Below are 115343 nucleotides of genomic sequence, written 5' to 3'. Positions count from 1 at the left end.
ACCTCTGGCGGGAGCGTGACGTTGATCCGGTACCAGCAGAAGCAGATCTGGCCCGTCGAGCGCGCGTCCTTGAGGGTCTCGGGGGCGATCACCTCCCACTTGGTGTCGTCGTAATCAAGCCCCATGGCACGGGGCTCGTAATTATACGTCTTGTTGGGCGAACCGTCCTTGTTCTTGCCGACGACCGGAACCAGTGTGACGTCGTGCCACCGCCACGCCCCCTTGACCGCCTCGACCCCTTTCCGCGTGCGGAGGTCGATCTTCTTCGGCTCGGCCGCGCTGGCCGTCGCCGAAGCGATCACGAAGAGCGCGAGAAAGGAAACGCCCGGCGCGAGCCGTCGGGCGTGAGAGTCGAGTCTCGTCATTTCTTGGCCTCGATCTGCTTCTGCTCCTCGGGCGTGAACCGGCTGTCAGCCTTGGGGCCGGGTTCCCAGCAGGTCTCCAGGGCGCTCGGGCGCGGCGAGTGGACGGGGAGAACGAAGGTTTCGGCCCCCTCGGCGGACTTGTCGAGCCGGCCGCCCGCCTGGCGGACCACCTGCTCGGCGAGGCTGTCGCAGACGGCGACCAGTTGCGGGAACGAGTACGGCGTCGAGTTGAACTTTGTCTGGGTATCGAGCCCGCTCTTGTACTTCTCGGGCAGCTTGGCATAGCCGATCGTCGTGAACAGCACGCCAGCCGCGCTCGACGGGTTGCAGTCCGAATCCTGGCCGCAGCGGGTCGAGATGACGATGGTCTTCTCCGGGTCGCCTTCGCCGTAGAGCAGGCCCATCACGATGTACGCGCCGTTGAGCTTGGCGTCGATGTTGAACTTGTACGGCTCTTTCTCGTTCTTGCTGCACGAGAACCGGCGGTAGTCGCGGTTCTTCTGGTACTTGGCCTCGATCTTGTTCCACGCCGCCAGCCAGTCGTTGGGATGCTCGCGATGCCAGGCCAGGACGTCGCTGATGCACTCGTGATACTGGCTCTTCTCGGGGATGGCGGCGAGCCCGGCGCGGATGATCTTCTCGACGTCGTTCGTGAAGAACGCCTCGGCGTACATGGCGCCGACGAACTGGCCGCCGTAGAGGCCGTCGCCGTAGTTCATCAGCCGGCCGAAGACCTCGCCCAGCCGGATCACGCTGTTCGGCAGTCCCGGAGCGATCAGGCCGGAGTAGTCGGCCTCGATCTGGTAGTCGATGTCGTCGGCGTGGTCGTTGAACGCGGGGTGCCCGCTGTCCGGCGGCGCGACCCCCGCGCGGAGCTTGTCGCGGCCGGCCTTGTTGGCGTGCCAGAGTGGATACTGGCTATTGGCGAAGTCGATCCCCGCCTGGCGGCTGGAGACGTCCAGACCGTGCTGTTCGAGCGTCCGCAGGAACGTCATCTCGACGTAGATGTCGTCCTGGTCGAACTGGTTGACCGTCTCGGGCGTCCACTTGGGGACCTTGTCCTCGGGGACGGTCGTCTCCTGATACCGGAACTCGGTCGGGGCGCCGACGCCGACCCCGGCCATCTGGCCGATCCAGCCGGCCTTCATCTTGTCGAGATACTCGGCGCGCGACAGCCGCCGCGTCTTCGCCTCCTCGGCGAAGAGCGGCGCGACGAAGCCGAGCGTCAGGAGGGCCGTCGCCCCGATTCGGAAATAGCGCTTCATGTATAAATACTCCCTTGTGAGGATCGTTCAGTCGACCTTGCCCGTCGCCGCCCAGATCACGCCCCGACGGAGCCACGGGTGCACGTTGGGGTCAGCGAGCGCCCCGACGTCGTGGCCGAGGACGTTGCTGTAGACGCGGCCCTTGCCGTAAGAGTTGACCCAGATGACCGCCTCGTCCTTGCCCGTCCCCTTGGGCTTGGCGGGATCGGAATAGGCGGTGGCCAGGACCTCGGCGCCGGCGGGCAGCTTCGAGTTCTGATACAGCTCGTCGATCGCGTGGTCGAACTTGACCGCCAGGCCCTCGGAAATCGGGTGCTTGGCGTCGGTCTTCTTGACGGTGAACGCGTGCGCGGGGCCGTGGAAGCCCTGGGTGCGCCAGCCGCCGACGGCCTTCTCGAACTCTTCCCAGTTCGGCTTGGTGAAGGCGGCCGAGGCGAAGTGGTAGGCCACCAGCCCCTTGCCTTCGCGCACGGCCTTGAGGAACGCTTCCTTGTTGGCTTCGGACCATCGGGTCTCGGGAGCGCCCTTGTCGGTGTCCTTGTAGTTGAGCAGAAGAACGTCGTACTTCGCGAGGTTGGCGTCGGTCAGGTCTTTCGAAGGCGTGGTCGTCACGTCGACGGCGATCTTGCCCCCTTCGGACAGGATCGACTTGAGCGACTCGGTCGTCGCCTTCCAGCCGTGATACTCGTCGCCCGTGATGATCAGCAGCTTGACCGGCGCGTTCTCCTTCTTGGCTTCCGGCTTCGCGGCCGGGGCCGGGGCCGGGGCCGCGGCTGCGACGACCAGCTTGGGCTCGACGACCTCATCGAGCGCGATCGGTCCGAAGACGGGGACAGCCATGTCGGCGCCGTCGGTCAGGTTGCAGTAGGGGTCGTAGCCGTGGCCGTACCAGAGGAACGAGCCCGGCGGGACCGGCCCGGAGAGCTTCAGGACCACCGCGTCGCGCGCCTTGCCGACGCTCGCATCGAAGATCAAGGGGATCGCCGAGCCGTCCTCCTTGCGGATCGAGAAGCCCGCGATGTGCCGCTCGGGCCGCAGTCCCAGATTCGAGGTCTCGCCGATGCTGACCTGGTTCGGAAAGCCTCCCGGTTGCCCACCGCCCACGCCAGCCATTCCACCCATTTGCCCGCCGCCCATTCCGCCCATGCCTGCGGCGGGCCCCATTCCCCCTCGTCCACCCATCCCGGCGCGAGCCATGGCGGAGGCGGGCTGAGGCGCGCTCATGTTGACCCCTCGGAACTTCACGACCAGGGTGTTGTTCGCTCCCCGCATGACGCGGTCGAGGGTCGGCGTCGTGGCACCCACCTGCCCGAACAGCTCGCGCTGGGCGATCTTCGCCAATCGCTGTCCGACGCGCTTTTGCCCCTGCGTGCCGACGTGAATTGCGTCGTCAAGTTCGAGGTCGATCACCGAGACGACGGCTGTGTTGGCGATGCTGTCAGGCAACCGGCGCTCGGCGTCCTGGACGGTGTTCCAGCCCTTGGGATCGCCGCCGATGACGAACCGGCCGATCTGCACGAAGTAGAACGGCAGGTCCGGCTGACCGAGATCGGACCGGACCGACGCGATGAAGTCGGCGAACACGCGCTCGTAGATCTTCGACCCTTCCGGCGACGAGTCGCTCTCGCCCTGATACCAGAGCACGCCCTTGACCTTGCCGCCGGCCAGGTTGACCGAACGAAGCATCGATCCGTAAAGGCTGTTCCCCCCCTCGCCCTTCTTGGCGGGGTCCCATCCCTGCATGCTCGTTCCGCCGTGGGCGGTGATCACCAGGCCGACCGGGACGCCGGTGCGCTCGACCATCGACACCGCGAACGGCAGACCCAAACCGGCACCCTTGGTCCGCGTCTTGTGCTGCTGGACCGACCGCTCGGCCCGGTCCTTGGGATCTCCCGAATGGACCGGATCAGGAGAATCGACCAGCCAATGCAGCGGTTCCTGAGCCTGAACCCACTTGCCGTCCATCCCGAGGGCCAAAACCTTCTCGTGCGGCGGCGTGACGTCGATCAGGTCGCCGACGCCTTCCATGTTCGACTGCCCGGCCAGAACCCAGAGGTCGCCGACGAAGATGCCAGGGTTGAACATGAGGGCTTGATGTTCATTGTCCTTGTCGTACATGATCGCGATCGAATAAGGCCCGCCGGTGGGAACCCCGACGATCTTGCCGTCGACCAGTTCATACTGGCGATTTCCGATCGATACGCTCGCGATCTTGCCGCCTTTCAAGGAGTCGTCAAGCTCGATCGGAATCGACGCGACGCCGTTGACGTCGCGCTGGAAGACTTGGTTGGCCACGGGCTGCTTGAGCTGGGTCGCCGAACCGGCAAGGCGTTGCCCACCCTGGGCGAACGCAGGCGTCGCGTTCATCATCAGGACGGCCGCCGCAAGTGCGACGAAGCCGGTGTATCTCATCCTCGATCCCCGGATGGGGGAGAGCCGAGTCGATCTTGGCATGGCTGCGTCATCTCCAGGAGAAGGCGGCGAGACGGCGGGAAGCGGCGTCCGGCGCGGGGATTGGTCGTCGAGTCGACGGAATGCCACATCGTACTCGCCGCCCTGGGGCGAAGAAAGGGACTAAGCCGCGCGGTCGTTCAGGGGCTCGGCCGCCGGGCGCCGCGGGCCTTGTCGAGCAGGAGGACGAGGCGGCGGCCGACGGCTTCGGCCCAGACCTCGGCGCCGGCCGGCGAGAAGTGGCCGTCGCCGATTGCGTTGTTGTAAAGCGGACTGCCCGTCGGCCGATTCCCCGCGCGATCGCCTTCAAGGATCATCGCGATATTTCGATTGATGAACTCTTCGGTCGGATCAAGATACGCCTCACTGCTGCCGTTAAGGATGTTCGAGATCAGCCCGGGATAGTAGCCGGCGAACCGCGCGGAGTTCATCTGGCTGTCGAGTGGGGCGGGGACCACGAGGAGGAGCAAACCCCGACTGCGACAGACTTGTTGGATTTCACCCAGCCAGTACCGCCCCTCATCCCAGTCCCCCTTGCCCCGGGCCACCTCCAGGATGCCGCCGAAGTCGTTGGCGAAGACGCTCATCACGACGAACTGGGGCTTGAAGCGGTCGGCGAACTTGAGGAGCGAATAGTAATACTGCTCGGGCGAGTAGCCGAGACAGCCGGTGTTCAAGATCGAAACGCCGGTCTTTTCGTGGTTTTCCAGGTAGCGCCGGAGGCATTCGGGCGGGGTGTGGTCGTCGTCGATGAACATCCCCTGCATGTACGAGTCGCCCAGGACGATCCCCCGCAGCGGGGCCGACGGATCGGGCTCGGGCCCGCGCAGGCCCCACGAGTTCGTGGTCTGGACGGACGTCGTCACGATGATCCCGCCGGTCCCCTGAAGCACCTCGGCAAGCTCGGGGCGGTCGGGGACGATCAGGAACGTCAGGGGCGATCCCTTGGGGGAGACGTTCCGCACCCAGATCGACCGCGTATTCGGCTTCAGGCAGTAGGAGCGGCCGGCGTCGTCGGGCTCGAAGACGGTCGAGGGAAGCAGCAACGTCTGGTCGAAGTTGCCCCAGCGGAGCAGGCCGGCGTCCGGGTCGCTCCCCGCGTATCGAAACAGCCGCTGGATCGGCTCATCCATCGTGGGGAAGGCGTCGCGGAACTTCCGCGCGGCGTCGTCGACCGCCTGACGCCGATCGCGTTCATGGCGGGCGTCGACTTCCTCGCGCGGCACCGGCAGCCCGACGGCCCATCGCGCCGACTGGCGCGCCCGATCGGCGACCGAGGCGACCAGGTGACGGCCCCGGGGAACCGCTGCCAGAATTCCGGCGACCACGATCAACGTCGCCACCACGATGCCGAGCTTGAACCGTCGCTGAAGCCGCCGTGAGCGTTCGACGCCCCCGAGAACCCGCTGGTCGGCCCGGGCGGGCCGCCGCATCGAAAAGAAACGCGCCATCCGGTCCTCACACGCGAATTCGAGTGTCCACTACGGACCTTATTGTGCGTGAGCCGACGGCCGCGATCAATGCCGCCGCGGCCCCCTCGTCACGCGCGGTTCGGAGGGCAGAATTCGAGCAACGAAACTCGTCCCCGCCAGGGGCCGACATGGTGGGCGAGGCGGCGCGCGGCCCGGCGGAAGACGCTCAGCACGGCGTTGAAGTCGGACGGCGAGACGTACGATTCGCGGTTCAGCGACTTGACGTCGCGGCGGGCCAGGATCGCCACGCGGCGGCGCGCGGCCGGCTCGGCGCGCTCGACGTCGCGGAGGATCAGAGCCAGGTCGTAGAGATACCGTTTCGTCGCGTCGAACGGCGCGGAATCAAGGCCGTCGAGCCGGCGGGCCGCCTCGTCGGCGCGGCCCTCCAGAAGGTCGTCCAGCGCCAGCCAGAGGATGTGATCGCTCGTGCCGTGGGAAGCCGGAAGTTCGAGAGCGTGACGGCTGACGCGGGCCGCCTCCTCGTCCCGACCGAGGGCGCGGAACGAGATGACCAGGTTGACGAGCATCCAGGGCTCGACGTCGGCGCGGTCGGGCCAGTCGGCGAGCCAGCGGACGGCGGCGCGATTGCGACCGAGGTTGGTGAGCGCATAACCGACCATCCCCCAGCACCATGCATGGCCGCGAAGCGACGCGCGGTGACGCCGGATGCTGGACGAAAGCCGAAATCGGCGGCGCGCCTGGCCCAGGGCTTTGATGTACGCGGCCAGGGCCTGATGCGCGGACTCGCCGCCGGCGGCCAGCAGCGGGGGGAGCTTGCGGGCTTGGCGCCAGTCGCGACGGCCCCCCCATCGCTCAGCCCAGATCATACCGATGGCCGAAGCGGCGTCGGGCCGCTCCAGTGCTTTGGCGTAGGCCGAATCGGCGTCCTGCCCCCAGCCGGACCTGGTCAAGGCGTCGACGGCGGCGCGGAACGGCCACTCCGACCCGACGTCGCCCGCGAGGCTGAGCCGTTCGAGCGCCTCGCGGGCCGCCGCGCGGTCGCCGGGCTCGGCGCGGGCGGCGTGCCACTGGACCTCGCGAGAGATGACGAAGGCGCCGCCGTCGCCGTGGGTTTTGAGCGCCTCAAGGGTGGTCCTCGCGGCGTCGATCTCCCCATCGGCCAACTCGAGATCGAACAGGTTCATCGCGGCGAATTCGTGCGAGGGCGCCAACTCCAGGGCGCGACGGAAACTCAGCTTCGCCCCGGCGGGGTCTTCGGCGCGGAGCAGGGCCTCGCCGCGGTAGGCGTGGGAGACCGCGTCGTCGGAAGACAGCCGGACCAGGCCCTCGGTCGCTTCGAGATACTCGTCGTTGGAACCGGCGTCGCGAACCCACTCGACGAGCAGATTCCACCCCCAGTAATAGCCGGGGTTCTCGTCGAGCACCGGGCGCATCCGGGCGACAGCCCCGGCGAGGTCGCCGCGACGGGCGGCGATCCACGCGGCGCGGCCCCGGAGCGTGAGCGGCGGACGGTCGCCCCACGACGGCGGCCGGCAGGCAGCCTCGGCCTCGTCGAATCGGCCCGACTCGGCGAGAACCTCCGCCTTCAGGTCGTGCGGCTCGGCGCTGCGAGGGGCGAGGGCGGCGGCGCGGTCGAGCGCTTCGAGCCGCTCGTCCAGGGTCGAGGGCCCGCTGAGCATTCGCGCCAGCGCCAGCCAGGCCCGGCTGTCTCCGCGCCGCTGCTGGGCGACCTCGCGAGCCAGCTCGGCCGTCGCCTCGGGCCGTTCCAGCTCACGCGACCAGACGGCCAGGGTCCGCCAGGCCCACTCGTACCCCGGGTCGATCCGCAACGAGCGGGCCATACGCTCGACCGCCGCTTCCTTCTCACCCAACAGCCAGAGCGTGTCGGCCAGGTAGCCGTGATTGACGGCGTCGAGCGGTGAGTAGGCCGCGGCGCGTTCGAGAACCGCGCGCGACTCCTCATTCTTCCCCTCGCGTTCCAGCGCTTGCGAAAGCTCGCGGGCGGCCGTGCCCCAGCCGGGGTTGATCCGCAAGGCGCGGCCGAGCGCCTCGTGCTCGCCGTCGCGGTCGCTTCGGGCGCGGCAGACGGCGGCGCGGTCGAGCCAAAGCCTCGGCAGCAGCGGGAACCGCTCGACGGCCTGGCGGGCCAGGGCGTCGGCCTCGTCGAGGTCGCCCCGACCGATCCGCTCGCAAATCACGGCCGACCAGGCATGCCAGAGGTCCGGGCGCGCCTCCAGGGCACGGAGGAGCGTGGCCAGAAGATCGTCGGGGCCGAGCGTACCGTCGGCACGGCGAGCGAACGCGAGCAGGCCGTCGCCGAACGTGACCTGCCGCGCCAGCTCGCTCTCGATGAACGCGAGCGCTTCGAGCCGCTCGGACTGCGAGTCGCAGGTCTCGATCAGGCGGCTGACGGCCGACTCGTTGTCAATGTCGCGGCGGATCGCCTCGCGGTACGCCTCGCGAGCCTCGGCGAGACCGCCGGCGTGCTCGAGAACGATCCCGCGCACCGACGCCTCAACCGTGCTCAGCGGCTCGATCGCCGAGGCGATCTCCATCTCGGCCGCCGCCTCGTCGGCCCTTCCGTGCTCGCCGAGGAAAAGCGCCAGCTCGCGGCGCCCCCAGGCGTCGGCCGGGTGGACGTCCAGAAGGCGGCGGAGGGCGAGTTCAGCCTCGTCAGAGCCCTCCGCGCGGAGCCGCTCGATGAGGGCCTGGTTCAGCGCGTAGTTGTGCGGCGACCGCTCGCAGGCCTGCGTCAGATGAGCCAGAGCCGCGGACCGGTCCTCGGTCTCGGCCAGGAGCCGGGCGACGGCGCGGTTGGCGTCGAGAACGGCGGGCTCGGCTTCGAGAACCTCCCGCCAGAGCCCCAGCGCGGCGACGAGATCGCCGCGATTCGACGCCAGACCCGCGGCGGCGCGCAGCCAGTCGCCGCGTCGGCAATGGCCGCGCGCCTCGTCGAGCCGTGCGGCCGCGCGGTCGAACTCGCCGGTCACTGCGTCGGCCTCGGCCGCGAACAGGATCAGCTCGCCGTCGTCCGGCCGAAGCCGCAGCGCCTCGTCGAGCACGGCCGCCGCCTCGACGGCGCTTTCGAGGATCGAGAGCGCCTCGTGGAGCGTCCGCGCCGGCTGCGACGATATCGCCCCGAACCGTCGGCAACGCGCCGCCATCAGCCTGAGCGGCTCATCTTCGCGGTGAACGTGACGGGCCGCGCTGAAGTAAGAGCGAACCAATCCCTCGTTCTTGTCTTCAAGGCACGAGGCGAATCGATAAAGCTCGATCGCGCCGTCGAGCCGGCCCGCGTCCCACGCGATGCGGGCGAGAACGTACAGGCCGAGTGCGTCGGCCGGGCGGGCGCGAAGGGCCCGGCGGGCGAGCCGCTCGGCGGCCGGGTGCTCACGCGCGTCGGTCAACAGCTCCTGGGCGTACTGGCGGCAAAGGATCGGGTCGGCCGAACGGCCGGCGCAGACCTCGCGATAGAGAGCCAGTCGGTCGTCGCGCCGCCCCAGCTCGCGAAGGCACGAAAGCTGCGAGAGCCGGAGGTTGACGTCGTCGGGGAAGGCCGCGCGCAGCGCCTCAAGGACCGAGAGCATCGCCGGCGCGTCGACGTCGTAGATCGCCAGCAGTCTGCGGGCGTGGTGCGTCAGCCGGTGGCCCGGCGCCTCGGCCCGCAGCGCGTCGAGCGCGGCCGCGGCGGCCTCGCGGTCATGATCCCGGAGCGCGACCTGCATGCGATTCAGGTGATCGTAGAGGTTCGACTCGGGCAGATCGAGGCCGTCGAACAACTCGGCGTGATCGCGGGGGATCATCGCCATCCCGCGCGGGCCGACCGATCGATAGCGTTTCAGAAAGGGCTCGCCCAGCGCCTCCCCCTCGTGCGGCAGGGTGGGGTCGCGGATCAAGAGCGTCCCGCGCCGGGCGTCGTAGCCGATGACGGCTTGAAGGTGCGCGCTCTGGGTCTCGACGGTCGTCAGCGTGAACGGAACGCCCCGGTCGAGCAGGGCGAGAGCCGAGTCCCAGGTCACGGTGAACTCGCGGGCGGTCCAGCCGTTGGCCTCGGCCCACGAACGCTCAAGATGGTCGGGCGTGCCATCGTAGCAGATCTCGCCGGCGACTTCGAGGTGGTCGGCCTCCCTCCCCCAGAACCGGGCCAGGGCCGAGAGCGTCGCCGGGCCGCACGTCTGGTGGTGCTGGCGGACGAAGCCGACGGCGAGGCGGACGCGGCGGTCGTCGACGTCGGCGGCCTCGATCCGATCGGCCACGGTCTTGAAAAACGGCTCGCCGCACTCACGCGCGAACGCGACGGCCGACGCGAGGTCGCCCAGACGATAGGCCGCATCCGAGCGGCGGCCGGCGAGCCAGCGGCGGGTCGGCGGGTCGATCAGCGGCGCGAGCGCGGCGAACCGGTCGAGGCTCCGCATCGCGTCGTCGAAGCGTCCCAGCTCGAACTGCACGGTCGCCAGTTGCGCCGAGACCGCCCCGCTGGCGAGCCGGTCGGACGCCTCGGTCAAGAGGGCCACGGCTTCGGCCTCGCGGTCGAGCAGTTGCAGGAGTCCGGCGGTCGCCTGCACGGCCGGGATGTACCAGGGACGCAGCGCGAGGGCCTCGCGCGCGGCGGCCAGGGCTTCGTCGTAGCGGTCCTCCATCTCGAACAAGCTCGACCGCTCGACCCGAAGCCAGGCCCGCCCCGGCGCGACCCGCTCGGCCTCGGTCAGGTACGCCTCGGCGGCGTCGAAATCGCGGAGCGCCCCCAGGGCGATCGCGTGCGACGCCAGCCAATCGGAGCGAACCTCGTCGGTCGCGGCTTCGAGCGGCCCGATCCGCCGGAGGAATTCCCAGGCCGCCAGAGGCCCCCGCCGGCCGATCATCGCCCGCGCATGGTAGTAGCACGCCTCCGGGTCGGTCGGGTCGGCTCGCCAGGCGCGCAGATGCAAGGCCGTACCCAGCCGGAACCCGCCCAGGTGCCTCGCCAGCCGTCCGGCCAGCACCCGCGCGGCCGTCCCGGTCCAGCTCCCGAGCGGACCGACTGCCCTGGCGACCTCGTAAGCCTCCAGGCAGTCGCCTTCCGAATAAAGTGCGCGGACGCGATCCAGGACGTCCTGTCCTACCGTGATCAGCCCCCGCTCCTCGATCATCACCGCCATGGTCCCGTCCCCGGCGTCGTCGTCGATCGGCCGCGATTCGGCCCGAGCCCCTCCCGCGCCCTCGGCGGGAAAAACGTCCATTGGACACACGATTCTAGGACCTGGTTCCCGACCACGGCGGATCGTTGCTCGCGATTTCCCGTTCTCGTAAGGAGGGCGATCGAATCTGGGGACGGACCGTCTATAATGAAGCCCGCAGCGGTCGGAAAGCCGTTTCTCCGGCCGGCGTCGACGTGATTCTCCTCTGTCTGGATCGGCGGGTGATGGCAATCGACAGGCGCGTCGTCTCGTGGATGATCGTGGCGACGTTGACGGCCGGGCTGACCGCCTTCACGACGGTCCAGGCGCTCCACCGTTATCACGACCTGCGGACCGGATGGTCGTGGGACCTGGCGTACTACAACCAGTGGTTCTGGGCGCTCACCGAGGGGGACGGCGTACTGTCGGTCCGGCCGCTCGCCTCGTACGGCACCGAGGGGCCGTCGATCTGGAAGATGAACTACCTGGCGCCGATCCGGTTCATCCTGGCTCCGATCTACAAGGCCTTTCCCGACCCTCGCACGCTGCTGGTGATCCAGAACGTGATGTTCTGGTGGCTGATTCCGGCCGCCTATACGCTGGTGCGGTCGGAATCGAAATCGGAGGCCGTCGCGCTGTCGGCGGTCGCCCTGGTGCCACTCACCCCCCTGCTCTGGCCGCTGGTCTGGAACGATTTCCGCGAGCTTCAGCTTGTGTTCCCGTTCGTCCTCTGGGCGGTCCAGGGCGTGCGAAGCCGGCGGCTCCGGCTTACCGCGGCGGGCGTCGCGGGGATGCTTGCGTGCCGCCAGGAATTCGCGGTCGTCGTGGCGTCGCTCGCCTTCCTACCGGCTCGCGAGCCCGAAGACCTTTCGCGGAAGACCGTCTGGCGGCTGGTGCTGTTCGACGTCGGGCTGGTCTGGCTGCTGTTCGGTTTCTTCGGTTATCTGAAGCTGATGGTCGGCAGCTACGCCCCCGAGAGGTACATCGACCAGTTCACGGGCCCCAAGGCGACGATCCCCCAGACGCTCGAAACCGCCGGCGACATGCTCTGGAACGGCGCGGGCGGGTGGCCGTTCTTCGCCCTCTTCGCGCCGGGGGCGGGCGTTCTGGCGCTGCCGTGGATCTGGAGCCTGTGCAACGGCCGTTGGGCGCTTCGGTTGTTGTCGGGCGAGTCGTGGCACCACGTCCGTTACGCGGCTCCGATGGTCTCGATGCTGCTCGCCGCCGGCCTGGTCGGCTACGCCCAGTGGGCGAACTGGCTGTCCCGCCGCTGGGGAGGGATGTTCGTGCTGGGCCTGAGCTGGGTGCTCGCCACGATCCTCCTCACGACCGGATTGAACGAGGTTTTGACCCGGATGGAAGGGATTCCCATCGCCGTCGGCAAAGACGACGTCGAACCTTTCTGGTCGTTCGCCAGCCAGGTCGGCCCCGACGACGGCGTGCTCGCCGCCTACGAGTTCACCGCCCCGCTCTCGTCTCGTAAACTCCTGTGCAGCTACATCATGGACGCCAACAAGCCGCGGGGCTTCCCCCAGCTTGGCCCAGAGTTCCAGTGGATGTTCATTCGGGGCAAGGGACTCGACCCCCAGATCTTCGTCAAGCAGGGATTCACGATCGTTTACAGCGGCGAAACCCTGATCGTCCTCCGTCGCCCCGGCGCCGGTTAGGTCGACGAGCCGCGCGTTCGGGGCGAATCCGTCGCAAGAGTCCGCTGGTTCTGGCCGGACGTCCGGTTACAATGGGCGACATGAACGCCATCGTCGTCGTCTGCAACAGCCTGCACCTGGGATTTCTCGGTGCTTACGGAAACGCCTGGATCGAGACGCCCCACCTCGACCGCCTGGCTTCTCAGGGCGTGGTCTTCGACCACCACTTCCCGGAGAACCTCACCACGCTTCCCACGCGGCGGAGCTGGTGGACCGGGAGGTACGGGTTCCCCAACCCCGAGCTGGGCTGGACCCCGCTGGAGCCGGACGAAACGATCCTGCCCGACCTGCTCTGGAACCAGGGGGTGCGAACGGCCCTGATCTCCGACGTCCCGCTCCTGCGCGAGACCGGTATGGGCTACGGTCGCGGGTTCGACGACGTGATCTGGGTCCGGGGTCAGGGGTACGACCCGTTGATCCCGGCGAACGACTCGAGGGCCCGCGGCGTCAGCCTTGACGACGAGCCGGGCCTGCGGCTGCCGCCCGACGACGAGCCCGAGCAGCAAGAACTCTGGAAAACGCGCTGGGAGCAGCTTCTCCGCAACCGCAAGGTCCTGAAGACCGAAGACGAGGAGAATTCGGGCGTCGCGCGGACCGTCAAGACGGCGATCGACTGGCTCGACCGCCGCAAGGACGACACTCAGCCGTTCCTGCTCTGGCTCGACATGTTCAGCCCCCACGGCCCTTGGGACCCGCCCGCCGAGTATCGCGACCAGTACGCGACGATCGAGCCCGACGAATTCGAGTCCGACGACGAGGGCAACCTCGTGGACGAGATGCTCGAAAACGAGCACCAGATCGACATCGAGGACGTGCCGGTCCTGATGGACGTCCCCGCCGGCGCGGTGGGCGACGTTCTGACCGAAGCCGAGCTGTTCCGGCTGCGACGGACCTACGCCGGAACCGTCACGCTCGTCGACCGCTGGCTGGGCGAGCTGTTCGACGCCCTCGAACGCATGGGACGGATGGAAGACACCCTCATCGTCTTCACGAGCGACCAGGGCGAGCCGCTCGGCGAGCACGGCTACGTCCGGCGGTTCCGCCCCTGGCTGTACGAGGAGTTGGTCCACACCCCGCTCATCGTCCGCATGCCCGGCGGCAAGTTCGGCGGCGGCCGGCATCAGGCGATCGTGCAGACGGTCGACCTTTTGCCCACGCTGCTGGAGTTCTTCGGCCTCCGGCATCCCAAGGACGCGCCGCCGCTTCACGGTCGCGACATCCTCCCGCTGATCCGGGGCGAGCAGACGAAGATTCGCGACTACGCGTGCTTGGGAATGGACGCTGAAGAGTTCGCCATCCGGACCCACATGTGGCACCTGGTCCTGCCGCTGGTCAACGATCCCGAGGAGCCAAGGCTCAGCGAGCTGTACCGCAAGCCCGAGGATCGATGGGACCAGAACAACGTCATCGAGCAGCACACCGAGGTCGCCGAGCACCTTGAACTAACGCTGCGACGCTTCGTCGAGGCCCTGGGCCGCGACGCGCTCGACGACCTGTTCCCGCTCCGCGACGTGGCTCGGTTCAGCCAGTAGCCCAAACCGAAACAGCGACTGCGATTGCGCCTGTGCCTGCGGCGCGGGAAACGCCGGGGCTCCCTGCGGCGTAGGCTTGGCCTGGGCCGAGGGGAGAGGTGCCACTCCGGTCCCGCCGCACGCCTGGCAGCGGTGCTTGCCCGCAAGGCCTTCCTTGAAGCTCTGGATGTGCTTGCATATGTGGTCGTGCTTCCACTGCCGGAGCTGCTCCAACCGATCGTGGAGCCTGGTCAAGACCGCGCACGGCTTCTTGACGTGGCTCGTCGTCGCCGGGCTCTGGGGCGTGGGCATCACGAACGCCTGCTGGGCCGTCGGTGACACGTACGGCTGGGTCGGCGTCGGAGACGACGGTCTGGCCACGGCCGAATAGTAGGACGTCGGAACGAGCACCGGCGGCAGTTGGGCGGGTCCTTGAGCCGAGGCGTAGACGATCGCCTGGTGCTGGTGCTCCGGTTGACGCGGCCGCATCCACTTCGTGAACCACCCGCCGTGGGACGCCGAATCGTCCGGCCGCCGCGCGGCGAAGAGCGTCGGGCTGAGCGCGCCTCCCGTTTGTGACTCGGCGACGATGGGCGAGGGAGCTTGAGCCGAGGGGGGCAGCATCGCAGCCGTCGGCGCCGAGGGCAAGGTCGGCGACGGCGCCTCGGGCGCGTGTTCCGCCGGAGGAGGCGGAGCCGCGTCCTCGGAGGTCTTGGGCTCGGAGTCGGGCTTGGCCGACTCGGTCGCGACGGGAGCTTCGGGCTTGGCCGGTTCGGTCGTCGGCGAAGGACTCGCTGGGGGCGTCGGAGCGGTGGTCGGCGGGACCGCTCGCGGCGACGGTCGCACCGGAGGAGGCGGGGGCAACTGGACCACGGAAGCGAGCGTGGCAGTGGGCGAATCGAGCGCCGGGGCCGAGTCTGGGGCCGCCGCCTGATCGACCAGCGGCGGCGGACCAACGTCCTCGGCGCGGCTCGCGTCGGCCGACGTGCTCCGGGCGGCCTCGTCGGTCTTGGCCGTGGGTTGCGTCGAGAACCGCTCCATGAACGGGCCGGGGAGCGGGATCGGCGAGGCGAGGGCCGACGGCGGCGTCTGGTCGTCGTCGGGCGGTTGTGATCCGAGGGAGGCTCGCAACGTCGGCGTCGGGTCGTCCGGGTCGCCCCAGATCCGCACGGGCAGAACGAAATCGTCGTCCTTCCGCGGGCGGGCGAGACTGGCGATGGCCCGGTTGGCCTCGGCCGCCGTCATGGTCGGCGTCGGGTTGTTGCGACCGAGCGTCGGCCCGCCGTTGTCGCCTCTCGGCTTGAGGCCCGAGGGGAGGAACCGCGACAGGATGCTCCGGTTCCGATCCGGCCAGATCTCGCGTTCCGGCCCGACCCGGCCCGAGGTTTCGATGCGGAGGTCCGTGACAGGCCCGGACGCCGGGGCGGGCGCGGGATTGCGCAATCGCGACCACCAGCCGCGCCACCCGGATTGCTGTACGGAGGGACTGGCCGTCGGCGCCTCCAACGGCGACGACGTCCGGCTGCGTTGCGGTACTCCCGCGCATCCGGAGACTCCGACCAGCACCAAAACCACGATACCCATGCCTCGCGACGGTCTCATGGCGTTTCCTCCCGCCTGGGCGGTTCCGATTCCATCGACCGGAAGCCCTTGTATGCGAATCACTCCGGATTCATCTCAGTGCTTTCCATCGGCATTCGCCGGAAACCCCTAGGGACCAATCTCGGGGTCGTCCGAACGGCCGCCGCACACGATCCGGTTCTTGAGCGCAACCACCACAGCCGCTACAGTCGGCGAAACGCGAACAGTTTGAAGAAGAGGCTCCGAATCGGTAGGCTGGTACGGCATGGAGCGTCGAGGCGGCGGGTGCTCGACGCCCCGCGTCGATCGACTCGCGGAACCTGAAGGATGAGGTTGAACGATGATCAACGCCGATGCCGCTGAGCGGTTCATGTCCGCCCCCTGGCTGGAGTCGACGGACCGGGCGATCAAGCATGAATTGCTTGAGGCGCTGGCGGAGGAGCGGGCGGCTAAGGGGACGATTCTGCTGGCGCAGGGACAGCCCAACGATCATCTCTCGTTCCTGATCGAGGGGACTGCGGAGATCGATCGCCAGGCCGGCGGCGGCCGCCGCGACGTCATCACCACGTTGACCGCGCCCGCCGTCTTCGGGACGACGTCGTTCTTCCAGCCCAAGCCTCCCCGCGTGAGCGTCCACGCCACGTCCGACGTCTGGCTGCTGACGCTCTACCATCCGTCGTATCAGATCCTCCGCCGCGACCATCCCCGCGCGGCCGAAGCCCTGGCTCTGGCGGTGGTTCGAGCGATCTCCGAACGGTTCGACCTGCTCGACAAGCTCTTCTCGGAGCACATCGCCAAGACTCCCGCCACCCCCGCCAGCGCCGCCTCCGAATGGTCGAGCTTTCGATCCCGCCTGTTTGAAGAACACACCATCTGATCAACGGCCGGCGCGGAATCGCAGGTTGACTCCGCCGTTTTCCGGCTGCACAATGAAGTTCCAGAGACCGACTGCCAAGGCCCCGAAACGCATCAGCCCTTGCTCCGGCGAGTTCGATCGTCGTCGGAAGTTCCTGATTCACCTCGTCACCAAGACGGACGCCAGGCCGTCTACAGACGTGACGTCTCCTCGTTTTCCGGCGACCTGCGCGACACCGTCAGGGATCGATCGACGCGGCGTCGCGGGACGCTTTTCACCAAGGTCCGCTAGCCATCATGAGCACCTCATCCTCGTCGACGGGCACGCCGGCGCGGCGGCCGGAATTCGACCAGTTGCTCGATTCGGTCCGCGTGTGCGGAACGCACGGGCATCTCGTGGACGTCCGCGAGTCGCTCCGCTCCGTTCTGGGTCCGAACCGTCCGCTGGTCATGCTCTGCCCCCACGCCGACGACGGCGCGATCACCGCCGCCTGTCTGATCCACGAATACGCCGTCCGCCGCGGCCTTCCGGTCGTCGAAATCCTGGTCTTCGCGGGCGAGCGCAACGTCGCCGCCCCCTGGCTCAACGACCAGAAGAAAGTCACCGTGCGCGAGGCCGAGTTCCGCCTCGAATGCAGCGTGCTCGGCGCCGAGGCGATCTGCTGGGACCTCGAAGGCTACCGGTGCCCCGGCTATCAACCGACCGCGAAGGACGTCGCCGAGGTCGTCGAGTGGTTCACGAAGCGGCGGCCCGGCGCGATCATCGTCCCGCCGGCGAACGACGCCCACGCCGCCCACCGCGTCACTCGGGCGCTCGCGGCGGTCGGCCTCGTCGGCGCCGGGCTCCACGACACCCTGGTCCTGACCGGTTGGACCCCCTGGGGACCGCTTCCCGAGCCCAACGCCTACTTCAGCTACGACGGCGAGGCCGAGCGAACCAAGGAGTGGGCCATCCACTGCCACGCCTCGCAGATCCTCCTGACCGATTACACCCAGTATTGCTCGCACCTGGGCCGCGCCTACGCCGCGCTCACCCGCGAATGGGCCGAGGGCCACAGCCTCTCGGGCCGGGCGGCCCGCACCGACGACCGCTTCGTCGGCGTCGAGCTGTTCCAGATCGAGACGTACGACCCCCTGCGCCGCAACAACTTCCCGCCCGACCCCATCCAGATGGCCCTTGGCATGCTCGGCAACCACGAAGCGACCGGCCCGATCGCCGTCGAAGCCCCGGCGCGACCGGCCGCCTCTGAACCGACGGCCACCAAGCCGAACACCGCGACGGTCCCGGCCTGACCCCCACCATGCGAGAGCCTGACGCGATGTCCTCCGCCGAACGAACCGTCCAGATTTCCGGGTCGACCGTGATCGTCTGCCCCAACGCCGAGGCCGCGAGCCGGGTCGCCGCCGAGTCGATCGCCGCCACCATCGACTCGGCCCTGAAAAGCCGAGGAAAAGCCATCCTCGGGCTGGCGACCGGAGCCACGCCCGAGGTCGTCTACGCCAACCTCGCCGCCCGGCACCGGGCCGGCGGCCTCTCGTTCCAGAAGGTCGTCACCTACAACCTGGACGAGTATTACCCGATCCAGCCGATCGACCCGCTGAGCTACCGGTCGTACATGCACCGGCACCTGTTCAGCCGGGTCGATCTTCCCGCGAACCAGGCGCACGTCCTCGACGGCACGGTCCCAGAGGCGTTCGTCCGCGAGCATACGGCCGAGTTCGACCGCTGGATCGAAGCCGACGGCGGCCTCGACCTCCAGTTGCTGGGGATCGGCCGCAACGGCCACATCGGGTTCAACGAGCCGGCCGAATGGTCCGTCGCCGAGGCCGCCGCAGCGCCGACGCGGCTGGTCGAACTTCACCCGGTCACCCGGGCTGACGCCGTCCGCGAGTTCGGCGACGCCGCGAAGGTGATCCCCCGCGCGCTCACAATGGGCGTGAAGCAGATCCTGTCGGCGCGCGCCATCGTGATGCTGGCCACCGGCCCCCGCAAGGCCTCGATCGTCGCCCAGGCCCTCCGCGGCCCCGTCACCACGGCCGTCCCCGCCTCGCTCCTCCAGACCGTCGCCGACCGGGTCGTCTGGATTCTCGATGAACCCGCCGCCGCGGAACTCGGTTCGTAACGACCGAGGCGCGCCGGATGCGTCGAAACTCCGGATGCGATCGGTGCCTCCGGGCCGAACCTCTCACTCCCTGAATGGCCTGAAATGAATCTCATGTATCAATTTTAATTTCAATAAGGTCTTTCGGTTTCTTGCTTGTCCCCACCGCCCATGATATCGTCCACGAGTCCATTAGATCGACTCGTCGCGCCCTTCCCGCGCTGGCCCTGTCATGGAGCCTCTTTAATGCGACATCCGCAGCTGCTTGTACTCGCCCTGACGCTGGCGACGGCCTCTCTGGCGATCGCCGCGGAGAAGCCGATCCCGCAAGACCCCGCCAAGACGGCGAAGCGGTCGCGGGAGCGGCTGGAATTTCAACGCCGGACGCTCCAGGGAGCGTATGACAAAATCGGCAAGCGAGACCCGCGATGGGACAAGCCGGCCCGCGAGGCGCTGGAATTAGCCGCCCAGATGTTCAGCCTCCAGATCGACCCCGACGTCAATGTCCCCGACGTCAACAAACCGGCCAAGACCGCCGTCAACGCCGGCTGCGATGATCCGATGGTGGTCTATCTGTACCAGCGGACGTTGAGCGGGTCGGACTACCCTGGACTCGAAGAGACGATCCGCCGGGCGAAGAGCTGGTCCCAGGGCCTCGCCGACAGCAAATACCCGGTCTTCCGGCGGGCGATCGCCGTCGAGCTCGCGGCGGAGTACTTGCTCTCGTCCAAGCCGTTGACCGACGAGATCAAGAAGGAAGCCGAGCGCGGCTTCGACGCCACACTCGCGATGCTCCCCAACAGCGTCGCCCAGGACGACCGCAACGAGTTCTGGGAAGACCGCTGGTTCGGATGCTTCATCGATCTGATCCGTGGCTACCGCGGGATCGGCGTCGAGCCCGAGGCAGCCCTCAAGCGGGTCGACGATGCGCTGGCCAACCTCCCCGATCTGAACCCCGTCCGTCTCCAGATCCAGGGAGAGTTCTGGTATAGATACAGTTGGGAAGCCCGGACGACCGCCTTCGCCGCCAACGTGCCCGCAGGTGGATTCGAGAAGTTCGGGGAGCGCATGCTGAAGGGGCGCGAGGCGCTGGAAGAGGCTTGGCGGCTCCGTCCCGAGAACGCCCGAATCGCCGACGCCCTTATCGAAATTGACAAGGGAATCGGCGGCGATCGCGACACGATGGAACTGTGGTTCGAACGGGCCATGAAAGCCGACGGCAACGATCGATCCGCATGCTGGTCCAAGCTCGACTGGCTCGACCCCAAGTGGCACGGCGCGGAGGAGGAGATGCTCGAATTCGGCCGCGCCTGCCGCGACACGAAGAACTGGCACACCGGGATCATCCTGCTCGTCGCCGACGCCCATTATCGCCACTCCGCCCGACTAGGCGATGGCAGGCGGAAATACCTGGGCTCGCCCGAGGTCTGGTCCGACATCGAATCGGTCAACACCGAGTACCTCAAGCATTTCCCCGACGACGACGTCGTGCGGAGCAAGTACGCCGCGCTCTGCTCGATGGCCGGCCGTTTCCCCGAGGCCCACGCCCAGTTCGAGGCCCTCGGCGACCGGCTCGTGCAGTGGACCGAATCCCCGTACATCCCCCTCAACGTGCTGCAGCGGATGCGCGGCGAAGTCGCGAAGGCCGTCGCCGCCAAGCCCAAGCCGAGCGCCGCCGCTTCCCCCGGCCCGAAGCTCGACTGACCTCCCATCGATGGAGCGCCCGAAGAAGCCGCCGGTCGGAATGCACGGACGTCGCGCGACGCCTGCATTCCGAACGAGGGGCGAAAGCGGCTCGGCGGTCAGGCCCCCGCGCCGGGACGGCCGACGACCTCGCGGACCTGGCCACGCTCCTTGCGGGTCGTGATGGCGTTGACGGCGTTGAGGTAGGCGAGCGCCGAGGCTTCGATGATGTCGGTCGATGCAGCCCGACCACGGAAGGTGCTCTCGCCGCTCTCGACTTCGAGTTCGAGCGTGACCTCGCCCTGAGCATCTTTGCCCTGGCTCACGCTCCGGACGACGAACTCGTGGAGGTTGGCGTGGACGCCCGTCACGCGCTCGACGGCCTTGAAGATCGCATCGACCGGACCGTCGCCGATCGCGGCGTCCTGGACGATTTCGCCGTCGGGGCGGCGGATCGAGACGGTCGCCGTCGGCAAGACGCTGGTGCCGGCGGTGGTGTGCAGGCTCAAGAGCTGCCAGTGGGCCGGCACGTCGCCCATGAACTTCTCGACCAGGACGGCCACGTCTTCGTCGTAGACTTCCTTCTTCTTGTCGGCCAGCGCCTTGAAGTCGTGGAAGAGGGTCTCGATCTGCTCCTCGCTCAGCGTGTACCCCATCTCGACGACCCGGTCGCGCAGGGCGTGACGGCCCGAATGCTTGCCCAGAACCAGGTCGGTCCGGGATACGCCGACGTCTTCCGGGCGCATGATCTCGTATGTCGAACGCTCTTTGAGCATACCGTCCTGGTGAATGCCCGCCTCGTGGGCGAAGGCGTTACTGCCGACGATCGCCTTGTTGCGCTGGACCGCCATGCCGGTGATCGACGAGAGCATCCGACTGACCGGGAAGAGCCGCTCGGTCTTGATGTTCGTCTCCAGGCCGTAATAGTCATGGCGGGTCTTCAGGGCCATAACGATCTCTTCAAGGGCGGCGTTGCCCGCGCGTTCGCCGATGCCGTTGATCGTGCATTCGACCTGGCGGGCGCCGGCCTCGACGCCGGCCAGGCTGTTGGCGACGGCCAAGCCGAGGTCGTCGTGGCAGTGCGTGCTGATGACGGCTCGACCGATGTTGGGAACCCCTTCAATCAGCGCGCGGATCACCGCCGCATACTGCGAGGGCATGGCGTAGCCGACCGTGTCGGGGATGTTGACGGTCGTCGCGCCGGCGTCGATGACGGCCTCGATCACCTCGCGGAGGAACTCGATCTCGGTCCGGGCGGCGTCCTCGGGGCTGAACTCGACGTCTTTGCAGACGGCCGCCGCGCGACGCACGCCGGCCACGGCCCGCTCCACGATCTGCGCCCGCGTCATCCTCAGCTTGTGCTCGCGATGGATGGCCGAGGTGGCCAGGAAGACGTGAATCCGCGGCTTCTGGGCGAACTGGACGGCCTCCCAGGCGCGGTCAATGTCGCGGTCGTTGCAGCGGGCGAGACCGCAGACGGTCGCGCCGGTGATCTCGGCCGCGATCGCCCGGACCGAGTCGAAGTCGCCGACCGAGGCGATCGGGAACCCGGCCTCGATGACGTCAACTCCCATGCCGGCGAGCGCCCGGGCGAGTTCGAGCTTCTCGGCCATGTTCATGCTCGCGCCCGGCGATTGCTCGCCGTCGCGCAACGTCGTGTCGAAGATCCGCACGCGGTTGCGGTCGGCCTCGACGTCGGTTGGAGTGGACGACGCGGCGCTGGAGTTGTCGGAAGGGGTCATGGCTGGGCTCATTCCTTTCGGGTTCGCGGCCGTCGCGGCTCGCTCAAAGTTCTAAAAAAGGATTCGACTCATCCAAGCCCGCCCGCAAAGACAGGACGCACCACCGGGGACGCACGGGGCCACAACGAAAGAAGCCCCGAGATCCACCGGCAAGGGTGAGTCTCGGGGCTTCTCTGGCTGACCATGCGGGAACCTGACAAGCCCTAAGACGACGCTCCCTTGCGGCCGGTAAGGCCGAGGATAAGCAGACTAAGGCTTGCAAGCGGAATTCGCATCGCTGGGCTCGTTCCAATCCACGTTCCCCTGAGAGGAACGAATTAGGATCAAACAGTTCGACTACAAGAATGATAGGTTGACGCGCGCTTCGGGTCAATCGGCAAAAATCGCCGCGCCCGGAAATGCGGGCCGGTCGACGTCGAAATCCCAGCAAGACCACGCGATGCCGACCCGGTTCGACCCGCTTTGCGATTTTCCAGGTTGGACGGGTTTCGTACATTGAATCCCAGAGCGGACGCGCGTATCTCTTCTCACTGCGGAATCCGCCGGCGGCGTTCTCGATCCTTCCAGAAGTCGAACCCTGCGAGTCCACGATGCGAATTCTCCATCGATCGGCCGTAACCGCCTTATTCATCATGATTTCGACCGCCGCGGCTCGGGGCGATTCGCTGCTCGTCGGCAACCTCGCGAACGCGCCGTTCGGATCCGACGCGGTCGATGCGGCCGACGCGCGGGCCCAGGGGTTCAAGACCGGCGGCCGGGACTGGAACCTGACCTCGATCGAAGCGGTCCTCGGCGGTTTCAACCCCGGCGGGACGTTCGCCGTCTCGGCGGTGCTCGCGGCTTCCACAACGAACGCCCTAGGCAAGGACGTTCCGGATGTTTCCTCTCCCCTGGCGACCTTCCTCGTTCCGACGATCGACGCAAGTTTCGCGACCTTGAACTTCACGCCGATGACCAACTTCGTGCTGAAGGCGAACACCGAATACTGGTTCGTGCTCACGGTCACGGCGGCCGGCGGCACGCCGTTCGAGTGGCAATACACGTACGACACGGCCATTGACTCGGCCTCGGAAGGCATCCTGACTTCCGCCGCCGCGACCATCCCACCCGGCTCGGGCGTTTGGGTAAGCCAGCCGAACGCCCCGTACTTGATCCAGGTCATGGGCACGCCGGTCGGCGCCGTCCCCGAGCCGTCCTCCTGGATCATCGGCGGCCTCGGCTTTTCGTCCGTTTTCATGCTGGTCCGCCGCCGACGATCCGCACCGGTCGCGGGCTGAAGCAGAAAGTCGAACACCATGAGATCCGCATTCGCACTGATCGTCTTGTGTCTGCTCGGCCACGATCACGTTGCGGCCCAGTCGACCGCGTCGGGCTTGCAGACCGATGAACGCCCCGCCAAACGGCCGGCCCACGAGTCGGCCGACGAATCGGCGATCCGCGCCCTCGTCGTCGAGTTCACCCGCGCGTTCAACGCGGGAGACGCCAAGGCGGTCGCGGCCTTGTTCACCGACCAGGCCCGGATCGCAACCGAGGGGGGTAAGACGGTCGAGGGCCGGTCAGCCGTCGAGAAGCTGTTCGCCGCCTCGTTCGAGGCCACCCCCGGCCAAACCATCGCCGTCAAGACCGAGAGCCTGCGCCTGCTCGGCACGGAAGCGGCTCTCGAAGAAGGGACGGCCACGATCACGGTTCCGACGACCCAGGACGCCAACGCCGACAGCCGCGCGGAAACCTCGCGGTACTCGGCGGCCTACGTCAAGAAGGACGGCAAGTGGCTCCAGGACAGCATCCACGACTATCCGATGATCGATGCGTCCGCCGAGAAAACCGCCCACGATCACCTGAAGGAGCTGGAATGGCTCGTCGGCGAATGGATGGACGAGGACGACAACGCCGAGGTGCATACCTCATGCGATTGGTCTGACGGCCGTTCGTACCTGCTTCGCAATTATAAAGTGAAGGTCCAAGGTCGGGTTGAGTCGTCTGGCGTCCATCGAATCGGCTGGGACCCGCGGTTCAACCAGTTCCGGTCGTGGGCCTTTGATTCCGAAGGCGGGTTCTCCGAGGGGCTCTGGTCGCGCGACGGCGACCGCTGGATCATCAAAACGACCGGCGTCCTGAAGGACGGCCGGGCCGTCTCCGCGACGAACGTGCTCACCCGACTGAATCGCGATGCGCTCCGCTGGGGGTCGATCGACCGGACGCTCGGAAACAACGCCCTGCCCGACGCTGAAGACGCCGTGCTGGTCCGCAGGCCGCCCGCGCCGCACGGCAACGGCCCATCGACCCAACCCGCGAGGAACCCGCAATGAACAAGCTCCTTCATCTCACCCTCGCGGCGCTGATCGCGGCCCCCCCCTGGATCACTCCGGCCTTCGCCCAGCGAGGAGGCGGTCGTGGAGGAGGTGGTGGAGGCGGCGGCGGTCGTGGAGGCGGAAGGTCGGCCGGCGCCTCCGCCGGCAGGCCGTCGTTCAACCGCACCCCGTCGTTCACACCACCGCAAGGCGGTCGACCAGGCGGCGGTGGCGGCGCGGGATGGCAAGGCGGGATGCGTCCCTCCGCCCCTGCCGCCCGGCCCACGCCCGGGCCTGGAGCCGGCCCTGGCCAGGTGAACCGGCCTTCGCTCGGCAATCGCCCTACTCTCGGCGGCGGCGGTCCCGGTTCTCCAGGCGCTGGCGTCAGCCCGGGTCGACCTCCCGTCGCCGGCGGCCCCAACCGGCCGGGCGTGAATCCCGGTCGGCCTCCCATCGCCGGCCCTGGCCCGAACCGACCGGGGGGCGTCAACCCGGGTCGGCCTCCTCTGGCCGGCGGCGGCCCCGGCCCCGGACGTCCGCCCGGCATGAACCCGGCGCGTCCTCCGGCCTGGGGGCCTGGCGGCGGTCCCGGACGGCCTCCCGGCTGGGGAGCCGGACGACCTCCGGCATGGGCGTCGCGGCCCGGCTGGAACAATCACCAAGCCTGGGTCAACGGCTACTGGCACGGACGCAACAACAACTGGTGGAACAACGGCGGCGCGTTCTTCACCGGCATGGCCGTCGGCGGGATCGGCGCCTGGGGACTCAACTCGGCGATTTACAGTTGGGGATACCGGCCTTTCATGAACCCCTACGCCGTCGCCGTGCAGCCGATCATCATCCAGCAGCCGGTCGTGGTTCAGCAACCGATCGTGGTGGGACAGCCCGCTCTGCCCGTCGCCGCCGCGCCGGCCGGAGTTTACGACTACTCCCAGCCCCTGGCCGAGACCGCGCCTCCCGACCCCAGCGTCGCCGACCCGGCGATGCAGACGTTCGACGCGGCGCGTGAGGCGTTCAAGGCGGGCGATTACAACCAGGCCCTCAAGCAGACCGACGAAGCTCTCAAGGCCCTGCCCAACGACGCCGCGATTCACGAATTCCGCGCGCTCTGCTTCTTCGCGATGAAGCAGTACGACCAGGCGGCGGGCGTACTGTACGCAGTGCTTTCGGTCGGTCCCGGGTGGGACTGGACGACCTTGATCGGCCTCTATCCGAGCATCGACGTCTACACGCCGCAGCTCCGCGCGCTCGAAGAGTATGGATCGGCGAATCCCAACTCCGCGGCCGCCCGGTTCGTGCTGGGTTATCACTATCTGACGCAGGGGCACACCGAGGCGGCGATCGGCGAGTTCAAGGACGTGACCCTGCTCCAACCGTCCGACAAGCTGTCCGCCCAGATCGTCGCCCAGCTTTCCGGAAGCCAGGAGCCGGGCGAGCCCTCGGCAACCGCGCCGCAGACCGAAGCCGCGCCGACCGCCGCCGAGCCGCCGGCCGCGACGCCCTCGGTTCCCGAAGGCAACCTCGTCGGCGCGTGGCAAGCCGCGCCGGACGCCGGCGTCTCGATCGCCTTGACGATCGCCGCCGACGGCGGCTTTCAGTGGAACCTGACTCAGCAAGGCCAGACCCAGCCGATCGCGGGCAAGTACACCTACGGGAACGGCATCCTGACTCTGGCTCAGAGCGACGACAACGTGATGGTCGGCAAGGTGACCTGGCAAGACGACAGCCATTTCGTCTTCCAGGCGATGGGAGGAGGCCCGAACGACCCCGGCCTGACCTTCAGTAAGTAAAGAGCGACAGCGAATGGAACGCGGCGCGAGACGACATCCTCGCGTCGCGTTCCCGGCTCAAACCGCGCACGCCTCGCGCCGGGTCGCGCGATCGAAGACGAGCGTCGGAGCCGACGACGCGCGGTTGCGTCCCCGGCTCTGAGCGTCCGACAGCGCCGCGTCGGAGGCGTCGAGCAATTCATACAGACTGGTCGCGCACGAAGGATAAGACGCCACTCCGATCGAGAGCGTCAGCACCGGCGCGTCGGAGAGCAGGCTCGCGTTCTCGGCAACCCCCTGGCAGAGCTTGCGCGCGACGGTCAGGCCGTCGTCGAGTTCGGCCCGCGGCAGCAAGACCATGAGCCGGTCGTCGTCGAGGCGGGCCACGATATCGCTGGCGCGGATCAAGGTCGCGATCTTGCGGCCGGTGTGCTGGACCGTCCGATCGACCTGATCCCCGCCCAGCAGGTCGCGAATTCCGCTCAGACGGTCGATGGCCACGCACAGTACCGCGAGCGACTCGCCGTGCCTCCGCGCCTGGCTGAGAGCGAACGGGAACACGGCGTTCAGAAAGGTTGCGTCGTGGACCGTGGGCGCCGACGGGTAATATCCCAGGTCGGTCTCTTCCGCGGCCTTGTCCAGCGCGCCCTCCCACCGCCCGGAATTCCGGACCTCGACGGGTTTCGGTGCCGTGCGCTCCACCTCGCGCGCCCCGGCGTCGAGCCGGTCGAAGGCGCACGACGCCATTACGCCGAGCGTCTCCAGGCGTCTCCGTACGATCGAGGACCGGGAACTCGTCTCGTTCACCACGAGCCATCCCCAGGTTCCACCACCGCGACGCAACTCGATCGCCATCTCCGAGCAGGAAGCGGGACGCCGACCTGAATCCGGGATCAACTCCACCGCGTTCGACCCGGTCACGCGCCGGGCGGCGGCCGTCAGCGCCTTGCCGACGGTCCGGGTATCAGCCGCCTCGGCGAGGGTCTTGGCCAGATCGTGCAAAACCTCTTCGCCCGAGGGGTCGCCGGGACCTCGAAGCGCCGAGGGGAACCACTTCTCGGCCCACGCGGTCAGCCAACGACTCCATCGATGTTGCGTCCGGGAAACCTCGGCCGACGTCTCCTCGATCGATGAGTCCCTTTCGCCGCGTTCCCGATCCGCTGGGCTTGTGGCGTCACGACGCCAACCACGATCAGCAACCATAGTGATCCTCCTGGGAGTTCCAGCGCCTCGGTCAGGGGCGCCGACGCCGGGCCCGCCGACGGTTGTGGTCTTGAGCCGTCAGAACAACCCTAGGCCACGACCGCGCGACGGGGAAAACGGACTTGCCAGGATTTTCGATATGGCGCACGATGCACCGCCTTCACGACCCCCCGGTCGCGAGGCCGGCGCTTCCTTTCCGCCCGCGCCGGAGCAAGGTCTCGAAACCAAGACCCGGTCGCAAATTCGCGCGGCCCGCCGTCGATCGAACGACGGACCAGATCGACCACGCATCCTCATGTCGCAAATGCGGTTCGGTCTCCTTGAAGTCATGCGGTCGACGGCGAATTCCGACTAATACTCTGGGCCGAGATGCGCGAGCCGGAATGGCGCGGCCGATCGGCCGACATGGTCGAGCGTCGCGACGGATCGTTCCAGATCGGCAGGTCAGGCAGGATGGAACCCTGAATCATGGCAAACACGCGAATCGTCGCGAAAGCAATTGGGGTGATCGGGGTCGCCGTCCTGGGGCTTGCGCTTCCCGGCTGCGCCACGAGTGAGTGGCTGCACACGTCGAGGGTCACCCAGATCTTCTCGCCCCAGCCGGTGGCCGACAACCCGCTCGTGGTGCCGATTAACGACTTCGAGGCGGTCTGGAACAAGACCGTGGCCGAGGTGGGTGCCTACTTCGACATTGCGTCGGAGAACCGGCTGTCGCGGACGATCATCACCGAGCCCAAGATCGGCGCGACGGTGCTCGAACCGTGGCTGGGCGACTCGGTGACGATCGGCGACCGGGTCGAGTCGACTCTCCAGACGATGCGGCGGTTCGCCGTCATCAAGATCGACCCCGCGCCGGCGGGGGGCTTCCTTGTGAAAGTGGAAGTCCATAAAGAGCTTGAGGATATGGTCAAGCCCGACCGGCAAGCCGCCGGCCGGGCCGTCTTCAACAACGACTTCCCCGTCAACCGCGTCCGCGAGGTCGTCGGTCCAGTGCCGGTCGCGGTCGGGTGGATTCCCCGAGGCCGCGACCCCAACCTGGAGCAAGCGATCCTCTCAGGCGTGCGCAACGCGTTCTTTCTCTAAGAACCGACCGCCGACGGGGCGAGTCCGGCGCGCGAGGGCGGCTTTGCCGACGTCGCCGTGAGCAAAGGGGCTCAGTAGGCGTTAAACGTCCACCAGGCGCCGGCACCGGCGATCCCAATGAAGGTGATAGTGGGATCGAGCAGAGCCGCACGGTGGGCCGGAGAGGCCATCCACATCGACTCGATGCCCGGGAAGCCCCCCATGGCCGAGTTCTGACGCCGAGCGGGGCCCATCACGTGGTGACCCAGGCCGCGGGCCGATTGCTGGCTGTTGTTCATCGCGGCCCAACTCTCCAGGTTCCCGTCGTATCCCACGGCGCCCAGGCCGTACGAGGCACGCACGCCGTTGAGCCAAGCGGTGAATCCGTAGGAATCGCCCGAGGACGCCGCCGGCGCGGCGGCCGGAGCCTGCGCCTGAACGGGCTGAGCCTGGACTTCCATCCCAGCGTACGCACTCTGGTAGTACTGCGTCTGATAGGTAGGCTGCGCGTACTGGACCTGGGCGGCAGGCTGATAGTATTGAACCGCGCCGGCCGTTTGAGTCGCCGGGGTGGTGTAGGTGGGAACGGTGTAAGTCGGAGCGGCGACAGTCGCCGTGTTGGCAGTGGGATAGTAAACGTACTGCTGAGCCTCGACCCGCGACGAAGCCGCGAAAACGGCGGTGAATGACAGAAACAGCCGAGTCAGGGTGCGAAGCTCATGAGTGAAATTCAACAATGGACAAACTCCCTTGTACTGCCCGGTCGGTGCCGCTCCACTGCGACACCCGCAATCGCTAGAAGGAATTCCGAATCCGGGAAAGTTCGATCCGGTAATCCCAGCGAGACACGAGCAAGGTGCCAAAATGGGATCTTCCTCCTCAAAATGCAAACCCTTTCTGCTTATGTTGAAAAAAAACACCATGGCGTATTTCCCCTTGCATTTCTGAAATCCGATATGAACGCGTCGACGCGCATCGATTGTGACTGCGTAACCCCCCGTCGCGCCGCCGCCGCAACTCGCTGTCCGGTCAAGAAAAGCGATCTTGTGCAACGTTTTTGATCGCGCGGGGTCTGGACGCCGAGAACGCGAGTCCCCGGACCAGGCATGGACGGCGCGCCGGGGGAAGCGTCTCCGGGCTTGAAACGCGCGACGTCGGGCTCTCCCGGAAGCTCGTGAAGCGACGGCGTCCACCGCGTCGCAAGAGGAAGAGCGCAGGCCCCCGACCGAATGGGCGCGACGTTGAAGGTCCGACGGAGGCGGTCGTTCCAGGAGCGGCCGCCGCTCAGTCGGAACGGAGGTGTCGGAGCGAAAGGACGTCGGCGTCCACACCGGCCGCGAAGTGGGCCAAGGGGGCCGTCGAGGGACGCGACACGCCCGCCGCGGCTACGAGGTTCTCGTCGATCGCGTGGACGAGAGCTGATTGCAAGGGATAGGGCTGATGCCGCACCTGCCCTTGAAAGAGCCGGCCGCCGTGCTCTGCATAGAGGACGTAGCGCTCGACCAGAAAGTGCTCGAGCGTCCCCGCGCGGGCCGGTTCGACCGGGCCGACCGCCTGGGCCCGAACGAGATACGAGGCCCTGTCGAAGCCCGGCCAACGCCGGACGCCGCCATAGAGAATCGCTGACGACGCTACGGATGAGGGAAAATTTTCCCGCTCCAGAAACAATCGGGCGTCGTAATAGGGAAGATGAAAAAGCCTTCTCGCAACACGGACCGCGATGCGGTTGGCTGCGTCGAGGCTGAAGAACCAGACGCCCGGATCACGACCGTCCAGGTGAACATAAGTCCGGACATTCGTTTCATGAAACGCCGACAGGCCCCTCACCGGCGGCAGTCCGATCGGCCGCACCCCCCGCATGGTGAACGGAACGAGGCCGACGTAGGCCGCGCCTTCGAAAAGGTCGAGGTCGAGCCCTGGGGGCAGCAGCCGGCGCAACGAGTCGGGATCGACGGTCCAGTGCAGGAACAGCAAGTCGCGCCACTTCTGCCGCATGACGACTCTGCCGGACGTGTGCATGGCGATGTTCTCGATCGTCAGGTTGGGACCTGCCCCCCTCTCCATTCTAGGGGGAAAGCCGCCCAGCCTGTCTGGGAGGCGTCACGGCGACCGCCTCGCACGTCCGGGCCAGGCTGCGAATCCGCGTGTCATTCGGGGAGAAAGCAACCACTTTTCCCGATCCGCGGCGCGTCGGTTGCAGCAGCCATTTATTGCAAGTCCGTCTCGGAACCTACCTCCAAACTGACTTCCTTACGATAGGAGTCGTCGCCATGCCAAACCGCAATTGGGGACTTTGCAAGGATTGTAAGTGGTGGCAGCTCGAGCCCGAAGCCTCCGTCGAGAGCCTGACTCTGGGCCTATGCATTGAGGAAGGCCTCCAGGAATTCCGGCTTCGCGTATCCGGCAACAGCGGCTGCAACCGGTTCATGTCGGGGAAGCCGGCCAGGGCCAAGGGGTCGGGCGAGGCGCCTCCCACGGCCAAGGCCGTGCGCTGAGGCCGATCGGGGCGTCCTCAATAGTCGTCGAACGAGATCGCTTCGCCGCCGCGCGACGTGCTGAGCGCCCGCCAGGTCTGGATGTGAACGGAGTTTTTGAAGAAGTGGACGCTCGTGTCGGCCATGGCGGCGTTCACTCCGCCAGGATGGCGGCTGCGGGCCGCGTAGTTGTCCGGCAACGCGGTCGTCGTCCCGACACACGGGGGATTGGGCGACCTATTGAGGCAGTAGTAGGGACTGAACAAAACGTCGGGGAACGAGCTGTTCGGCGTGAGATAGCCCTCAAAGCCGGCGGCGTCGCCCCACCACGAGAAGCCGCGGAGGTCGCGCCCCTGGCCGACGACGACTTCCGAGGCCATCAGCGTCGTGCTCAGCCCGTCGGTCAAGGCCGCAAAGCCGACGGTCCGCTTGCCGGGCAGTTGAGAGTCCGTGAGTGGGGAACCGACGTCCACGAACGGCGCGCCACCGAACCGGACGTCCTGAAAATCAGTCTGGATCTGGATCGAGTTGCCGAAGTTCACGGCGTAATTTTGCGAGGTGCAAGCCAGGGTCGCTCCGTTCGCCTCCACGGATATCGGGGCGTTCTTCTGATCGCTGGGACAGAGGTAGACGCCGACCCACTGGGAGGTCACGGTTCGGTTGGCGACGCCGAAATACCGCAGGTCCTCGTCGAAGCTCGCCGGCAGCCCGGGCGCGTTGGTTCCATTGGAATTCCAGGCGTTGTAGAGCGACTGCTGTTCTATGTAAGGGAGGACGAAGATCAGCCACGTCCCCCAGCAGCACCCTTTCTTGCCCGGCGGCAGGACGTTCTCCACGTCATGGTATCCGTGCATCGCCAGGCCGATCTGCTTGAGGTTGTTGATGCATTGGGTGCGGCGGGCCGCCTCGCGGGCCGACTGCACCGCCGGCAGCAAAAGTGCGATCAGCACGGAGATGATCGCGACGACGACGAGAAGCTCGATCAGCGTGAACCCACGTTTCCCTGGCTGCATTTTCGAGGCTCCTTGGCGACGGCCCGAGAACGGACGTCGATCACGGGGGCGAATCCGAAGAGGGCGAGGGGCGATCCGGCTGGACGTCGATGTCGATTCGGTTGCCGCCCTTGGCCCGGATCTCGACGACTTCCTCGGTTCGTGCGTTGTAGCGGGCGGGGATGCGTTCGACCATAGGCCGGGGTTTTCGGTTCGACGAGCCCGCCGGCGCGGGCGCTTGCACGTTGGAACTCGCATAGATGCGAACCTTATAGGTTCCGGGCGTCGGCCCTTGATCGCGTTCGATCGTGAACGCTCCGTCCCGGATCGTGGCGCCCACGGCCGTCCCCTCGCGTTCCGACGCGGGGTCCAGCATGATCGCTCCGGCGGCGAGTGGCGAGCCCTCGACCGTGATTCGACCGGAGACCGGCTGTCTCCCCAGAGGATTCGCTTCGGCGCATCCCGCCACGAACGCCGAAACGCAAAGCGCCGTCGTCCCGAGGAGTCGCCGAGTGCTGGATCGCGGGGTAAACAAGCTCAGATCAGCAGACCCCATGCTCGAAGGACTGGTCCCGAACACGCGAAACCAGAGACGCTCGCCAAGAGATCTTATAGAGGATCAGCAAATCGAGAACCGAAAAACTTGAACCCGCCCCGATTGGAAGATGCAGTATAAGTGTAGGAACTATCGTCAAGGATCGGCGACGGACGGAATGAGAGCTACAAATGCAACTCAGGACGAATAACGACGCGCGATTGCTGGACGCCTTCGTCGACCGATCCGACCCCGAGGCGTTCGCCGCTCTGGTGGCGCGACATGGTCCAGTCGTGCTCCGCGTGTGCCGCACCGTGCTCCGCGACGATCACCTGGCGGAAGACGCTTTCCAGGCGACCTTTTTGACGCTGTTCAAGAAGGCCGGCGCGATCCAGGACCCCGAGAGCCTGAAGGGATGGCTCTGCGGAGTGGCCTACAAGACGGCCGCGCGCATCCGTCGACGGTCGATTCGTCTGTCCGAGCGTGAGCAAGCGTGGGACGAGAACGCGTCCGGTTGCGAGGTCGTCGCGGAATCGGATCACGATCTGTTTCTGATCGTCCGCGAGGAACTGGAACGGCTTCCAGATCGATACCGGGCGCCGTTGGTCCTCTGTTATCTCGAAGGGTTGACGCACGAGCAAGCGGCTTCTCATCTCGGTTGGGCGTCGGGAACGGTCAAGGTCCGGCTCGTGCGGGGCCGCAAGCTGCTCCGCGAGCGGCTCGACCGCCGCAAGATCACTCTCGCAGCCGGCCTGCTGCTGCTCTGGAGGTGTGAGGCCGGCGCCGCTCCCCCCGACGGCCTGGTTGAGTCGACGCTCGGGGCGGTGATCGAGGACGCGCCGCTCGGACTTTCGCATGCTGAAGCCGCGGCCCTCTCGAAGCCCGCGCTCTTTTCGATTCGCTTTTCGATAGGCGACTGGGCGGTCATCTGCGGGGCGGTCGTGTTGGCTCTCTTTCTGGGATCCACGGCCGCGACCAGCGCCGCCGCGATGATTCCGTGGGGACCTGCCGCCGCGACCGACGGAGCCGATCTTCCCTCGAACCTGACCGACGTGCTGGCGATCGACTGTAGCTAGATCGCCGGCGTCCGCTCGAAATGTGCGGCGTTTTCTCCTGACTCGCCGCATTCGTTCCGTCTGTGAGACGGTGTTCTCCATCGGCCGCGGTCTATCCGTCGGTTCGCAGGGAGACTCTGCGCGCTGTTCAACGTCCGGGCCTGGAGGGATCAAGCGGGGTTCGCTCGCCTATTTCATTCCATCATTCGTCCCTTCGTTCCTCCAGGCTCTTTTCCCCCTTCCTCGACATCAGGGAGCATCAGAAATGGATTCTTGCCCGAGAACCGAGTCCGCCCCGCGAAACGACGCACGGCGATCATTCCTGAAGACCGTCCTCACGACCGCCGCCGCCGCGCCGGTCGTCTTGGGGGCGACGTCAACCAGCCTGTTCGCCCAAAGCCCGGATTACCTGCCGACGCTCTACCGTGGATGGAACGTGAGGAATTTCCAGGACATCCTCAGCGACGAGAACGCCCACGTCGAGTACTTGCTTAACGGGCTGGGCACGGCGGCTCGCCCCAAGCCGACGTTCAAGAACCTGCTCCAGAGCCACGTCTTGGATTTCGCCATGGTTTCCCGGGCCCTGGAGAACACGGGAGTCGGCGCGTATCTCGGCGCCCTGCCGCTGCTCGCCGGAACTCCTTACCTCTCACCGGCCGGTTCGATCGCGCTCATCGAGGCCAGGCACGCCGGATACCTGAACACATTGTTGAATCTGCCGATCACCCAGAACGTCAAGAACCAGAAGGAAGCCTTCGATCTGGCGTTGACGCCCGAGGAAGTGGTCGCGCTGGCCGGACCGTTCGTCGTCGACTTGAACGGCGGCCCGCCGTTGATCCCCGCCGGTGGGTTGCAGAGCCCCATCGACGTGCTCAACTTCGCCCTGGCCCTCGAATTCCTTGAAGCTGAATTTTACAACCTCAACGTGCCCAAGTTCACCTGAACGGCGGAAGACGGAGCGTTCCCGTTCCCGGCGATCGGAAAAGCGTTGCGCCCCGCCGCCTCGACATCCGCTCGGCGGGTGCGAAGCGGGGGGATCGCTCTCCGATCGGCCTGTTCCTTCATCGATCGAATCCTCATCCGGAGAACTCCCTGATGCGTCCCTGGTGTATCGTATGCGGTCGCTCCCTGCTGTTCGCCGCGGCCGTTTGCTTGACCGGAAGCGCGGCGCAGGCGGGCGGAGCCGTTTCCGCCGGTCAGATCGAATCGTTTCTCGGGCTCTCCAGCGGAGCCCTCGACGGCGTCGGCGACGGCCCCGCAATCAACGGCTCGGCGATCCAGACCACTTTTTCGGCGATCGCCGGGCAGGTGCTCTCGTTCCAGTATCAATTCTTGACCAATGAAGACCCGACGGCCGGCCTCAACCTCGTCAACGACTTCGCGTTCGTGACGTTGAACTCGCAGGACCCGACCTCGCTGGCCGACGTGGCGAGCACCACGTTCTCATCGTCGTCGACGCCGTTCTCCCTTGGCTCGTCGATCCTCAGCTTCACGATGACGCTCGCCGACGCGGGGTTGTACACTCTGGGAATCGGCGTCGTGAACGTCACGGACGATACCTACCCCTCGGGACTTCTGGTCGACAACTTGAAGCTCGATTCGACGTTGCTCCCCAACGGCGGCTTCGACGGGCCCTGGACCGGCTTCAGCTTCATGGCGATCGGCAACACCTCGATCGTCGGCGCCGATTACGGCGCGCCCGTGCCCCAGGGAACCCAACAGGCGCTTCTGTCGGCGGCTGCGGTTCCCGAACCGACAAGCATGGTGTCTCTGGGCTTCGGCGCCCTCTTGATCCTTTTCAAGGCCCGGCGGCGGTCAAACGCCTAGTTGATCCACTTCGGCGAGCGGGACGAGTCTTCTGGTTTCATCCTCAATGGCAATAAGGGTTCCCGCGGAAGTCCCGCACCCGCTCGCCGGGTGTCCAAATCATACGATCATACGCAGGTCGCCACTCACGCTTCCGTCGGCCGGGGCTGACGATCCCCGGCGGCGAACCAGGGGTAGATGGACGGCAGGACGAGCGATGTGAGCATCGTCGATGTGAACAGACCGCCGATGACCACCGTGGCCAGCGGGCGCTGGATCTCGGCGCCCGGAGTGGTGGCCAACGCCATGGGAATGAAGCCCATGCCGGCCACGAGCGCGGTCATCAGGATCGGCCGCAGCCGCATGATCGACGCTTCACGCGCGGCGGCGTGCGGATCGAGGCCGTCCTGCCTGAGATGTTCGACGGCGCTCACCCAGACGAGCCCGTTCAGAACGGCGACGCCGAACAGCGCGATGAATCCGACCGCCGCCGAGATCGAGAACGGCAGCCCGCGCAAGACCAGCGCGAAGACGCCTCCGGTCGCCGCCATCGGCACGGCGGTGAAGATCAGGCAGGCCAGACGGGCCGAGTGGAATGAACCGTAAAGCAGCAGAAAGAGCATGACGAGGGCGACCGACGCGACGATCGCCAAGCGGCGGGTCGCCGATTCGAGATGCTCGAACTGGCCTCCCCACCGGACGAGGTAGCCGGGAGGGAATTCCACCTCGGCCTCGATCGCGGCGCGTGCGTCGGCGACGAAACCGGCCAGGTCGCGGCCCCGCACGTTGGCCCCGACGTATACCCGCCGCTGGATATTCTCGCGCTCGACCTCGCTCGGCCCTTCCTCGTTGGAGATGTCGGCTAGGTCCTTGAGGGGGATCGGGCGGCCCAGTTTGTCGACGATCCGGATCGAGCCGATCTGCTTGGGATCGTTGCGCCAAGACGCCGGCAGGCGGATCTGGAGCGGTCGGCGAATGTGGCCTTCGAAGACGGAGCCGACCGTCGTGCCTCCGAGGGCCGCTACGACGTCGAGCACGTCAGACGCCTTGATGCCGTAGCGCGCGAGCTGGTCGCGGCGGACGTTGATGCTCAGCAGCGGCAACCTCCCGGCCGAGGGCGCCTTGACGTCGTGCGCCCCGGGGATGCGCGCCAGCACCCGCTCGACCTCCGAAGCCTTCTGGCGCAGGACGTCGAGGTCCGTGCCGTAGATCAAGACGGCCACATCGCTCTTCACCCCCGCGACCAGCTCGTTGACGCGCATCTCGATCGGCTGGCTGAAGCCGAACTTGACGCCGGGGACGTTGTCGGTGAGCAGCTTGTCCATCTCATCGATCAAGCCGTCGCGCGTCAGCCCCGGGCGCCACTCTTCCTTGGGCTTGAGCATCGTCCAGACGTCGGTCTGGTGGACCCCCATGACGTCGTTGGCGATCTCGGGTCGACCAGTCTTGCAGTAAACCAGGCGGACTTCCGGGAACGTTCGCAGCAGCGTCTCGATATGGGTTGAGACCGGCACCGCCCGCTCGAGCGCCGCGGAGGGGATCTGCACGGCCTCGATGAGCAAGTCGCCCTCGTTGAGCCGGGGCATGAACTCGGCTCCGATGTTCCATGCGATCGGAAGACTCACGAGCACCAGAGCGAGCGCCGTGCCGAACGCCAGGAACGGACGACGGAGGAACGCGTCGAGGATCGGCACGTACCACCGTTTGAGAATGCGAATCAGCCAGATCTCTTTTTCCTGCGGCCGCGCGCTCAAACCCAGCGACGCCATGACCGGCATGAACGTGAGCGAGAGGACCAGCGAACCCGCGAGCGCGAAAATGACCGTCAGGGCCATCGGCCGGAACAACTTCCCTTCCGAGCCTTGCAGAGCCAGGATCGGCAGGTAGACGATCGTGATGATCAACTCGCCGAACATGGTCGGCTTGCGGACTTCGACGGCGGCGTCGAGGACGATGTCCTCCTTGAGCCGCGTGCCCCCCTCATGGGCCAACCGGCGGACGCAGTTCTCAATCATGATCACGCTCGAATCGACGATCAAGCCGAAGTCGATCGCGCCCAGGCTCATGAGGCTCGCCGAAACGCCCGTGGCGAGCATCACGTTGGCGGCGAACAGCATAGAGAGCGGGATGGCCAGTGCCACGATCAGGCCGCCTCGCACATCGCCGAGCATCAGCAGCAAGACGAGGATCACGAGCGCCCCGCCTTCAAGCAGGTTGTGCAAGACCGTGTCAAGCGTGCTGGCGATCAAATGCGTGCGGTCGTAGAGGGGCTCGATCGTCACGCCCTTCGGCAGCGCTTTCTGGATCTCGGCGATCTCGGCCTTCACATCCTCGACGACCCGGCGGCTGTTCTCGCCGATCAGCATCATCACGAGCCCGACGACGATCTCGCCCTGGCCGTCGCGGGTGGCCAGGCCCGATCGGATCATCGGCGCGGGGTGGACCGTCGCCACGTTGCCGATGGTGACCGGCACACCGTCGCGCTCGTCGACGACGATCGCCGCGACGTCGTCGACCGACCGCGCTTGGCTCACGCCGCGGATGTAACGGGCCTCGCCTTCGTGGACGAGATAGCCGCCCCCCACGTTGGCGTTGTTGTTCCGCAGCGCCAGGAACAGGTCGGTCATCGACAGCTTGTAATTGCCGAGCTTGTCGGGGTCGACTTCGACCTGATACGTCTTCACCTCGCCGCCGTGGCCGTTGATCTCGGTGACGCCGGGCACCTTGCGAAGCTGGAACGAGATGAACCAGTCGAGCAGGCTGCGAAGCTCCATCGGCGTGATCGACGAGCCGGCCTCGGCCTTGACCTGGAACTGGTACACCTCGCCAAGCGCCGTGGCGATCGGCCCCAGCGTGGGCGTGCCGTAGTTCGGCGGGATCGCCTCGGCCGCGCGCTGGAGGCGTTCGCCGACGAGCTGCCGCGCGCGGTAAAGGTCGGTCCCTTCGTGAAAGACGACCGTCACGACCGAGACCCCGAACTTGGACACCGAGCGAATCTGCTCGACGTTCGGCAGGCCGCTCATGGCGCCCTCGACCGGGAACGAGAGCAACGATTCGACTTCCATCGGCGACAGCGCCGGGGCTTCGGTGATGACTTGCACTTGGACGTTCGTCAGATCGGGCACGGCGTCGATCGGCAGATGCAGCGCCGAGTACACGCCCATTCCCGCGATGAGTGCGGTCGCGGCGAGGACGAAGAACCGATTCTTGAGCGACCCTTCGATGATGGCGTTGAGCATGGAGATTCCATCGTCTCGGAACGAGAAGTGAGGCGAGTGAGATCCTACGACGTCGGGTCGACGGTCAGTCTTCGTCGTTCGTGTTCTGGAGGATCAGCTCGCTCTTGAGGACGAAGGCGCCCGCGGCGACGACGACGTCCCCTTCCTTCAGCCCGGACTTGACGACGATCCGATCGCCGGTCTCGCGACCGGCCACGATCGGCCGAAGCGTGTAAGTCGTGCGTTCGCCGTCCGCGGCCCCCGGCAGGAACACGCCGCGACGGCCCTCGATCTCGACGACGGCGGCGGCCGGGACGGTGAGCGCCTCCTCACTGGCCGGGGCGTCGAGCAAGATCCGCGTGAACATACCCGGCCGCAGCAGACGTTCCGAGTTGTCGATCAAGGCCAGCAGCGACGTGGTCCGGGTCAAGGGGTCGACCAGGGAGCCGACCGAGAGGAGCTTCGCCTCGAAGATCCGTGTCGGAAAGGCCGACGCCGACAACCGGATGGGGCCTCCCTTGACGCTGGGGACCTTGGCGATGTCGGATTCGGCGATGCTGGCCGAGACCCATACGGTGCTCAGGTCGGCGAGGGTGAACAGCAGGTCGATGGGATCAGCCCGCTGGCTGAGCACCGCCGATTTATTGATGATCGACCCGTAGAACGGCGCCACGATCCGGTAAAGCGTGACGTCGTCGACGACCGCCGCCTTGTCGGCCTCGTCGGCGTGGTCGATCAGGTCTTGAATGTTCTCGTCGACCCCCAAGATTCGCAGCCGCTGACCGGCGTCGACGACCGCCGATTCGGCCAGCTTCATGGCCTGGTTGGCCAGTCGCGTCTGCTGCGCCGCGTCGAACCTGGCTTGCTCGATCGCGGAGAAGAGCCCGGCCTGAAGCCCCTGCCGCGTGTGTTTGGCGAGAATCGCGGGATGTTCGCCGATGATCTGCTGGCTGCGCAACTTGGTCGTCTTCTCTTCCTCGTGGGCGGCGATGTCGTACTGGGAGTAGGGCTGGAGAAGAATCCCTCGAAACGCGCCCAGCGGCTTGTCCGCGAATTCCTTCTCAAGGATCTCGGGATCGACTCCCTTGACGATCTCGGGGATCAGCAAGGCGACCGTCTCGGCGATCTTGTTCTTCCACTCGGCCTCGATCCGCGCCGTGAGCAGCTCGCGCTGCCTAGCCCGGAGGTTGAGCCGGGCGGTGCCGACGTCGGGGCTGTCGAGCGTCACCAACGGCTCGCCGCGCTTCACTTGCTGACCGAGCACGACGTGAACTTCACGCACAACGCCCGCGGCGCGCGACCGGATGTCGACTCGCCGGTCCGAGTTCAGCTCGATCCGGCCGGGTACTCCCAGTTCGGCCGCCAGGCGATCAATGCGGACCTTCTCCGTCGTGACGCCCGCCGCCCTGGACTTGATCTCCGACAGGCTGACGGTCGTCGCCGAACCGACCGCCGCCGCGATCGGCTCGAGCTTCGCGTTGACGGCCGACTCCGCCGTAAAATCGGCCTCCGACGAGCCCGTCAACCATTGATGGCGGGGAGGATCAGTCGCCAGATGAAAGATCAGGACGCCGATCGAAACCGCCGCGGCGAGCCACGGCAAGGTTCGCGTCAGCGCATGCCGGGTCGGAAACGTTCGAGCAATCGCAAAGGACATGGATGAAGACTCCGCACGAGTCGCCGAAGGAAGGAACTTCGAACCGCGGGTTGGCCGTGGACGCCCGCCCCGAAAGGCCGGAGTCGAACGTCATGAGACGGGCGGTGAGGGCTCTAGGCGAAGGCGCGGATGCGCTTCACCAAAGGGCGTCGGAGAGTCCACGCCAAGCCGCCGTCGTGATCGTCTTTTTCAGGGACGGCGATCACGAGCGAAGACGAGAAGGCGCAGAGGTTCGCCGCGTCTGGAGCCCTCGCGTACTCAGCAGTTCCAGCGGACGAGTCGCGAGCGGGCCGTTTCGCCAGACGTGTCGTCATCCGCGCCGCGCGCGCCGGCCCAAGCGTTCGGCGGCTCCAGCCGGGGCGAGTCGATCCCCTCGGCCCCGATCAGGGCGAGATCCAGCCACGACGCCAGGTCGGACGGCACCGAAACGCGGGCGCGTTCCTCCGAGAGGACCACCTGGTCGCTGTTCCACTCGGGCTGAAGCGAATCAACCACGTGCGCATGCAAGGCGGGAGTAGAACCGCCCGGCGTGATGTCGAGGGCCTGGGGAAGCAGCCAGTGCCAGTGCAGGACCGCGACGTCCTCGGTCTCGCCAGCCTGGGGATGCCAGCGGAGGAGATGATCGTGCTGAGGGCAGACTTCGCCGAACCCATGATGGTGGCGAATAATATGAAAGTCGGCCTGCGGCAGAGGGACGCGGAGCAAGCCGGGGATCAGCATGACGATCCCGACAACCTGCCACGCTACGGTTTTAGGCCGATGAAACATGGCCACGCCCGCCCTCGATCCGTAACAAACGACCTCCCGTACTCACACGAGTCTACGATATTATGAACCCTGGAAGGATACTGGTCAAGCCGGCGAGCCGCGCCGAGGCGCGGCGCTCCGCAACGGATCGCGCGACGGCGGTTCGATGACGATCGTCGGCCCGTCGTTCAGGTGCAGAATTCCGCTCATGCGACATACCCAAAACTCCGCCCCCCCCGCCCGCTCGCTCCTGGTCAGCGACTTCGACGGCACGATGACCCGCGAAGATTTCTACCAGCTCACCATCAAGAACCTCTTGCCGGCCGACGTCCCCGACTACTGGGTCGACTACCGCGCTGGCCGAATCACGCACTTTCAGGCGCTCCAGGCGTATTTCGCCGCGATTCGGGCCGACGAATCTACCGTCCGCGCGATCGTCGAGCGGATGCAACTCGATCCCAAGATCGCCACGGGCGTACGCAACCTCGACCGGGCCGGTTGGGACGTCATGATCACCTCGGCCGGCTGCGCCTGGTACATCCGGATCTTGCTCGCCGAGGCGGGGGTCGACGTCCCGGTCTTCGCGAATCCCGGACGATTCGAGGAAGGCCGGGGGCTGCTGATGGAACCGCCCGCTCCCGGGCCGTTTTTTTCCCCCACCCTGGGCGTGGACAAGGCCGCCGTGGTCCGCCAGGGGTTGCTCGACCACCGCCTGGTCGCGTTCGCCGGCGACGGATTCCCCGACCTCGACGCCGCCCGCCTGGTTCCCGAATCCCTCCGATTCGCCCGCGCCGACCTGGCCCAGGCGTTGACAGGCGAAGGTCTCCGCTTTCAGCCGTTCAACTGCTGGTCGGAGATCGCCCGCGCGCTCTGCGACCTGGATCGAACGGAATCGGCGCGAGCCGGCGCTACGGAGTCGTCGTCATGATCATCAAAACGCAGGTGGTGATCCCGTCGCTGGTGCGGGTCAAGCCGGGAGCGATCGATCGGCTGGGGCTTTATCTCAAGCGAGAAGGGCACACGAAGGCGATGGTCGTCGTGAGCCAGGGGATGATCCCCGAATATCTCGACCGCGTGCGCCGGGGCATGGGCGAACAGGGCGTGTCGTGCATCGACTGGATCGAAATCGGCGAGGCGTCGTTCGAGACCGCCACAAAGCTGTTCACCAACGTCCGCAAGGAAACCTCGGCCATGATCGGCCTGGGGGGCGGCAAGGCGCTCGACGTGGCCAAGTACGTCGCGTTCCTGGGCCGACTGCCGTATTACGCCGTGCCGACGTCGCTGTCGAACGACGGATTTTCGAGCCCGCAGTCGAGCCTGACCGTCGCCGGCCGCCGCAAATCGCTGGCCGCCGCCCTGCCCTCCGCCGTCGTCGTTGATCTCGACGTCTGCAAGGACGCTCCCCGGCCGCTCTGGCTGTCGGGAATCGGCGACCTCGCCTCGAAGCTGACGGCGATCTTCGACTGGAAGCTGGCCTTCCATCAGGTCGGCGAGCCGGTCGACGACTTCGCGGCGCTCCTGTCCGACGCCACCGTCCATCAGTTCCTCGCCCGCCCGTCGTTCGACCTCGAAGGGGCCCAGTTGCTAGCCTCGTCGCTGATGTTCAACGGCATCGCCATGGAAATCTGCGGCTCGTCGCGACCGGCCAGCGGCAGCGAGCACCTGATATCCCACGCCCTCGACGCAACCTCCGCGCGACCTCGACTCCACGGCCTCCAGGTGGGCGTCGCCACCTACCTGATGAGCCTCGTCCAGGAGAACCAGTCCGAGCGGATCGACGGCTTGTTCAACGAAACCGGATTCTGGCGGCAGATCGAATCCGACCCGTTCTCCCGCGCCGAGTGGCGAAGCGCCATTGAGATCGCCCCGACCATCAAGGACGATTTCTACACGATTTTGTCTCAAGACGGGGCTCAAGCCGAAGCGATATCCTTATTAGATCGAGATGAGCGGTTGAAAGCCTGTTTCGGCCCCTGATTCGATCCAACCAAGTCCCACTCCGTCTGCGATTGACACTTCGAGCAGGATAGGCAGACTATGCCGACCTTTCCGCGCAATCGCGGCTTGGCACGCGCGACATGACGTTGCGCACATAACGCCAGGGATGGCCATGAAAACGAGCTTCGTCCCCAGAGTCGTTTGCGGGATTTTCGTCCTCCTCATGTCGGCGGGCGCGAGCCTCCGCGCCGAGGACGGTCCGTCGCGTCCCTCGCGGACGGCGCCGGTCGAGCATCCCGGGCAGTCGAAGCACCAGCACAAGCGCGTCCTGCGGTACGAGTTCGGCCAGGGACCGCGATCGTACTGGATCTTCGAGCCGGCCGATCCGAAGCCGAAGCGAGCGCCGGTGGTGGTGTTCCTCCACGGCTGGTTCTCGGTCAACCCGGCGATCTACGGTGCCTGGATCGACCACCTGGTGCGATCCGGCAACGTCGTCGTCTTCCCGCGTTACCAGAACGACGTGGGTACGTTGCCGCGCGACTTCCTGCCCAACGCCCTGTTCGCGATCCGCGACGCGCTGACGGTCCTCGAAACGAGCGACAAGCACGTCCGGCCCAACCTCAAACACTTCGCTCTGATCGGCCATTCGGCGGGTGGGAACCTGGCCGCGCAGATCACTGCGGTCTCGGCCGATCCGCACGCCGGCCTGCCCCAGATTCGCGCGGCGATGCTGTTCATGCCGGGCGAAGTGCTCCCGCTGCGCGAGCCGAAGCTGAGCCTGATCCCCGCGTCGACCTTGATGATCGTCGCCGTCGGCGAGGACGACCTGTTGGTCGGCGACCTTCGCGGCCGACAGATCTTCGCGCAGGCCACCGCGGTTCCTCGATCTCACAAGCGGTACGTGGTGTTCCGGTCAGATCGTCACGGCTTCCCCCCCTTGATCGCCGAGCACACGGCTCCGACCAGCGCCAACCACCGGCTCGACACCGGCGAGGGGATCTTGCGGTCGTTCCAGCTCAGCCTCGGCGACGTCAACGCGCTCGACTGGGCCGGTTTCTGGCGGATCGCCGACGCCACTCTCGACGCCGCGTTCGCCGGCCGGAACCTGGACGAGGCCATCACCGACGAGGAGCAATTCACCCACCTGGGCTACTGGAGCGACGGCCGCAAGGTCACCCCTCCCTTAATGAGCGACAATCTCGACTCAATTCCCCGGGTCGTCCTCTCCAACGGCATCCGGATCATTCCCTGGGAATGGCCGATCAAGATCACCGAATCGTCCGCGCCGGCCGCCGCCGAGGCCGACCCCGTCAAGTAGCTTTCGCGCGCCGGTCGCCTCCATCCGCGCCCACGTCTCTTGCCCGTCCCGCCCGCGCGACCTCCGCCGACAAGGCTCGCCCGAACCCCTAAAACGGTGCGATGCACACAGTTTCTCCGGCTGAACGCCGGTGTTTCGGCTCGTCGCCTGATGGCCCTCGACAAACTGATTCCCGCGTGGAAACGAGCCGATACGAAAGTACGGGCGTCACCCCATGGGCAGGAGGTCAACGCGGCCATGTCGCGCAAGAGCCAAGACGATGCGATGAAGTCACTCTCCCCGCTTTCCGAGGCCGCATGTTCTCGTCCGGCGCTCCACGCCATGCAAGACGCGCAGACGGATCGCGAGATCGACGCGGCGTCGTCGCAAGAGCACATCGAGGCGTTGCGCCGGCAGATCGTGGCCCTTCAGCGGATCAGCAGTCTGGGAATCCTCGCAAGCGGGGTCTTCCACGAGCTGAACAACGCGCTGACGCCGGTCCTCAACTACGCGAAGCTCGGGCTCCGCAATCCCGACCCGGCTTACCGCGAGCGGGCCTTCAACCGCATCCTCGAAGCGGCCCAGCGGGCGACGACGATCACCGGGGGGATGCTCGGCCTGTCGCGCCCCGGCCGCGACCCGAACCACCGCGAGCCGATCGACCTGAACCGTTTGGTCGAGGAAGTGGTGATGCTGATCGGCAAGGACCTGAACCGGCACAAGGTCCGGCTCGAAGTCCAGTTGATGAGCCGGCCGTTCGCGAAGGTCAATCCGGCGCAGATCCAGCAGGTCTTGATCAACCTCTTGATCAACGCCCGCCAGGCGATGCCCGACGGCGGCGTCGTCCGGTTGAAGCTGGCGCTTGACCCGTCCGGCCGGATGGTCGAGCTGAGCGTGCTGGACCACGGCGAGGGGATCGCGCCCGAGAACCTCAGGCGGATCTTCGAGCCGTTCTTCTCCACCAAAACCGGCCCCGATTCGAGCGGAGTGGGGGGCACGGGACTGGGCCTGGCCGTCTGCCGCGATATCATCGAGGCCCACCACGGCCGACTCCGGGCCGAGAGCCGCCAGGGCCGAGGCTCGACCTTCACCCTGCTCCTGCCTTCCTGCCCGCCCCCCGAATCGTCGACCCGCGTCGGCGCGGCGTGAGCCGGGAGGCTGGGGCCGGAGGCCTTCCTCCAGCCCCACGCCGGGATGTGTTCACACGAAGAGACCGGCAGGCCCCTGAATCCTGACGCGGGGACGCTCCGCCCCGTTCAACGGGCCGGGCCGGATTCCGCCTCTTCGGCGCGGAAGGGCTCGCCGATCATCGCCTTCCATTGCGTGGACTGCTCCTTGGTGAGCAGGGCGAGAATCTGCTCAAAAGCCCCCTTCCGCAACGGCTCGGCCTTTGCTTCCAGGGCCATGGCACCCTCGTAATTCTTCGGCTGACCGCCCGGCTTTCGCCCCAGGTCTCGTAACGCTGCGACGAGCCCCTCGAGAATCGCGTTGATCTTCCCCTCCTGCTCGGCGGTCAAGTGCAGGTCCTTCTGTACGTCGAGATAGCGAAACGCCATCACGCCGCGCGACGTCAAAACGATCTGATCCAATCGCTTGATCTGGGGGGGCGTGAGGGTCTCGATCAGGGCTTTCCCAGCCTCTCGGTCGAGAAACGCGGCGATCTGCTCGGGGTACGTATCCGGGCTGCCCGTCAACCTGATCTCCCCTTTCCCTTTGACGAGGGCGGGCCGTTCGTTCCTCACTTTCTCGATCTCCGTGATCTTCGCCATCTGATCATCGGTGATCCTCAGCGCTTTCCGGATCACCTGCGTTGCGGGATGGGTGAGCATTAGCATCACCTGCGGGTTCCCCAGTCGTTCAAAAGCCGAATCCGGCCGGACGACGCTGGGCGAACCCGCCGGCTGGGCCCCGTCGTCGACCGCCGCTCGAGCGTTCGGAGCTTCCTCGACCGCCGCGAACTGGCCTGAGATCGCGGCCGACGGGCGGGCGGCGCGGAGGGTCAAGCCCATCCCGGGGACGAGGACGACCGCCCCAGCCACGAAGGCGAGCCGAGAGACCAAGGACGCCCGCCGATGATCAACTTTCCCAGATTTCATGATCGACTCCAATCGCAGTGACGTGACTTCCAACGCCCGCACGCCCGGAAGGGCGACGAGCGACCGCAATAGCGCCTTCTGTTCGAGGACGCTCAAAAGGGTCCGCGCATAGAGCGCCGGCTTGCAGCCGACGCCCGAGAGGACTTCCTCGTCGCAGCAACGTTCCCGCACGCGAGACGCCTGGGCGTTCGCCCACCAGATCAAGGGATGGAACCACCAGACGAGCTGCGCGACGAGTTGCAACGCGCCTGCGACGAGGTCGCCCCTTCGGACGTGGATCAGTTCATGAGCCAGGATGAGTTCGACCCGCTCCAACGGCTGGTGAGCCGCCAGCGCCTCCGGCAGCAGGATCGTGGGCCGAAAGAGGCCGAAGACGGCCGGTCCGATCGGCCTGGACGTCATGAGAAGTCGGACAGTCCCCCGCATGCCGAGCCGCCGTGACAGTTCCGTCAGCGTCGCGAGAAATCGGTCGTCCACGGGAAGCCTGGATCGTCGGATCACGACCGAGCAGGCGAGCCGCCTGCCGATCACGAAAGCGACGCTAACCACCGCGCCGGCGGCCCAGATCGAGAACGCCGCGACCGCCAGGCGATGATCTACAGCCGCCTCGACACGTCGAGAGGGCTCGCGCGTCGCGGCTTCGATCGCGATCGGCGACGCGACCAAGCCCCCGCGATTGGAGGCGACCACCGGGCTCGGGACGGCCATCTCGGCGACGGCGGCCGTCGGCGCCGCGACGTCGACCATGGCCCAACTGAAGAGACCCGTCGGGCTGCTCCACACCGGCGGCGCCATGGACTTGACGACGACCAGCATCCAGAGCGCATAAGCCAAACGAGGCCGGTCGCGGCACCAAAGCTTCGTCGCGATCCCAACGACGAGAGCCACGACCGTGACCTGCCAGATCTGAGCCCACGCCAGTCGCGCGAGCGCATCGAAATCGAAAGGCGTCACGACTCGTCCTCCAAACGGTCCAACAGTTCTCGTAGCTGGCGGATCTCGACGTCCGACAATCCGCGGTCATTGACTAGATGTTGAAACAGCGGGAGCACCTGGCCATCGAACAACCGATTCAAAAAGTCGTCCGTCACCTCGCCGACGACTTGATCCGGACGGATGATCGGCCGGTAGACGTTGCTCCGCCCCTCGCGCCGGGTTTCCAGATAGCCCTTGGCTTCGAGCCGTCGCAGGTAGGTCTGCACGGTCTTGAAGTCGAGACCACGCTCCACCGGCAGAGCGTCGAGAACCTGGCGCACCGTCGCGACCCCCAAATCCCATACGATCCGCGCCACCTCAAGTTCCGACTTCGCCGGAATGGGACGTTTGGACATCTTCGGCCTCCTTACGGCGTTCCAATGAAAGCCATTATGGCGTACACTTGAACGCCGTCAAGTTCCGACTGCAGGTCGGCTCGATTCGAGAACTACGAATCGCCATGTGACGACGGACTTACAGGCACCCCACGCGGCGATTTCCGTGCTGAACCGACGGGGCCGACCACGTTCACACGGCGGGAATCGCGAGGTTTCGCGCCGGCCGGCAAGGGACGTCCCACCCGGTGAACACCGGATGAGTCGCTTGTTTCAAGGAGTGATGAACGGGCTCGGGATTGAGCCTTTGGAGGGGGTTGTGAAAAGTGTGCCCGGCGGGATTTGAACCTGCAACCTTCGGCTTCGGAGGCCGACGCTCTATCCAGTTGAGCTACGAGCACATTACCCACTCATTTCAGCGTCGCCGGGGCTCCTTGTCAAGGCCGGCGTCGGGATGAATGGGCTCTACGGGCGAAACCGCGTCGTCAAAGTCAGTGAAATCCCTTCAGGGCCGCCGCCTCGTCATCGTAGATCGCGAAGAGGGACTCGAAGTGGCTGATGCGGAAGGTGTCTCTCAGGACGGGCCCGAGGCCGCAGATTCTAAGCTGGCCTTTCGCTTTCTTGACCTCGCGGTCAAGGTGCGCAAGCTGTGCGAGCATCATGCTGGAAAGGTACTGGACATTGCGGAAATTGAGCAGAAGCTTCGTGTGGTTCTGATCCTTGACCAGCGACGTCAACTCCGCTCCGACGTCCTGCACCAGGTCACTCGCGTACATCAACTCGGAACCGACGAAGTCGACCATCGCAACGCCGTCGATGTTCGTCACGCGGAGATGCTTGACTTCTGGAACGCTCATGGAAGTTTCCCCCGACACTGGCTCGGTCCTTGAGCTTTTCCAATCCGCGATCGAATCCCCCATCGGACTTTGACTCATCGGAGGGGGGCTCGTCAATCCCGACGATCGTTTCCGAGTGCGGCCCGCGTCGACGGGTCAGGGTTTGACGGTCTTCGGGCCGTTCTCGATCCAATCTTCATCGAAGATCGCCTGGTTGACGACGGACCGCCGTTCGGACGTGTAGACGACGTGGATCAGGCCGTCGCTCGCCTGGAAGGCGAACGGGTAGCCGAAATCGCCCTCGCCCTCGACGATGTTCCGACGGATCGGCCAGGTACGGTCGAGGTCGGGCGAGAGGGCCACGGTCAAGGGGGTCCGGCTGTTCATGCTGTCGTTGAAGAACAAGAGCAGCTTGCCGCTCCGCGTCTTCAACAGATCGACGGCCGCGTTGGGGTTCGGGAACGATGAGTTCGCTCCCTCCGCCCAGGTCAAGCCGCCGTCGTGCGACTCGGAACGGACGATATAGCCGATGGTCTCCGGCTTGTAGTCGCCGCTGCGACGGCAGTAGGACACCAGGTTCCCGGGCGACAGCTCGGCCGGCGCCGGCTGCTCGTTGCCTTTCGGCGAGTGGAGCGGGCCCGACCGGGTCCATTTCTTGGTCTTCGGGTCGTACCGCAGGAAGAACGAGTACGTGTCCGGGCCGGTGAATTCCTGGTCGCCGCCGGTTTCGTGGTAAAGCGGCAGCAGGTATTCGCCGGTGCTGAGTACGAGCGGCCGGTTGCGGACCAGCGTCCCTTCCTCCATCACCAGGAGCGAGGCGTCCGACCAGGTCTCGGCCTGATCGTTCGAGATCTTGGCCGCCACCCGGGAGTTCGACCACGTGTCGCCGTAGCGGACGACGTAGAACAGCCAGACCACGCCGTCGGGCGCTTCCCAGACGACCCCGTTGCCCAGCGAGTTGAACGGGTCGTGGGCGATCCGCTTCGGCGGAGTCCACGTCTTCGTCCCCTTCTTGAGCCGCGAGCCGAACACGCCGGTGTCGAGCGCGTATTCGCCCTCGCCGCCGTAATAGACCAGGTAGAAATCGCCGTTGCTCAGCTCGGTCATGCTGGCCGGATGCTTATAGCGACCGGTCGGGACTTCCGGCCCGAAAATCCGCTCGATGCGAAAGTCGCCCGCCTCGGCGTGAGGAGCGAAGCCGACGAGAACAGCCAGCGCGAACAGGACGGCGAGGTTTCTCGCGACGTTGCGATCCATGGGCGATTGATCCTGTTTCCGTGGTTTTCGGTCCGGTCGATTGCGAGAGGACGCCCAATCGTGGCATCCCCCTGCGCGCGAAGCAAGATCGCAGCGGCCCGGCGGGCCTGTCGTAGCGTCGCGACTGGCGTCGGTCTTCGATCTCGTGCCATACTCGTCTTGAGCGATCCGCCTACGATCACGCCTGAACGCGCCGATTCGCAATCATGCCGACCAACCGCCGGAAGCCCCAATGAAATTCCCGAGCCGCATCGTTGCTTTGAGCCTCTTCGCCCTCGCGGCCTCGGCGACGGCCGGTGAGCCGCCGCAGCCGCGCGACGACTTCCCACAGTTCATCGTGCCGGGTCAGGAAGCCCCGATGGCGCGACTCCAGGAGCTGTTCCGGCTCCACCACGACGGCGCCTTCACGGGCACCACGCTCTGGGACGCCTGGCTGCCGCACGCGACCCTCTGGGCGGCGACCGGGGAGAAGCCCGCGGCCGAGCCGGCGCGCTCGAAGTACCGCGGCGTCTTCCTGGCTCGGCCGATCGACGCCGAAGGCTACATCTCGATGCAGCAGCACCGCGGCCTGGCCCACAGCGAAGGCTGGCCGTTCCCGACGTTCCAGCAGGCCGGCGGCGTCGGCTGGTATTTCTCGACGGCCGACGAGGCTTACGGAGTCGGCCTCTACCAGTTGAAGCCGCTGACCAACACCGACGGCTGGGAGATCGAAGGGGCCGAGGTCGCGGGCTTCTCGCCCGATCGAGGCCTCGACCTGCGGGTCAACGCCGACGTCGTGACCGTGACCACCCCGCCGTTCACGTGCGCCACGCTCTCCGCCCCGTTCATCCGCCTGGAATGGGCCGCGCGCGGGCTGGGCGAGGACGCGAAGCCCTCAGTTTCGTGGCTTTTGAATGGAGAGAAGGAATGGCGGACGGAGCGTCATGCGGCGTTCGACCGGCTCTCGGATTCGGCCGGGCTGCGGTTCGCTAACATCCCGCTTTACAAGCAGGCCGGATACGACGGGACGCTGACCCGGCTCAAGTTCAGGTTCGACCAGGCCAAGGGGGCGACGTTGACCCTCAAGTCGCTGATCTCGGCGATCGACTCCCGGCATCCGATCACGAACGTCAACTTCATCCGGGGCGCGGCCGAGTATTTCTCGTGGACGACCGACCTGCCGTTCCTGAGATCGAACATCGGCAAGTTGCGCGAAGCGCTTCGGTTCGCGCTCCGCGAGTTCGGCGTCGAGAAGCACCACCTGGTCCGCGTCCCGTGGGTCGGGCACGAAGGGACGAGCGGCCTGGCGTTCGGGACCGACGGCAAGAAAACGCTGCGGGTGGGCCGGGGCGTGGGAAACAATTACTGGGACCTCCTCCCCTTCGGCGGCGACGACGCGCTGGCGACCATCTACCTGTACGACGCCCTTCGCGCGTTCGCGGCGATCGAGCGCGAGGCCGCCGCGCATCCCGAATGGACGATCCCAGCCGACGACCGGCCGTTCGAGGCCGACGCGCTCGTGAAGCTCGCCGAGCAGGTCCGCGCCCGCGCCTGCGAGACGTTCTGGAACGACGAGACGGGCCGGTTCGTCGGCTGGCGCGATCGCGACGGCCGCGCTTACGACTACGGGTTCGTGTTCGTCAACACCGAGGCCGTCGCTTACGGCCTGGCCACCGACGCCCAGGCGAAACGGATCTACGACTGGCTCGACGGCCGCCGCGTCGTGGCCGGCGACACCTCGCAAGGCGCGGACATCTACCACTGGCGGTTCGGCCCGCGATCGACCACCCGGCGCAACGTCGAGACCTACGTCTGGGCCTGGTCCGCCCCCGAGTCGATCCCCTGGGGGAGCCAGGTTCAGGACGGCGGCGGCGTGCTTGGCTTCACCTACTTCGACCTTATGGCCCGGCTCCGCACCCTCGGCCCCGACGACGCCTGGCGGCGGCTTCGCGAGGTGATCGCCTGGTTCGGCGAGGTCCAGGCCGAAGGGGGCTATCGCGCCTACTACGCCAAGCCCGGCCGTGGCACGCTGCAAGGCGGCGGCCCTCCCGGCGGCCTCGGCTTCGACAACGAATTCATGGAGAGCGTGCTCGTCCCGCAGGTCATGCTCTACGGATTCCTCGGGGTCGAGCCCCGCCCCGGCGGCCTCCGGCTCAACCCCCGCCTGCCGTCCGACTGGCCGTCGCTGACCGTCACCCGCATTCACGCCCAGGGCCACGTTCTCGACGTCGCCGCGTTCCCTGATGAAGTCAGACTGACCGCCCGGGTCGCCGACGGGTCCGAGTTCCTGCTCTGGCCTCCTGACGGTCGCTGGCGCATCGCCGACGCCGCATCAGCCGAGACCGGCCCGTTGAAGTTGCGATTCAGGCCGGGACGAACCATCATCTGTCGCCGCGTCAAGGATTGACGCCCCGCGCCGTCGGCGCGTGCGGCGGCGGAATCTTGGCGCGAACGCTGGCGGTCCGCCGCACCTCGACGTCTCGCGGAGGCGACGGCTGCGGCGACCCCAACTCCGACAGCGACGGCGGGGGGAACTCCGAGAGATCGATCGTCGGCAGCGGGGGAGCGGCGGCGAGCATACGGTCGGTCTGAGACGACCGCGCGAGCTGGTCGAGCGCCCGCCTCGCCTGGTCGAGATTCGGGCGCATCGACAGGGCTTGTTCGTACTCGCGGCGGGCGAGGTCCGTCTGGCCCGTCGCCGCCAGCAGGTAGCCGAGGTTGGCGTGGCCGATCGCGTCGCCGCTGTACTGGCTGAGCAGCGCGAGGGCCTCTTCGGAACGTCCGACCGCCGCCAGCGTGAGGCCGAGATTCGTCTTGATCCGCATGTCGCCGGGCGCCAGCCGAGCCGCCGATTGGAGCGTTCCCTCGGCGTCGGCCCAGCGCCCCTGGAGATAGTAGCTGTAGCCGGCGTCGTTCCAGATCTTGGCGTTGTGCGGGTCGAGTTTCAGGGCCTTCTTGTAATGGACCTCGGCCTGGGAGAATCGGCCGAGGCCGTCGAGGGCGTTGCCCAACCGGCGGTGGGCCAACGCTTCATCGCGCGACCGCGCCTTACCGATTCCGCTCCGCTCGCCGACCGCCAGGGCTTCCTGGTATTCAAGCAGCGCCGCCTCGTAATTCCCCTGGTTCTCGAAGACCTTGCCGAGATCGAGGTGGACGTTGAACCGCTGCGACGCGGTCGCCTCGGGCTTAAACGTTTGCTCGGCTCCCGCGGGCCGACTCAGGTCGACCGAGACGGTTCCCGGCCCCGACTCGATCGGCGCCTGCGGCGGCGGTTGCTGGGGCTGTGGGGTTCGCACCAGCTCGCGCGATCGGCAGCCGCCGAACAGCGTCAACGAGCCCAGCACGCAGCAGAGAAATTGCAACCGACGTTGGCCTCGCGCGGTCATCACTGGCTTCCTCCGCCGAACGCCGAGAGGCCGAGTTGGGGTGTGACCGAATACGTCGTGGCGGCCCCTTGGCTTCGGGAGATGATGTTGCCCTGATTGTTGACCGCCTCGGTCCCCATCTGGCCGGGGTAGAACGACGGGCCGACGACCACGCGCTCGGCCGGCAGCGGCCGACCGGCTCGCGCCATGGTTTCGAGGACCGCCTGGCGACGCGATTCCGCCAACTCCGGCTCGTCGGGCGTCCATTCGACGGTGATCGGCCCGATCCAGCCCGGCATACGGCCGTACATCAGGTTGAACCGCGAGGCCCCCGTGGGCGAGAACCGGTTTTCGCCGGGCAGGAAGTCGGTCTTGTAGAGCATGAAACGATGCTGGTCGGCCTTGGCCGTCTGCACGGCGAACTGCTCGCGAACGTACATGCCGAGGGGAGGCTCGCGGAACGTGTCGGGGTCGCCGATGAACCGGTCGTGGACCGCGTGCGACGCATGGTGCCACATCCGATGCAACGCCCCCTGGCGACGGCAGACCGGCTCCGTGGGCTGGGGCTGCGAGCCGACCGGCGATTGCCCGACCGCGCGACACGTCGCCAGGCCGACGATCACCACGCCCGTCGACCAAACCAAGACACCGATCCGATCGCGAATCATCAATCAACTCCTCCCCACTTCGCTTCGTCGTCGATCGACGCCGGCGTTCCATTTCATTCAATCGGCGTAACCGTGCGGGCCGATGACCCACTCACGCTCACTCTGAAAATGCTTCATCAGGTTGAGCGGGTCTTGCTCGGCCTTGGTCGCTCGGAACTCGCTCCCTAGCTTCCCTTCGAGCCGGCCCAGGAAGTAGAACTCGGCGTCGCTCGGCTGATTCACGCGGGCACCCGGCGTTTCGGTCACCTCGGAACGATCCAGCGGAGCGACCAGTTCGGGCGTGACCAGAATGATCATCTCGGTCTCAACCGTCGTGATCGTGTTGGCGCTGAACATGGGCCCCAGAAACGGCAGATCGCCCAGTCCCGGCACGCGGGTGGTGGAGGCGTCAGTGGTGAGTTGGAGCAAACCGGCGATCGCCAGTGTTTGGCCCTCGCGCAGTTCGACCACGGTGCGGGCGCTGCGCTCGACGATCGACGGCACCTGGCTCTGGTTGACCGTCGTGCTCTGGCTGAAATTGAGCTGGCTGATGACCGGCTCGACGTCGAGCCGAATCACGTCGTTGGGCAGGATCTCGGGAAGGAAGTTGAGGATCGTCCCGAATCGCTTGAACTGGATCGTGACGACCGCCGTGCCGCCGGGCAACGACGAGCTTTGCGGCACCGGGAACGGGAACTCGCCGCCGACCAGGAACCGGGCCGGCTGACCGTCGAGCGCCACCAGATTGGGCTCGGCCAGAATCTTCGCCAGCGAGTTCTTACGGAGGGCGTTGATGAACAGCGAGAAATGCCCCGCGTCGAAGACGCCGAACAGCTCTCCCCCGCTGGTCGCCGCGCCCGCGCCACTGAAAGTCGACACCAGCGGCTGAAGGAAGCCCCGGGGATCGGCCGCGGTCGAATGCCCCGCGTTCGCCGTCGCCGACACGGCCCCGACCTGGCCCGTCGACGAGCCCATGATCGAGCGCCCCTTCGTGTCCAGCCAGGTGACGCCTAATTGACGGAGCGCCTGGCGGTTCAGCTCGGCGATCTTGACGTGCAGCATGACCTGCCGGGGCCCCGGGACGACCACCCGATTGATGATTGTCATCCCCCCCGATTGCGATCCTCCCATAGCCATTCCGCCGCCCATGCCCGAGCCGCCGCCCATGCCCGAGCCGCCACCCATGCCCGAGCCGCCGCCCATGCCCGAGCCGCCGCCCATGCCCGAGCCGCTCATGCCGCCGCCGGTCGCCCCCGTTCGCATGCCGCCGCTCGAACGGACCGTGGAGGTGACGACCTGGAGGATGTCGGACATCATCTTGGCGTCGCTGACCTGGCCGTCGAGGATTACTTGCGGGCCGACCTGGCGTATTTTGACGTGCGACCCGGGGAACGCCTGCGCGATCCTCGATTCGAGCTCCCGCGTGTCGAGCGTCACCCGCACGAGGAACGACATCGGGCGATTGGTCTCGTCCCAGAGGGTCAGGCTCGTGGTCCCGAACGACTTGCCGTAGACGTTCAGGAGCCGGGCCTCGTTCTGGTCGTTGAGCATCTCGACGTCGGCCACGGCCGGGTTGGCGATTAAAACGCGCGTGAGCGTGCGCCGGGTCTGCATGAGTTTGGAGTCGCCGACGACCAGGGCGATCTCGGCCTCGGGCTCCTTGACCAGCTCGACGATGTCGGCGACGTCGTTGGCGATCGCGACGTTCGATCGTCTGGCGACCGGTCCGGGAGGCCGCCCGGGAACCAGCCCCGTCGTGTCGCGAGGGAACGTCAAGGTTCTCGGCCTGATCTCGGTGGGATCGACGGCCGTTCCCGGCGGGGGCTCGATCGGAATCACGCGGGGGACTTCCGGTTGCGGCCGAGGCGGAGGAGGCGTGGCGGGCGCGTCGGGTCGCGATGACGGCCCGTTGAGCGTCCGGGGGGGCTCGACCGCGTCGGTCGGCGCCTGCGGGGCCTTCGCCGAGTTCGCGTCCGGGACGCTCTGAAACGGCCGGACCACCTTCAGTGACGGTTCGTCTTGCGACTGAGCCCATGCGACTGCCGAGGCCAGGTGCCACGACGCCAACACGCCGATCAGGATGACCGGGCGACGGTTCGTCCATCGTCGACGATTCGTCTGGTGGTTCTTCAAGTCATCCCTCGGTCTTGTGAGAGCGGCCCCGACCTTATGGATTATCGCGATTCCGCCGATTACACCGAACGCTACGGCTTAACTCGGCATTTCTGGGCGTCTTTCTTGAGCCTTGATGGAAAACCCGACGCCAGGATCTTGTGGCGTCGGAAGTCCCGATTCCACAATGGTTTTCTTGCGACGCGGCGACGATCGCGGCGTCGCGGGTTCTTGCTCTTCGTCATTTGGCACGGGAGCCGCGTCATGAGCATCGTCATCGACCTGGCGGGCAAGACGGCCCTGGTCACGGGGGCGTCGCAGGGGATCGGGGCCGAGATCGCGCGGCGGCTTCACCGCGCGGGAGCCCGCGTGGCGATCAACCACCCCGACCTCGGCGACGGTCGGCCCCGCGCCGACGCGGAGGCGATCGCCGCCGAGTTGAACGTCCTGCGCGACGACAGCGCCCTGGCGACGGCCGCCGACGTCTCCGACCCCGACGCGGTCCGCGCAATGATGCAGGACCTTCAACAGCGGTGGGGCGGGCTCGACCTCCTTATCAACAACGCGGGCGTGCTGCGCGAGCATTCGCTGAGCAAGATCACGATCGAGGAGTGGCGGGAAGTAGTCTCGGTGAACCTCTCGGGCGTCTTCCACTGCTGCAAGTACGGTCTCGAAATCCTCCGCGACGGCGGCGGCATCGTCTGCATGGGGAGTCTCGCCGCCGAGGCGGGCTTCCACGGCCAATCGGCCTACGCGGCAACCAAGGCCGGCGTGCAGGCCATGGTCCGCGTCCTGGCCGGCGAGTCCGCCCGCCGCGGAATCCGCGTCAACGCCGTGGCGCCGGGAGTGATCGACACCCCCATGATCGCCGGCCTCGCCGACGGCGTCCGGACGCAGCTCGTCAAATCGATCGCCCTCCGCCGCCTCGGCCGCGCCGAAGAAGTCGCCGACGCCGTGGTGTTCCTCTGCTCGCCGCTGGCCTCGTACATCACCGGACACACCCTCGACGTCAACGGCGGGTTCGGCAAGTAGGCGCCTCGACGACCATGAATAAATCTTAATGAATCGCGTAAACACCCGATCATAAAATCGCGTCATGCGACGCCGCTGGTTCTCGGCAAGCTCTCCTGACGTCGGCGTTTCGGCGGATGTTCACGTGGAGGTTTCTCGAAACTTGAGCGGATCGCGCGCGCTTTTCGACCTTCCTCGCGATTGTTCTTCCGTGGGCGATGACGACACGGGAAGGAAACCGACGCCCCACCTTGCAACCGCGTCCATTTCGACGGATTCGCGCGGTCGCGAATGATTCCGATCCTCTGATGAAACAGGCGGCGCGGCCTGCATCGCCGGCTCTCCTTGTTTTCGAACTCCTTTTGAGGCGACGCATGACACGATTTTTTCGTCGACCCACATGCTGGGTCGTGACGATCTCGGCCTTCGTCCTGAGCTTCGCGGCTTCCTCTCCGGCTCGGGCGGGGACCATCCTTTCCGACAACCTGACCGCGACGACCGGCGGCACGGAAACCGCGGTCGCCGACAGTTGGCTGACCGCGGGCTTCGGCACCGACGGTGCGAGCTACACCCTGACGAGCATCACTTTGCTGCTTCAGCGGGACTCGATCAGCGGCCAGGTGGAGCTTGACGTTTACAACGACGGAGGCCTCCAGCCCGACGCCTTCGCGGGCGCTCTGTCGCTCGCCGGCGCGGTCTCCACGACCCTGTCGGAAACGACTTTCACAACAGCCGGCCTGGCGCTGGCCGCGGATTCAAACTACTGGGTCGTCCTCAAGGCAGTCACGGGGCAGTTCGCCTGGGCCTGGGCGAACGACGCCAGCGGCGTGGGCGTCGGCTTTCAACACACATGGGGATCGAGCGACGACGCCGGCTCGTCGTGGTTCACCTTCGACTCGTACCCGTTGCAGATGAGCGTCACAGCCGCGACCGCCGCCGTCCCCGAACCCAGCTCCCTCATCCCGTTCGCGCTCGGCTCCGGCGTCGTCCTGATTCATTACGCGCGCCGCTCTTCGGCCTCGACTTCGTCCCGCATCGTCTGATTTTCTTCGAGTAACGAGGACATCCCATGTCAGAGTCAAGCGATCCCACGCAGAACCACAAAGCGACCGCGACGAACCGGCGCGACGTGCTCAGAAAAGGCGTGACGGGCGCGCTGGCGGCCGTCGTGCTCGGGACGAAGGGCGCGGCGCTCGCCCAGAACCTCGTGGACGACACCCCCGGCGTGACCGAAGGCCCGTACTGGGTCGACGAGATGCTCAATCGCTCCGACGTCCGCAACGACCCCACGTCCGGCGTCGTCCAGGTCGGGCTGCCGTTGTACCTGGCGGTCAACGTGTCGCAACTCAACGTCGACGGGAGCGTCACGCCGCTGCCGGGCGCCTACGTCGACATCTGGCACTGCAATGCACTGGGCCTCTACTCCGACATGGCCGTCGAAGGCACGCTCGGCCAGCAGTTCCTGCGCGGCTACCAGGTGTCCGACGCGCACGGCAACGTCCGGTTCACGACCGTCTACCCGGGATGGTACTCGGGGCGGACTCCTCATATTCACGCCCGAGTGCGCGTTTACGATCATGCCAGCGACACCGTGACGTACAACTTCACCACCCAGTTCTTCTTCGAGGACGACGTCACGAACTCGGTTTACGCGAACGTCAGCCCCTACAACGACCGCCCGATTCGCGACACGTTCAACCTGACCGACGGCATCTATGAAGGAGGCTCCTTCGACGGCACTCCCGCGCAAGAGGCCGGCGAACTCCTGATGCTGCGGCTGGCGGCGAATCTGAAACGAGCCAACGGCTCGTTCAACATCGTGATCGACCTCACCGACCAGGCCAACGAGGGGGGAGGCGACGCGGGTCCGGGCGGTGGAAATCCCCCGCCGGACGGCGGTCCCCCTCCGGGCGGTGGAAATCCTCCGCCGGACGGCGGTTCCCCTCCAGGCGGCGGAACTCCCCCGCCGGGCGGGCCTCCGGCTTGATTCGTAGGCGGCGGCGACCGAACCGGCTCCGGAGATCTTCGCCGGAGCCGGTTCGTATCGACGAAGCAAGGAATTGAGCAAACCCATGCCGACACCAGGGCGCCACGCGAGTCGGCCCCCGAATCCATGCAAGACGGCCGAGGCCTTCGGCCGTCGTTGCATCTACACATCATCAATTAAAATTATCCAATAACCCAAGAACGAGTTGGCTTGCGACCCTCAATCCCCCGAATAAACGAACGGGAGCGGCCACACAGACTCGTACCATTCGAGTGACCATTTTCGCCGTCAAGGATTTTTGACGGCTTGAATCACGCCGGTGAAATTCAGGAGCTCACCGCGCGGCCCATGGAGGAGTTTGATGAATTGTCAGATGGAACTGAGACGCAAGACGCACACGAGGACCAAGCCGAGCACGCTCCTCTTCGTCCATATCCCGAAGACGGCCGGCACGACGTTCCAGTCCGTGCTGTCGCAGATGTACGACGATTACGACCATTGCACCGTGTATCCGGCCTGGCAGCAGGCGAAGGACGTGATCAAGTCGATCACCTGGAACGGTCGCCTGCGAGCCGTGGCAGGGCATTTCCCTTACGGTCTCCACCTCGAAGCCGAGATCCAGCCGTTCATCGAGAGCGACGTTCGGTACGCCACCTTCCTCAGAGATCCTGTGCGTCGCGTCGTCTCGCATTACAATCACGTGATGAACTCGGATCATCCGTCGCATCGAGAAATCCTCGGCAGGCATCCGACGCTTGAAAGCTTCCTCGAACATCCCTGGGCGCGTGACGTGCAAACGCTCTTCGTTTCCGGATGGAAACCCGAGGACGTCGCCCGCGCGCCCGGAAGGGCGGCGAACGCCTCGATCGAGATCCTCCGCGACCGGTTCGAGGTCGTCGGCCTCACCGAACGGTTCGACGAATCGCTCGCCTTGTTCGCCGAGGCCTTCGGCTGGCGGCTCCCGGAGTATACTTCGATGAACCTCGCCAGCGAGCGAATCAGGCGACTTCGCGTCGAGGAGCTCGCGCCGTCGCTCATCGATCGGATCAAGGCCGCCAACCGCTGCGACGTGGCGATTTACGAGTACGCTAGCTCTCTATTCGACGAGCGATGTTCCGAGACCCGTTCGAGTCACTATCGAGACCGGCCGGCCCGGGGCCGGCGAAGAGAATAGAGAGGGGCCCGCCGATGCGATGTTTCCGATTCCTCCTGGTCGCCTCGATCCTCGCCGCCGCGACCGCGGTCCTCGGAGTCCCGATCCGCGGCGACGAGGCGGCGGGGCCGATCCGCGTGCTCGCCTGGAACATCTGGAACGGCGGCGACGAGGCGAAGAACGAACCGTCGCCGGCCCGAAAGATCGAGAAGCAGAAGCGCGTCGCCGAGGCGATCCGCGCCAGCGGAGCCGACGTCGTTGCGATGGTCGAAACCTACGGCAGCGGCGAGACGATCGCCAGGGAGTTGGGCTTCCACTTCCACCCCAGGGGGACCAACGTCTCGATCCTCAGCCGCTGGCCCATCAAGGAAGACCTCTCGGTCTACAAGCCCTTCCACTGCGTCGGAGCGCTCGTCGAAGCCCCCGACGGTCGGCGGCTCGCGGTCTACTCGGTCTGGATCCACTACGTCGACGACGTCTGGACCGACCCGCACTCGCGGGACGGAAGAACGCCGGCCGACCTGATCGCCAAGGACGGTCCGAGCCGCGTCACCGAAGTCCGCGCCATCCTCGACGGCGTCACCGCGAAGACGGCCGCGCTTACGAACGCGACGGTGATCGTCGCCGGCGATTTCAACAGCAATTCGCACCTGGACTACACGGAGGCCGCCCGCGATCAATACGGCCTCGTCGTCGACTGGCCGGTGACCCGGACCGTGGCCGAGGCCGGCTTCCGAGACGCCTACCGCGTTTGCAACCCGAAGGTCGACCGTAAGAAGGATCGCACCTGGTCGCCCCGATCCCCCGATCAGATCCAGGATCGGATCGACTTCGTCTTCTGGAAAGGCGACGCCCTCGCCCCCCGGTCCGCGACCATGATCGACCAGGCCCCCGGCCGCTGGCCCTCGGACCACGCCGCCGTTCTGGTCGAGTTCGCCGCGCCCTGACCCGAAGCCGCTCTCCAAGCCGCGCGACCGGTCCGGACTTGCCCGCGCGGCTCGCGGGTGGCCACGATGGGGAAAAGGCGCGCCGCGCGACCCCGCGCCGTCGCGTCGTCTCTCCAACAGGATTCCAGCGCATGGGCGATTCCCCGACGGGCCTCGGTTCCGATCCCGATAATGATCCCGTGCTCGCCGACGCCAAGTGGCTGTTCCGCGACGCGCCTCCGCCGGAGACGACCCCGCCCCGGCGCCCGGTTGTCGCGTCCGGGTCGGAAGAAAGCTTCGACCTGGCCGATACGCCGCCTCCAGCCCCGGCTCCGGCGTCCGTCCCGACGCCCCGGGAGCGAGCCGCCGAGCCCGCCGACGAAGCCCCCGCGCCGCGTCGTCCGAAGCCGTCCCGGCAAACCGAGTCGGCCTCGGCCGTCGACCAGGTCTGGTCGCGCGGGGCCGAATGGGGGCCGACGCTCGCCGTCCTCGGCCTCTGGGCGGCGTTCGTCGTGTTCCTCCTTTTTCTGACGCTGAGCGGCGAGTTCTACACTCTCACGCTGCTGGTCCTGGCGATGGGCTTGGTGGTCGGGCTGGTCCTCTGCTATCCGATCGTCATCACCCTGGAGCGTCCGGTCCGGATGACGCCCGAACAAGCGGCCAGGGATTTCTACGGAGCGCTTTCGCATCATCGTCCGCACTACAGGCGGATGTGGCTTTTGCTCAGTAACGCGGGCCGAACCTCGTCGCGGTTCGCCTCGTTCGAGGGATTCCAGAAATACTGGGTCGAGAGGATCAAGCAGCTTCGCCAGGGGAAAGCGGGGTCGTCCGCCCCCTTGACCTTCCTCGTCGCGGAATTCAAATCGGAGAAGAGCGGCGGAAAAACGGCCATCGACGCCGAGTGGAAGGTGAAGGTTTTCGTCCGGGGCCAGCGTGACCAAGGCCCGATCTGGTCGCTGCCGGTCGAGTCGCACTTCAGCAAGGGCCCCGACGGCATGTGGTACCTCGACAACGGCACGCTGGCCGAGAGGTCGCCAAGCCTGTAGCTCAGCGAAGCTTCCGGAACGTCCTGAGTCCGCCGTTGAGGTCGGCGGCGACCATGGTATCCTCGCCGATCGACTGAATCCTCCCGGTGTAGCTGTAACCGAGCAGGTTCGGGTCGGTCGTCCCCGAGACCCGGGCGGTCAGACGACTCTGACCAAAGGTCCACGCTCCATTGAACGACTTGGAGCCGGGCTCGAACAGTCGCTTCCTGGACAGCGTGCGAGTCGAGCTGAACGTGCCGTCGGCGCGGAAGACGGTGACCAGGCTGCCCCGGGAATCGGTCATCGACCACGACCCGACGATCATGTCGCGGATCTTCTGCTCGCGAAGCCGCGCTTGCTCCTCCGGCGTCGGCTGCGGCGGCGCGGCGGGGCGAGCCGCCGCCGGCTCGGGCTTGACGGTTTTGAGGGTGTACAGAACGCGACGCGAGCCGACGGGCGCCTCGAAGACCATGGGCCGCGGCTCGTCTTCCGACTTCGTGGTGCAGACGACGAGTTGATCGCCCTCAAAGGTGTAAATCCCCTTGAGGATGGTGTCGAACTGCGTGATGAGGTCGATCTCCTTGGGAGACGTTGCGGGGTCGATCCGGTAGGCCCAGAGCCGCTTTTGCTCGTCGGTGGGCGAAACGACCGACACGCCTCGCGAACCGACGCGCAAGAGGCCGTTCTCGGCGATCTTCTGGCGGATCAGCTCCGTCCCGAGAGTCTCGCCGTCGTCCTGGATCGACAAGATCCGCCAGAGGCCGCCGAGCAAGTCGCGGTCGCGCCGCAGCTCGGCCTCGGTCGCCTTGGGCGCGCCGGCCGATCGCAACGGCGAGACGGTCGACGCCGGAACCTCCTTCGTTTCCACCACGTCGTCCACCTCGACGTCGGGCTGGACGGTCGCCTTCTTGTCGGCGGCGGTCTTGAGGCGAAGCACGACGCGCGACGAGCCGGGCTTGGACTCAAAATCGGTCGGCCGCTCAGGCCGCTGGCCGTCGGTGAAGCAGATCACCAGCTCGTCGCCCTCGAACTTGAAGATTCCCGGCAGGGTTCGGTCGTCGATGGAGATCAAGTTGATCTCGCGCGGGAGCTTGGCGGGATTGATCGTGAACGCGTTGACAAGCGTCTCGCCGGTCTCGGGATTGACATGCGTGATGGTCCGGTTCTTGATGACCACGCGCCCGTCCTTGACCATTTTCCGACGGAGGATGTCGGCCCCGACCGTGTCGCCGTCGTCAGTCGCCGAGGCGACGGTCCACGGCCCGGCGAGCATCTGGTGCGCGCGCCGAAGTTCGGTCGCGGTCGGCTTGACGTCGTCCTGGATCAAGACGATCCCCAGTAGCGTCAACAAAAGCCCCATCATGATTGCGAATCCCTTCTGGTGTCGGCTTCGACCTGGCGTCCGCACCTACTCGACGATGCGTTTCACGGCGCGGACCAAGGGCGTTCATTGTTCGAAAGGCAAGCGCCCGATCGCCTGCCTTATTCCAAAAGGCGGGTCCGTTGACAAGAGCAATCGCGGAGGACTCCCGTCAGCCGACCATGCTGCTGGAGGGGGGAAAGGATCCTTCCCGCCAGGAAATGTGATCGGGCTTGAGGCTCTCGCCGGCGTGAGCATGTCCCAGACGGCTTCCGGGACCGATTCCGGGGCGATTGCGAGGACGCTGTGCGAGCCCCGTCAATCTCGAAGTAGAACCTGTTATCGTGAATAATGATCGCGACTCCTGGCGCGGGCGAGGTGGTCCGCTCACTCGGCGTCGAAACGCACCGGATCGTCCGCCTCATCCTGGTCGAGCGAGTCGGTTGATCGCGGGCCGGGCCGTCACGATGACCTCTGAATCACATGCCTTGGGTGGGAAGACGCTATGAACGACCGTCGGCGGATCATCGTCGGCATCTCCGGCGCAACTGGGATCGCGTACGGGATCCGAGTCCTCGAATTCCTCCGCGCGGCGGACGTGGAGACCCACCTCGTCGTCTCGAAAGCCGGCCACCTGACCCGGAGCTACGAGACCGAGCTGTCCGCCAGGGAGCTGGAAGCGCTGGCGGACGTGAACTACGCGCCGGCCGACGTCGGGGCCGCGATCGCCAGTGGGTCGTTCCGCACGATGGGAATGGTCATCGCGCCGTGCTCGATCCGGACCCTGGCCGAAGTCGCCTCGTGCGTCACCGGCTCGCTTCTGACCCGGGCGGCGGACGTCTGCCTGAAGGAGCGGAGGCGGGTGGTCCTCATGGTCCGGGAAACTCCGCTCCACGCCGGACACCTGCGGGCCATGCTGGGGGCGACGGAGATGGGTGCCGTGGTGATGCCGCCGACGCCGGCGTTCTACACCCGGCCGCGCACGATCCAGGACATCGTGGACCACACGGCCGCTCGGGCCCTCGACCTGTTCGACATCGAGACGCCGGGCGTCCCTCGCTGGTCAGGGAGGCCGGAATCCGCCCCCGCCGACGACGGCCCCAGTTGTGGCGCCCGCCCCCCAATCGCATGAAAACATAGCGTCAACACATGAGAAAATGCGTTTTTATATTCTTCCCGGCCGTGCTGGCGGACCATGTCGGGTCGATTCCCGAGTTGAGCGAGCGCCCCTTCTCGGCGAAGGGTCGTCCGGGGCGATACGGGTGGTGTAGGATGGTCTTCACGGCTGTCGGCGGTCCGGAAGATCGAGGACGCCGGTTTTCGGGGGGAGGGTGGATGGTGCAAGGAACACGGGGATGGATCGCGCGGGTCGTCGCATGCGTGGGGCTCGCTCTGACGGCGGCGAGTGGAGCCGATCCGGATCTCTGGTCCCTGGGCCCCGTCGCCCGCCCCGGGGTGCCGTCGAGCACGACGTCGTCGCCCAACCCGATCGACGCCTTCCTCGCCTCGGAATACCGGGCGAAGGGCCTGGAACCCGCCGGACCGGCCGATAAGCAGACCCTGCTCCGTCGCGTCACCCTCGACCTGACAGGGCTGCCACCGACGCCCGCCGAACAGGCGGCGTTCCTTCACGACGAGTCGCCGAACGCCTACGAGACCGTCGTCGACCGGCTCCTGGCGAGCGAGCAGCACGGCGTCCGTTTTGGCCGGCACTGGCTCGACGTCCTCCGCTACGCCGACGTCGACGAGCGGATGGTCGCCGCGCCGGGCATCCACCTCTGGCGCGACTGGGTGATCCGGGCCCTGAACGACGACGTGCCTTACGACCAGTTCGTCCGCGCCCAACTGACCGGCTACCGAACGACCGAGCGCACACAGATGTCGGCCACCGGCCACCGCAGCCGGAAAGAGCCCCGGCCCGACGACCTCTTCGCCCTGGGCCTGCTCGCCCGAGGGGCCGTCATCCGCGACGGCAAGGACGACGGTGAGTTGCCGATCGCCGCCGTCGAGACGGTCTCCGCCGCCTTCATGGGCATGACGGTCGCCTGCGCCAAGTGCCACGACCACATGTACGACCCGATCAAACAGCGCGACTACTACGCCATGAAGGCGCTGTTTGATCCCTTGATCGTGCGCAAAGTGACTCTGGCGTCCCCCGCCGAGATCCTCGCCGAGGGTAAGGCGATCGGCGAAGTCGAGCGGAAGCGGGAGATGGCGCAAGGGCCGATCGACGACTTGCTCGCCCCGTACAAGAAGCGGCTGTACGACGACCGCGTCGCCATGCTCCCCCCCGACGTCCAGGCCGTGATCCACAAGCCCGAACGCCAGCGATCGGCCGCGGAGCAGAAGATCGCCGACGACTACTTTCCCGTCCTGCGGATCGACACGGGCAACATCCTGGAGATCATGCCCGAGCCGGACCGGAAGAAATACAGGGAACTCCAGGCCCGGCTCGACGCCGCAGGCGGGCGGCGCGGGTCGTCGCTGCCGGCGTTCTGGACCGTCGAGGTCGACCCGAAGCGGGAGGCCGAGCCGAGCTACATCCTCACGAGCGGCGATCCCGAGCGGCCCGAGAAAGATCATGCGGTGACGCCCGGCTGGCCGTTCGCCCCGTCGGGCCTCGAGTTCCGGGAAGGCCGGATCGAGGCGTTCTCCGACTGGCTGACCGCGCCCGACAACCCGCTGTTCGCCCGCGTGGTCGTCAATCGCCTCTGGCAATGGCACTTCGGCGAGGGCCTGCACAAAACGCCCAGCGACTTCGGCGTGCTCGGCGGTACGCCCTCGAACCCGGCCCTGCTCGACTGGCTGGCCTCGGAGTTCGTGAGTCGCGGTTTCGGCATGAAGGCGATGCACCGGCTGATGGTCACGTCGGAGGCGTACAAGCGAGCTTCCGATGCGGCGTCGGACGTCACGAAGGCGAATACGGCGATCGACCCGACGAATGCCCAAATCTGGCGGTTCCCCCTTCGACGCCTCGACGCCGAATCGATCTGGGATGCGATCTGGACGGCGGCCGGCGGCCTCGACGCGACCGTCGGCGGGCCTTCCTTCGACCCGGCCGGCGCAGGAAGGAGCGGACCGAGGGGAGGATCGTCCGCCAGAGCGAAGACCAACCGTCGCGCCGCGTACATGATCCGCGGCTACTCCACGAGCCGCGACGTCGTGCCGAACTTCCTTCAGGCGTTCGACGTGGACGACGGCCGCGTCCCCTGCCCCGTCCGGACCCGGACCGTCTCGCCGCCCCAGGCCCTGTTCCTGATGAACAGCGACCCGATCGAGAAGGCCACGGAGAAGTTCGCCGAGCGGCTGAAGGCGGAGTCCGGCGGCGACCTCGGCGTCGCGGTGGATCTCGCCTACCGGATCGCCGTCGCCCGGCCGCCGACCGCGTCGGAGCGGGACCGCGCCCTGGCGTACCTCGATCACGATCCGACTCGCTTGAAGGGGCTCGGGTGGCTCGTGTTCAACCTCGACGAATTCCTCTACGTCCGGTGATCTCCATGAACGGCGAAGCACTTCTCTATCCGTGCGGACGGGTGTCGCGACGCGGCTTCCTCCGGGGGGCCGGCGGCTTCCTCGGCGTCGCCCTCGGCGGTCTCTGGTCCGAGGCCGGGGAGATCGAGGGCGCCCTCCACGGGCCGCATTTCGCGCCCAAGGCGAAGTCGGTGATCTTTCTGTTCATGTGCGGGGGCGTCAGCCACATCGACACCTTCGACCCGAAGGACAACAAGTGGGCCGGCAAGCTGATTGACGCGGTCGGCTTCGGCGACAACTCCGCGGAGATGCGGCGTCCGGTCATCCACTGCGACCGCAAATTCACCCGTTACGGCGAGTCGGGGATTCCAGTCTCCGACTGGTTCCCGCATGTCGGCGGGGTGGTCGACGAGATCGCGATGATCCGATCGATGTGGTGCCACGAGGGGAACCACTTTCCGGCGGTGATCGAGACCTGCACCGGCCACCGTGGACGCCCGTTCGACCACCCGACGCTCGGCGGCTGGATCTCCTACGCGCTCGGGAGCGCCAACCAGAACCTACCGACGTTCGTCAACATCGGCCGCCCGTCGTCTCCCGTCCAATTGACCGGCGGCTACCTCGGGGCGACGGTGTCCGCGACGCCGTTCCAGGCGGGCGAGACGCCGATCCCGAACCTGAAGCCGCCACGAGGGACCGGCACCGCCGATCGCGAGCGTCGGATGCGGGCTTTAGAGGATCTGAATCGGGAGTTCCGCGACCGCTACGCCCTCGAATCGGACATCGCCGCCCGGACGAAGGCGTACGAGCTGGCCGCCCGGATGCAGCTCTCCGCGCCGGAGGCCGTCGACGTCTCCAGCGAGCCCAAGCACGTTCTCGACCTCTACGGGATCGGCGAGGAAGCGACCGACGACTTCGGCCGCCAGCTCCTGATGGCCCGAAGGCTCGCGGAGCGCGGCGTCCGATTCGTCCAGGTCTGTCACGCGGGGGGCGGCAACGGGGCCTGGGACGCCCACGGCGACATCCGGACCCACGCGCCCCTCTGCCGATCGACCGACAAACCGATCGCCGGCCTGATCCGCGACCTCAAAAGTCGCGGCCTGCTCGACGACACGCTCGTCGTCTGGACCAGCGAATTCGGCCGGAGCCCGTGGTCCCAGAACACGACCGGCCGCGACCACAACCCGAGAGGCTACACCGCCTGGCTCACCGGCGGCGGCGTTAAAGGCGGCACCGTCCACGGCGCCACCGACGACGTCGGCTACAAGGCCGTCGAGAGCCCGCACTACTACAGCGACCTCCACGCGACCATCCTCCACCAGCTCGGCCTCGATCCCGCCAAGATGGAAATCCCCGTCCTCGGCCGCACCATGCGACTCGTCGAAGAAGGCAAGCCGATCGCGGAGGTCCTGAGCTGATCATGGATGGCTCAGGGCTGAAACGCCTCGGGAGCCGGGAAGCGCGCGGCTTGACCTTACATCCCACAAATGGGATAATCCGATCATGAGTGCGGGCGAGGACAAATCAGACGCCAAGCCGCTGGAGTGGGTGGGGAGCTCACTGGCCGACCTTAAGAGGCTGCCTAGCGCTGTCCAGAGGCGGATCGGACACAATTTGTACCTGGTCCAGATCGACACGAAGCCCATGAACGCCAAGCCGCTGTCGGGCTTCGGCGGCGCGAGCGTCCTTGAGATCGTCGAAGACCACGGCGGCGGCACATACCGCGCGGTGTACACGGTGAGGTTCCGTGAAGCCGTCTTCGTGCTCCACGTCTTCCAGAAGAAGTCGAAGAAGGGAATCAAGACGCCAAAGACCGACGTCGACCTGATCAAGGCGCGATTGAAAACGGCGTCGGACCTGTACGAGTCGCTTTACGGGGGCGAAAAATCATGAGCGAGCCCATCATCACTCGCGGCAGCACGAACGTCTTCGCCGACCTGGGGTTCGAGAATGCGGAAGAGTTGCTGGCCAAGTCCGAACTCGCCGCCCAGATCCTTAAGACCGTCCGCGCCCGGCGGCTGACCCAGGCGAAAGCCGGCGAACTCCTCGGCATCTCGCAGCCCAAGGTCTCGGCCCTGCTCAACGGCCGACTCGACGGATTCTCGACCGATCGGCTGTTCCGCTTCCTCACCAAACTAGGATGGGACGTCCAGATCAAGCTGTCGAAGGCGAAGTCCAAGTCGAACGGCCATGTTCGCGTGACGTCCGCGTGATTCCGAACCCGCGGCCGGAATCAGTCGGGGCAAGCGGCCGAGAACCGAAATCATCGCGGCTGTCCCGCTTCGAACGCCCCCGAGGACCGACGAAGCCGGGCGCGGACGCAGCGCCAGTGGAAAGGCGGAGCCGATGAGCGACGTCCCGGTGCAACACGGCAAGGTTCGGGAGAGTCCGGAATTCCGGAGAGACCACTATCGGGTCTATGACGAGAACGGCTTCCTGTCCTCTTTCGCCGTGGCTCCCCCCGCGAGCGCGACCCTCTCCGGCGTCGTCATGGGCCTCTGCGAGAGATTCCACGGCATGCTCGGAACGGGCTACGAATCGAAGGATATGGTCGTGCTGCTCGGTCCGCGCATCGTCGCCGTCGTGAGGCTGGGCGCGGACGGTCACCCCGAGGTGACCACATTCGGCCCTTGAGCCGGCCGGGCGCCTCGTCACACGACGTTTCCCGCTCGCCACCAGCGCCAGCGGAAGGCCAGGCAGGCGACGCCCACGAAGATCGCGCTCAGGATCGGATAGAGGACCAGGAAGATCGCCCAGACGGGGGCGTAGACGCGGCCGCCGAGGGGGACGAGCGGGGGCGTGTGGATCGTCAGGGACTGGCCCGTCCAGCCGTCGGGTCGGTTGACGTGCATCGGGACGCTCATCGCGGCCGAGAACGGGCTCGTCACCGTGAGGGCGGCCAGTCTTTGGGGCGTCAACGACGACTCCTGCGCGATGCCCTGAAGATACCAACCCAGGCCGATCGGCAACACGAACAGGCCTAGCAGCGTCATGTAGGTGAGCACCATCGCGGTCGACGTCCGCCGGCAGAGGGCCGACCACATCAGGCCGATCGACGACGTCGCCAGGCACGTCACGGCGATGATCAGGAGGAAGACGATCAACGTCCAGAACCGGCCCCGAAGCTCGTGTAAAAGGGCGTAGGCGAGCAGCAGTTGCTCGGTGAGCAGGAAGGTCAAGACCGTCGAGACCCGAAGCGCCGCGAGCAGCTTGGCGAGGATGATCCGGCTCGGCGTCAGCAGGGTCGTCAGCAGCAGGCTGAGCGTCTGCCGCTCGCGCTCCTGGGTTACGCTCCCCGACGAGAAGACCGGGCCGACCAGCATGTTGAAAGTCAGCACGTAAGCCACGTAGTACGCCGCCTGGTCCGATCGCAGGAACAACAGCCCGGCCATCAGCGGGATCGACAGGAACATGCTCAACTGGATCACCACCCGGAGCATCAGCGTCCCCTGGCTGAAGATCTCGCTCCGCAGCTCCTTGTCGAGCACCGGGTTGGCGCCGTCGGGCATGAGGTCCAGCCGCTTGGCGGGGGCGAACAGCTTGTCGGGGAACAGGTCGCGGTCGATCACCACGCCGATCGCGTACTTCATCTCCTCTTCCTCGTCGATGACGTCCTTGCCCTGACCGCCGACGTCGGGAGGATGCAGCAACCGACGGTTGACGACGATCTCGAGCGCCGTCCAGATGGCCAGGCACCAAGGAGGCAGCACCGCGATCGACATGAAGTCGCGCGTGGTCGTGTTCTCGGTCCGCGTCAGCATGATGCAGAGGACCGCCAGCGGCAGGATCACCAGGTAGCTGACCACGAGCGCCGAACTCGTGCGGCTGAAGCAGCTCGAACACGCGATGCTCAAGAGCCCGAACGTGCCGGCGGCGAGGATCAAGACGAGGTAGCTCCGCGTGATCTCCGAGAGCAAAAGCCCGCCCAGCAGGTAGCAGAGGATCATCAGCGGCAGACTCGAAAGGATCAGAACCACCAGATAGGTGAGCGAGCTGAGCAGCTTGCCGACGAGGATCGTCCGGGGCCGCAGCGGACTGGCCAGGAGCATCTCGTACGTCTTCCGCTCCTTCTCGCCGGTGATGCTTCCGGCCGCGAACGTCGGCGCCATCAGCGCGACCAGGCAGAACTGGCCGAGGAAGAAGATGTCGAACAGCCGCCGCGCGACGCCCGGGCTCACCTGCCGCGCGCCGTCCTCGCCGGCCGGCCAGTAGAAATACACGAGCGAGCCGAGCGCCAGCACGTAGAAGAACTGGAGCACGAACGACCGCGGCGATCGCAGCGTGACCAGAAGCTCGCGATTCAGGACCGGATTCTCGCGGATCAACATGGCGGCGTCGCTCTCGCTCGTCGGAGGCCCGAGGTCAACTCACGATCCCCTTGGTGATCATCATGAACACCTCTTCAAGGCTCAGCGGCTCCTCGGCGAACGAGTGGACCGGAAGGCCCGCCCCGATCAACCGCTCCAGCAGCCGCGCCATGTCCTCGTCGACCCCTTCGAACTCGGCGGTCACCGTGTGGTCGAACGTCTCGACCAGGCGGATCGACGGGTCGTCGCGGAGGATCTCGGCCGCCCTGCCAGCCTCGCCGTCAAGCAACTGGACCTTGAGCACGCGATGGGCGCGAAGCTGTTTCTGGATGTCGCGGATGCTCCCCGCCGCCAGCAGCCGCCCGCGCTCGATGACGCCGATCGACGTGCAGAAGTCGGCCAGCTCCGAGAGGATGTGGCTCGACACCAGGATCGTCTTGCCCATCCGTCGCAGCTCGTTCAAGAGCGCCTTCATCTCCAGCCGGGCGCGGGGGTCGAGGCCCGACGCGGGCTCGTCGAGGATCAGGACCGGCGGGTCGTGGACGAGCGTCTTGGCCAGGCAGAGCCGCTGCTTCATCCCCTTGGACAGCCCGTTGACGTAGTCGTCGCGCTTGTGGGCCAGGTCGAGCAGCTCAAGGACCTCGCCGATGATCTTCTTCCGCGCCGTGCGCGGGATCTCGTAGGCGACGGCGAAGAAATCGAGGAATTCCCACACCTTCATGCCGTCGTAGACGCCGAAGTCGTCGGGCATGAACCCGATCACACGGCGGACGGCCATCGGATCGCCCGTGACCGAGTGGCCGGCGACCCGCCCCTCGCCCGTCGTCGGCCGCAGCAGGGTGGCGAGGAACCGGATGGTCGTGCTTTTGCCCGCGCCGTTGGGTCCGATGAACCCGAACGTCTCCCCCTTGCCGATGGAGAAACTCAGATCGTCGACGGCCGTGAACTCGCCGTACCGCTTGGTGAAGCCGACCACCTCGATCATGACGCCCCCATCTCCTCGCGTCCTCGTCGAGCCGCCGCCTTCGCGGGGATCGGCGAACGGCCGGCGGCCTCAGCCGTCTTCGGCGCCATCGAATTGTAATGCCGGCTCGCCGGCGACGGCGGCGGATTATACCGCAAATGAACCACGACGACCGTCGCCCCGCGATGGCGGTCGAGCACGGGCTCGAAGCTCGGCCCCGGCGCCGGCCCGGGGGACCACGCCACCAGCCGCAGCTCGCCGACGGCCTCGGGCCGCTTCTCCACGTACTCGAGAAACTTGGTCAGAAGCTCGGTCGGATCCGGGCCGTCGAACCCTGCAATATGATCCGGAGCGGGAGGGGCTTCCGCAGGGTCGAGATCGACCGTCGCCCCCGCCGCAATCGTCCCGAGGTAGGTCTCCAGGGGCTCCGCGGGATCGGAAAAATCGACGAGCGTCGCGTCGCGAAGCTCCAGGCCGCCATCGTTCCGGAGCACGCGCCGGGGGCCGTCGGCCTCCACCGTGATCGAGCCCGGCAGCGACACCATCTCCTCGGACCGGAACATTGACAGGCTGCGCGGCTGGACCGTGAACTCTTCGAGCGCCGGCACCGGATACGACCGCCAGACCGAGGTCGTCAGGTCCTCGCCGGCGATCGACCGGCCGATGTCGAGCGGCAAGGCCAACGCGGTCGGGTTGTTGGGGAACTTGATCGTGTACTGACCGCGCCCTGTGGTGTAGATCGACGCGAACCGACTGAGATGCCCGCGCGGGAACGTCCCCTGAATCTCCAGCAGGTCGAGTTCGTCGCAGGCCGAGTCGTAGCCCATGTCGTACGCCGCAATCCGCTCAACCCCCACGGCGAAGCCGAAGGCCAACAGCGGCACGATGATCCACGCCGCTTCCCGACGCCTCAACACGTAGCGGCAGAGCAGCCAGTTCAGCGGCGCCACGGCCAGGACGTAGGCCAGGAGCACCTTGAGCACGAACTGCGAACTGGGGACCGTGATCCCCGACGCCCGTTCGAGAAGCGTGCGGCAGATGAGCGGCACGTGCGTTGAATCGACCCACTCGGCGACCCCCGGCAGGTTGGGCCCCTCGTTGCCGTCGGTCGTCGCGAAATCGACGCTCATGCTCGCGGGCTGCTGGCGAGCGAGCGCCGCACCGACCGGCGGCGACCCGCGTCGCGGCAGCCCCCGGCTTTCCGACGGAGCCCTGTAGACCCTGGGGCCGACGTCGCGGGCGGCGATCCGATACCAACTCAGATCCGGGCCTCCCATCGCCATGTCTTGGTATTGCGGGTCGAACGACTCGCCGGACTTCGCCATTGGCACCATCATCTCTTCGGGCCGCCGAAAGACCACCCGCCGAACCAACGTGTCCATACCTCCCCAGGCGGCCAGCGCGGGGTCGGTCGGATTGACCGTCAGCATCGTGATCCGCCCCCGTCCCACCCGCGACTCGACCGCCAGCAGATCGGGGCTCCCTTCGCCCAGCGGGATCGTCACCGCCCCTTCGCGCGGCCGCAGCCCGGCGACGTACAGCGGTCGACCGGCGGCCGGTTTGATCGGTTCCGGGGCCGTGTACCCCAGGCCGAACTGCTCGTAAATCTGCGGTGTGATCGACCGCGCGGGCCGCGTCGGCTCTTCCCCCGTGGGGAGTCGAAACGGCGGCGGGTACGAATCCGACAGCGGTTTAAGATCCGCCTCGACCAACAGCCGGCTCTCGCCCGTGGGATCGGCCGGCAGATAGGGTTCGAGGAAGCTCTCGCGGAAGATCGAGTACGTCGGCCCCGCGCCGCCGATCACGATCAGTTGCCCTCCCCAGTGCAACCAGTCGAGCAAGGCCGTCTGCTGCGAGGCCGACAGCACGTCGGGCTCCATGCCTTCCCAGAAGATGTGGCTGATCGCCGTCCAGGTCAGCGGGTGCGACGGCAACAGCGGCTTGTCGGGCTCCAGCGGCAGGAGCAGCCGGTAATAGCGCATCTGGTCCAGGATGCGGCCGTCGCCGCGGTCGAACGTGGCGGGGATCATCGCCGAGTACTTCGACCACGCGGCGTAGGCGGCGTTCGATTCCTTGGTCAAGACCATGACCAGCATCTGGTGCGCCGGCAGGGAGTAGAGGGGGACCGAATAAAGCTGATCGGCCCGGATCGCGTTCGGCCGCACCAGCTCGACCAGCAGCTCCTTCTCCTTCGGTATCCGGGGGAGCAGGATCGGCATCCCCAGCCGGCTCCGCTGCGCCTTCACCAGCCGAGCCTCGCGCGCATAAATCATCTCGTGCGGCATGCCGACCAGCGGGACGGGCAGCGACTGAAGGCTTCCCTCGTAATCGTCGTCGTTGGCCTGAAGATCCAGCGACAGACTGCACCACTGGTTCGGCTTGAGCCAGGGAATCACGTCGTTGGGCGCGATCTGCGACCGATAAATCTCGAACGGCGGCCGCGACCGGTCTTTCCCGGTCCCCTTCTTGACCGCGTCGGGATCGCTGAGAAGCTGGAGCCGCGCTTCGTCGGCCGTCGACAACTTGCCCTCGCTCTCCGTCAGCTCCGCCCCCACGTCCACGGTCTGCCCGCGTGCGGGTCCGCCGCAGACCAAGACCCAGGCCACGAGTGCCGAGAAGAGATGTTGAACCACCCGCAACGGTCGCTTCGCCATCAACGCGCCTTCCCGATGTTCGAAGCCCCGACGACGTGGTAAGCGAACGGGCCGCTCGAAGGAACTCGTCCCCCGAGTCTATCACCCCCCGAACCGCGCCGGAAGCGCCGCCCGACTCCAGTCCGACGACAACTGTAATAGAAACCGACCGCCGCGCAAAGCCCCTCGACCGCCACGGTAGAAAATCACCCCCGATAGACGGTCGCGGAAACGCTGGGGAGCCGAGCCTCGCGCCCAAGTCACCACGTCTTGAAACTTCTCTTCGTCCATCGCGCCTTCACCTGAAGCCGAATCAAGATCGTCTTCAACACGCTCCGAGGTTCTTCTTGAGCTTCTCAGGAAAATCGCATGAGATAGACTCCTGGGCATTTGACGCTCTTACGATCGCGACCCTCGGCGGACGCCGCCGGACCCTTCCGGAAGTCTTCCGCGCGAAGGTTGAGAAGCGCCCCCCGTCAGTCACTTGCAACAAGAAGCCCATCCTCATGCGAGCAGTCTAGTTGGCATCGGTATGTTGGCCGCCGGCGGTTTCCTGAGCGGCTCGGCGACCGCGCGGTACGACCCAAGCCAACTGAGGCACGCCGAAAGCCATCGACGGCGCGTGGCCATGTCCAGAACGCCGACCACCGGCGGCGCTTCTCGACGGGCGTTTAGACTGAGGCGGCGGCCACTTGAGTGGTCGCGACGACCGTGCTACGAATTGAGATCGCCCTCCGTCCTCACCTACGATTCGTGATTCCACCTGGAGACGACCGCGATGCTTCGATCACCGACCGCCGTCCTGTTCCTGTTCGCCTTGGGCCTGCTCGCGATCGCTGGCGTCCAGGGTCGAGCGACGACCGACGAGAAGGGGTCGCAGCACGTCTTCGAGCTGCGCACCTACTACACGCACGACGGGAAGCTCGTCGACCTGCATAAGCGGTTCCGGGATCACACGTGCGCCTTGCTTGAAAAGCACGGCGCGAAGTTGATCGGCTTCTGGACCCCGCAGGATGAGAAAGAGGGCAAGACCTCGAAGCTGATCTATCTCGTCTCGTTCCCAAGCCGGGAAGCCGCCGTGAAGACCTGGAAGGAATTCGGACAAGATCCGGCATGGCAGAAAGCGAAGGCCGAAAGCGAGAAGAACGGGCCGATCGTCCAGAAAGTCGACTCGGTCTTCCTCGATCCGACCGACTACAGCGCGATCAAATAATCGGGATCATCTAGGACGCCGAAATCCGACGCCTCGCCGGGGAAACTCGGCGGGGCTTTTTTACGCCTGTTGGTCGAGGCCTGCTCCCAGCGACCGGATCATCTCGAATAATCAGACCCCGGTCTTCGTCTTTCGAGTTGTTCACTTTGCATTCGACGGCTCCTATCCGACCCCGCCCCGCCGGCGCGACTCGCGTCGGTCGACGAGCCGTCCTCGAGCGCTTCGGTCGATCCCTCCACACGATGCGGCGGCCCCTGCGCGTTGCGCCTCGATGAATCGCCGTCGACGACTGAAGTCGCCGAGGCCCGTCCACGCCTTCAATCGGGAGGGTCCAGCCATGCGCCTTGGTGAAGTGCAAATGAGGAGCTTTCGGACGCGTCGGGCTTTCATCCTTGGGTCTTGCCTTATTCTCCTCGTGACTGGAGCAGCCGCCGCCGGGGCGGGTCGAAGTCGCCGGCCAACGATCTCCCGAGAGTATTTCGAGGCACGGGGGCTGTTCGTGAAGTTCTGGAGGCCCGGAGAGGCGTCCCCAAGCGGCGGCGACGGCGTCGGGCCGCTCTTCAACGAGCAGTCGTGCGTCGGCTGCCACAACATGGGAGGGACGGGGGGCGCGGGTGATCAGTCGAAAAACGTCACCATCCTCACGGCGATCCCCGGCGCTTCGGTCGTGGGGAACCACCGCTCGATCTTCCAGGGCGAACTCGAAGAGCTCCACCCCAGCTTCCGAAACCGGACCAGTATCGTCCTGCACCTGCATTCCACCTCGGAGACCGAGGAAAAACGTCTCGCCGAGATCCGCGATTACGCGTTCGTTCAGACGCGCGACGACCTGTTCGCACTCGTCCAGTCGCGGCGCAACACGCCGGCTCTCTTCGGCGCGGGGAGGATCGACGCGATCCGGGACAAGGAGTTGCTCGCGGCCGAGGCCCGTAAGTTCCCCGCCTTCCCCGAGATCAAGGGGCGCGTCAGTCGACTTCGCGACGGGCGGATCGGCAAGTTCGGCTGGAAAGGCCAGACGGCGAGCCTCGAAGACTTCGTCATGGCCGCCTGTGCGAACGAACTCGGCCTGGAGGTCCGTGGCCGCCATCAGCCGAGCCTGCTGCCGGCCAAGGATTTCGACCCGAAGAAAATCTCCCTCGACCTGAGCGACGACGAGTGCGCGCTGATGAGCCGCTTCGTTGCGAATCTATCCGCCCCCGTCGTCCGCCCCGTCGGCGACGCGAGCCAGGGTCTCGCGGTCTTCGAGGCCATCGGCTGCGCGACCTGTCACGCCCCGAACATGGGAAGCGTCCACGGGCTGTACAGCGACCTCTTGCTCCACGACCTCGGCGACCGCTTCCGCGCCTCCGGAGGTTACGGCGGCCCATCATCGGAGATCGTCGACAACTCTTCCAAAACCAAGGACGCCCCGACGCCCTCGGGCGAAGCCGGCCCCACCGAATGGCGGACGACCCCGTTGTGGGGCGTCGCCGATTCCGCCCCTTACCTCCACGACGGCCGCGCCTCGACCCTCGACGAAGCCGTCGTCCTCCACGGCGGCGAAGCCGAGCCGAGTTCGAAGCGCTACACCTCGCTCTCGTTCGTCGACCGCCAGGCCGTTCTCGCCTTCCTCCACTCTCAAGTCGCCCCGCCGGATCCAGGACGACCCGTCGATCGGACCGTCCGAAACGCGCGCGGCAAGCGAAGATGAGCGGCGTTCCAACAGGCCCCGCGCTTCAATCAACCGGGATCAGAATCGGATGGCTTTCACTCAGGGCCGAAGTCACTCGCAAGCAAGGTCTTTCTCCAAACCAGTTCGGGGTTCTTCATGACACGAGAGGATAGACCTTGATGCGGCGGTTACACACGCGAGACTCGTGCCGGCCGGAGCGTTATGGGCGGTGGACCACAACGGGCAGACCGGACCAACCTCAGGTCGACGTCGTCGCCACTCGATTGACTTCGACGCGTGCTCCTACATGACGAACTCGAATTCCGTGGGGTCGAACCGCCCTTTCTCCGCGATTTTTCGACACCATTTCTGCAACTGCGACGCGCTGGCATGCGTATTGACGTAGATCAGCCCGATCCGTGCCTTCGATCGTTGGAACTCAGCTTCGTCAACCGCGAGCACGGAGTTCAGTGTCTCCTCCGTGGCAAGCCGGTTCAGGAGGCCCGGGCTTGCCGCCTCGAACTGGGTCAACAGCTTGACGAAGGCGTCCTTCCAGTTGGTGACGGGTTGCTCGACGCCTCGAAACCGAACCTTCACGGGTCGACGGTTCGCCGGCGGCTTGAGATCGCCAGGAGCCGTTGATCGGCCGACGTCTTCCCAGATCCGGAGCGCACGGGCTGCGAGCGAACGCCCCCGGGCGCGGATGGCGTCAGGGGTCCATCGCTCGATCTCGGCGAAGTAGAGATTCAGGTCGAAGTGACTCTTGAGAAGCTCGCCCCGCTTGACGCTGTACGGCTTGTTCGACAACTCGGCGTTGTAACCCGTCAGTGTGAGGTTCCCGAGCGTGTGCAATAGTTGATTCGATTGGCTCGCCGCGTCGTCGCCGAGCTCAAGTTTCCACTCTGAGGTCATCTCCTGCGGCAAGACGTGTTCGATCGTCGCTCCCGCCATCCGGACCGGCTCCTTGTGATCGAAAGACTGTTCCAACCGCTCCAGGATGAGCCGAAGTCGCACGATCTTATCCGCGCTCGAATAGAGCGGTTCCGACGCGAGCGACGCGGCGAAAGCTTCATCGTCGGGACAGCGCTTCCCGCTGAGTTCTCGTCGGAGCCCGTCGATGAACGCCGGGCCGGCACCGCCCGCCGCATCGAAGACAGGGGGCAGCATCCGCCGCAATTGGTTAGTGGGCAGATTGCAGATCGCGCGACGAACAACGAATGCTTCAAGGAGATCGAGAGTCTGGAAGAGCTGGTCTCGACTGAGCGACTCGGCGTTGTAGGCGTCGAAAACGCGGAGCAGGAACGGGTAGGCCACCGTGACCTTCAACCGGCGGATACGATCGAGCTTCCGCGCCAGGTCGTCGTCGGCTTCTCGCTTTGCATTGAGGAAGCTCGCGTAGTACAGCCCGTGGCGATGCAAGTCCTTCAAGAACGATTCGGCCTGGACGGGGGACGAATGCGCCAACCGATCCTTGAGCTCGAAGTAGACGTCCGCCTCCTTGAGGATCTTCCCCTCCTTCATGAGATAGTGGCGCACGAATTCCGTCAGATCGCCGTCGAGCGCCTCCTGAATCGGCAGCCAGTACGTCTTGAAGAGGCGTTCCTGCTCGCCGACGTGAACCCGCATCAGCAGGAAGTTGCGTATCAGGTCGGCGGGAGTCAGCTTCTCTCCCTTGGCGTTGAGGCTCTCGAAGATGAGGTGCGGATTGTCATGCTCGTCGCAGACGATGCTGACGAGCGAGAAGCCGTCCACGACCGCCTTATGGATGGCTTCGAGTTGATCGCGATCCAGGCGATCGAGCCGTGAAACGAAGAATTGGTAGCAAGCGAACAGGGCGGTTTTCGGACCTTCTTCTTGCCGGATGATCGCACCGAAGGCCGCACGATCGGCCTGCGTGGGAAGAACCTTCAAGCGTTCCTCCCCCTGCTCATACTGGTTCGTCAGATACTGGCCGTCGATCCGGTCGTGTAGCGTCGTGTTCCCCGATCGCCCCGCCAGATCACGAACGGCCGCAAGCAGAACTTGAATGGTCGTGATCCGTTGTTGCCCATCGATCAAGAGGTATTTACCAACGCCCTGGGGCACCGACTTCGCCGGCGTGGTCACGATCGAACCGAAGAAGTGGGGACGGCCGTCCTCGTGCCGCGACTTCTCGAGAATGTCCGTCCAGAGCGTTTTCCACTGCTTCTCGGACCAACTGTATGGACGTTGGAAGAGTGGAACGACGTATTGCTGAGTTCCCTCGACCAACTTGCGTAGCTTCGTCTCGGTAGCCTGCATGATATCGACTCATGAAAGGTTGGATGCTGTCGCCGTCTCATGAGGATTGTAGCCGGCCGGAGGTCGCCACTCACCGAATTAGCCTGGGTTATTCATGCCCACTGGGGTAAGGCTTTGCTTCTGAGTCTGAGGTCTAACATGGACAGGAACTAACCCGGCCCCCCAGACCGACCGCAGGCGGCCACAACGTCAATGAAAGCCGACGATCAGAAACGGAAATACGGAGTACATTCATGATGGGGCAATCTGCAACGCCCCTCGGCTCTTTTCCAATTCGAGGGTGGTGTGACCGAGGTTTCGCGTTCGCGGAAGCCGACCGCCGTTGAGGCTGGGCGGACGACGTCGACCGTGAAAACCGCGCGATCGAAGCCAATCCGCCAGAGACGTAGGCCCGGGGCGAGACGGCCGGTGAGGCGGAGGTGACGGGGGACGATCAAGGCCGGAAAGCGCGTGTTTTCCGCGCGATCGAAGCCAATCATCTTCTCCGTCGCAAAGTCATTCCGAAACACGTTTTAGACTCGATCGAACGGCGGATTTCGGCCGACGAACGAACCCAATTCGGGGCTCCCCCGACAAGGGTGTCGCGGGCGGGCGGGGCGTGGGTTGGAGGGCCGAACCGGGGGGAACAGGGCGGCGGAACGGGTCGTTTTTTGAGCGAGCGAAGCCAATTTCCCGATCGGCTGGTGAACGGTCCAACCGAGGGCGAACAGGGTGAATAGGGCAAATACAGCGACCAGGAAGATTTCGATGACTTCACCGACTTTGCGGAATTCGCAACCAGGACAGCCCGCCAGAGTAAGCAGATCGAGATAACAGGGAATCGCCGGAAAACTTGTCTTATCCGCGAAGCGGCGATCGCCGACAATAAAGCCGGTTCTCCGGGTTGTCCTCGTGATGCAAGGAATGACGTCGTTATGTCGAGCGCGGCTGACGCGGAGCCTTCGGCGGCGATCGCGATTCGAGGGGCGCGGGTGCATAACCTCCGCAACGTCGACCTCGACGTCCCCCGCCATCGGCTGGTCGTGCTGACCGGGGTGAGCGGGTCGGGGAAGAGTTCCTTGGCCTTCGACACGATCTTCGCCGAGGGCCAGCGGCGGTACATCGAGTGCCTTTCGAGCTACGCCCGGCAGTTCCTCGACCAGCTCGAACGCCCCGACGTCGACCAGATCGACGGCCTGCCGCCGACGGTCGCGATCGACCAGCGGGCCGGTCAGTCCAGTCCCAGGAGCACGGTCGGGACCCTGACCGAGATCAACGACTACCTCCGCCTGATGTATTCTCGGCTCGGGGCCCCGCACTGTCCCAACTGCGGCCTGCCGATCCACAGCCAGACGCCCGAGCAGATGGCGGCGACCGTGATGGCCTTCCCGCCGGGCCGCCGGCTGATGGTCCTGGCCCCACTGGTCCGGGCGAAAAAAGGGGCGCATGCCGAGGTCTTCCAGGCGATCCGCCGGGCGGGGCTGATCCGGGCGCGGGTGGACGGGGAGGTGGTCGAGGTCGCCGACGAGCCTCCCAAGCTGGCCAAGACCAAGAACCATTCGATCGACGCCGTGGTCGACCGGCTGGTGATCCGCGAGGGGATCGGCCCCCGGCTCGCCGAGAGCCTCAACATGGCGCTCAAGCTCTCCGAGGGGCTCGTGACGATCACCGCCGAGGTCGACGGCGCATGGCAAGACCACTTGCTGAGCATCCACCTCGCCTGCCCCGGCTGCGGGACCAGCCTGCCGACGCTCGAACCGCGGGCGTTCAGCTTCAACAGCCCCCAGGGGGCCTGCCCGACGTGCGAGGGCCTGGGGATCGTCCCGGACGGATCGATCGAGGGCGAAGGGGACGACGATGAGATCCCCTGCCCCGACTGCCAGGGCTCGCGACTGCGGCCCGAAACCCGCTCGGTGCGGATCGACGGCCGATCGATCGACCAGGTCTTCGACATGGCGATCGACGAGGCGAGCGGGTTCTTCGAGCGCCTCAGGTTCGCCGAGGCCGACCAGGCCGTCGCCACGCCTTTGCTGCGGGAAATCCAGGGCCGGATAAGCTTTATGTCCAACGTCGGGCTCGGTTACCTGGCGCTCGGCCGGGGCTCGCGGACTCTTTCCGGCGGCGAGCTTCAGCGAGTCCGGCTGGCGACCCAGCTCGGCTCGGGCCTCGTGGGGGTCTGCTACGTGCTCGACGAACCGACCACCGGCCTGCACCCGCGCGACACCGGCCGGTTGCTCGCCGGCCTCCGTGACCTGGAGGCCCAAGGCAACAGCGTGCTGGTCGTCGAGCACGACGAGGCCGTGATCCGGGCCGCCGACTGGATCGTCGACATCGGCCCCGGCGCCGGCCCCGACGGCGGGACGATCGTCGACTCCGGAACTCCTGATCACATAGCGAGTTCAAGCGTTTCGATCACCGGCCGCTATCTCCGTGGAGACGTCCCGACGACCCGACGCCAGACCGAGCGGCTCGGCCAGACGCCCGGGTGGATCACGATCCGGGGGGCGAGCGTCCATAACCTGAAGGGGGACGAGGCCCGCATCCCCCTGGGGACGCTGACCTGCGTGACGGGCGTGAGCGGGTCGGGCAAGAGCACCCTGGTCCACGACGTGCTGGCCCGGGGCTTCCGCCGCCGCGACCGGCCCTCGGCCCGCGAGCTGCCGGGGCTGGGCCAAATCGAAGGCTGGGAGCCGCTGACGGCCTTGATCGAGGTCGACCAGTCCCCCATCGGCCGAACTCCCCGGTCGACCCCCGCGACGTTCACCGGGGTGTTCGACCAGATCCGCCGCGTCTTCGCGACCACCCGCGAGGCCCGGATGCGAGGCTACGGCGCCCCCCGGTTCAGCTTCAACGTAAAAGGTGGCCACTGTGAGACTTGCGAGGGCCAGGGGCGTCGCCGCATCCCCATGCAGTTCCTGCCCGACCTGTTCGTCGTCTGCGAGGAGTGCCAGGGCAAGCGGTTCAACCGCCAGACGCTGGAGGTCCTGTTCAAGGACAAGTCGATCGGCGACGTTCTGAACCTCCGAGTCGACGAGGCCCGGGCGTTCTTCGACGCCCAGCCGCGCGTGCTCCCCGGGCTGATCGCCCTCCACGACGTCGGCCTTGGCTACCTGACGCTCGGCCAGTCGAGCACGACCCTCTCGGGAGGCGAAGCCCAGCGCGTGAAGCTGGCCGCCCAGCTCGGCCGGCCGACATTCGGCAAGAACCTGTACATCCTCGACGAGCCGACGACGGGCCTCCATTTCGCCGACATCGACCGGCTGCTCGCCATCCTCCACCGCCTGGCCGACCAGGGCGAAACCCTCGTCGTCATCGAGCACAACCTCGACGTCATCGCCACCGCCGACTGGGTGATCGACCTCGGACCCGACGCCGGCGGCAACGGTGGCCGGATCGTCGCCATGGGACCGCCCGACGCGATCGCGAAATCCCCCGAAAGCCTGACCGGAAGGTACCTCAACGATCGACCGCCTAAGTAAGCACACGGGGGTCACTGAAAGACATCCTGTCGCGTTCCCTCTTGTTGAGCCGACTGATCAAGGGTAAAGATGCGATGCGATCCGATGGCTGGATCCATGCGAGGTGGAGATCCCATGAACTGCGACGATCCCCCGGCGAAGCCCCGATCGGCTGGCCTCCGTACTGCTCGCCTCACGACGACGATCGTAGTTCTGATTTCAGTATGTTTGCATTCACCTGCCATGGCGGTGAACGTGAACGAGGGTCGAGCGGCGACGAGGCGTCCACCCAACCTGCTGTTGATCGTGACCGACGACCAGTCGGCGCTCACCCTGGGGACGGAGGGAGACTCGCACGGGGCGACGCCGCATCTGGACGCCCTGGCCCGGCAAGGGGTCCACTTCGATCGGGCGTACTGCAACTCGCCGTTGTGCACGCCGAGCCGGCAGTCGTTCATCAGCGGCAAGCTGCCCCACGCCACCGGAGTTACTCGACTGCTCACCCGGCTGCCCGACGACGTGAGGACGCTCGGCCACTCGCTGGGCGAGCGCGGGTATCGGACGGCGGCGATCGGCAAGATGCACTTCAACGGCCCCTCGTCCCACGGCTTCGAGCTGCGGCGCGACTATCCCCACTGGCTGAAGCATCTCGACCGCCACCCGCCGTCCGGCGGCGACCTCCGCAAGCCCTGGAAGCCGCTGATAGACCCCGCGCCGGTGTGGCTCAACGCGCGGGTCGAGGACGCCGGTCTGCCGGCCGAGGCGATGGACGCGAACTATTTCGTCAACCGGTCGATCCGGTTCATGAAGGAGCAGCCCGACAAGCCGTTCGCGCTGGTGGCGAGCTTCTACGAGCCTCACGCGCCGTTCCATTTCCCCCGCGAGTGGCGGGGCCGTTACCGGCCCGAACAGTTCACCGGGCCGAGGATCTCGGAGCGGGAGCGGGCCGAGCTGCCGAAGATCTTCCAGGACCTCGGCGACGCCGACTATCGAGGAATCCAGGCCGCCTACTATACGTCGGTCGCGTACGTCGACGAGCAGATCGGGCGGCTGGTCCGGGCGGTCGACGACGAGGGGTTCGGCGACAACACGCTGATCGTCTTCCTGAGCGACAACGGCTACATGCTGGGCCAGCACGGACGGGTTGAGAAGCACTGCTTCTACGAGCCTTCGGTCCGCGTGCCCCTGATCATGCGGTGGCCCGGCCGTCTCCCGGCCGGACGTCGCGTCCACGACCTGGTCGAGCTGGTCGACGTCCTGCCGACGGTCCTCGGCTTGCTGGACGTCCCGGTCCCCCCCGGACTGCACGGAATCGACCTCTCGGGGCTCGCGGCGGGCGCTCCAGGCGCGCGGGGGCGGGAGGTGGTGTTCAGCGAATACCCCGAGAACGAGGAGGCGATGGCGCGTTCCGATCGTTACAAGCTGATCGTGGGCTCGGGCCGCCGCGTCCGCAAGGACGGCTACGCCACCGAAACGCCGCTGCCCGGCCCCTACGAGCGGCTCTACGACGAGCAAGTCGACCCCGACGAGACGCACGACGTGGCCGCCGATCCTCGACTGGCCGGGGTCAAGCAGGAGCTGCTCGACAGCCTCTCGCAGCGGTTCATCTCGACGTGGAAGGGGCCCGAGGCGATTCCTCAGGGCCTCTCCCAGCGCGAGACGATCCACTGGTGCCTCATCCCCCGCGACAAGCCCAACCCCGGTTTTCCAGGGCATCTGTAGGGGCTTGCAGCGGACAGATACAGATGGGGATCCTTCCCCAAAAGGGCTCCTTGCCTCTGTCTTCCGCGATGCTCAGTTCTTCTTACCCATCAAGGTATTCAGAATCAGCATTTCGAGCTGCTCGTACTTGCGGGCGGCGCGAAGCTCCTCGACCTGCTTCTCATCGACCGAGCGGACGATGTCGAGAAGGCGGAGGAACATGGTCCGGGAGTTGGCGAGATGGAGGGTCGAATCCTCGAACGTGGTCGTCCGCATGGCCTTGACGTCGAGGCCGACGCATTCGCCGTTCTTGCCGTATCCGGCCTTTTCCAGGACCCAGACCTGGTTGAACGCCCGGCGCAGGTCGACCGAGCCGAAGACCTTGTCCTGGTCGTACTTGAGGCCGTTCTGGTCGTTGAGGTGGACGCTCCAGAGCTTGTCGTGAAAGAGGGCGAAGGCCATGTCGTCGGCCGGGTCGAGGCCCGCCAGCAGCGAGTGGGCGGTCTCGATCAGGACGCCCGAGCGGCTGGGATCGATGGTCTTGTAGCCGATCGCCATCATGTGGCCGACGGTCGGCAGGTAGGCGTGGTCGACCGGCTCGTTGGGCTTGGCTTCGCCCATGATGCGGATTTCCTTGTCGTGCTCCAGAAGCGCGTTCCAGGCGTCGACGATCCGGGCGTGCGCCGTCTTGGCGCACTTGGCCTCGCGGATGTAGGTGCCTTCGCGGGCCAGCCAGAGGACGTAGTTCTTGCAGCCGACTTCGCGGGCGAGGTCGGCGCACCGCTTGGCCCGATCGATGGCGTACTTGCGGTCGGCCGGGTTGTTCGAGGTGAACGCGCCGTCGACCGTGCGGGGGTCTTCCCAGAGCCGGGGGGCGATGATCTCGACGAACAGCCCTTCGCCGTCGAGGATCTTCTTGACTTCGGCGGTGCCGCGGAGGGTGGCCTGCCAATCCAGGTCGGCGGGGACGATGTCGTCGTCGTGGAACTGCACCGCGTCGAAGCCGAGCTCTTTATAGGCTTTCAGTTTGCGCGCGTATTCCATCTCGTTGCGCACGGTCGGTCCGAACGGGTCGGCACCGGTGCTGATGTTCCAGGGGCCGAACGAGAAACGGTAGGTCGTGGGCGAACTCATGCGTCTAGAAACTCCACTGTCTGTCGGCCGCGGGCTGTCGCGGCCCCACTTGCGGGTAGGCGTTGCAACGAGTCGAGAAGAGCGCGCGGGCCCGGCGGGGCTCCGCATGGTCGCGGGCGAGCCGCCGCCGTTTCGCACCCGATCGTCACTCCACTCTTACCCGAAGCTCGCGAAAGGCTCAATGGTCCTGTGACCGACGACCCTCGATCGTCGGCCGCGCCCGAGCCCGGCGATCGGGGGAGAGCCGCGTTGACACGGCTCTCGGCCAGCGGGGATGATCCAAGGTATCGTGGCGCGGCCCGAGTCGGCCGCGGATTTCCAGGCGGAGGGGACGACCCGGATGAGGCTCTGGCATCTCACCGTCGCAATCCTGGTGCTGGGAATCGTCCTGAGCGTCGTTCGCGACCCCGTCGGCCGGGTGGCCCTGATCGTGTTCGTCACGGCGTTCGGCGAGGCGGCCCTGGGCCTCACGGCGGTCATGGCGCTCTTCCAGACGATCGGCGCGATCGGCATGGCGCGCGGCCTGCTCGACCACGCCGAGGCCGTCGCGGCGACGACGCTGGTCCTGGTCGCCGCCACGGCGATCATGTCGTTCTGGCTGTTCATGGGCGCCTGGCTGATCCAGGCGACCGTGCCCTGACCTGAGCCGATGCGACGCGACGCCGGCCCGCCCGGCCCTCCGACGATCCCTCCTCGAAGTGAACAGGCGAAGCTCAATGACATCGACTTACGTCCCCGAAAAATTCCCGCCCCGATGGCTGCCGGAGAAGGTCGAGCTGAAGACCTGGGAGCAGATCGAGCCCTGGTACAAGAAGCTTCTGGCGATTCCAATCGACACGGCCGAACAGCTCGAAGCGTGGCTCACGGCCGCGGGCGAGCTGTCCGCGGCCGTCGGCCAGGAAGGCGTCGCGCGGTATGTGGCGATGACCTGCCAGACCGACGACCCCGACCGCGAGGCCGCCTACCTGAGCTTCGTCCGCGACGTCGAACCGAAGCTCAAGCCCTACCTGAACGAGGTCCGCAACCGCTATCTCGACGCGCCGGCCCGCGCTGGACTCTCGGAATCGCGGTACCATGTGTTCAATCGCTCGCTCGAAAACCGCCGCGCCCTGTACCGCGAGGCCAACATTCCCCGCGAGACCGAGCTGGCCGAGCTGGAGCAGCAGTACCAGAAGACGGTCGGGGCGATGACCGTTGAATTCCAGGGTCAGGAGCGGACGCTGGCGCAGCTCTCGCCGTTCCTCGAGCAGACCGACCGCGCGGTCCGGCAAGAGGCGTGGGAGCTGGCCGCGCGACGGCGGCTCGCCGACCGCGACGCGCTCGACGAGCTGTTCGACAAGATGAAGGCCCTGCGCGTCGAGATCGCCCGCGAGGCGGGGTTCGACGACTACGTCGCTTACGCCTTCCGCAACCGCGAGCGGTTCGACTACACGCCCGCCGACTCGATCCGGTTCCACGAGGCCGTCGAGAAGACCGTGGTGCCGCTGGCCCGGGCGATCCAGAAGGAACAACGCAAGAACCTCGGCGTGCCGTCGCTGCGGCCCTGGGACCTCTCCGTCGATTCGCTGGGCCGGCCGCCGCTCAAGCCGTTCGACGACGTCGCCCGGCTCGCCGAGGGGGCCGAGGCGATCTTCCGCGAGGTCGACCCCGAGCTGGGCGCGCAGTTCGGCTACCTCCGCGAGCACAGCCTGCTCGACCTGGCCAATCGCAAGGGGAAGGCGCCCGGCGGCTACCAGACGACCTACGAGGCCGACCGGCTGCCGTTCATCTTCATGAACGCCGTTGGCGTCGACTCCGACGTCCGCACGCTGCTGCACGAGGGGGGCCACGCCTTCCACACCCTGGCGTCGCGGGGAGAACCCCTGGCCGCCTACCGCGAAAGCCCGCTCGAGTTCTGCGAGGTCGCCTCGATGAGCATGGAGCTGCTCGGCGCCAAGGGGCCCGACCCGTTCTACGACCAGCCCCAGGCCGAACGCTCGTACCGCAAGCTGCTCGAGGGGATCGTCACCATCCTCCCCTGGATCGCCACGGTCGACGCCTTCCAGCACTGGCTCTACAACCATCCGGACCATACCCGCGACGACCGCCGAAAGGCCTGGCGCGGGCTGATCGAACGGTTCGGCGGCGAGGTCGACTGGTCGGGCTATGAAGACGCGCGCGACCACTCGTGGCATCGCCAGCTCCACATCTTCCTCTACCCGTTCTATTACATCGAGTACGGCATCGCCCAGCTCGGCGCGCTCCAGATCTGGAAGCGGAGCCTGACCGACCGCCCGGGCGCGGTGGCCTCGTACCGCAGCGCCCTGGCCCTGGGAGGCTCGAAGCCCCTGCCCCAGTTGTTCGAGGCCGCCGGCGCCCGGTTCGGCTTCGACGAAGAGCTGATCGCCCCCCTGATGGCCGCGATCGGCGACGAACTGGGCCGCCTGGCGCCGTGAGCCCGGGTTGAAGCCCCCGGATTCAAGGCCCGAAACGCACAAGCGAGTGATTCGAGGGAATTCACTCGCTTGCGCTTCGGGCTTGGATTCCGATCCTTACGACTGCCCGCGCTACGCGCCTTCGCTTTCGTCGTCGAGCGGCTCGGGGATCGGCGGACTGTCCTCGGTCTGAAGGATCTCCTCGGAGAAGTGAGACCCCTCGATGAGCTGCTCCGCCTCGTGGTTGTGGTGGTGCGACGCCGGGGCTGGGAAGAAGCTGTAAAGCACCGGCATCAGATAGCGGGTGAGGAACAGGGTCACGAGCATGCCGCCGACGACCACGATCGCCAGCGGCTTCTGGGCTTGCGAGCCGATCGATTCCGCCAGGGCGGCGGGCAAGAGGCCGAGCGCCGCAGTGAGCGACGTCATGACGACCGGCCGCACCCGCAGCTCGGCCCCGTGCATGATCGATTCGCGGACCGGCATGCCGCTGGCGCGCATCTGGTTGAAATACGAGATCAAGAGCACGCCGTCCTGAACGGCGACGCCGAAGATCGAGATGAAGCCGACGGCCGCCGAGATCGAGAACGGCGTGCCAGTCAATTTCAAGGCCCAGACGCCTCCCATCGTGGCCGCGACCACGTTGGCCATCACGAGCATCGCATCCTTCATCGAGCCGAAGGCCATGTACAGCAGGATCACGATCAGCCCGATGGAGAGGGGGACGATCCAGAGCAGCTTGGCGTTGGCCTGCTGCATCTGGGCGAACTCGCCCGACCAGACGATCGAGTAGCCGCGCGGGAGCTTCGCCCCGGAGGTCGGGTCGTCGACTTGTTGCTGGGCGTCGGCGATCGCCGACGCCAGGTCGCGGCCGTGGACGCTGAACTTGATCGGAATGTAACGTCGGTTGTTCTCGCGGTAGATGTACGAGGCGCCGGGCTTGTGCGGCGAGATCTTCGCGAGCTGGGCCAGGGGGACCCGGTAACCCGCATTGTCCCCCTGCTCCGGAACCTCGACCGTCAACCGGCTGATGATCTCGGGGTCGTCGCGCAACTGGTGGGGGAGCCGCAGGACGATGTCGTAGAGCTTCTCGCCCTCGACCATCTGCGAGAACGCCTGGCCGCCGACGGCGACCTGCACGGCCTTCTCGACGTCGGCCACGTTGATGCCGTGGCGGGCGCAGGCGGCGCGGTCGATCTCGATCTCGAGGTTCGGCTGGCCCACGATGTGGAAGAGACCGACGTTCTCGATCCCCGGCACGTTCCGCAGCACGTTGACGACGCGCTGGCCCGCTTCCTCAAGGGTGTGCATGTCGTTGCCGAACAGCTTGACCGAGTTCGCTCCCTTGACGCCCGAGAGGGCCTCCTCGACGTTGTCGCGGATGAGCTGCGAGAAGTTGAAGTTGACGCCTGCGAAATTCTTGAACCGTTCGGCCATCTCGGCCTGGAGCTTCTCCCGGGTCATCCCGGGGCGCCATTCTTCCATCGGCTTCAGGGGGACGTTGAACTCGATGTTGAAATAGGTGGTGACGTCGGTGCCGTCGTCGGGCCGGCCGAGCTGCGACATCACGCCGCGGACCTCGGGCGACTCGGCGATCGCCGCGCGGATCTTGGGCGCGATCTGGGCCGACGTTTCAAGCGAGACGGTGCGCGGCATCACCGCGCGAATCCAGAGGTTGCCCTCTTCGAGCTGGGGCATGAACTCGCCCCCCAGGGTCGGGATCAAGACCGCCGTCCCCGCCAGCAGCGCCAGCATCACGGCCATCGTCGCGTACCGCGCGTTGAGCACGCGGTTGAGCGCCCGCAGGTAACGCCGCTTCATGATCCGGTCGACGAACGTGTCGACCTCGTGGTCCTTGTTCTGGAAGAAGAACGAGCAAAGCACCGGCGCGAGCGTCAGGGCCAGCAGCAAGGCGCCGAGGATCGCGAACGCGTAGGTGTTGGCCATCGGGCCGAACAGCGCGCCTTCGGGCCCTGACATCGAGAACAGTGGAATGAAAGCGCAGATGATGATGGTCGTCGAGAAGAAGAGTGCGCGCTCGATCTCGTTGGAAGCTTCGATGATCCGATCGATGAGCGGTCGCGAGCGGTCGGCGTCGTGGGCCGTCAGGTGGCGGTAGATGTTCTCAACGATGATCACCGAGCTGTCGACGATGATCCCGAAGTCGACCGCGCCGATCGACAGCAGGTTGGCGGACTCGCCGCGGATGTAGAGGATCGTGATCGAGAACAGGAGGGCCAGGGGGATCATGATCGCGACGATCCCCGCGCTGGCGATGTCGCCCAGGAAGATGAACAGCACGGCGACGACCAGCGCCATGCCGACGACCAGGTTGTGCAAGACGTTGTGCGTGGTGACGTCCACCAGGTCGGTTCGCTGGTTGAAGACCTTGATGCTCATCCCCTCGGGCAAGAGCTTCTCCTGCTCGATTTCCTGGAACTTCTTGCGGACCTCCTTGGCCGTGGGGAGCGACTTCTCCCCCTTCCGCATCAGGACGATGCCCTCGACCACGTCGTCGTCGTGGCCTCGGCCGACGATCCCGAGCCGGGGCCGCGAGCCGATCACGGTCGTGGCGATCTGCTTGAGATAGACGGGCTCGCCGTTCCGCGAGGTGATCACCACCCGGTTGAGGTCTTCGAGCTTCTCGACCTCGATCTCGAAGGCTCGCGACGCGTTCCCAGGCTCGAGCGGGTCGACCCCCTTGCCCAGCAGGCCGATCGCCCGGACGTTGTGCGCCTGGCTGCCCAGCATCAGGACGTCGCCGCCGACGTTGGCGTTCGAGCGGTTGATCGCGTCCTCGACCTGCTGCATCGTGACTTCGTACTGGCGAAGAAGACGCGGGTCGACCAGGATCTGGTACTGCTTCACAGTCCCGCCGAACCCGGTGACGTCGATGACGCCGGGAACGGTCTTGAGCGCCCGTTCGAGCACCCAGTCCTGGACGGCCTTGAGCTGGTTGAGCGTGTAGCGGTCGCCGTCGAGCACGTAGCGGACGATCTCGCCGGTCGGGCTCCAGGGCGAGAGCGACGGCGTCACGCCGGCCGGAAGGTTGTTGACGAATGTGATCCGGTTGATGACCTCCTGGCGCGCCTCCCAGTAGTCGGTGCCGTACTCGAAGATGCACTTGATGTCGTTGAGCCCGGCCAGCGACGTGCTCCGCAGGTACTTGAGCCCATGCATGCCGTTCAGCGCGGTTTCGAGCGGGATGCCGACCAGCCGCTCCATCTCCTCGGGGCTCGCGCCGGGGTTCTGGGTGATCACCTCGACCAGGGGGGGCGTCGGGTCGGGGTAGGCCTCGACGTCGAGATACATCGCCGAGTGGATGCCGGCGGCGATCAGCGCGGCGACGCCCAGCAGCACGATCAGGCGGTTGTGAAGGCTCCACGAAATGATCGCTCGTACCATGAAACGCCTTCCCGAACGAAGAAAACCGCCGCGCCGGCTCAGGAGGAGCTCGCGCAACCCCGAATCAACCGCCGATCATAACGCCTATCGACGGGACCGTAAACCAAAGGCTCGCGCCGCGCACGCTACGCCGGTTCTTAGTACGTCGCAGATCCGGTCGGCGGCTGATCCCTGTTCGCAGAATCCTCGAGACATGCTAACCTGGAACCGAGAAAGTCGATACGAACCCGCGAGGCTTCCGGTTCGTATCACCTGATTGGTGACCGCTCCCACCTCGACGGCCTCCTTCCGACGGGCTCGATCGCGATGAAGAGGAACGACCAGACCATGACGACCATCGGCGACCCGTCCGCGACCCATCCCCGACCCGACTCCGCGCGCGCGGGTCATGGCGGCGATCCCTCGAAGGGGAGTCGCCTCGGCTGGATCCTGAAGCTTCTGATCGTCGTCGCCTGCGTGGGAGGCTTCGCCTACCTGGAGCGGACCGGAAAGCTGCCGAAGCCCGTGCAAGACGCGTACGAGCAGGCCAAGGGGCTCGTCCTGCACACGGCGGAACATTCCCCCCCGCCCGATCCCCGCGACGCGCGGGCACCCTCGAAGACCACCTGGCACGGCCTCGTCGAAGTCGACGACGACCAGATCGAGGCGCTCTCCCTCAAGGTGGTCGCGGTCCGGGCGCAGACCGACCCCATCAAGCTCGAACTCACGGGACGGACGGCGTACAACGAGAACTCGCTGACCAAGATCCGCCCCCGCTTCGACACCCTGGTCGAGGGGGTGCTCGCCGAAAAAGGCCGGCGCGTCAAGAAAGGCGACCCGCTCGTCGCCCTCTTCAGCACCGAGCTGGCCACGGCCAAGAACGCGTACCAGACCAACTACGTCCAGTGGCAGCACGACCTCCGGCTCCTCAAGCTCCGTGAAAAGCTCGTCAAGACCGGCGCCATCTCCGAGCAGACGTTCGTCGACACCAAGAACGACGAGAGCAAGAGCCGGCTCGGCTACTACACGTCGTGGGAGAACCTCCGGGTGCTCGGCGTCCCCGACTCCGAGATCGAACCCCTGATCGCCAACCTCGGCGAGGCGCCCACCGCCGAACACCTGCTGAACATCGCCGACAAGGCCAAGATGACCCTTCGCTCGCCCGTCGACGGCATCGTCGTCCAGCGCGACGTCGCCCCCGGAAACCTCTACGACAACTCGAACGTCCTCATGGTCATCGCCCCCGTCGACAAGCTCTGGGTCATGGTAAACGTCTACGAGCGCGACCAGTCCAAGGTCGCCCTGGGCCAGCGCATGACCATCCAGTTCCCGTTCCTCCAGAAGACCGCCGCCGGGGTCGTGGAATACGTCGCGAGCGAAGTCTCGAAGGATTCCCGCGCCGTCCAGGCCCGGGCCTCGATCCCCAACCCCGACGGCTCGCTGAAAGCCGACATGCTCGTCCGGGCGGTGCTCGACGTGCCTCCCATCCCGGGCCAGACTGTCGTCCCCAGGCTGTCGATGGTCGTCATCAACGGCGACGACTACGTGTTCGTCCGCAAGCGATCGGAAAGCGGCCCGGAGAAGCGGTTCGAGCGCCGAAAAGTGGTCGTGGCCCAGGAGAGCAGCGACTTCGTCATCATCCACAACGGCCTTGAGGCCGGCGAGGAAGTCGTCACCAACGGCAGCCTGATCCTCGCTCAGCTCTATGAAGACCTCCAGATGGTCAATACGGGGATGCCGCCCAACTGACCGCCGTCGACTGGGCGCTTCACTCCACCCGGTCGAGGCGGCCCGGCCTGACGAACCGTCGCAGCAAGCCGCGAAGCGTGGCCGAAGCGCGATCGCCGGCGACCACCGGCGCGTCGGACTCCGGATCGACGGGAACCAGCCCGGTCCACGACAGCCGGTACGGCCAGCCGCCGATCGCCGCCGAGCGGTTGAACTGCTCGGCGATCCGCAACGCCCAGACCGTCCCCCAGCGGTCGCGGAACCAGACCCAGATGCGGTCGATCTCGTTGCGCCCCGGCTCACTCGATCGCTTGCAGCCGAGCCGGGCCGTCCAGAAGCTCGCCCCGAACAGCCAGGCGGCGGCCGTCCAGCAGTACGCGCGCCAGGCCGGCGGCCACTCGGTCGATCGCAGGCCCAGATACTCCACGATCAGGCCGAGCCCCAGAACCACTGCGGCGCGGAAGTGCGTGGAGAGATAGTTGGCCGTTCCCGCCAGAGCCAGAAACCCATAAAAGATCGTCCAAGGCGAGTCGAGCCGGAGAACAGCCAGGCCGTCGGCCTTGCGCATCCGTCCCGATCCTTCCAGCCAGGGAATCAGGAAGACCACCAGCAACAGCGCCATCAGGAGCGCCCAGACCCGATCCCCTGGCCGTCGCGCGTTGAGGACCGAGGTCAGCCCCGCGAGGACCGCCGTCGTCATCACATAAGTGATCCGCCCCGACATCGGACGTCCGGACGCCGGCGATTCGGTAAGCGCCACGACCTGCGCGGCGATCCCCAGCCCGAGCACGATCGCCCCCCAGACGAGCGCCCCCCGCAGCGCCGTCCCTTCCGCGTCCCGCCACGCCGCGGCCCACGGTGCGAACGCCGTCGCCAACAAGAGCATGACCGTCAGGGGCGCGACCTCGAGGCCGAGCCCTACACCGATCCCCGTCCCGCCGATCAGCAACCAGACCGCCCGCGCCGACGAACTCCATCCGCCGAACATTCCCAACCCCCTGCAACCTCTGGAACTTCAAACGAATCGATCGATCGGAAAACGGCTCGCGTGAGACGTCACGATGATGGGAATTCCGCCACGGACGTCGCGCGACTCGCTTCGAGAGTCTAACCGATGGTTGCGACGAGGGTCATCGGTTGGGGGTCGCCAATGGTTGCTTGCGCTCCGTGATCGAAGGACTCACCGAGGCCATCTCTTCATTCAACGCCACGAACTCTTTCCATTCCTCGGGCACGTTCGACTCGTGAAAGATCGCCTCGACGGGGCATTCGGGCACGCAGGCTTCGCAATCGATGCAATGCGCGGGGTCGATGAAGAGCATCCGTTCGCCCTCGTGGAAGCAATCACACGGGCAGACGACGACGCAGTCGGTATACTTGCAATCGAAGCACGGTTCGGTCACGACGAAGGCCATGGCTTCCTCCTCGACAAGAATAGTTTCTCGAACGATCAGGTAATGCCCTCCGCTTCATCCCGGCGGCCAGGGCGATCTTGAAAATGCTGAAAACGACCTGATCGGCGGCTCGCGGGATCAGGAGTGATTCGTGTCGGCGACGGACCAACCTCCGCACTCCTGGAGTTCCTTCGACCTGCTGGAGCGGTCGCGAGGCGGCGGCGACGCAGCCGCCGCGGCGTTGTTCGCGCGTTACTTCGCCCGGCTGACCTCGCTCGCGAAGAGCCGCCTGCCTTCGCAAATCGCCAGTCGGATCGATCCCGAAGACGTCGTGATGTCGGTCTTTCGCAGCTTCTTCGTCGATGCGCGGGACGGCCGGTACGTCCTCGGCCGCAAGGGCGACCTGTGGCGTCTGCTGGCCGCCATCACGAAGCACAAGCTCATGCGGCAAACGCGGTTTCACCGGGCCGATCGAAGGTCGATCGATCTCGACGCGCCGCTCGAACAGATCGACGAAACGCGGCTCGTCCGTCTGCTGGAACCCACGCCGGAGGACGCAGTCGACCTGGCCGATCTGCTGAACGACTTCACTTCAGGCCTGAGCCCGCTCGACGGGCACGTTCTGGAACTCCGGATGCGGGAGATGCAGATTCCGGAGATCGCCCGAGAGGTCGGGTGCTCCGAGCGAAGCGTCAGACGGTCGCTCAGCCGTCTCCGTTCGAGCTTCCTCGACCGTCTTTCCTCTGACCAGAACGGACTCGCGCCCGACGTGGAGACGCTTCCCAGCGCCCTGCTCGACCACGGCGATTTCTTGCTGCAACGGATGATCGGCTCGGGGAGGATGGGGAAGGTTTTCAAAGCCTGGCAGCGCGGCGAGGACCGACCAGTCGCCGTCAAGTTTCTCCGCAAATCGCTGATCCACCACCCGGGAGCGGTGCGGCGTTTCCTGGCCGAGGCGCAGACCATCGCCGAACTGCGGCATCCGAAGATCGTCGGAACCCATGGGCTCGGCCGGACTCCCGGCGGTTCGTACTTCCTCGTCATGGAATACGTGGCGGGCTCGAACCTCGACCTCCACACTCGGCGTTCCGACGTCTCGTGGCGTCAAGCCGTGGTCTGGGTCGTCGAGACGTGTCAGGCCCTTGAGCACGCTCATGCGCGAGGCATCGTCCACTGCGACCTCAAACCGGCGAATCTCCTGATCGACGAGAACGGCGGCGTTCGGGTCACGGATTTCGGACTCGCGCGGCACCTTTCCGATCCCACGCCCCGGACCGTCCATATCGAAGGGACCGCCCCATACATGGCGCCGGAACAGGCGTCGCGAAGCTGGGGGCCGATCGACGCGCGCACCGACGTCTATGGGCTGGGCGCGGTCCTGTTCGCCTTGCTTACCGGCCGTCCCCCCTGGATCGGCGGAAGTCTGCCTGAAGTGCTCGCCAAGGTCGTCGGCGACGAGCCCGTCGTCTCGCCGGGGCTCATTCGCCCCGACCTCCCCACGACGGTGGTCGACGTCTGCCGGAAGTGCCTCGCGAAGCGGCCGCGGGATCGCTACGGCTCGGTCATGGAGGTTCGCGCGGCCCTCGTTCCGCTCATCGAGGAGCGTTAGGAATCCGCGAGGACCTCCGCCGATCGGACCCTTCGCTTCAGGACGCCATGTCGGCGGTCATGGCGAAGGGGGGCGCGGATTTGCGGGGGCGACGGGCGGCCTTGAAATCGGCTTTGTCGATCTGATAGCGGCGGAGCTTCTCGCTGATGCTCCGGCGGGAAAGCCCGCAGTGCTCGGCGCACCGATCGATCCGGCCCCGGTACTTTTCCAGGACGCGGAGCAGGTAGGCGCGCTCGATCCGCTGGGTGAACTCGTCGGTCAGCTCCTGGAGCGGGCGAAGGTGGTCGAAGTCGAGGCTGAACGGCTCCTCGCGCTGGGGGACGATCTCGTCGGGGAGGTTCTCGGGCTCGATCACCGGACCGGGGGTCGTCACCACCATCAGCTCGATGACGTGCTCCAGCTCGCGGATGTTGCCGGGCCAGTCGTAGCGGAGCAGCCGCGACAGCGTCGCCCGCGACATCGTCTTGGCGGGCAGCCCGCGCTCCTCCATCTTGTGCAGGAAGTGGTGGACCAAAAGCGGCACGTCGTCGAGCCGGTCGCGGAGCGGGGGCAGGTCGATCGACACCACGTTCAGGCGGTAATATAGATCGCTGCGGAACTTGTTGGCGGCGACGGCCTCGGCCAGGTTGATGTTGGTCGCGGCGACCACGCGGCAGTCGGCCTGGATCGACTCGGTCCCCCCCACGCGCTCGAACCGGCCGTCCTGAAGCACGCGGAGCAGCTTGGCCTGCATGCCCAGGGGCATCTCGCCGATCTCGTCGAGGAACAGCGTCCCCCCGGCGGCGACCTCGAACCGCCCCCTCTGCTGGCGGTCGGCCCCGGTGAACGCCCCCCGCTCGTGGCCGAACAGCTCGCTCTCCAGCAGGTGCTCGGGCAAGGCCGCGCAGTTGACGGCCACCAGCTTGCCGCGCCGGCGTAGGAAGTCGCTCTGGTGGATCGCCTGCGCCACAAGTTCCTTGCCCGTGCCGGTCTCGCCCGTGATCAGGACCGTGCAGGCCGACGAGCCGACCCGCTCGACCCGGGCGAAGACCTCGGCCATCCGCCGGCTCCGCCCCAGGATGTTGTGGTAGGCGAACCGACGGCGCAGCTTGTTGCTCAAGTCGGCGACCTCGTCGATCAGCCGGCGATCCTCGAGCGCCTGGCCGACCAGGATGTCGAGCCGGTCGGCGTCGATCGGCTTGAGCACGAAATCGTAGGCGCCGAGCTGCATGGCCTCGACGGCCGACTCGACGGTCGGCTGGCCGCTGATGACGATGATCGTCACCGGCAAGTCGCGCGAGCGGATCTCACGGATCAGGTCGAGGCCCGTCACGCCGGGAAGGGCCAGGTCGGTGATGACCAGGGAATACGGACGATCGACCAGCAGCTCCAGCGCCGAGGTCCCATCGTGGGCCAGCGTGATCTCCCGACCGGGACCGGCGAGAATCTGGGAAAGCTGCTGACAGTAAAGCTCGCTGTCTTCAACAACGAGGATGCGTCGATCCATGGCGCCCTCATCCAGTTGAGGCGTAGTCAAATCCTGTTGTCGAGCCGAGGCCCGAGCCACCATGATGCGAAAGAGCACGAGGCGCAGTCCGGCTCTGTCGACTCAACGATTACTCTAGCGACTCACCCAACCCTGTCAACCCGAAAAATCCGGCGAACGCAACCTCACCGACCATCCGCCGAAACCGCGCCGCTTCGACGTCGACACGTCCCCTTGAAGCCCTCGCGCCGCTTCAGCTCGCGGAGGAAAAGGAGATTGGCGCCGCCTATTCCAGCTCGATTGCGGCTCCCGACTCACGCATGGAACCTCTTCTCGTCGTGACGCCCAGCCGCCCGGCTTTCCTCCTCGCGATGGGATGAGTCGCTCCGATGACTCTATTACATGAGCGCACCTGAATGATCCCCGGCGTGGTTCCTCCTCGGCGATCAGGTCGAGGTCCGCCGGCCAAACCGCGAGAACCCGCAGGCCCATCCAAATATCGATGTCGGCTTGATTTTCAAAACCGAATCACCTAGTCTTACGACACTCGTTGTGCAGGCAGCCTTCAGGTCGGAAGCTGGGATCGGGTGATGCGTTCGTCGCTCCCCGCTCAGCCTGGCTTGTTCTCAATCGTTGGGTCGCGCTGTTCGTCGTCGATTCGTCGACGCCACCTGGCCGCCCCACTCTTGCAACTATTCGTTCGTCATATCGCATCGCCTTTTCAAGCTCGTCGCCGAGCATGACGCGGCGTAAGGCCCCGTCACGCATTCGACGACCGCCGAGCGAGGCGATCGGTTCGAGGCTGCTTGCGGCTGGCTTCATGAATGGGATGTGGATGTCGGTTCGCCGGTTTTCCATGGGGGTCGATTCGTTCTCGGCACCCGCGGCAGCCCGGTTTCTTTCCTGCCCATTCCTCTCCACCTCAGTTCAAGGAAAGACCAAAGCACATGCATTCATCGAAACGTCGTGGCTTCACGCTGATTGAATTGCTGGTCGTGATCGCGATCATCGCCGTCCTCATCGCTCTCCTCTTGCCGGCCGTGCAGTCGGCCCGCGAGGCCGCCCGTCGCGCCCAGTGCATCAACAACCTCAAGCAACTGGGCTTGGCGGTTCACAACTACCACTCGCAGCAGAACGTGTTCCCCCCGCTGATGGGGAACTTGTCGAACGCGGCGTACAACGCGACCGGCGATCCCTTCCCGTTCGACTGGACTGCTTCGATCCTGCCGAACATGGAGCAACAACCGCTCTACAACGCCGCCAACTTCACGCTCCACTCGAATGCGGCGTGGAACTTGACGCCCCAAAACAGCACGGTGATCAATTCGCGGGTCTCGATGATGATGTGCCCGTCCGAGAGCTCGAAGATGCCGACGGTTGGACAGGGCTGGAAGAACTACGTCGCCAACATCGGCGGCCCCGCCGTCAACAGCGGCTGGTCGGGGCTTTTGGTGATCATGCGGGGCGATCCGAACAACAATCCCGGTCAGCCCATCGGCCCGGTCAATTTCAATTGCGGCAGCTTCGGGGTCGAATCCGTCACCGACGGCACCTCCAACACCGCGCTCTTCAGCGAGACCCTAGTAGGTACGGGTCCCCCGATGAACGCGGTCACGATCGCCACAGCTCAAAGGAAATCGACCATCCTGTTCATCAGTGGAATGAACCTCCCCATGGACCAGGGAGCGTCTCAGCCTCAGGCGGCGCAGAATTTCGTCGCCACGTGCAAGGCGCTCCCGGGAACCACGACCGGCTTCGGTCCCAGCTCACCGGTGACCGGCAACGCCTGGCTCGGCGGCAACGCTAACTCGTGCTTGACCTGGGATTCCTACAACCACTGGATGCCCCCCAACGGGATCGGCTGCTACAACGCGGCCGACGGCAACAGCAGCGGCTGGGGCAACCCAAACGACGCCATGCCCCCCAGCAGCAACCATCCGGGCGGCGTGAATATGTCCATGGGTGACGGCTCGGTTCGCTTCATCAAGGACTCCGTCAGTCTCCAGGCCTGGTGGGGGCTCGGCACCCGCAACGGCGGTGAAGTCATCAGCAGCGATGCGCTCTGATCGAGCGTCATCAATCCCGACATCACCACGCCGAGGAGTTCGCGGCGAATCGTCGTTGACTCCTCGGCGCCTGAACGCCATCGCCCCTTGGGCGATCAAGTTCACCACTTTGGCGAGGTTCGGCGGATCGAGAGTCGGCTCCGTTCTCTCATTTCGAAGCGATCCGGTCCCCTTCCTCCCTCTCATCTCATATAAATTCATGATCCTTTGGAGAGCCGATTCCATGCCATCGTATCGAGTGCGGGCGGCCCTGATGGGCCTCGTGTTGGCGATCTTCGTGTCAGGCTGCGGCGGCAACGACGTCGATGCGCCGATCGAGAAATCCCCTTACGCGCAGACCCCGGCCCAGATTGACGAGATGAAAGCCAACATGATGAAGACAATGAAACTCAAGCCGCCCACCGGCGCCGCGAAAAAGTAATCAGTCGGAGCGGAGAGGAAGCTTAGACCGGCTCACGTCGTGTTGCTGCGGCCGAGCAGCCTTCGTCCTTTGCGGGACAGGCGTCGGCCACACAGCGCCGGCGTGAGCCGTTCCTCATTTCAGCCGCCGGTCGAGGAACTCGTAGGCGGCTTTCCGGGCGGTCGGCGGGAACGAGTGTTCGGCGTCGGGGTGGACGGCCTGAAGGTCGTCTTCGGCGTGGAAGAGTCGATACACCGGCCGGGCGGCGGTGAGGCAGACGCGGACGCCTTCGACCTCGAAGTTGTCGTCGTGGAGCGGCGAGTTCGTGAAGAACGGGCGCGGGGCCAGCGCGGCGATCAGCTCGGGGAAGTCGAACGGGACCTGCTTGAGATCGAGATGATAGCGGTCGCGGAGCCGGGGCATGTACCCCTTGTGCGACCAGCCGGCGATGTCGCCCTTGTAGTAGTAGGGAAAGGCGTTGAAGCTGCTCGACGAGACCACGGCCTTGATGCGGGGCTCGAAGAGGGCGGTGAAGATCGCGTTGTGCCCCCCGAGCGAGTGGCCGATCACGCCGATCCGCCCGGGGTCGACCTCCGGCAGCGAGACCAGCAGGTCGACGGCCCTCGTGTTGTTCCAGATCGCCTTCATCGAGGCGCTGGCGTAGCCCATCGCGTAGACGTCGCGCTGGTACTCGCCGAAGTTCGGGTAATCGGGGGCGATCGTCACATAGCCCCGCTCGGCCAGCTCGCGCCCGTAATCGAGATTAGGGTTCTGCCCCAGGCCGGCGGGCTCGTCCTTGCCGATCGCCACCGTCTGGTGCAGGCAGAGCATCGCCGGTCGCTTGACGGCCCCCTCTCCCGCCCGAGAGTCGGGGATCAGCAGCCAGGCCGGCACGCGGTCGCCGGGCTCGCTCTGGAAGTCGATCTTGTGCCGTGTGTACCCCTTCTCCTTGTGGGACGATCGGATCTTCCAGTCGAGATCCACGCGACGCTCCGGACCGGGGAACGGTCCCATCACTTCCTGAAGATGTCCGAGGACATGGCCGCGGCGCACGGCCCAATCGGCGACGCTCTCGACCGGCCGCTCCGCGCCCGAGGCGTCGCGGACGACCAGCAAACGGACGTGGTCCGGGTAAGCCGGGAGCTCTTCGCCGGCCTGGGGCTCTTGGCCGGGCGACCTGGGGACGATCGCCGTCAGGATGAGGAACAAACCGAGCGCCAGGCTCGCGGGATTTCGCCGGCTGCGTCGAATGGGCGTCATGGGGACCTCGTGGAAAATCGGCGGCGATCGGGTTCGGCGCCTGGTTTCTGGGATTGCGAGCTTGCGTAACGGAGTTTAACCGAAGTCGATCTGGACTTTGTGGGCGACCTGGGGTCAACTCTTGCGGATCGAGGGCGCGAGGGACCGGTACGCCCCGAGACGGTTCGCAGTCAAACGGCGAAGCGCGGAGACGAGGGTTGCCGAGACGGTCCTCAACCGCTGGGAATAAGGAGAGACTCATGCGGAAGCTAGGATACACCGCGGCCCTGCTGGGCTGCCTGAGCGCGGGCGCCGCCTCGGCCCCGGCGGCCGACACCACGCCGAAGGCCATGCTGAATCTGAGGCCGACGCGCGGCGGCGTCGAGTACGACACCCCCGCCGATCAGGCCGCGATCGACGCCTGCAAGGTCGAGCTGGTGACCGACGCCCAGAAGCGGACGATCGGCTACGCCCTCCGCGACGGCCAGGGCAAGCTCTTGCGCCGGTTCATCATCACCAACGGCGGCAAGGCCCTCAACCAGTGGAGCTACTTCCAGGACGGCTTCGAGGTCTACCGCGAGAGCGACGTCAACGGCGACCGCAGCCTCGACGAGTGCCGCTGGATGAACTCGGGCGGCACCCGGATCGCGGCCATTCAGGACGGCAAGATCGCCGCCTGGAAGCGGATCTCGGCCGAGGAAGCCTCGAAAATGGCCGTCCAGGCGCTCGTCACCAACGACGCGGCCCTGCTCGACTCGTTGATGGCGACCCCCGAGGAGCTGAAGGCCGCCGGCGTCCCCGACTCGGTGATCGCCAAGGTCACGGCCGACGCCCCGAAGCGGGCCGAGGCGGTCCAGGCGCTCTTGAAGACACTCGTCGGCTGGACCGAGAAGACCGTCTGGAACCGGTTCGACGGCACCCTGCCCCACGTCATCCCCGCCGACCCCGCCACCGGCGTCGCCAAGGACCTGGTGCTCTACGAGAACGCCGTGATCTTCGCCGGCGCCCCCGCCGCGCAGGCCGCCGGGGGCCAACAGGCCAAGCTCTCGTTCCTCCAGGTCCCGGAGATGATCAAGATCGACGACGCCTGGAAGTTCGTCGAGCTGCCCAGGGCCGTCGACCCCGAGAAGCCGGTCGTCGCCACCTCGTCGGGCCTCCGCTCGGCGATCTACGAGATCGCCGGCGTCGGCGACGCCCCCCAGCATGACGCGGAGATGGAAGCCGCCCTCAAGACGCTGGCCGACTACGACAAGGCCAACAGCGCCCTGGCCGCCGGCGCCGACAAGAAAGAGGCGGCGCGGTTCCACGTCGATCGCATCCCCCTGCTCCGCGGCGTGGTCAAGGCGTCCAAGGACGCCGACGACCAGCTCAGCTACAACAAGCAGATCGTCGACAGCCTGGTCGCCGCCTACCAGACCGGGGCCTACCCGCAAGGCCGCAAGGTGCTCGACGGCATCATCGAGAAGAAAGGCCCGCTCGCCTCGTACGCCGCGTTCCGCGCCATCGGCGCCGAGTTCGTCATGCGGAGCGAGGAGCCCGGCGGCAACTACGTCACCAGCCAGAAGAAGTGGATGAGCGAGCTGGAAGTGTTCCTCAAGGATTTCGCCAAGTCCGACGAGGCGCCGGAAGCCTGGCTCCAGCTCGGCAGCGCCAACGAGTTCAACGCCGAGGAAGACAAGGCCCGCGAAGACTACGCCAAGCTCGTCGAGGCCTTCCCCGAAAGCCTCGCGGGTAAGAAGGCCGCCGGCGCGCTGCGGCGGCTGGACCTGGTCGGCAAGTCGGTCTCGATCAAGGGGACCGGCGCCCAGGGAGAGGCCGTCGACACGTCCCAGCTTCAGGGCAAGACGGTCCTGGTCGTCTTCTGGGCCTCGTGGGGGGGCCAGTCGGTCCGCCGCGAGATCCCCGACCTGCTCAAGGTCGCCGAAAAGTACCGGGCCAAGGGGCTGCAGATCGTCGGCGTCAGCCTCGACACCGAGAAGGCCGATCTCGAAGCCTTCCAGAAGGAACAGAAGCTCGACTGGCCCGAGATCTTCGAGCCGGGGGGCATCGACGGCCGCCTTGCCGTCGAGTACGGCGTCGGCTCGCTGCCGACCATGTTCCTGATCGACGCCCAGGGCAAGGTGGTCAACCGCAACCTCCGGACGGCGTCCGAGGCCGACCGCCAGATCGAGAAGACCCTCGGCCAGAAATCCCCCGCCGGCGTCGCCCTCGGGGGCGAGAAGTAAACATCGCGATCGATTGAACGAGGATCAAAGCTGGGCCGGATGCCCCTCCGCGGAGGGCTTCCGGCCCTGGCTCTGCGCCCACGAACAGTTTGATACGCCAACACCTTCCGGCTCCCACGCCGGACCTGATCCAGCACACGGATCACGCGACACTTTCCATCCCTTCGAGTGAGCGACGTTTCGAACGCCTCGTCCCCCCCTGTTCGCCCTCGGTCCGACGCCCCGCCCGCCGATCGGAGAATTGGGTTCGATCGCTCAGAAAACGCCCCGTTCCGCCGTGCCAGACCGCCCCGGATCGTCCCTCCAGGCGACGCCTTCGCACGCTGCTGGCGGCCGTGCATGGCGGTTTCCGGTTTGGCTTTGTTCGTCGGCCGAAATCCGCCTCCAATCGTCCCTAACACCCATTCCGGCAAGCCTTTGCAGATGGCTTGAGTCTTGGGTTCGATCGCGCGGAAACCGCTCGCTTTTCGACCTTGATCGTCCCTGCTTCGGCCTGACTCGTCGACCTCTCGATCCGCAACCGCTGCTCCCGGCGGATTGGGTTCGATCGCGCGCTTTTCAACATGAGTTCTTCGCGCCATCGCCCGACCCGATTGGCTTCGAACGCGCGTTTTTCCCTCAACTCGGCTCCGACGCTTCGGCCGAAGCGAATTGGCTCCGTTCACTCGTTTTCTCGTCGCCCTCGTCGATCGCCAGCTCGGCTCCCTCTGTCACCCGACCACCAAATTGCGAAAGAGCCGGACGATTCATAGAACCCCCCAGTTTGAGCATACGACCGAACGGCAAACTTGATCGTCGATTCCCAATCGTTGCCCGAAATTCGGTCGCGAGAGTGCAGGATCGGAACGATCCACCTACATGGAGGGACTGCACGGATGAAATGGCTGGGCTAAGAGGCTATCCCGTAATGATGTCCTGGTTTTTATGGTACTTGAACGGGATCGCCGGCCTTGAGCGATCGGGCTTCAAGAACTTGAGCATGCGATGAATAGAGCTGATGCGGATCATCGACTCGCTGCTCTCGGCGTGGTGCTCGTAATTCCGACTGTGTCGCCGATGCCGCCCCAGCCAGGCGAACGTCCGCTCCACCACCCAGCGCCTCGGCAGCTTCACAAACCCTTGGCTTCCCGGCGGCCGCTCCACGACCTCGATCCTGTACCCGGCCGAGGCCTCCGCCAGCCATCCGTCGAGGTGGTGGTTGCGATACTTGCCGTCGCCCCAGACCAACGCCAACCGGCTTCGATGCTCGGCCGTCAGCCGCCCCAGCACCTGGGGGGCGTGCGTCCCGTCGTCGGCGGACGCCGCCGAGACCGCCACGACCAGCAGCAACCCCAGCGTATCCACGATGATATGTCGTTTCACGCCGGTCAGCTTCTTGCCGCCGTCGTAGCCCCGTTCGCCCCCTGTCTCGGTCCCCTTGACCGTCTGGCTGTCGATGCTCCCGGCGCTTGGGGACGGCTCCCGCCCGGCCGTCGTGCGGACCTGGCGGCGCAGGGCGTCCAGGATGAGTTGCCATGTGCCGTCGTCCCGCCACTGGGCGAAGTGGTTGTAGACGGTGCTCTTGGCCGGCAGGTCGTGCGGCAGCATATCCCACTGGCACCCCGAGCGGTTGAGGTAGAGGATGGCATTGAGCACCTCCCGCATGTCGTTGGTCCGGGGCCGTCCGACCTGGGGAATGGGGATCAAGGGCTCGACGATCGCCCACTGTTCGTCGGTCAGGTCGGACGGGTAGGGCTTACGCATCGAACGGTGCTCCTGCGGCGATGAATCCTGCGAACCTCCTGGGAGGACAAGAGTTTACGATCTTCTAGAATTACGGGATAGCCTCTAACAGGACTTCACCGTTCTCGCGCACCTCGATTCGGTAGCCGACTCGTCGACACCGGCTCCCCCCCAAAACTTCCCCATGATTTAGAGCGGTTTCCGTTTGGGTTGAACACGTAGGGGCGTCCCTTGTGGGCGCCCGATCGGCGTCGGCGACTCCGGCGATCCCCGCAATTCGGGCGCCCACGAGGGACGCCCCTACAGTAATGCGGTCTTCCGGATGCCCCGGCTGTGCGCAACTCAAAGGTGAACCGCTCCAGGAGTGCCCCTGTTTCTGCTACGAGCGCAAGAAGTATTCGCGGCACCGTGAACCGTAGGCGTATAAGCCTCATGCCCCTTTCTTCTTTCCTCGACCGTGCCGTCGCAGGTCACGGCAACCCGGGCATGTCGACACGGAAGCCCCAATACGGTTCCCGTGGGTCGATGATTTGCGACCAGGGGATCTCGGGAGCCCTCCAGATCAAATCCCCCCGGTGATACAGCCTCAGATCGATGCCGTGCGGCCGGTTTGCGCCAAAACGCCACTCGGGGGTGCCATCCCCCATCCGTCGGGCCTCGATCAGCATGAAGATCTCGGGGGCGCCCCCGTGCACGAAGACGAACAGGCCGCCATCGATCAGGTCGCCCTTGGTGCCCTCGTAGCGATAGAGGGGCTGGGAGAGCACACGCATCGCGCTGTCCACCCCAGCTCGATTCGTCTGGCGGCTGGTGAACTCCCTCGCCAGGGCGCGCATCTGGCGGAGCCGGCCGGCGGCCGAATCGGCCGGAGCGGGGGCTCCGGGGATCGGCTGCAACTCCACCCCCGGCTTGGCGGGGGACCAGACGACGACGCCGTCCCGTTCGGCGGTCAGCTTGCCGAGTGACAGCGAGTCGAACGCGGCACCGCGGTGGGGATCCCTTGCGTAGAACCGGTAGATCGCGGCCACAACCTCCGGCCTCCCTTCGGCCGTCCCTATGAAGACGTCGCCGCAGACTCCCCCGACCACGGGGTCCACATAAGACAGGACCGACTCCGGATGAAGCCGCAGCGGTCGATCGCTGCCTTCGAGTCGGAAGGTGTAGCTCGCGGCCTCCTCCTTCGCTAACGCCCGAAACTCCTCGACCATGGCCTTCTCGTCCCTCTGCGCCTCGGCCCGCGCGAATTCGGCCGAGCCCAGCAGGAGCGAGAGGACCATCAGGGCATGCTTCAGCAATCGATGGCTCATGTTCCACCGCCTTCCCTTCGGATGGATTTTCGACCGGCCGGGACGATGCGCGGCCGCATCTTCAGCAGATTACCGACCCCGTCGCATGACTACAAGAATAACCGATTTCCAGGCGAAATGAGCGACGGTCGCCGGAAACTGAAGGGGTCACTCCTGAATGGCATGAACTTAAGCCGTAAGGCCGTTTCTTAGCAGGCGGTTGCGAAGCAGGCCGCGGGGCTCTTGCATCAGCGGGAACTTCTTCATGGGAGAAACTGAAGGGGTCACTCCTAAAACTGGAGAAACTGAAGGGGTCACTCCTAAAACTGGACGCAGCCTGCGGGTTCTGGGGAAACTGGAAAAACATCGGAGACCAGAGAAATTAAGGGCTCGACTCGCTTCTCCGTCCCGGGGTCGTCACCGGAAGACGCCAAACAACCAACTCCGACCCGACGAGGCGTAAGGCCCTTCGGATGCCCCAAAGTGTTAAATTGTCCGCTATCTGGCACGTTCTCTTTGCCGGTAAATGGCACATCGACCGACCCTACGATCGACGCAGACGGCACATTTGAAATCTGCACGACATAAAATTGAATGTCAGACCTCCTGGAATCCGCCCCATCGGAGCCGGACGGAGAAGCAACAGCAGGCATTCAAAACCGTTTGGATTCTCGTTGTACGATCGATACTCGTCGGTCTAATGAGTATGGAGGCCATCATCCATCCAGGACGAACCGAGCCGACTCACCCTCAGATAATCGCCGCGGCGCCCCATGAGATGGGGGGATCCGATTCCGGGGAGATCGACCGTGGAAGCTGTACCGTGCAGTGAGCCCGCCATCGCGGTCCAGCTCGTCGGTTGGACCTGGGACGCCAGCCGTACGGTCCAAGTCCTCATCGACGGCCAGCCCGTCGGCGTCCTGAGGGACCCGCGTGCGCGGTCCTTGTCAGTGGGGGCGGGCGTCCATCAGGTGGCCGCCAGGGCGAGCTTTCTGCGGTCTCGCACCCTGGTCCTGACGCTTGCGCCCGGGGAACGGATCTCGCTTGAGTGCGGCTTTCACCGATGGCTGCCCGCCCTGCTGCCCATCGCGTTCCTCGCGGCGATCGGGGCAGGGTTGCTCCTGTCGAAGCTCGGGCTCAATTTGGAGGCGATGGCGATCCAGGGCCTCGCTGTCGGCGTGAAGGCGGTCGACCTGATGATGACCTTCGCGATGCCCGGGGCTCGCCTCTATCTCAGGCGGAGCAGGACGGCCCCCGACGCGGGGGCGCTGCCCGAGCGTATGGAAGCCGCGAGCCCCGCAGGCCGCTTCGAACGCGACCGGCGCCGATTTCAGTTCAGCCTCAGAGGGTTGCTCATCCTGGTCGCCTGCTGCGCCCCCCTGTTCTTGATGGGCCGGGAGCTGTGGGATCGCCGGCCAGGGAACGAAACGGCGCGGGCGATCCGCCTGCTCCAGTCGGGGGGCCCGAGCGCACGACTGAGTGCTGCGAACGATCTCAAGTACCTCTTGACCGGAAACTCCCTTACGCCCAAGCAGGTCGATGCCATAATCCCCGACTTGCTCGTCGCGCAGCGCGACCAGAATCCCGGCGTGCGCGAGGCCGCTGCTCTCTCTCTCTTCATGATTGCCGTTCAGGCCACCCAACGATCGGCTCCCGTGCCGCAAGTCCAGGCCGTGGCCGCCGGCCTGGCGGAGGGATTGCGGGACACGGCGCACGACGTGAGATACCACACCGCGCTGGCCCTTGTGAACATCTACGTCCTCACATCCGTCTCCGGAGGCCCCCCCCCGCTGCTTCCGGTCGATACCGAGCGCTTCGTCGATCTGCTGGGTCAGGCTATCGAGGACCCGAGCCCCAAAGTCCGATCGTGGGCCTTCCATGTCCTCCGCGCCATTGCGCCGCGACTGGAGGGCGCCGCCCCCGCCCGGCTCCTGAAGGCCCTCGACGCGACGGACGCCGCGATACGCCGGGAGGCCGTCGAAACCGTCGTCGAGTTCCCGCTGGGCATCGACTCGGCCCTCCCCGCGCTCCTGCGGATCCTCGAGTGCGATCCGGATCCGGGGGTCCGAGCGGTGTGCTCGATGATGCTGGTGGGCGTCCGTCCCTCGCCGGCCTCCATCCCGATCCTGATGGAGGCCCTGCGCAGCCCCGAACGGCCGGTGCGATTCCGGGCCGCGGACCTGCTCAGCCGGATCGGTCCGCAGGCGAGCGAGGCCGTCCCGGCGGTCCTCCCGCTCCTGAAGGAGACCTTCGAACCCATGACATCGTACGAACGACAGCACCCCGAATGGGCCGATCCGGCGGTCGCGGCGACCTGGGCTTTGGGAGCGATCGCCCCGGGGACGGGGATGGCCGACACGGCTTGGGCGTCCCTGGCGGAGATCCTGCGTCAGCCCGGGCATCCCTGGAGGCGTCCCAACGCCGAATGGGCCCTGGATCGGTTCAATCCGGCCTCAACCCGGGAGTCGGGCGACGTCCAGGTGGGAGCCCCTTCTCAATAGCCCGAGCCATTGGCTTACCTCGTTCGGGGCTCCGGAGCCGTCCATTTCTCTCGATCTCACCTGAGGGAAGGACGTCGCGAGCGCGTTACCTCCCAATTAACAGCCGGTCATAGGACCGGACACGGTGCCATTTACCGGCCAGGAAGCCGTGCCTCTTACCGAGCAACTTACACAGTCGACGCCGACGTAGCTCATGTCGAAACTCCTGCCCCACGCGGGGCGGTTGGGGCTGTCAGGAGAACTTCCTCCAGTCTCCCCCAGGGTCCGAGTCTCCGCAAACCGTCGCATCGACCTTCTTTAGTCCCCCCATAGTGTCAATTCTCCGATCGCCGGGCGGAGCGCCCGGCCGAGAGCAGAATTTGCCGATTTCGCAAAATAAGTGTCGCCCCTCGCGGCCGATCTGCCAAAGAGGTCTGGCGTCACTACACGGCCTCGGCCAAGGACCGCGCCTGACGCGAAGCCTCGAACGCCGAGTCAACCCACAGCCGCTCTACCGCCGCGATCAGTCGCTCCACACCCGCAATTTCCTTGCCGACGCCTTCGCGCGGGGGGAAGGATTCGCTACGATGTCATGTTCCCGCATTTTGAGGGTCGGTGCTCGTTTGCGCGCGAAAATCGTGGTGTTGCGCCAGGCCGAGGCTCCGGGGATCTAGCTAGAACGAGATTCGCGTAATGATCATCGTCCTGAAGCCGCACTCCTCGCCCGAGGTGGTGGCGCACGTGCTGGAGCGGATCGAGGCGCTCGGGCTGACGCCGCACCTCAGCCAGGGGGTTTCGCGGACCATCATCGGCGTCATCGGCGACGAGCAGAAGCTCCAGGTCGAGCCGCTCCAGGCCATCGCCGGGGTCGAGCAGGTGGTGCCGATCCTCAAGCCGTACAAGCTCGCCAGCCGCGAGTTCCATCCCGAGGACTCGGTCTTCGAGGTCAAGGGGATCAAGATCGGCGGCGGCCATCTGGCCATGATCGCCGGTCCGTGCGCGATCGAGGGCGAGGCCCTCTTGTACGAGGTGGCCGTCCGCGTCCGCGACGCCGGGGCCAACATCCTTCGCGGCGGCGCGTTCAAGCCGCGCACCAGCCCCTACAGCTTTCAGGGGCTCGGCGAGGACGGGCTCAAGATCCTCCGGAACGTCGGCGACCAGCTCCACATGCCGGTCGTGACCGAGGTCATGGACCCCCGCCAGATCGAGCTGGTGTCGCGGTACACCGACATGTTCCAGATCGGCGCCCGCAACATGCAGAACTTCGATCTGCTCAAGGAGATCGGCAAGACCCGGATTCCGGTCCTGATCAAACGGGGCATGAGCGCGACGGTCAAGGACCTGCTGATGTCGGTCGAGTACATCCTCTCCCAGGGCAACCGCGAGGTCATCCTCTGCGAGCGCGGGATTCGGACGTTCGAGGATTCGACGCGCAACACCCTCGACCTGTCGATCGTTCCCAACGTCAAGGGGCTCAGCCACTTGCCGATCATCGTCGACCCCAGCCACGCGACCGGCCGACCGGACCTGATCCCGGCGATGGCCATGGCGGCGGTGGCCAGCGGCTGCGACGGCGTGCACATCGAAGTGCATTCGTGCCCCGAGAAGGCGCTTTCCGACGGGCCCCAGGCGCTCGTCCCCGACCAATACGCCCGACTGATGGACGAGCTGCGACGGCTCGCCGAAGTCATGGGCAAGACCATCGACGTCTGCGAAGGAGAGCCGGTTTCATGCGCACCTTGCTGATCGCGGGCAACTGGAAGCTGAACCCCACCACCGTCGAGGCCGCCTCGGCGCTGGCCGAAGGGGTCAAAAATGGGCTCGGCGCCGCGACCGACGTCCATGTCGCCATTGCGCCGCCGTTCGTGTTCCTCACCCAGATCGACGGCGTCCTGTCGGGCTCGCCGATCGGCCTGAGCGGTCAGGACATGTACTGGGAGAACTCGGGCGCGTTCACCGGCGAGATCTCCGGCCCGATGCTCGTCGACGTCGGCTGCACGCACGTGATCCTCGGCCACAGCGAGCGCCGGCACGGCCAGGGGGAGACCAACGCCCAGGTCAACGCCAAGCTCAAGGCCGCGCTCGGCGTCAAGCTGATCCCGATCGTCTGCATCGGTGAGACCAAGGACGAACGCCTGGCCGAGCAGACCGAAGCGGTCTTGCTCGAGCAGCTCAGCGGCTCGCTGGCGGGGCTCAGCCCCGAGGAGATGGCCGGGGTCGTGCTCGCCTACGAGCCGGTCTGGGCGATCGGCACCGGCCTGACCGCCAGCCCCGAGCAGGCCCAGGCCGCCCACGCCTACATCCGAGGCTGGCTGACGCAGGTCTTCGGCGAAGCGACGGCCGCCCGGGTCGTCGTCCAGTATGGGGGAAGCGTCAAGCCGGACAACGCCATCGAGTTGCTGAGCTGCCCCGACATCGACGGCGCCCTGGTCGGCGGAGCCGCCCTCAAAGCCGCCGACTTCCTGGCGATCATCAAGGCCGGCCAAGAGGTTACGGCCCGGGGCAAGTCGTAAACCCACGCCACCGCCAGCGCCAGCGAACGCGAACCTTGACCCCGCCCGAGACCAAAGGACTTCTTCCGTGGTTGTACTGACCGCCCTCCTCAACACGCTGCTCGTGCTCTTGTCGCTGTTCATGATCTGCCTGGTTCTGATCCAGCGCGGCAAGGGGGGCGGCCTGGCCGGCGCCTTCGGCGGCGCGGGGGGCTCGAGCGCGTTCGGCACCAAGGCCGGCGACACCTTCACCCGGATCACCGTCGTCACCGCCTCGATCTGGATCCTTCTGTCCATGCTCCTGGTCATCCTGACCAGCCAGCAGACCTCGTCAGTCTTCGACGCGGAGCCGCCGACCTCGCTGACCAAGGATCTGGGATCGTCCAAGAGCAAGGCCGCCGACGCCGCCATTCCCGGTGCCGCCGACGCCAAGGCGCCGGTCATCGAAACCGCGCCCAAGTCCGCTGCGCCGGCCGACGACAAGGCCCCGGCGCTGCCGAACACCAGCACGTTCCCGCTGACGCCCGGCAACGCCCCCCCGACGGCTCCGGCGCCCAAGTGATCCGGATCTGATCGGGCCGACGTACGCCGTAGGGTTGGTTCCGCCGTCCCTTCGCTCTTCCATGAGGTTGCCTTGCTGCTGAGCATGACTGGATTTGGGGAAGCGCGTCACCAGGATGCGAACTGGACCGTCGCGGCGGAAGTCCGCACGGTGAACAACCGCCACCTGAAGGTCTCCACGAAGATCTCCGACCCCTACGGCGCGCTCGAGCCCGAGATCGAGCAGCTCGCCCGCGAGCGCGTGCGGCGGGGGACCGTGCAGATCGGCGTCCGGATCGAGCGTCCTCGACGCGCCGAGGATTACCGGCTGAACACCATCGCCCTCGCCAGCTACCGCGACCAGCTCCGGCTGATGGCGGGGGGCGAGGGGGTCGACCTGGGGGCGCTTTTGAGCCTCCCCGGCGTGATCGAGGAGCAGCGAGCCGCCGCGCCGAACGTCGCGGACGAATGGCCGGCGATCGCCCGGATCGTCGCCCAGGCCCTCGAAAGCCTCCAAGCCGCCCGGGCCCGCGAAGGGGCCGTCATGGCGGCCGAACTGCTCTCTCTCGGCAAGGTCATTCGCGCCGGCATCGACCAGGTCGCCGACCGCGCGCCGTTCCTCGTTCAGGCGTACCAGAAGCGGCTGACCGAGCGGATTCAGACGCTCGTCCAGCAGCACGGGGTGACGATCGATCCCAAGGACCTGATCCGCGAGGTCGCCATCCTCGCCGACCGCGGCGACACCTCGGAAGAGATCGTCCGGCTCCGGGCCCACCTCGACCAGTACGACGAGATCATCGCCGACGACGAGAGCGGCGGCCGCAAGCTCGAGTTCGTCGTCCAGGAGATGGGCCGCGAGATCAACACCGTCGGGTCGAAGTCGAACGACGTCGAGATCAGCCGGCAGGTCGTCGAAATCAAGGGGGCGCTGGAAAAGATCCGCGAACTCGTGCAGAACGTGGAATGACCCCCCCCTTTTTACCTTACTTCCTTACTTCCTCCGCGTCCCGCGTAGTTGATCCCCTTGGATGTCCCAGTTGGACGATGGTCGTTGGTTGAGACGGAAGGAGAACCAAACGGGTGGCCGAAGTCGATTGGACCGCGTTGCCGGGCCGCCTGGTCGTTCTCTCGGGGGCGTCGGGCTCGGGCAAGAGCACGCTCGTGGAGCGGCTGCTGGAGAAAGTCGGGCCCGCCGTTCAGAGATCGATCTCGGCGACGACCCGCCCACCTCGCCCCGGCGAGGTTCACGGTCGAGATTATTTCTTCGTCAGCCCGGAGGAGTTCGAGCGGTTGCGGGGCGACCTGCTGGAGTCGGCCCTCGTCCACGGCTCGCATTATGGAACGCCCGCCGAGCCCGTCCGCCAGGCGCTCGCGCGGGGGATCTGCATCGTCCTGGTGATCGACGTTCAAGGGGGGTTGCAGATCCGCGAGAAGGTGCCCAACGCCCTGCTGATCTTCGTCCAGACGCCGTCGCCCGAGGTGCTCGAACGCCGGCTGCGGGCGCGCGGGACCGACGACGAGGCGACCATCACGCGGCGGCTGACCAACGCGCGCCGCGAGATCGAGACGGCGCAGCGCTACGAGATCCATCTGGTGAACGACGACCTGGAAACGTGCGTCGACGAACTGGCCGCGACGCTCTCGCAAAACCGTTGTGGAGGTGGGAACGCTCATGATTGAAGAACTGAAGGAAGAATTCATCGTCAACAAGGTCGGCGGACGCTTCAAGCTCTCCACCTTGATTCAAAAGCGGATGATCGCGCTTAACCAAGGGGCTCGCCCCCTGGTCGACGCGCGCGGGCTCGACAAGATCGCGATGGTGATCCAGGAGATCATGCAGGACAAGATCTACCTCGACATGTCCGGCAAGCTCCACACCAACGAGCCCACCGAGGAGATCGAGGTCGAAGGCGGCACCGTGGATCTTACCCAGTCGGCAGAATAAGCAGACGCGGAGCCTGAACCCACGGACGGGTTCATTCTCCGTGCAAGGCCGTCCAAACCCCGGCCGATCACTAGGTGTACCGACGCTGTTCTTGACACGGCGACTCGATGCGCCGGCTGGATGCCGCGCGGCCAGCCCGGCTGCGCGCCCGGGGGACCCCATGCTTCTTCGCCAGCGACTCTTCCAATCGGCCCCCGCGCTTGCGTTCCTGATCCTCAACATCTTCGTGGCGCTCAGCCTCCACGGTTACGACCCGGCCGACGCGATCCGCTGGCAAACGGCGGAAGGCGGCGCATCGACCGCCCTCGCCAACCCCTGCGGCCCCGTCGGCGCCAGCCTGGCCCACGTCTCGTATCAGCTTTTCGGCTGGGCGTCGTGGCTCGTCCTGCTGGCGATGGCGGCTCTGAACCTGCTGGTCGCCCGCCGTCGCAAGGTCACCGACCGCGTGGGACCGGCCGTCGGCTTCGTCCTGGTCGTCGCCGTCGTCGCGGCCCTGATCGACAAGTTCGGCCCGGGGATCAGGCCCAGCCCCCCGGTCGGCACGGGGGGATACGTCGGGGCGATGGCGGTCTGCCTGCTCGAAGGCCAATTCGGGACCGCCGGGATGCTCTTGATCCTGTTCGCGATCGGCCTGTTCGGCGTCGCGCTTTGCCACGACGTGCTGATCTCGATGCCGGCGCAGGAGCTTGCGGGCCGGTTCCAGGGGCTGGGCCGTCGTCGACGGGCCGGCTCCGCGCCCTCCGCTCAGGGACCGCACGGCGGCTACCTCGGGGCGAGCGAATGGCAGTCCGCCCCAGCCCTCGTCGACCACGCGCAGCCGCCTCGGCAGGCGCTCGGTCGATCGGCCGTCATCACCGAGATGGCCACCAAGCCCGGCCCGGTCGTCCAGCGCGGCCCCGCCCTGCCGCAGCCTCGGCCCGAAGCCGGGCGGACGCTCGCGCGGACGCCGGCCTCGATTCCCCCGATCGATCCCAGCTCGCCGTTCCAGCTCCCGCCGTTCGAGTTGCTCGAACCCGCCGCGCCGGTGCCGATCCAGGACCACGAGGCCCAGATCCACGCTCGCGCGATGCTGCTGGAGCGCACGCTGCTCGATTTCGGCTACCAGGTCCGGGTCGTCCAGATCGACACCGGGCCGGTCATCACCCAGTTCGAGATCGAGCTCGAGGCCGGTCTGCGGGTCTCGCGGATCGCCAGCCTGGCCGACG

General features: G+C 66.3%; 85 protein-coding genes and 1 tRNA gene (2 of these 86 cut by a window edge). 50 read left to right on the top strand and 36 right to left on the bottom strand.

Annotated features, from left to right (window positions below):
* From BSF38_RS21305 to BSF38_RS21285, 5 genes are all read right to left on the bottom strand, one after another.
* Positions 1 to 365, bottom strand: the 5' portion of a protein-coding gene (locus tag BSF38_RS21305) for a hypothetical protein (RefSeq protein ID WP_076349016.1). It extends 265 nt beyond the left edge of the window; only the first 365 of its 630 coding nucleotides appear in the window; the start codon lies at positions 363 to 365; the stop codon falls past the left edge of the window.
* Positions 362 to 1630: an ADP-ribosylglycohydrolase family protein gene (locus tag BSF38_RS21300; protein WP_076349014.1), complete on the bottom strand. Its 1269-nt coding sequence runs from the start codon at positions 1628 to 1630 to the stop codon at positions 362 to 364. Before BSF38_RS21300 ends, BSF38_RS21305 begins: the two co-directional genes overlap by 4 nt.
* A gap of 27 nt (positions 1631 to 1657) precedes the next feature.
* Positions 1658 to 4042, bottom strand: a complete 2385-nt coding sequence (locus tag BSF38_RS30425; protein ID WP_076349012.1) for a sialate O-acetylesterase — start codon at positions 4040 to 4042, stop codon at positions 1658 to 1660.
* Between the two features lie 179 nt (positions 4043 to 4221).
* On the bottom strand, positions 4222 to 5532 hold the full coding sequence (locus BSF38_RS21290; RefSeq protein ID WP_076349010.1) for an SGNH/GDSL hydrolase family protein: 1311 nt from the start codon (positions 5530 to 5532) through the stop codon (positions 4222 to 4224).
* Positions 5533 to 5621: 89 nt separating this feature from the next.
* Positions 5622 to 10733, bottom strand: coding sequence for a C39 family peptidase (locus BSF38_RS21285; protein WP_076349008.1), 5112 nt, complete (start codon positions 10731 to 10733; stop codon positions 5622 to 5624).
* Positions 10734 to 10915: 182 nt separating this feature from the next.
* On the opposite strand from BSF38_RS21285, the gene BSF38_RS21280 reads away from it, so the two are divergent.
* Positions 10916 to 12337 (top strand): DUF2079 domain-containing protein, encoded by a 1422-nt coding sequence (locus BSF38_RS21280; RefSeq protein ID WP_145952255.1) that lies wholly within the window; start codon positions 10916 to 10918, stop codon positions 12335 to 12337.
* A gap of 80 nt (positions 12338 to 12417) precedes the next feature.
* On the top strand, positions 12418 to 13908 hold the full coding sequence (locus BSF38_RS21275) for a sulfatase family protein (protein WP_076351255.1): 1491 nt from the start codon (positions 12418 to 12420) through the stop codon (positions 13906 to 13908).
* Here BSF38_RS21275 and BSF38_RS21270 read toward each other — a convergent pair.
* Entirely contained in the window at positions 13819 to 15489 is a 1671-nt protein-coding gene (locus BSF38_RS21270) for a hypothetical protein (RefSeq protein WP_145952254.1), read from the bottom strand. The genes BSF38_RS21275 and BSF38_RS21270 overlap by 90 nt on opposite strands.
* 319 nt (positions 15490 to 15808) lie before the next feature.
* On the opposite strand from BSF38_RS21270, the gene BSF38_RS21265 reads away from it, so the two are divergent.
* The 4 genes from BSF38_RS21265 (at position 15809) to BSF38_RS21250 (ending at position 20129) form a co-directional block, all read left to right on the top strand.
* Entirely contained in the window at positions 15809 to 16345 is a 537-nt protein-coding gene (locus BSF38_RS21265; RefSeq protein WP_076349003.1) for a cyclic nucleotide-binding domain-containing protein, read from the top strand.
* Between the two features lie 275 nt (positions 16346 to 16620).
* On the top strand, positions 16621 to 17616 hold the full coding sequence (locus BSF38_RS21260; RefSeq protein WP_076349002.1) for a PIG-L deacetylase family protein: 996 nt from the start codon (positions 16621 to 16623) through the stop codon (positions 17614 to 17616).
* Between the two features lie 26 nt (positions 17617 to 17642).
* The gene (locus BSF38_RS21255) at positions 17643 to 18446 is read left to right on the top strand and encodes a glucosamine-6-phosphate deaminase (protein WP_076351253.1); all 804 of its coding nucleotides are present in this window, start codon (positions 17643 to 17645) and stop codon (positions 18444 to 18446) included.
* Positions 18447 to 18671: 225 nt separating this feature from the next.
* Positions 18672 to 20129, top strand: coding sequence for a hypothetical protein (locus tag BSF38_RS21250; RefSeq protein WP_076349000.1), 1458 nt, complete (start codon positions 18672 to 18674; stop codon positions 20127 to 20129).
* A gap of 98 nt (positions 20130 to 20227) precedes the next feature.
* On the opposite strand, the gene BSF38_RS21245 is transcribed toward BSF38_RS21250, so the two are convergent.
* Entirely contained in the window at positions 20228 to 21850 is a 1623-nt protein-coding gene (locus BSF38_RS21245; RefSeq protein WP_076348998.1) for a 2-isopropylmalate synthase, read from the bottom strand.
* 590 nt (positions 21851 to 22440) lie between these two features.
* Here BSF38_RS21245 and BSF38_RS21240 point away from each other — a divergent pair.
* Genes BSF38_RS21240 through BSF38_RS32465 form a run of 3 tightly spaced genes read left to right on the top strand, consistent with a single transcriptional unit; the run spans position 22441 to position 25931 of the window.
* Positions 22441 to 23127 (top strand): choice-of-anchor R domain-containing protein, encoded by a 687-nt coding sequence (locus tag BSF38_RS21240; RefSeq protein WP_168189427.1) that lies wholly within the window; start codon positions 22441 to 22443, stop codon positions 23125 to 23127.
* An 18-nt stretch (positions 23128 to 23145) separates the two neighbouring features.
* The gene (locus BSF38_RS21235) at positions 23146 to 24159 is read left to right on the top strand and encodes a YybH family protein (RefSeq protein WP_083713201.1); all 1014 of its coding nucleotides are present in this window, start codon (positions 23146 to 23148) and stop codon (positions 24157 to 24159) included.
* Positions 24156 to 25931, top strand: a complete 1776-nt coding sequence (locus tag BSF38_RS32465) for a tetratricopeptide repeat protein (protein WP_145952252.1) — start codon at positions 24156 to 24158, stop codon at positions 25929 to 25931. Before BSF38_RS21235 ends, BSF38_RS32465 begins: the two co-directional genes overlap by 4 nt.
* Before the next feature lie 57 nt (positions 25932 to 25988).
* Here the strand turns inward: BSF38_RS32465 and BSF38_RS21225 are convergent, their stop codons facing one another.
* A complete protein-coding gene (locus BSF38_RS21225; RefSeq protein WP_076348990.1) occupies positions 25989 to 26912 on the bottom strand; it encodes a GGDEF domain-containing protein in 924 nt (307 codons plus the stop codon).
* A gap of 669 nt (positions 26913 to 27581) precedes the next feature.
* On the opposite strand from BSF38_RS21225, the gene BSF38_RS21220 reads away from it, so the two are divergent.
* Positions 27582 to 28196 carry a hypothetical protein gene (locus BSF38_RS21220; RefSeq protein WP_083713193.1) on the top strand — a complete coding sequence of 205 codons (615 nt, stop codon included), beginning with the start codon at positions 27582 to 27584 and terminating at the stop codon, positions 28194 to 28196.
* 71 nt (positions 28197 to 28267) lie between these two features.
* Here the strand turns inward: BSF38_RS21220 and BSF38_RS21215 are convergent, their stop codons facing one another.
* Both BSF38_RS21215 and BSF38_RS21210 read right to left on the bottom strand, forming a co-directional pair.
* Positions 28268 to 28909, bottom strand: coding sequence for a CAP domain-containing protein (locus tag BSF38_RS21215; protein ID WP_168189426.1), 642 nt, complete (start codon positions 28907 to 28909; stop codon positions 28268 to 28270).
* A 550-nt stretch (positions 28910 to 29459) separates the two neighbouring features.
* Complete coding sequence (locus BSF38_RS21210) at positions 29460 to 30194, bottom strand: YqjF family protein (protein WP_237170555.1); 735 nt, start codon at positions 30192 to 30194, stop codon at positions 29460 to 29462.
* A gap of 251 nt (positions 30195 to 30445) precedes the next feature.
* Between BSF38_RS21210 and BSF38_RS21205 the strand changes: the two genes are divergently transcribed.
* Complete coding sequence (locus tag BSF38_RS21205; RefSeq protein ID WP_076348984.1) at positions 30446 to 30670, top strand: hypothetical protein; 225 nt, start codon at positions 30446 to 30448, stop codon at positions 30668 to 30670.
* A gap of 17 nt (positions 30671 to 30687) precedes the next feature.
* Here the strand turns inward: BSF38_RS21205 and BSF38_RS21200 are convergent, their stop codons facing one another.
* Both BSF38_RS21200 and BSF38_RS21195 read right to left on the bottom strand, forming a co-directional pair.
* Positions 30688 to 31662: a DUF1559 domain-containing protein gene (locus tag BSF38_RS21200; protein WP_076348982.1), complete on the bottom strand. Its 975-nt coding sequence runs from the start codon at positions 31660 to 31662 to the stop codon at positions 30688 to 30690.
* A 40-nt stretch (positions 31663 to 31702) separates the two neighbouring features.
* Positions 31703 to 32017: a hypothetical protein gene (locus BSF38_RS21195; protein WP_145952250.1), complete on the bottom strand. Its 315-nt coding sequence runs from the start codon at positions 32015 to 32017 to the stop codon at positions 31703 to 31705.
* A 350-nt stretch (positions 32018 to 32367) separates the two neighbouring features.
* Here BSF38_RS21195 and BSF38_RS21190 point away from each other — a divergent pair, with 350 nt between their 5' ends.
* The 3 genes from BSF38_RS21190 (at position 32368) to BSF38_RS21180 (ending at position 35058) form a co-directional block, all read left to right on the top strand.
* Positions 32368 to 33252 carry an RNA polymerase sigma factor gene (locus BSF38_RS21190; RefSeq protein WP_076348978.1) on the top strand — a complete coding sequence of 295 codons (885 nt, stop codon included), beginning with the start codon at positions 32368 to 32370 and terminating at the stop codon, positions 33250 to 33252.
* Between the two features lie 244 nt (positions 33253 to 33496).
* The gene (locus BSF38_RS21185; protein ID WP_076348976.1) at positions 33497 to 34174 is read left to right on the top strand and encodes a ferritin-like domain-containing protein; all 678 of its coding nucleotides are present in this window, start codon (positions 33497 to 33499) and stop codon (positions 34172 to 34174) included.
* Positions 34175 to 34326: 152 nt separating this feature from the next.
* The gene (locus tag BSF38_RS21180; RefSeq protein ID WP_083713190.1) at positions 34327 to 35058 is read left to right on the top strand and encodes a PEP-CTERM sorting domain-containing protein; all 732 of its coding nucleotides are present in this window, start codon (positions 34327 to 34329) and stop codon (positions 35056 to 35058) included.
* Between the two features lie 125 nt (positions 35059 to 35183).
* Here the strand turns inward: BSF38_RS21180 and BSF38_RS21175 are convergent, their stop codons facing one another.
* The 3 genes from BSF38_RS21175 to BSF38_RS21165 all read right to left on the bottom strand — a co-directional run bounded on the left by BSF38_RS21175 (position 35184) and on the right by BSF38_RS21165 (position 40680).
* Positions 35184 to 38276 (bottom strand): efflux RND transporter permease subunit, encoded by a 3093-nt coding sequence (locus BSF38_RS21175; RefSeq protein ID WP_076348974.1) that lies wholly within the window; start codon positions 38274 to 38276, stop codon positions 35184 to 35186.
* 64 nt (positions 38277 to 38340) lie between these two features.
* Positions 38341 to 39912, bottom strand: a complete 1572-nt coding sequence (locus tag BSF38_RS21170; protein WP_083713187.1) for an efflux RND transporter periplasmic adaptor subunit — start codon at positions 39910 to 39912, stop codon at positions 38341 to 38343.
* A 258-nt stretch (positions 39913 to 40170) separates the two neighbouring features.
* A complete protein-coding gene (locus tag BSF38_RS21165) occupies positions 40171 to 40680 on the bottom strand; it encodes a hypothetical protein (protein WP_076348970.1) in 510 nt (169 codons plus the stop codon).
* A 187-nt stretch (positions 40681 to 40867) separates the two neighbouring features.
* Between BSF38_RS21165 and BSF38_RS21160 the strand changes: the two genes are divergently transcribed.
* The 4 genes from BSF38_RS21160 to BSF38_RS21145 all read left to right on the top strand — a co-directional run bounded on the left by BSF38_RS21160 (position 40868) and on the right by BSF38_RS21145 (position 45043).
* Entirely contained in the window at positions 40868 to 41587 is a 720-nt protein-coding gene (locus tag BSF38_RS21160) for an HAD-IB family phosphatase (RefSeq protein ID WP_076348968.1), read from the top strand.
* Positions 41584 to 42636 (top strand): iron-containing alcohol dehydrogenase family protein, encoded by a 1053-nt coding sequence (locus BSF38_RS21155; RefSeq protein WP_076348966.1) that lies wholly within the window; start codon positions 41584 to 41586, stop codon positions 42634 to 42636. Before BSF38_RS21160 ends, BSF38_RS21155 begins: the two co-directional genes overlap by 4 nt.
* 133 nt (positions 42637 to 42769) lie before the next feature.
* Positions 42770 to 43915, top strand: a complete 1146-nt coding sequence (locus BSF38_RS21150; protein WP_076348964.1) for a dienelactone hydrolase family protein — start codon at positions 42770 to 42772, stop codon at positions 43913 to 43915.
* A gap of 237 nt (positions 43916 to 44152) precedes the next feature.
* On the top strand, positions 44153 to 45043 hold the full coding sequence (locus BSF38_RS21145) for a sensor histidine kinase (RefSeq protein ID WP_237170554.1): 891 nt from the start codon (positions 44153 to 44155) through the stop codon (positions 45041 to 45043).
* A 107-nt stretch (positions 45044 to 45150) separates the two neighbouring features.
* Here BSF38_RS21145 and BSF38_RS21140 read toward each other — a convergent pair whose 3' ends face one another.
* The 5 genes from BSF38_RS21140 to BSF38_RS21120 form a co-directional block, all read right to left on the bottom strand.
* A complete protein-coding gene (locus tag BSF38_RS21140) occupies positions 45151 to 46944 on the bottom strand; it encodes a M56 family metallopeptidase (protein WP_076348962.1) in 1794 nt (597 codons plus the stop codon).
* The gene (locus tag BSF38_RS21135; RefSeq protein WP_076348960.1) at positions 46941 to 47321 is read right to left on the bottom strand and encodes a BlaI/MecI/CopY family transcriptional regulator; all 381 of its coding nucleotides are present in this window, start codon (positions 47319 to 47321) and stop codon (positions 46941 to 46943) included. The genes BSF38_RS21140 and BSF38_RS21135 overlap by 4 nt, the downstream gene beginning before the upstream one ends.
* A 306-nt stretch (positions 47322 to 47627) precedes the next feature.
* Positions 47628 to 47701 (bottom strand) — tRNA-Arg (locus BSF38_RS21130).
* A 90-nt stretch (positions 47702 to 47791) separates the two neighbouring features.
* Complete coding sequence (locus tag BSF38_RS21125; RefSeq protein ID WP_076351245.1) at positions 47792 to 48157, bottom strand: STAS domain-containing protein; 366 nt, start codon at positions 48155 to 48157, stop codon at positions 47792 to 47794.
* 135 nt (positions 48158 to 48292) lie between these two features.
* Positions 48293 to 49393 carry a sialidase family protein gene (locus BSF38_RS21120; protein WP_076348958.1) on the bottom strand — a complete coding sequence of 367 codons (1101 nt, stop codon included), beginning with the start codon at positions 49391 to 49393 and terminating at the stop codon, positions 48293 to 48295.
* Positions 49394 to 49625: 232 nt separating this feature from the next.
* On the opposite strand from BSF38_RS21120, the gene BSF38_RS21115 reads away from it, so the two are divergent.
* Positions 49626 to 51779: a glycosyl hydrolase family 65 domain-containing protein gene (locus tag BSF38_RS21115; RefSeq protein ID WP_076348956.1), complete on the top strand. Its 2154-nt coding sequence runs from the start codon at positions 49626 to 49628 to the stop codon at positions 51777 to 51779.
* Here the strand turns inward: BSF38_RS21115 and BSF38_RS31455 are convergent.
* From BSF38_RS31455 to BSF38_RS21100, 3 genes are read right to left on the bottom strand one after another with little or no spacing between them, the layout of a single operon-like run.
* Positions 51769 to 52758, bottom strand: coding sequence for a tetratricopeptide repeat protein (locus BSF38_RS31455; RefSeq protein WP_076348954.1), 990 nt, complete (start codon positions 52756 to 52758; stop codon positions 51769 to 51771). The genes BSF38_RS21115 and BSF38_RS31455 overlap by 11 nt on opposite strands.
* Complete coding sequence (locus BSF38_RS31450) at positions 52758 to 53405, bottom strand: hypothetical protein (RefSeq protein ID WP_076348952.1); 648 nt, start codon at positions 53403 to 53405, stop codon at positions 52758 to 52760. Before BSF38_RS31450 ends, BSF38_RS31455 begins: the two co-directional genes overlap by 1 nt.
* Before the next feature lie 57 nt (positions 53406 to 53462).
* Positions 53463 to 55517: a type II and III secretion system protein family protein gene (locus BSF38_RS21100; protein ID WP_237170553.1), complete on the bottom strand. Its 2055-nt coding sequence runs from the start codon at positions 55515 to 55517 to the stop codon at positions 53463 to 53465.
* Positions 55518 to 55760: 243 nt separating this feature from the next.
* Here BSF38_RS21100 and BSF38_RS21095 point away from each other — a divergent pair, with 243 nt between their 5' ends.
* The 6 genes from BSF38_RS21095 to BSF38_RS21070 all read left to right on the top strand — a co-directional run bounded on the left by BSF38_RS21095 (position 55761) and on the right by BSF38_RS21070 (position 61619).
* A complete protein-coding gene (locus tag BSF38_RS21095) occupies positions 55761 to 56528 on the top strand; it encodes an SDR family NAD(P)-dependent oxidoreductase (protein ID WP_076351241.1) in 768 nt (255 codons plus the stop codon).
* A 353-nt stretch (positions 56529 to 56881) separates the two neighbouring features.
* Positions 56882 to 57550, top strand: a complete 669-nt coding sequence (locus BSF38_RS21090) for a choice-of-anchor R domain-containing protein (RefSeq protein WP_145952249.1) — start codon at positions 56882 to 56884, stop codon at positions 57548 to 57550.
* Between the two features lie 26 nt (positions 57551 to 57576).
* On the top strand, positions 57577 to 58494 hold the full coding sequence (locus BSF38_RS21085; protein WP_076348948.1) for a dioxygenase family protein: 918 nt from the start codon (positions 57577 to 57579) through the stop codon (positions 58492 to 58494).
* 361 nt (positions 58495 to 58855) lie between these two features.
* Complete coding sequence (locus BSF38_RS21080) at positions 58856 to 59668, top strand: sulfotransferase family 2 domain-containing protein (RefSeq protein ID WP_083713173.1); 813 nt, start codon at positions 58856 to 58858, stop codon at positions 59666 to 59668.
* 14 nt (positions 59669 to 59682) lie between these two features.
* Entirely contained in the window at positions 59683 to 60594 is a 912-nt protein-coding gene (locus BSF38_RS21075) for an endonuclease/exonuclease/phosphatase family protein (protein ID WP_076348944.1), read from the top strand.
* Positions 60595 to 60725: 131 nt separating this feature from the next.
* Complete coding sequence (locus tag BSF38_RS21070; RefSeq protein ID WP_076348942.1) at positions 60726 to 61619, top strand: hypothetical protein; 894 nt, start codon at positions 60726 to 60728, stop codon at positions 61617 to 61619.
* A 1-nt stretch (position 61620) separates the two neighbouring features.
* On the opposite strand, the gene BSF38_RS21065 is transcribed toward BSF38_RS21070, so the two are convergent.
* Entirely contained in the window at positions 61621 to 62961 is a 1341-nt protein-coding gene (locus BSF38_RS21065) for a TIGR03067 domain-containing protein (RefSeq protein WP_076348940.1), read from the bottom strand.
* 502 nt (positions 62962 to 63463) lie between these two features.
* Here BSF38_RS21065 and BSF38_RS21060 point away from each other — a divergent pair.
* The 6 genes from BSF38_RS21060 (at position 63464) to BSF38_RS21035 (ending at position 69063) form a co-directional block, all read left to right on the top strand.
* Positions 63464 to 64090 carry a UbiX family flavin prenyltransferase gene (locus BSF38_RS21060; RefSeq protein WP_076348938.1) on the top strand — a complete coding sequence of 209 codons (627 nt, stop codon included), beginning with the start codon at positions 63464 to 63466 and terminating at the stop codon, positions 64088 to 64090.
* A 203-nt stretch (positions 64091 to 64293) separates the two neighbouring features.
* Positions 64294 to 66450 carry a DUF1549 and DUF1553 domain-containing protein gene (locus BSF38_RS21055; protein WP_237170552.1) on the top strand — a complete coding sequence of 719 codons (2157 nt, stop codon included), beginning with the start codon at positions 64294 to 64296 and terminating at the stop codon, positions 66448 to 66450.
* 5 nt (positions 66451 to 66455) lie between these two features.
* Positions 66456 to 67847, top strand: coding sequence for a DUF1501 domain-containing protein (locus tag BSF38_RS21050; protein WP_076351237.1), 1392 nt, complete (start codon positions 66456 to 66458; stop codon positions 67845 to 67847).
* An 85-nt stretch (positions 67848 to 67932) separates the two neighbouring features.
* Positions 67933 to 68322, top strand: coding sequence for a type II toxin-antitoxin system RelE/ParE family toxin (locus BSF38_RS21045; protein ID WP_076348936.1), 390 nt, complete (start codon positions 67933 to 67935; stop codon positions 68320 to 68322).
* A complete protein-coding gene (locus BSF38_RS21040; protein ID WP_076348934.1) occupies positions 68319 to 68642 on the top strand; it encodes a helix-turn-helix domain-containing protein in 324 nt (107 codons plus the stop codon). Before BSF38_RS21045 ends, BSF38_RS21040 begins: the two co-directional genes overlap by 4 nt.
* A 133-nt stretch (positions 68643 to 68775) precedes the next feature.
* Positions 68776 to 69063, top strand: a complete 288-nt coding sequence (locus tag BSF38_RS21035) for a hypothetical protein (RefSeq protein WP_076348932.1) — start codon at positions 68776 to 68778, stop codon at positions 69061 to 69063.
* 17 nt (positions 69064 to 69080) lie between these two features.
* On the opposite strand, the gene BSF38_RS21030 is transcribed toward BSF38_RS21035, so the two are convergent.
* From BSF38_RS21030 to BSF38_RS21020, 3 genes are read right to left on the bottom strand one after another with little or no spacing between them, the layout of a single operon-like run.
* The gene (locus BSF38_RS21030; protein ID WP_076348930.1) at positions 69081 to 70757 is read right to left on the bottom strand and encodes an ABC transporter permease; all 1677 of its coding nucleotides are present in this window, start codon (positions 70755 to 70757) and stop codon (positions 69081 to 69083) included.
* Between the two features lie 34 nt (positions 70758 to 70791).
* Entirely contained in the window at positions 70792 to 71721 is a 930-nt protein-coding gene (locus tag BSF38_RS21025; RefSeq protein WP_076348928.1) for an ABC transporter ATP-binding protein, read from the bottom strand.
* Positions 71718 to 74354, bottom strand: a complete 2637-nt coding sequence (locus tag BSF38_RS21020; protein ID WP_076348926.1) for a cysteine hydrolase family protein — start codon at positions 74352 to 74354, stop codon at positions 71718 to 71720. Before BSF38_RS21020 ends, BSF38_RS21025 begins: the two co-directional genes overlap by 4 nt.
* Positions 74355 to 75111: 757 nt before the next feature.
* Between BSF38_RS21020 and BSF38_RS21015 the strand changes: the two genes are divergently transcribed.
* Entirely contained in the window at positions 75112 to 75546 is a 435-nt protein-coding gene (locus BSF38_RS21015) for an NIPSNAP family protein (protein WP_076348924.1), read from the top strand.
* Between the two features lie 499 nt (positions 75547 to 76045).
* Positions 76046 to 77236, top strand: coding sequence for a di-heme oxidoredictase family protein (locus tag BSF38_RS21010; RefSeq protein ID WP_076348922.1), 1191 nt, complete (start codon positions 76046 to 76048; stop codon positions 77234 to 77236).
* A 264-nt stretch (positions 77237 to 77500) separates the two neighbouring features.
* Here the strand turns inward: BSF38_RS21010 and BSF38_RS21005 are convergent, their stop codons facing one another.
* Entirely contained in the window at positions 77501 to 79477 is a 1977-nt protein-coding gene (locus tag BSF38_RS21005; protein ID WP_076348920.1) for a DUF262 domain-containing protein, read from the bottom strand.
* A gap of 914 nt (positions 79478 to 80391) precedes the next feature.
* Between BSF38_RS21005 and uvrA the strand changes: the two genes are divergently transcribed.
* Positions 80392 to 82935 carry an excinuclease ABC subunit UvrA gene (gene uvrA / locus BSF38_RS21000; protein WP_076348918.1) on the top strand — a complete coding sequence of 848 codons (2544 nt, stop codon included), beginning with the start codon at positions 80392 to 80394 and terminating at the stop codon, positions 82933 to 82935.
* Between the two features lie 234 nt (positions 82936 to 83169).
* Positions 83170 to 84636, top strand: a complete 1467-nt coding sequence (locus BSF38_RS20995) for a sulfatase family protein (RefSeq protein ID WP_168189425.1) — start codon at positions 83170 to 83172, stop codon at positions 84634 to 84636.
* A gap of 72 nt (positions 84637 to 84708) precedes the next feature.
* Here BSF38_RS20995 and BSF38_RS20990 read toward each other — a convergent pair whose 3' ends face one another.
* Entirely contained in the window at positions 84709 to 85749 is a 1041-nt protein-coding gene (locus tag BSF38_RS20990) for a TIM barrel protein (RefSeq protein ID WP_076348914.1), read from the bottom strand.
* A 274-nt stretch (positions 85750 to 86023) separates the two neighbouring features.
* Here BSF38_RS20990 and BSF38_RS20985 point away from each other — a divergent pair, with 274 nt between their 5' ends.
* Both BSF38_RS20985 and BSF38_RS20980 read left to right on the top strand, forming a co-directional pair.
* On the top strand, positions 86024 to 86389 hold the full coding sequence (locus BSF38_RS20985; RefSeq protein ID WP_237170551.1) for a hypothetical protein: 366 nt from the start codon (positions 86024 to 86026) through the stop codon (positions 86387 to 86389).
* A 76-nt stretch (positions 86390 to 86465) separates the two neighbouring features.
* Complete coding sequence (locus BSF38_RS20980) at positions 86466 to 88184, top strand: M3 family oligoendopeptidase (protein WP_076348912.1); 1719 nt, start codon at positions 86466 to 86468, stop codon at positions 88182 to 88184.
* Positions 88185 to 88295: 111 nt separating this feature from the next.
* Here BSF38_RS20980 and BSF38_RS20975 read toward each other — a convergent pair whose 3' ends face one another.
* Entirely contained in the window at positions 88296 to 91568 is a 3273-nt protein-coding gene (locus BSF38_RS20975; protein ID WP_076351233.1) for an efflux RND transporter permease subunit, read from the bottom strand.
* 306 nt (positions 91569 to 91874) lie between these two features.
* Between BSF38_RS20975 and BSF38_RS20970 the strand changes: the two genes are divergently transcribed.
* Positions 91875 to 93296, top strand: a complete 1422-nt coding sequence (locus BSF38_RS20970; protein WP_237170550.1) for an efflux RND transporter periplasmic adaptor subunit — start codon at positions 91875 to 91877, stop codon at positions 93294 to 93296.
* A 19-nt stretch (positions 93297 to 93315) separates the two neighbouring features.
* On the opposite strand, the gene BSF38_RS20965 is transcribed toward BSF38_RS20970, so the two are convergent.
* Both BSF38_RS20965 and BSF38_RS20960 read right to left on the bottom strand, forming a co-directional pair.
* Entirely contained in the window at positions 93316 to 94263 is a 948-nt protein-coding gene (locus BSF38_RS20965; RefSeq protein ID WP_076348910.1) for a hypothetical protein, read from the bottom strand.
* A 142-nt stretch (positions 94264 to 94405) separates the two neighbouring features.
* Positions 94406 to 94690 carry a ferredoxin family protein gene (locus tag BSF38_RS20960; RefSeq protein ID WP_076348908.1) on the bottom strand — a complete coding sequence of 95 codons (285 nt, stop codon included), beginning with the start codon at positions 94688 to 94690 and terminating at the stop codon, positions 94406 to 94408.
* 130 nt (positions 94691 to 94820) lie between these two features.
* Here BSF38_RS20960 and BSF38_RS20955 point away from each other — a divergent pair, with 130 nt between their 5' ends.
* Positions 94821 to 96278 carry a protein kinase domain-containing protein gene (locus BSF38_RS20955; RefSeq protein ID WP_076348906.1) on the top strand — a complete coding sequence of 486 codons (1458 nt, stop codon included), beginning with the start codon at positions 94821 to 94823 and terminating at the stop codon, positions 96276 to 96278.
* 37 nt (positions 96279 to 96315) lie between these two features.
* Here the strand turns inward: BSF38_RS20955 and BSF38_RS20950 are convergent, their stop codons facing one another.
* Positions 96316 to 97764 carry a sigma-54-dependent transcriptional regulator gene (locus BSF38_RS20950; RefSeq protein ID WP_076348904.1) on the bottom strand — a complete coding sequence of 483 codons (1449 nt, stop codon included), beginning with the start codon at positions 97762 to 97764 and terminating at the stop codon, positions 96316 to 96318.
* A gap of 926 nt (positions 97765 to 98690) precedes the next feature.
* Here BSF38_RS20950 and BSF38_RS20945 point away from each other — a divergent pair.
* Both BSF38_RS20945 and BSF38_RS20940 read left to right on the top strand, forming a co-directional pair.
* Entirely contained in the window at positions 98691 to 99809 is a 1119-nt protein-coding gene (locus BSF38_RS20945) for a DUF1559 domain-containing protein (protein ID WP_076348902.1), read from the top strand.
* A gap of 223 nt (positions 99810 to 100032) precedes the next feature.
* Positions 100033 to 100230, top strand: a complete 198-nt coding sequence (locus tag BSF38_RS20940) for a hypothetical protein (protein ID WP_076351229.1) — start codon at positions 100033 to 100035, stop codon at positions 100228 to 100230.
* Between the two features lie 114 nt (positions 100231 to 100344).
* Here the strand turns inward: BSF38_RS20940 and BSF38_RS20935 are convergent, their stop codons facing one another.
* Positions 100345 to 101469, bottom strand: coding sequence for an alpha/beta fold hydrolase (locus tag BSF38_RS20935; RefSeq protein WP_083713161.1), 1125 nt, complete (start codon positions 101467 to 101469; stop codon positions 100345 to 100347).
* 239 nt (positions 101470 to 101708) lie between these two features.
* Between BSF38_RS20935 and BSF38_RS20930 the strand changes: the two genes are divergently transcribed.
* The gene (locus BSF38_RS20930) at positions 101709 to 103673 is read left to right on the top strand and encodes a TlpA disulfide reductase family protein (protein ID WP_076348900.1); all 1965 of its coding nucleotides are present in this window, start codon (positions 101709 to 101711) and stop codon (positions 103671 to 103673) included.
* An 897-nt stretch (positions 103674 to 104570) separates the two neighbouring features.
* Here the strand turns inward: BSF38_RS20930 and BSF38_RS20925 are convergent.
* Together BSF38_RS20925 and BSF38_RS20920 are read right to left on the bottom strand one after the other, a co-directional pair.
* On the bottom strand, positions 104571 to 105416 hold the full coding sequence (locus BSF38_RS20925) for an IS5 family transposase (protein ID WP_076344890.1): 846 nt from the start codon (positions 105414 to 105416) through the stop codon (positions 104571 to 104573).
* Between the two features lie 449 nt (positions 105417 to 105865).
* Positions 105866 to 106702 carry a hypothetical protein gene (locus BSF38_RS20920; protein ID WP_076348898.1) on the bottom strand — a complete coding sequence of 279 codons (837 nt, stop codon included), beginning with the start codon at positions 106700 to 106702 and terminating at the stop codon, positions 105866 to 105868.
* Between the two features lie 788 nt (positions 106703 to 107490).
* Here BSF38_RS20920 and BSF38_RS20915 point away from each other — a divergent pair.
* The 8 genes from BSF38_RS20915 to BSF38_RS20880 form a co-directional block, all read left to right on the top strand.
* Positions 107491 to 109182 (top strand): HEAT repeat domain-containing protein, encoded by a 1692-nt coding sequence (locus BSF38_RS20915; protein ID WP_076348896.1) that lies wholly within the window; start codon positions 107491 to 107493, stop codon positions 109180 to 109182.
* A gap of 672 nt (positions 109183 to 109854) precedes the next feature.
* Positions 109855 to 110907, top strand: coding sequence for a 3-deoxy-7-phosphoheptulonate synthase (gene aroF, locus BSF38_RS20910; protein WP_076348894.1), 1053 nt, complete (start codon positions 109855 to 109857; stop codon positions 110905 to 110907).
* Complete coding sequence (tpiA, locus tag BSF38_RS20905; protein ID WP_076348892.1) at positions 110892 to 111674, top strand: triose-phosphate isomerase; 783 nt, start codon at positions 110892 to 110894, stop codon at positions 111672 to 111674. The genes aroF and tpiA overlap by 16 nt, the downstream gene beginning before the upstream one ends.
* Positions 111675 to 111741: 67 nt before the next feature.
* The gene (secG, locus tag BSF38_RS31755) at positions 111742 to 112215 is read left to right on the top strand and encodes a preprotein translocase subunit SecG (protein ID WP_076348890.1); all 474 of its coding nucleotides are present in this window, start codon (positions 111742 to 111744) and stop codon (positions 112213 to 112215) included.
* A gap of 72 nt (positions 112216 to 112287) precedes the next feature.
* Positions 112288 to 113160 carry a YicC/YloC family endoribonuclease gene (locus tag BSF38_RS20895; RefSeq protein WP_076348888.1) on the top strand — a complete coding sequence of 291 codons (873 nt, stop codon included), beginning with the start codon at positions 112288 to 112290 and terminating at the stop codon, positions 113158 to 113160.
* 113 nt (positions 113161 to 113273) lie between these two features.
* On the top strand, positions 113274 to 113873 hold the full coding sequence (gene gmk / locus BSF38_RS20890; RefSeq protein ID WP_076348886.1) for a guanylate kinase: 600 nt from the start codon (positions 113274 to 113276) through the stop codon (positions 113871 to 113873).
* Positions 113866 to 114138 carry a DNA-directed RNA polymerase subunit omega gene (locus tag BSF38_RS20885; RefSeq protein WP_076348884.1) on the top strand — a complete coding sequence of 91 codons (273 nt, stop codon included), beginning with the start codon at positions 113866 to 113868 and terminating at the stop codon, positions 114136 to 114138. Before gmk ends, BSF38_RS20885 begins: the two co-directional genes overlap by 8 nt.
* Before the next feature lie 160 nt (positions 114139 to 114298).
* Positions 114299 to 115343, top strand: the 5' end (the start) of a protein-coding gene (locus BSF38_RS20880; protein WP_076348882.1) for an FtsK/SpoIIIE family DNA translocase. Its footprint extends 1511 nt past the window's final position; only the first 1045 of its 2556 coding nucleotides appear in the window; it begins with the start codon at positions 114299 to 114301; the stop codon falls past the right edge of the window.

The sequence above is a fragment of the Paludisphaera borealis genome (assembly GCF_001956985.1).
GTDB classification, from domain to species: domain Bacteria; phylum Planctomycetota; class Planctomycetia; order Isosphaerales; family Isosphaeraceae; genus Paludisphaera; species Paludisphaera borealis.
Note: the sequence above shows the minus strand (reverse complement) of the source record. Positions and strands in the feature narration are given on the sequence as shown.

What these genes read in the sequence shown, in the direction of transcription:
- BSF38_RS21300 (WP_076349014.1), bottom strand. Translation starts at nt 1,630, where the DNA reads ATGAAGCGCTATTTCCGAATCGGGGCGACGGCCCTCCTGACGCTCGGC.
- BSF38_RS30425 (WP_076349012.1), bottom strand. Translation starts at nt 4,042, where the DNA reads ATGAGATACACCGGCTTCGTCGCACTTGCGGCGGCCGTCCTGATGATG.
- BSF38_RS21290 (WP_076349010.1), bottom strand. Translation starts at nt 5,532, where the DNA reads ATGGCGCGTTTCTTTTCGATGCGGCGGCCCGCCCGGGCCGACCAGCGG.
- BSF38_RS21285 (WP_076349008.1), bottom strand. Translation starts at nt 10,733, where the DNA reads ATGGACGTTTTTCCCGCCGAGGGCGCGGGAGGGGCTCGGGCCGAATCG.
- BSF38_RS21280 (WP_145952255.1), top strand. Translation starts at nt 10,916, where the DNA reads ATGGCAATCGACAGGCGCGTCGTCTCGTGGATGATCGTGGCGACGTTG.
- BSF38_RS21275 (WP_076351255.1), top strand. Translation starts at nt 12,418, where the DNA reads ATGAACGCCATCGTCGTCGTCTGCAACAGCCTGCACCTGGGATTTCTC.
- BSF38_RS21270 (WP_145952254.1), bottom strand. Translation starts at nt 15,489, where the DNA reads ATGAGACCGTCGCGAGGCATGGGTATCGTGGTTTTGGTGCTGGTCGGA.
- BSF38_RS21265 (WP_076349003.1), top strand. Translation starts at nt 15,809, where the DNA reads ATGATCAACGCCGATGCCGCTGAGCGGTTCATGTCCGCCCCCTGGCTG.
- BSF38_RS21260 (WP_076349002.1), top strand. Translation starts at nt 16,621, where the DNA reads ATGAGCACCTCATCCTCGTCGACGGGCACGCCGGCGCGGCGGCCGGAA.
- BSF38_RS21255 (WP_076351253.1), top strand. Translation starts at nt 17,643, where the DNA reads ATGTCCTCCGCCGAACGAACCGTCCAGATTTCCGGGTCGACCGTGATC.
- BSF38_RS21250 (WP_076349000.1), top strand. Translation starts at nt 18,672, where the DNA reads ATGCGACATCCGCAGCTGCTTGTACTCGCCCTGACGCTGGCGACGGCC.
- BSF38_RS21245 (WP_076348998.1), bottom strand. Translation starts at nt 21,850, where the DNA reads ATGACCCCTTCCGACAACTCCAGCGCCGCGTCGTCCACTCCAACCGAC.
- BSF38_RS21240 (WP_168189427.1), top strand. Translation starts at nt 22,441, where the DNA reads ATGCGAATTCTCCATCGATCGGCCGTAACCGCCTTATTCATCATGATT.
- BSF38_RS21235 (WP_083713201.1), top strand. Translation starts at nt 23,146, where the DNA reads ATGAGATCCGCATTCGCACTGATCGTCTTGTGTCTGCTCGGCCACGAT.
- BSF38_RS32465 (WP_145952252.1), top strand. Translation starts at nt 24,156, where the DNA reads ATGAACAAGCTCCTTCATCTCACCCTCGCGGCGCTGATCGCGGCCCCC.
- BSF38_RS21220 (WP_083713193.1), top strand. Translation starts at nt 27,582, where the DNA reads ATGGCAAACACGCGAATCGTCGCGAAAGCAATTGGGGTGATCGGGGTC.
- BSF38_RS21210 (WP_237170555.1), bottom strand. Translation starts at nt 30,194, where the DNA reads ATGCACACGTCCGGCAGAGTCGTCATGCGGCAGAAGTGGCGCGACTTG.
- BSF38_RS21205 (WP_076348984.1), top strand. Translation starts at nt 30,446, where the DNA reads ATGCCAAACCGCAATTGGGGACTTTGCAAGGATTGTAAGTGGTGGCAG.
- BSF38_RS21200 (WP_076348982.1), bottom strand. Translation starts at nt 31,662, where the DNA reads ATGCAGCCAGGGAAACGTGGGTTCACGCTGATCGAGCTTCTCGTCGTC.
- BSF38_RS21195 (WP_145952250.1), bottom strand. Translation starts at nt 32,017, where the DNA reads ATGCTGGACCCCGCGTCGGAACGCGAGGGGACGGCCGTGGGCGCCACG.
- BSF38_RS21190 (WP_076348978.1), top strand. Translation starts at nt 32,368, where the DNA reads ATGCAACTCAGGACGAATAACGACGCGCGATTGCTGGACGCCTTCGTC.
- BSF38_RS21185 (WP_076348976.1), top strand. Translation starts at nt 33,497, where the DNA reads ATGGATTCTTGCCCGAGAACCGAGTCCGCCCCGCGAAACGACGCACGG.
- BSF38_RS21180 (WP_083713190.1), top strand. Translation starts at nt 34,327, where the DNA reads ATGCGTCCCTGGTGTATCGTATGCGGTCGCTCCCTGCTGTTCGCCGCG.
- BSF38_RS21175 (WP_076348974.1), bottom strand. Translation starts at nt 38,276, where the DNA reads ATGCTCAACGCCATCATCGAAGGGTCGCTCAAGAATCGGTTCTTCGTC.
- BSF38_RS21170 (WP_083713187.1), bottom strand. Translation starts at nt 39,912, where the DNA reads ATGTCCTTTGCGATTGCTCGAACGTTTCCGACCCGGCATGCGCTGACG.
- BSF38_RS21165 (WP_076348970.1), bottom strand. Translation starts at nt 40,680, where the DNA reads ATGTTTCATCGGCCTAAAACCGTAGCGTGGCAGGTTGTCGGGATCGTC.
- BSF38_RS21160 (WP_076348968.1), top strand. Translation starts at nt 40,868, where the DNA reads ATGCGACATACCCAAAACTCCGCCCCCCCCGCCCGCTCGCTCCTGGTC.
- BSF38_RS21155 (WP_076348966.1), top strand. Translation starts at nt 41,584, where the DNA reads ATGATCATCAAAACGCAGGTGGTGATCCCGTCGCTGGTGCGGGTCAAG.
- BSF38_RS21150 (WP_076348964.1), top strand. Translation starts at nt 42,770, where the DNA reads ATGAAAACGAGCTTCGTCCCCAGAGTCGTTTGCGGGATTTTCGTCCTC.
- BSF38_RS21145 (WP_237170554.1), top strand. Translation starts at nt 44,153, where the DNA reads ATGTCGCGCAAGAGCCAAGACGATGCGATGAAGTCACTCTCCCCGCTT.
- BSF38_RS21135 (WP_076348960.1), bottom strand. Translation starts at nt 47,321, where the DNA reads ATGTCCAAACGTCCCATTCCGGCGAAGTCGGAACTTGAGGTGGCGCGG.
- BSF38_RS21125 (WP_076351245.1), bottom strand. Translation starts at nt 48,157, where the DNA reads ATGAGCGTTCCAGAAGTCAAGCATCTCCGCGTGACGAACATCGACGGC.
- BSF38_RS21120 (WP_076348958.1), bottom strand. Translation starts at nt 49,393, where the DNA reads ATGGATCGCAACGTCGCGAGAAACCTCGCCGTCCTGTTCGCGCTGGCT.
- BSF38_RS21115 (WP_076348956.1), top strand. Translation starts at nt 49,626, where the DNA reads ATGAAATTCCCGAGCCGCATCGTTGCTTTGAGCCTCTTCGCCCTCGCG.
- BSF38_RS31455 (WP_076348954.1), bottom strand. Translation starts at nt 52,758, where the DNA reads ATGACCGCGCGAGGCCAACGTCGGTTGCAATTTCTCTGCTGCGTGCTG.
- BSF38_RS31450 (WP_076348952.1), bottom strand. Translation starts at nt 53,405, where the DNA reads ATGATTCGCGATCGGATCGGTGTCTTGGTTTGGTCGACGGGCGTGGTG.
- BSF38_RS21095 (WP_076351241.1), top strand. Translation starts at nt 55,761, where the DNA reads ATGAGCATCGTCATCGACCTGGCGGGCAAGACGGCCCTGGTCACGGGG.
- BSF38_RS21090 (WP_145952249.1), top strand. Translation starts at nt 56,882, where the DNA reads ATGACACGATTTTTTCGTCGACCCACATGCTGGGTCGTGACGATCTCG.
- BSF38_RS21085 (WP_076348948.1), top strand. Translation starts at nt 57,577, where the DNA reads ATGTCAGAGTCAAGCGATCCCACGCAGAACCACAAAGCGACCGCGACG.
- BSF38_RS21080 (WP_083713173.1), top strand. Translation starts at nt 58,856, where the DNA reads ATGAATTGTCAGATGGAACTGAGACGCAAGACGCACACGAGGACCAAG.
- BSF38_RS21075 (WP_076348944.1), top strand. Translation starts at nt 59,683, where the DNA reads ATGCGATGTTTCCGATTCCTCCTGGTCGCCTCGATCCTCGCCGCCGCG.
- BSF38_RS21070 (WP_076348942.1), top strand. Translation starts at nt 60,726, where the DNA reads ATGGGCGATTCCCCGACGGGCCTCGGTTCCGATCCCGATAATGATCCC.
- BSF38_RS21065 (WP_076348940.1), bottom strand. Translation starts at nt 62,961, where the DNA reads ATGATGGGGCTTTTGTTGACGCTACTGGGGATCGTCTTGATCCAGGAC.
- BSF38_RS21060 (WP_076348938.1), top strand. Translation starts at nt 63,464, where the DNA reads ATGAACGACCGTCGGCGGATCATCGTCGGCATCTCCGGCGCAACTGGG.
- BSF38_RS21055 (WP_237170552.1), top strand. Translation starts at nt 64,294, where the DNA reads ATGGTGCAAGGAACACGGGGATGGATCGCGCGGGTCGTCGCATGCGTG.
- BSF38_RS21050 (WP_076351237.1), top strand. Translation starts at nt 66,456, where the DNA reads ATGAACGGCGAAGCACTTCTCTATCCGTGCGGACGGGTGTCGCGACGC.
- BSF38_RS21045 (WP_076348936.1), top strand. Translation starts at nt 67,933, where the DNA reads ATGAGTGCGGGCGAGGACAAATCAGACGCCAAGCCGCTGGAGTGGGTG.
- BSF38_RS21040 (WP_076348934.1), top strand. Translation starts at nt 68,319, where the DNA reads ATGAGCGAGCCCATCATCACTCGCGGCAGCACGAACGTCTTCGCCGAC.
- BSF38_RS21035 (WP_076348932.1), top strand. Translation starts at nt 68,776, where the DNA reads ATGAGCGACGTCCCGGTGCAACACGGCAAGGTTCGGGAGAGTCCGGAA.
- BSF38_RS21030 (WP_076348930.1), bottom strand. Translation starts at nt 70,757, where the DNA reads ATGTTGATCCGCGAGAATCCGGTCCTGAATCGCGAGCTTCTGGTCACG.
- BSF38_RS21025 (WP_076348928.1), bottom strand. Translation starts at nt 71,721, where the DNA reads ATGATCGAGGTGGTCGGCTTCACCAAGCGGTACGGCGAGTTCACGGCC.
- BSF38_RS21020 (WP_076348926.1), bottom strand. Translation starts at nt 74,354, where the DNA reads ATGGCGAAGCGACCGTTGCGGGTGGTTCAACATCTCTTCTCGGCACTC.
- BSF38_RS21015 (WP_076348924.1), top strand. Translation starts at nt 75,112, where the DNA reads ATGCTTCGATCACCGACCGCCGTCCTGTTCCTGTTCGCCTTGGGCCTG.
- BSF38_RS21005 (WP_076348920.1), bottom strand. Translation starts at nt 79,477, where the DNA reads ATGCAGGCTACCGAGACGAAGCTACGCAAGTTGGTCGAGGGAACTCAG.
- uvrA (WP_076348918.1), top strand. Translation starts at nt 80,392, where the DNA reads ATGTCGAGCGCGGCTGACGCGGAGCCTTCGGCGGCGATCGCGATTCGA.
- BSF38_RS20990 (WP_076348914.1), bottom strand. Translation starts at nt 85,749, where the DNA reads ATGAGTTCGCCCACGACCTACCGTTTCTCGTTCGGCCCCTGGAACATC.
- BSF38_RS20985 (WP_237170551.1), top strand. Translation starts at nt 86,024, where the DNA reads ATGATCCAAGGTATCGTGGCGCGGCCCGAGTCGGCCGCGGATTTCCAG.
- BSF38_RS20980 (WP_076348912.1), top strand. Translation starts at nt 86,466, where the DNA reads ATGACATCGACTTACGTCCCCGAAAAATTCCCGCCCCGATGGCTGCCG.
- BSF38_RS20975 (WP_076351233.1), bottom strand. Translation starts at nt 91,568, where the DNA reads ATGGTACGAGCGATCATTTCGTGGAGCCTTCACAACCGCCTGATCGTG.
- BSF38_RS20970 (WP_237170550.1), top strand. Translation starts at nt 91,875, where the DNA reads ATGAAGAGGAACGACCAGACCATGACGACCATCGGCGACCCGTCCGCG.
- BSF38_RS20965 (WP_076348910.1), bottom strand. Translation starts at nt 94,263, where the DNA reads ATGTTCGGCGGATGGAGTTCGTCGGCGCGGGCGGTCTGGTTGCTGATC.
- BSF38_RS20960 (WP_076348908.1), bottom strand. Translation starts at nt 94,690, where the DNA reads ATGGCCTTCGTCGTGACCGAACCGTGCTTCGATTGCAAGTATACCGAC.
- BSF38_RS20950 (WP_076348904.1), bottom strand. Translation starts at nt 97,764, where the DNA reads ATGGATCGACGCATCCTCGTTGTTGAAGACAGCGAGCTTTACTGTCAG.
- BSF38_RS20945 (WP_076348902.1), top strand. Translation starts at nt 98,691, where the DNA reads ATGCATTCATCGAAACGTCGTGGCTTCACGCTGATTGAATTGCTGGTC.
- BSF38_RS20940 (WP_076351229.1), top strand. Translation starts at nt 100,033, where the DNA reads ATGCCATCGTATCGAGTGCGGGCGGCCCTGATGGGCCTCGTGTTGGCG.
- BSF38_RS20935 (WP_083713161.1), bottom strand. Translation starts at nt 101,469, where the DNA reads ATGACGCCCATTCGACGCAGCCGGCGAAATCCCGCGAGCCTGGCGCTC.
- BSF38_RS20930 (WP_076348900.1), top strand. Translation starts at nt 101,709, where the DNA reads ATGCGGAAGCTAGGATACACCGCGGCCCTGCTGGGCTGCCTGAGCGCG.
- BSF38_RS20925 (WP_076344890.1), bottom strand. Translation starts at nt 105,416, where the DNA reads ATGCGTAAGCCCTACCCGTCCGACCTGACCGACGAACAGTGGGCGATC.
- BSF38_RS20920 (WP_076348898.1), bottom strand. Translation starts at nt 106,702, where the DNA reads ATGAGCCATCGATTGCTGAAGCATGCCCTGATGGTCCTCTCGCTCCTG.
- aroF (WP_076348894.1), top strand. Translation starts at nt 109,855, where the DNA reads ATGATCATCGTCCTGAAGCCGCACTCCTCGCCCGAGGTGGTGGCGCAC.
- tpiA (WP_076348892.1), top strand. Translation starts at nt 110,892, where the DNA reads ATGCGCACCTTGCTGATCGCGGGCAACTGGAAGCTGAACCCCACCACC.
- BSF38_RS20885 (WP_076348884.1), top strand. Translation starts at nt 113,866, where the DNA reads ATGATTGAAGAACTGAAGGAAGAATTCATCGTCAACAAGGTCGGCGGA.